Below are 114,302 nucleotides of genomic sequence, written 5' to 3'. Positions count from 1 at the left end.
GATCCCGGATCAAGTCCGGGATGACGAAGAAAGATAGGGGGCTTTTGGTCGATACCCACCTTTATCATCCCGGGCTTGACCCGGGATCCCGCTTTTTGACGCGCTCACTGATGTCGAGATCAAGCGGGACCCCGGATCAAGTTCGGGGTGACGACGGGCAACGATCGGTCGTCAGCCGACATCCGCCGCCTACTGCCCGATTTGCGCCGCCTTGTCGCGCAGGTCTGCCGCCGCCTGCTTGCTGCCGCGGCGCTCCAGCAGGTCGGCGTAAAATTCCATGATCCCCGCGTTGAGCGGTTGCAGTCGATAAGCGCGATCGATCAGCGGCAGCGCGCGGTCGTCGTCGCCCTTCGCCGCCCACGCCCGCGCGAGTTCGCGCAGGACCACGACGTCGCGATCGCCGATACGGCTGCGGACATGGTCGAAATGCGCGATTGCCTCGTCCCAATGTTCGATGTCCATCGCGAGATGGCCGGATAGTCGGTCGGCGGCGATGCTCGACGGCTGGCTGTTTCGCAGGGCGAGGATCGCGGCGCCCGACCCGGCCGCATCGCCGGCGCGAAACAGCGCATTGGCGAGCCGCAGCGTCGTCCGCTCGCCCGCGTCGAGATCGCGCGCGGCGCGATAGGCCTGCACGGCAAGCTCGTACCGCCCGCCGGCGAGGGCCGCGTCGCCGAGCAAGATATGCGCATCGGCGACGCCGCGGTTCGCGTCGCGAAGCTGCGTCGCGCGCGCAATCGCACGCGCGCTGTTCCCGCTCGCGAGGTCGGCCGCGATCGCGGGGATCGCCTTGGCGGGGTTGAGCGGCTCGGCGTTGGCCGCCATCGTCAGCAGGCCATAATCATCGTCGGCGGCAAAGGGCACCGCTTCGCCCGGCGCCAGCGCCGCCGCGCGTCCCTGATAGTCCGCCGATTCGATCCGCCGGCCGAGTTCGGCCGCAGAGCGCGCCGCGAGCAGCAAAGACCAGCTATCGGCGTCGGGGCGCCGGACCAGCGGCAGCAGGGCCTCGAGCGCGGCATCGGCGTCGCCGTCGGCCCATTCGGCCGCCGCAAGAATGCGCCGCGCCGTGAAATTCTCGGGCTGCTCAGCCAGCAGGCGGTCGGCCCATGTCGCCGCGACCGCCTCTCCGCCGAGTTCGAGCTCGACGACCGCACTCAACAGCATGAACGACGGTTGTTCGTCGAGTTCACCGCGCGTGCGCTGAAGCAGGCTGCGCGCGAGCGGATAATTGTCGGCGCGCGCCGCCAGCACGGCTTGCAGATAGAACAGGCGCGGGTCGCGCGGGACAATCGTCGCCGCATGGCGCAGCGCAGTCAGCATATCGCGATACCGACCGAGGTCGCCGAGCGTCGCCGCCTGCTCGATCAACGCATCTTCATTGTCGGGGTCGGCGGTCAGTGCCCTTTCATACCAGTCGAGCGACGCCTTCAGCCCCTCCTCGGTCCGCACGAGATTGGCCTTGAATGCCAGCGCCGCGCTGTTCGCCTTGTCGAGCTCGATCGCATAGTCGACCGCGTCGCGCGCGCCGAGCACATCGGCGTTGGCGTCGCGAAAGCGCGCGACGTCGACCCATAGCGCCGAATTGCGCGGCAATTCATGCACCGCGCGGTCATAAGCTTCGCGCGCCGCAGTCAGATCGCCATTGCTCAAATGCACGTCGCCCGCGACCCACGCCGCTTCGCCGATCATCTCGGGAATGACCGGCCCGTCGTCGAGCGTCTGGAGCGCGCGGCTCCCCTCGCCCTGCATTGCATAGGAACGGGCCAGCAACGGACGCAGCGCGGCCTCCTTGGCGCCAGCCTCCAACGCGCCCTTGACCGCCGCTTCGGCCCCCACGCCGTCGCCCAGCCGGATCGCGACGCGCGCCAGTTCGACGCGCTCGGCGATGACCGCCGGATCGCTCGCGATCGCGCTCTGAAGCGCGGCCCGGCGTTCCTCGAGCGCCTTGCGCGGCGCGGCAGACGAACCGCCCCCGCACGCTCCGAGCAGCAGCGCCGCCAGCAGCAGCGCGCCCGTCCAGACGCGGCGCAAATCCATTCAGGCCTGCATCCGATACTGTTTGAGCAGGTCATAGAGCGTCGGGCGACTGATCCCGAGCAGCTTGGCCGCCGCCGAGATATTGCCCTCGCTCTGCGTCATCGCGCGGCGGATCGCGACGCGGTCGGCCGCCTCGCGCGCGCTGCGCAGGTTAAGCCACGCCTCCTCACCCTCATCACCGCCGCCGGCGAGATCGAGATCCTCGCGCATCACCAGCTTGCCGTCGGCCATGATCACCGCGCGCTTGATGCGGTTTTCCAGTTCGCGGACGTTGCCGGGCCAGCGGCCCTCGTCGATCGCCTGCAGCGCGTCGGGGGCAAAGCCGCGCACCCCAGGGTTCATCTCGGGCGCATATTGATGGAGGAAATGCCGCGCGAGCAGCACCGCATCGCCCGGCCGTTCGGCGAGCGACGGGATTTTCACCACCATCTCGGCGAGGCGGTAGTAAAGATCGTCGCGAAAGCTCTGTTCGGCGATCATCGCGTCAAGATCGCGATGCGTTGCGCACACGATCCTGGTGTCGACCGCGATCGCCTTCCGCCCGCCGATCCGCTCGATCGTCCGTTCCTGCAGGAAGCGGAGCAACTTGACCTGCAGCGGCAGCGGAATATCGCCGACCTCGTCGAGGAAGAGCGTGCCGCCATGCGCCAGTTCGATCTTGCCCTCGGTCGTTTTGACCGCCCCGGTGAACGCGCCCTTCTCATGCCCGAACAATTCACTTTCGAGCAGATTCTCCGGGATCGCCGCGCAATTGATCGCGACGAACGCTCCGTCGCGCCGCGCGCTCGCCTCATGCAGGCCGCGCGCAAGCAGTTCTTTGCCGGTGCCGCTCGCACCGAGCAGCATGACGCTGACATCAAGGTTCGCGACACGTTCGATCGTGCGCGTAACCTTCTGCATCTCGGGCGCGCCGGTAATCATCCCGCCGAGGACGCGATTGTCGCTCGTCCCCTGACTGGCCAACCGCGCATTCTCGACCTCCAACTCGCGCACATGAAAGGCGCGGCGGACGATCAGCCCCAGTTCGTCGATGTCGATCGGCTTCTTGTAGAAATCCCATGCGCCGCTCGCGATCGCGGTCAACGCGCTCGCGCGCTCGCCATGTCCCGATACGACGATCACCTTGGTGTCGGGTTTGATCTCCAGAATGGTTTGCAGCGTGCGAAAGCCCTCGCGCGTCCCGTCGGGATCGGGCGGCAGGCCGAGGTCGAGCGTCACCACATCGGGCTCCTCAGCACGCAGCAACTCGATCGCCGCGTCATGATCGCCCGCGACGAGCACCTGACAATCCTCATACGCCCATTTGAGCTGAGCCTGCAGCCCCGGATCGTCTTCGATCACCAGCAATTTGCGCAGATTGGCCCCGCTGTCGTTCATTTCGATCCCATTTTCATCACGCGGGCATCGCCCCCCATATCCTCGCGCGCATCGGCGAGCGGCAGCCACAATGTGAAGCTGCTCCCCTTGCCCGGCTCGCTTTCGACCTCAATCGCGCCGCCCATCGCCTGCGCGATCTGCAGCGCTTCGAACGCGCCAAGCCCAAATCCCGAATCCTTCGTCGACACAAAGGGCTTGAAAAGTTCGTCGCGGATGAACTCGCGCGTCATGCCACAGCCCTGATCGATGACATCAACACGCACCCGCCCTTGCTCGGCCACCGCGATGACCTGCACCGGCGTGTCCGGGTCCGACGCGTCGATCGCATTGCTGACGAGATGCTGGACGATCTGCCGGATCGCCCCCGCATCGGCCCATGCGGACAATCCCGCCTGACAGCCGACGAACAACCCACGGCGCGGACGCATCTCCGCGGCAATTTCGTTCAGCACCGGCTCGACCAAGGTCCGTCCCGCTTCCGCCGCCGGCCCGCGCTCACGTGGAGACAAACGGACGAGCAGGTCCGACAGTCGTCCGGCGGAAATCTTCAGCGTCTCGATCATGTCGGCGCGAAAATCCGGCTTGTCGGCATGACGCTCGGCGTTGCGCGCGAGCAGGCCGATCTGGCTCGCCAGATTCTTGATGTCGTGCATGATGAAGGCAAAGCGGCGGTTGAATTCGTCGAAACGCCGCGCCTCCGACAAGGCTTGCTGACTCTGCGATTCTGCAAGATAACTCGCCGCCTGTTGCCCGGCGATGCGCAGCACGTCGAGATCCTCCCAATCGAGCGCGCGCGAAACAGCAGGTCGATGCAAGACGACGACCGCGATCATCCGCTGGAAATGCAGCACCGGTACCATGACCCATGCGCGCGTGTCCGCGATCAGCCATTCCGGAATGGCGAGGTCAGCCCCTGCCTGCCCCCGCCGCTCGGCATCGAGGTCGACGATATGCTGTGTTTCCTGCAGCATGAAGGCCGAACGCAGAGAGAGTGTTGCATCCTCACTCCCACGATCCGGCCAGTGCCATTGCTCGGCGATACGAAAACCGCTGGCTGCACCCGGCAGCATCAACAGCGCGCCTGGGCTTCCGGTCAGTTCGGCCAGCGCCTTGGCGACGCGGCGATACAGATTGCGATCATCCTCGCCGCCGCCTTGTGCCAGCGTCGCCGTGAAACGCATCCATTCGGCGCGATAGTCATAACGATGCTCGAAGAAATGTTTGGAAATCATCACCGACAGCCACGCGCGCGAACGCGACGAAGCGAGCATCAGGCCACCGGCACCGATCGCGACGACCAACGAGATCGCCTGCGCCAGTTCGGCATAATCGCCGCCGACAACACGCGCGATGGCGCCCGTCAGTGCGATCACGATCAGATAGGCGGCCGCGCCCAGCAAGATCAGCGTGCGGGTGGCGGCGGTACGCGACAGGCGCATCCGCTCGCGCCCGATATCCAGTGCGGCGACGATATAGACGGGCAGGATCAGCAGCGCGATCGCCGGAAGCAGGGCAATCAGCATTGATGCTATTTCGCCGGTCAGTGCGCCGATCAGTTGGACGTTAAGCTCATAGGCCCACAGCATCGCAAAGCCGCCGGCGACCGCCATGACCGGCATCCGTTGGCCCGCGCTTGCATGGCGCACGCCGCCATCGATGACGAGCAGTCCGCCGATTGCGACGATCAGGGTCGCAAAGATCAGGGTCGGCGCCATCCAGGGCTCAGCGGCCGCACCTGCCCGCAAATGCGCCGCGGCGCCAAGCAGAAAGGTCAGCACGCAGATCGTCGTGAGCATCCGCAAAATAAGGCGCAGGGGCCGCGAGATCGGTGCTCGCGGAGACCAGAAGGTCGCACCGATCCAGCCGAGCATTGCGATGTCGCGCAACGCCTGAACGACCAGCGACTGCGACGAGCCCGCTCCGAAAAGTGCCAGAGCACCGCACCACGATGCCGTCGCCGCAGCCGCCAGCGTCAGCAGGCGTGGCGCCGGCATCAGTGCTGCCATCCGCGAGCGCGATCGCGTCAGGAGCCAAAGCGTGACACCGGAATAACATGCCAGCGCAAGGGCCGACAGGATCTGGGACAGGCCCGCGAGCGTGCTCACCGCTAGCGCGCCCCCTCCGGCCACAGCACGACGCGAACCGTCTGGAGCAGGATCAAAAGGTCGAGGAAGGGCGAGTAGTTCTTCGCGTAATAGAGATCATACTCTAGCTTCACGCGCGCATCCTCGACAGAGGCGCCATAAGGATAGTTGATCTGCGCCCAGCCGGTCAGTCCGGGCTTCACCATGTGGCGTTCGGCATAATAGGGCAGCTTCTTTTCGAGTTCCTCGACGAAGCTCGGCCGTTCGGGGCGCGGGCCGACAAAGCTCATGTCACCCTTCAGCACGCACCAGGTTTGCGGCAGTTCATCGATACGCAACTTGCGGATGATGCGGCCCACGCGCGTGACGCGCGGGTCGTTCTCGCTGGCCCACACCGCCTTGCCCGACGCTTCGGCATCGGTACGCATCGAGCGGATCTTGAAGATGTCATAGGGCTCGCCGAACATCCCGACCCGGGGCTGGCGGTAAAAAACCGGCCCACGACTGTCGAGTATCACGGCGATCCCCGCAACGACGATCAGCGGCAGGCCGACAACCAGAACCAGCAGGCTGGCAACGATGTCGAACAATCGCTTGCCGACTTTCGAAATCCGCTGTCCTGCCGAAAAGCCGTCGGAAAATATCAGCCCGCTCGGGTTGGTCGTCGCCAGATCGACGCGTCCCGTCTCGCGCTCGATGAAGCTCGCGATGTCGTTGACGTGGACGCCCGTCGTCTTGACGCGCAGCAAGTCGTTCAGCGGCAGCGCATTGCGACGCTCTTCCAGCGCAAGAACGACTTCGCCGGCGCGAAGCGCAACGACATGATCGGACAGATTGGCGATATCGTCGCGCGGAACTGCTCCAGCCACCGTCTTTTCCGCGGCGCTCATCGCGATGAAGCCGACCATCTCTAGCCCGCTTCCGGGGGTGTCGGCCAGAGCCGCCAGCCGAGCCGCACGCGGCCCGGCGCCGAGCACCAATATGCGGCGGCGAAATGCTTCCGTGCCCGACGATTGCGTGAGCGCGAGGCGGATGACGAACAGGACGGCGATGGCAAAGATCATCGCGTACAGGCTGTTGGCGCGCCACAGCGTCGCCGTCGGCAGCAGGAAACCGAGCACCGAGAGGAAAATCACCCCAAGCGAAATCGCGGCGAGCAGGCGCGCGGTCGCGAAACGCATCGAGCGCAGCCCTTCGTTGCCGTACATCCCGGTCGCCATCATCGCGAGCGAATTGGCAAGACCAAAGGTCAGCAGCGGCAGCCAGCGGCTGACCAGCGGCCCGGCGTCGAAACCCGCCTGATGCGCGTAAAGGTGCCATGCCCCCTCGGCCGATCCGAGCAGCGCGAAGAATTCGATCAACGCCAGCCATACGACAGCGTGCGGAACATAATGTTTAAACAGCCGAAACATGGGGGACCTTTCGCACTCGATACTATCGCCGAGGCGTCAACTGTCGGTTAATTTTACACTCGCTATATCGCGAATGACAAGGTGACCAGCCGCATTCAACAGGATAGACCGGAGGTATGACGCTGATGATCCAGCCTGTTATCCTGTGCGGCGGCGCCGGCACGCGCCTTTGGCCCGAATCGCGCGGTACCCGCGCGAAACAATTTCTTCTGCTTCACGGCCAGCGCAGCCTGTTCCGACAAACCGTGGAGCGCACTCCGGCGGGCGCCAATTTCATGCCGCCCATAATATTGTGCGGCGACGGGCATGTGGCGATGGTCCGCGAACAGATGAGCGACCGCGAGGAATCGCTGCTCGTCGAGCCAATGCCGCGCAACACGGCCGCGGCAATTGCACTCGCCGTCGCACGGGCAGACGCCGACACCTTGCTGCTCGTTATGCCAAGCGATCACGTCATCGCCGATGTTGACGCTTTTCACGCGGCGATCGGCAAGGGCGTGCGGCTCGCGCAACAGGACTGGCTTGTCACCTTCGGCATCACTCCCGACAGCCCCGAAACCGGCTTCGGCTATATCGCCGCCGGGCGCCCGCTTGGCGAAGATGGTTTTGCGGTCGACAGATTTGTCGAAAAACCCCCGCTCGCCGACGCGGAAGCGATGCTCGCAGCCGGCGGATACAGTTGGAATGCCGGGATATTTCTCTTCCGCGCGGCACGGATGCGCGACGCGATGCTGACGCATTGCCGCCCGATCTTCGAAGCGGCCGACCGGGCCATCGCCGCGGGGATGAACGACGGCGACGCGCTCTACGCCGACGCGATCGAGTTCGCAAAGGCGCCTTCCGATTCGATCGATTATGCGGTGATGGAAAAGGATGATCGCGTCGCGGTCGTCCCCGTTGCAATGGGCTGGTCCGACCTCGGCTGCTGGCACACGATCCACGCGCTCGCCGACAAGGACGATGCCGACAATGCCGTCACCGGCGATGCATTTCTCCACGAAAGCCGCGGCAACCTGGTCCGCGCGGGCGACAAGCGCGTCTCGATCCTCGGCATGGACAATATCGCGGTGATCGTCGACGGTGACGACATATTGGTCATCCCACTCGAACGCTCGCAAGAGGTTCGTGCGGCGGCCAAGGCGCGCGAATAGGCGGTCATGGGAGGATTTTCCTGCTTCGCAGAAGCGCCTTTGGGCCTGCTCGATCACGGTCCGGGCGAACTTCGCGATCGTCATTGCCACGACGATGCCTTTGTCGCGGTCGTGCTTGAGGGCGGCTATCAGGAAGCCGGTGACGAAGGGCGCTGGAACGTCCGTCCGGGCGACGCCCTGATCCATCATGCGTTCGAATCGCACCTCGACCGCTTCGAAGCAAAGGGTGCGCGCGTGCTGGTTCTCGCGCTGCCCGCCGAACTCGCTGCGACGCCGGCCGTGCGCGGCCGCGTCGCGGATCCCGATCGCCTCGTCCGCCTCGCCGAGCGCGACGCCTGTGCCGCATCAGCCCATTTCGCCGAGATGTTCGTCGCCGCCGGGTCTGCGGCGCTCGACTGGCCCGACCTGCTCGCCGACGATCTTCGCCGCCTCGCACCCTTCACGCTCGCGGACTGGGCCGAGCAGAAAGGCGTCCGCCCCGAGACACTCAGCCGCGGCTTCCGCGCGGCCTATGGTTGCACACCGAAATCCTATCGCGCCGACGTCCGCGCCCGCGCCGCGCTCGCCGCGGCTCGACTTGGCAACGAGTCGTTCGCCGACATCGCGCACCGCCTGCATTTCACCGATCAGGCGCATATGACCCATGCGGTCGCGCGGCTGACCGGGGCTAGCCCCGGTTGGTGGCGGCGACGTCAAATGGATACAAGACAACGCTGACCCGGCGCCGTTATACTCCACCAATACACACTATGGAGACCTCCCCATGCTCGACCGCCGTACCCTGATCGCCGCGCTGGCCGCGACGTCCGCCATTGCAGGCGTCCGCTCGCCCGCCCGCGCCATGCTCGCCGATGCGCAGACGGGCGAAGGCGCAAAACTCACTGCGATCTATGAACGCATCTACGACATGCTCGTCGACCAGGACCCCGAATTCGCGACGGCTCTTGGCCTCGACAAGGGTGACAACGCCGCCGCCAAGTCGAAACTCGCCGACCGCTCGCCGGCGGGGATCAAGCGCGGCCACAATCTTTACCGCACCGGCCTCGCCGAACTCAAAAAGATCGATACTTCAAAGCTATCGGGCATGGATCTCGTAAATTACGAAACTTTCCGCGGGCCGTGGGAAGATTATGTCAAAGCTTATGATAGCTTCAGCTATGGCCTTCATAGCTGGCCCGAACCGCATCCGGTGACACAGCTCAGCGGCTCTTACCGCTCGGTCCCCGACTTCCTGATCAACCAGCACAGCATCGCGAATGCCGCCGATGCCGAGGCGTATCTGGCGCGCTGTATCGACTTCGCGGTCCAGCTCGATAACGAGACCGGGCGGATCAAGGCCGATCATGCCGCAGGCATCATCCCGCCCGATTTCGTGATCGACCGCACGCTCGGCCAGTTCGACCGCATCTGGGCCCCCGCCCCCGGCGCCAACGGCCTGACCACTAACCTGGCGGCAAAGACGAAGGATATTCCCGGCGACTGGGCCGCGCGCTGCGCTGCGGTCGTCAAGGACCGCATCTATCCTGCGATGCGCCGACAGGCGGACGAGCTTCGCGCCGTCCGGCCCCGCGCGACGCACGACGCCGGCGTGTGGCGTCTGCCCAAGGGCGACGAATATTACGCCTATGCGCTGCGCTTTGCGACGACGACGAGCATGTCGGCGGAGGAGGTCCATAAACTCGGCCTCGACCGCGTCGCCGAACTCAGCGCGCGCGCCGATGCGATCTTCAAGGCGCAGGGCATGACCAAGGGCACGGTTGCCGAACGCATGCGCGCGCTCGGCAAGGACCCGCGCTTCCTTTATCCGAACACCGATGCGGGCAAGGAAAAGCTTATCGCCGAGCTCAACGCCCAGATGCAGGCGATCCAGGCGCGCCTGCCCGAAGCCTTCGGCCGCCTGCCCAAGGCGAAGGTCGAAATCCGCCGCGTCCCCGCGGATATCGAGGATGGCGCGACCGGCGGCTATTACCAGATCCCCGCGCTCGACGGCTCGCGCCCCGGCGCTTATTACATCAACCTGCGCGATACCGCCGAAAATCCGTCGTGGACGCTGCCGACGCTCACCTATCACGAAGCATCGCCGGGCCATCATCACCAGATCGCGCTGGCGCAGGAGGCGGAGGGCATTCCGCGCCTTCGCCGCCTGCCCGCCTATTCGGTCTATACAGAGGGCTGGGGCCTCTATGCCGAGCAGCTCGCCGACGAAATGGGTGTCTATGAAAACGACCCGTGGGGCCGGCTCGGCTATCTGCAAAGCTACATGTTCCGCGCCGCGCGCCTTGTCGCCGACACCGGGCTTCATCACTATCGCTGGACCCGCGAGAAGGCGATCCAATATTATAACGAGGCGCTCGGTACCCCCGAACCGTCGAATATCACCGAGATCGAACGCTATTGCGTGTGGCCGGGTCAAGCGACCAGCTACATGGTCGGCCAGACAAGCTGGGTCCGCATCCGTGAGAAGGCCAAGGCGACGCTCGGCAGCAAATTCGACCTGCGCGGTTTCCACGACACCGCGCTGTCGGCGGGCGCGATGCCGATTTCGGTACTCGAATCGGTAATCGACCGCTGGGTTGCAACCCAAAAGGCCTGACGCCGGAACCGAAAAGCCCTTCGCCTGCAAGCGCATGCGAAGGGCTTCTCGCGGCCGATTGCGGGAGGGAGTTCAATCGGGCCGGCAGATAAAATAGCTGTTCATCTGATCGTGCGGCAATTGGTGCACCTCGACGCGGAAGAAGTCCGCGTCGGCCAGCATCGCAAGCGCCAGTTCCTCGCCCCAGGCGGCACCGAGCCCGACCCCGCCCTGCCCCAGCGACACCGACATGCAATGCATGCACGACACGGTGTAGATGAAGGGCGCGAGCGGGTTGTCGAGGTTGCCGGCGACATCGGTCGCAGCGTGAATTTCCTGCATCACATAGGTGCCGCCGGGCTTGAGCAGCCGCCGGATGTGCCGCAGCACCACCGCCGGATGCGCCTGGTCGTGAATCGCGTCGAAGGTAAAGATCAGATCGAACCGCGCCTCACCCTCAAGCAAGGTCGCATCGACGCGCTCGAAACGGACATTGTCCAGCCCGCGCTCGGCGGCTTCGATCTCGGCCAGCAGCACTGTATCGGCGCACAAGTCATAGCCGGTAAAGCGGCTGTTCGGGAAGCGTTCGGCGAGGCGGATCATCGCCTTTCCCAGCCCGCAGCCGACGTCGGCGACATCGATCCCCGCCTCGAGCTGGCCAATCGTCCACGGCGCGAGGGGCAAGATCGCATCCTCCAGCGCCGCAACGACATTCTGATAGCTGTCCTCGGCCATGCATTCGTGGAAGCGGTCATATTCGCCGTAAGACAGTCCGCCGCCGTTTCTGAAACAGTCGACGATCCGCGTCTCGACCGCGCCGAGCACCGAAAGATATTGGAAATAGCTGCTCATCGACCCATAGGCAGCGTCGGTTCCAAGGAACGCGCCATGCGCTGCGGGCAGGATATATCTGCCGGTGCCGCGATCTATCGAAACAATCCCGGCGGTCGCCATCGCGCCCAGCCATTCGCGCACATAGCGTTCGTTGAGCCCGGCGCGTGTCGCCAACTCGTCGCTGGACAGCGCCCCCCCGCCCTTCATCGCGCTGAACAACCCCGTGCGGTGGCCGATCGCGATCATCAACCCGGCCATACCGTGGTTGACCATCGCGATCAGTTTCCCTGCGAACGCTTCTTCCTCCGCGCTGAGCGACTCCGATTCAATCACATCGGTCATGAGGTTCACATTGCTGCACATGGCGTTTCTCCGTCGCCTTGGGTCAGATGAAGATCAGATGCGGCATCACCGCAAAGATCAGAAAGGCGAAGCTGAGCGACGCCATTGCGGCGAGGGGTTCGCCATTCAGGGATTTGAAGTTACCGTACATTTTTAGCCTCCTTTGTTGGCGAGGCCGGAAATGCCCGCGCGCCGTGTGCGGCAGCGTTTGAGCGAGCGTTGTAATTTGCCGTGACAGCGTGGAAATTGCGCGGCAGGACGTCTCCATGCGCGGATCGGAGCCCTTTGAGGTCAGGCTGCTCGGCGAGTTCGAGTTGCACCGCGGCGGCACCCCCGTCGCGCTCCCCGCCTCGCGCAAGACGCGCGCGCTGCTCGCTTATCTGCTGCTCACCGGAAAGCCCGTCCGCCGCGAGCGGCTCTGCGAAATCTTTTTCGACATTCCCGACGATCCGCGCGCCGCGCTCCGCTGGTCGCTGTCGAAAATCCGCGCTTTGCTTGGCGACGAGGCCGACCTGCTCGCCGCTGACCGCGAGCGCGTCGCGATCGACGCGTCGGGCTTTTCGTTCGACATCGACCGTCCCGATCCGCTGCGCGCGCTCGAAGTTCCGCTGCCGGGGCTCGAGCTTTCAGGACTGGACGAATACAGCCTGTGGCTCGCATCCGAACGCGCGGCGATCGACCGCCGCCGTCGACGCTGCCTTGACGAAGCCTCGCGCAACGCGGTCTGGCCGTCGGCCGACCGGACGCGCTTCGCCGCCGCCGCCGACGCGCTCGACGACGGCCTGACCTCGGCCGTCGATCGCTCCGATTTTCCGGTGCAGCAAGTGCGCTATTGCTTCGCCCCCGACGGCGTCCGCATCGCCTATGCCGTCACCGGCAACGGGCCCCTGCTCGTCAAAACCGCGAACTGGCTCAACCATCTCGAACTCGACTGGGGCAGCCCTTTGTGGGGCCGCATGGTCGGCGGCCTGTCCGAACATTTCCGGCTCGTGCGTTACGACGAACGCGGCAACGGGCTATCCGACTGGGACGTCGGGCCTATCGAATTCGAATCGCTCGTCACCGATCTGGAGGCGGTGGCCGACGCGCTGGAACTAGACCGCTTCCCGCTCTTCGCACTGTCGCAGGGCTGCGCGGTCGCGATCGAATATACGCGTCGCCACCCTGAACGCGTGTCGCACCTGATCCTGCTCGGCGGCTATGCGACCGGCTGGCGCCACCGCGTCGACGAGGGTGAGGCCGACGAGCGGGAGGCGGTGATCACCCTCGTCCGCCGCGGCTGGGGCAAGGATACGCCCATCTATCGCCAGATCTTCTCACAAAGCTTCACGCCGTCGGCGACGCCCGACGAGCTCACATGGTTCAACGATTTCCAGAAACAGACGGTGTCGCCCGACAATGCCGCCGCCTTCCTCGACCTGTTCGGCAATATCGACGTGCGCGCGCATCTGGAACATATCGAGGTGCCGACCCTCATCCTCCACGCGCGTGCCGACCAGCGGATCGGTATCGAACAGGCGATCGAACTTGCCTCCGCCATCCGCGGCGCTTCGCTCGTCACGCTCGACACCGACAATCACATCCTGCGTTCGAACGAGCCCGCGATGGATGTCGTCATCGAACAGATCGTCAATTTCCTGAGCTGAGTGCGTGAAAGACGCTAATTCTGAAAGATTGCGGGCGTTCCGGGTTTGACCATCTGCGCCAGACGCGCAGCGTCCCAATTGGTCAGCCTGACACAGCCGTGGCTCTCCGCGCGCCCGATCGTATGCGGCTCGCTCGTTCCGTGAATGCCATAATGCGGCTTGTTCAGGTCGAGCCACACGACGCCGACCGGGCTGTTGGGCCCTGGCTGCAACAGCACCGCTTCCTTGTTGTTGCTGACATCCCAGAACAGCTTGGGATTGTAATGGAAGTCGGGGTTGCGGCTGACGCCCTGGATTTTCCATTTGCCGATCGGCAGCGGGTCGCGGCTGCTGCCCATCGTCGCGGGAAATTGCGCCACCAGCTTGTCGGCCTCGTCATAAACTTTCAGCACGCCTTCCGACTTGTCGACGACGACCTTTGCCGCCGCCGTCTGGTCCGGCGCCACACCAAGCCGTTCGAGCGTGCCGTTCCAGCCGCGCTCGTCCTTCCCGATATTTGGCACGTCGACGTCGGGAATATTGGGCACACGAAACGGACGCCCCGCGCCGACCAGCGTCGACGGACTGTTGAGCGTCACCAGCATCTCTGGCGTCGTATGGAAACGTTCGGCGAGCGCCTCGGTCAGGTTTCGATATCCCAGCGCGGGCAATTTGGCCTGCTCGGCCGCGTCTTTCGGAAAGGCCGGCACGAACGGCCCCTTCGCGAAGCCTGCGGGTATGACGACCATGCGGGTCGCCGGGATCGTCCGCCCATCCTGCAACGCCTTTTCGGTTGCCGCGTCGAGCTTGCCGCTAGCATCGAGGCCGCGGGATATCTGAAAACCCCGAAGCGCCGCGACATAGGATTGCCCCTCTTTCCCGTCGATTACGCCCGGGGAGAAGCCGAGATGGTCGAGCAGAACCTGCGCGCGGAGGATCGGCGTTTCGGCGAAAGGGACGGCGTCCGTCTTGGCGTCCTCGAAGCGCAGCGAACCGGTGTTGGCCGCGTCGCGGGTCGCCGTTTCCTGTTCGGGATCAGCCTTTTCGGGCGCGGCATTGCAGCCGGCGATCAGAAGCAGGCACGGCAGAATGAAGATGTGTTTCAAATATTTGTCCTCGCAGGTTCGAGAAGGATCAACGATCCTCCGTGCGAAAGGATGCGGGACAGCGGGTGTCGGTTCAGCCATCACCTTCTTCGGGCCCGGGCGCGATCTTTGCCGCCAATATCCGGTGTCGCAACACATCCCAGTCGGGAAAGCGCCAGAAGGTCGGGCTGTCGCGGCCGATGATCCGGGGATGTTCGGCCGACGGCGCAATCGCCCGGTCGACGGGATCGATCTCCGCCAGCGCATCACAGTCGAAAAACGCCCGAACGATTACATCCTCGTCGGCTTCGCCCGCACTACCCACGACGATACCCAGTTCGCCCGTCGACAGCCGGACGAGCGTGCCGACCGCATAGATGCCGAGGCTGTCGGCAAAGCGGTCGAGCAGAGCGGGATCGAAATGGCCCCGCCACTTCTGCATTTCGGTCAACGCCTCGCACGGCGTCCATGCCTGTTTGTACGGCCGGTTCGAGGTGACCGCATCATAAACGTCGCAGATCGCACCCATGCGCGCCGCGAGCGACAATTGCTCGCCCTTCAATCCGCCTGGATAACCCGTGCCGTCGACCTTCTCATGGTGCCGCAGGCAAAGTTCCAGCGCCAGCTCCGGCGCGCCCTGCGAACTCGCAAGCAGCCTGTGCCCGGCAACCGGATGTCCCCGAACCGCCTGCATTTCGCCTTTCGATAACGCCCCGGGCTTGTTCAATATCTCGTCCGACACCGCGACCTTGCCGACATCGTGGAGCAGCCCGGCCACTCCCAAATCCTGCACCTGCTGCGCATCCAGTTCCAGGTGGCGCGCGAAATTGATCATCAGCGCGCAAACCGCGACCGAATGGAGATAGGTATATTGGTCCTTTTCCTTGAGGCGAACGAGATTGATCAGCGCCTTCGCATCGCGCTCGATCGACGCGCCGATCGAACTTGCGAGGCGCACCATGCGCCTGACCTCGACCGCCCGGCCAAGCCGTGCGCCCTCGAACATGTCGGTCACAGCCCCACGCGTCCGGTCGATCACCTGCTTCGCGCGGCGGCATTCGCCGGCATAGCCCCGGCGAGGACGCGGGGCGGCGCGATCTTCAGGATCGCGGGTCGCAAAAGTCGGTCCGGATCTTGGCTTTAGGGCCTGAACCAGCGGTTTCCCCCACGATCGTGATGGCTTGCGACGCGGGGCGTTTGCGTTCTTGGCCGTTGGCCGATGCCCGGGCGGAGCGATCCCCCGCTCCGCATCGATCATCAGCGCGTCAATGCCCGAATTGCGAATTCGTTGAAGTTGCTCGGTGGTTTCGACCCGGAAATTACTCCGCCAAAAGGGGTGATCGAACCACGACCCTTCAAAGGCGTGGACGAACATGCCGATTTCGACGTCCTGCGGTTCAATTCGTACAAGCATTTCGGGTCCCGTTGCGGCCGCCTGATAGACACGCACCTTTCCCAATACGGCACAGCATGTGTCACTTTAAGGGGCCCGGTAGGGAATGGTTAACCTTAGTCTCCCGCAAAATCGAACGCGCTCACTCCGCGTTCGCCCTCGCGGAAGCGCAAGGGACGGCCGAGCGGCGGCATCGATCGCTGGACGCAGCCGGTACGCGTGCAGCGCCGGCAGCCGAGGCCGATCGGTGTTGCGGGGCTGCGCATCAGGTCGATCCCGCGCGCGGCGATCAGCGGCGCGGCAACCTTGGCATCGACCCCGACACACACGGCAAAACGCGCGGGGGTCCCGCTTCCCGTTGCGCCAGGCGCGGCGACCGAGCGCGACTGGGTAAACCAGCGCGATCCGTCCTCCAGTTCGACCAGATCGGCGACAACTTCGCCCGGGCGCGCGAAGGCCTCATGCACGCCCCACAATGGACAGCGTGCATCGCCGTCGACCAGCGGCGACTGGCTCGCGCCAGCATAGCGCTTGCTGCCCTGCCCCGCGCGGTCGATGCGCAACATAAAAAAGGGCAGCCCGCGCGCACCCACGCGCTGGAGCGTCGTGAGCCGGTGCGCGACCTGCTCATAACCCGCGCCGAAACGCCGCTGGAGCAGCAGCAGATCATATCCCGTCGCGTCACACGCGCGCAGGAAGCGACTGTAAGGCATCATCAGCGCCGCGGCGAAATATTGGATCAGGTGGCGCTCGAACAGCCGCGCCGCCGCTGCCTCGGCGAACTCAGCGCCTGCCACCAGCGCGTCGATCTCGGTCTTCGCCTCGATCTGTGCGAGCGTAGCCGCCGCCTGAAAGGTGCGCGAAGCGGGGCGCAGCAACTCGTTCAGCATAAGTTGCCGCGCATGCCAGTCGAGCCAGCGCAGCCGGTCGGGCATCACGTCCGACGGCAGGATACGAATGCCGAGTTGGTGCCGCGTGCGCAAACGCTCGGAAATCGTCCCATAAAGGTCGGCCCCCGCGAGCCGCAGTTCGTCGGCCAGTTCCTCGGCGCGCGCGTCGAGGTCGGGGAAATGATTGCGCCATTTTTCAATGGCGCGGCGTACAGCGGCAACTTCGGGCGCATCGCCTTCACTTTCCGCGCGTCCCTCGGGCGCCACATCGAACAGGCGCGCAAAGGCCGCGGCGGTTGCCGGCGCGGTCTGAAGCCACTCCTCGACCTCCTGCGTCCCGATCCCCAGGTCGGCGAAACGCGGATCGGCGAGCCGGCGCCGTAGTCCTGCAAGTCCGCCCGGCAGGTCTTCGGCGCCCAGCTTCGCCGCGTCGAAACCAAAGCGTTCAGCCAGTTTGACGATGACCGTCGCACTCAGCGGCCGCTGCCCATGCTCGATCAGATTGAGATAGCTTGGCGAGATCGCGAGCGCCTCCGCCATCGCTGCCTGCGTCATACCCGCCTCACGCCGCACCTTGCGCACCGCCGGCCCCGCAAACACCCGCCGCTCTGCCATTCTGTAACTTTCTTTACTAATTTACAGTCTGATTTACACCTATCGGCCATATTTCACAAATATTATTGACAAAGCTTTTCACCTTCCGCGCCACTTTCGCCAACTTCCACCCATCAGCTTCGAACAAGGACAAGACGATGGGCTATCAGGAAGACATGGCGCAGGCAGGCCGCCTCATCCGCGATTACGACGGCACCTGGGACGGCATCAGCGGCGAGAGCATCGCCCGCATGCGCGCCCAGAACAAGTTCCGCACCGGCCTCGACGTCGCCCGCTACACCGCGCGCATCATGCGCGCCGACATGGCCGCCTATGACGCCGACCCCGCGAACTACACGCAGTCATTGGGCTGCTGGCACGGCTTCATCGCGCAGCAGAAGATGATCTCGATCAAGAAGCATTTCGGCACCGTCAAGGGCCGCTACATCTATCTCTCGGGCTGGATGATCGCCGCGCTGCGCAGCGAATTCGGTCCGCTGCCCGACCAGTCGATGCACGAAAAGACCAGCGTTCCGGCGCTGATCGAGGAAATCTACACCTTCCTCCGCCAGGCTGACGCCCGCGAACTCGGCATGTTGTTCCGTGACCTCGACGCGGCCCGCGCCGAAGGCGACGAGCTCAAGGCGAAGCAGATCCAGTCGACGATCGACAATCATGAAACGCACGTCGTGCCGATCATCGCCGATATCGATGCGGGCTTCGGCAATGCCGAGGCGACCTATCTCCTCGCCAAGAAGATGATCGAAGCGGGCGCTTGCGCGCTCCAGATCGAAAATCAGGTCTCTGACGAAAAGCAGTGCGGCCATCAGGACGGCAAGGTCACCGTGCCGCACGAAGACTTCATCGCGAAGATTCGCGCCTGCCGCTACGCCTTCATGGAACTCGGCGTCGAGGACGGCATCATCGTCACCCGCACCGACAGCCTCGGCGCTGGCCTCACCAAGCAGATCGCCTTCTCGAAAGAAGCCGGCGACCTTGGCGACCAGTATAACAGCTTCCTCGATTGCGAAGAGGTCGAAGGCGCGGGCAATCCCGGCGATGTTCTCATCAACCGCGACGGCAAGCTGGTGCGTCCGAAGCGCCTGCCCTCGAACCTCTATCAGTTCCGTTCGGGAACCGGCGAAGACCGCTGCGTGATGGATTGCATCGCCAGCCTTCAGAACGGCGCCGACCTGCTGTGGATCGAAACCGAAAAGCCGCACATCGAACAGATTGCGGGCATGGTCGACCGCATCCGCGAAGTCGTCCCCAATGCCAAGCTGGCGTATAACAACTCGCCGAGCTTCAACTGGACGCTAAACTTCCGCCAGCAGGTGTTCGACGCCTGGGAAAAGGACGGCAAGGACGTCAGCGCCTATGACCGCGCGAAGCTGATGAGCGTCGATTATGACGGCACCGAACTCGGCGACGAAGCCGACAACCGCATCCGCACTTTCCAGCGCGATTCGGCGAAGCGGGCGGGCATCTTCCACCACCTGATCACGCTGCCGACCTATCACACCGCGGCGCTGTCGACCGACAATCTCGCCAAGGAATATTTCGGCGACGAAGCGATGCTGGGTTACGTCAAGGGCGTCCAGCGCGCCGAGATCCGTCAGGGCATTGCCTGCGTGAAGCACCAGAATATGTCGGGCAGCGACATCGGCGACGATCATAAGGAATATTTCGCCGGCGAAGCGGCCCTGAAGGCCGCGGGCAAGGACAATACGATGAACCAGTTCGCCGCGTAAACAAGTTAGACGCGGGGGCCCGTTGCAACCCCCGCGTCGCCCATCTTGGCACGGGGGTCAGCGACCCGACCCCCGTGCCTCCCGAGCTTTCCTGGGGAGGAAAGCCTGTCCGTCGGAAGCCCTTGCGCTTCCGGCGGACATTTTTATTCCGGGAGCGCCCCTTCATCCTGACGCGTTTTGATCAGCGACCAGATCACGCCGCCCGCGATCAGCGCGACGGTCACGCCAAGGCTGACCAACGGCGGGAACTTCGCGCCGCCAAGCACGAAGTCGGCGACAAAGATCTTCGATCCGATGAAGACAAGCACCAGCGCCAGCGCATATTTCAGATAGTGGAAACGGTGCACCATCGCCGAAAGGGCAAAGTAGAGCGCGCGCAGGCCAAGGATCGCCATGATATTCGACGTGTAGACGATGAAGGTGTCGGTCGTGATCGCGAAGATCGCCGGCACACTATCGACCGCGAAAACAAGGTCGGCGAGATTGATCACAACGAGCGCAAGGAACAGCGGGGTCGCGGCAAGCACGATCTTGCCAGTCTTCGTATCGGGCACACGCACGAAGAATTTCTCGCCGTGCAGCTCATCGGTGATGGGCATCCGACGCGACAGCCATTTGACGACGGGATTACCCGCAACGTCCATCGGCTTTTCACTCGCGAACAGCATCTTCACGCCGGTAAACACCAGGAAGGCTGCGAAGATATAGAGCACCCAGCCATATTCGGTGACGAGCGCCGCGCCGCCCGCGATCATGATACCGCGCAACACGATCACCGCGACAATGCCCCACAGCAATGCGCGATATTGGTAACGCGGCGGGATCGCAAAGGTGGTGAAGATCAACGAGATGACGAAGATATTGTCGATCGACAACGCCTTCTCGATGAAGAAGCCGGTATAATATTGCAGGCCCGCCTCGCCGCCCTTTGCGGCCCAGACCCACGCGCCGAACGCGGTCGCGATACCGATGTAGAGCGCCGACAGCTTCAGGCTCTCGCCGATCCCCATCTCCTTGTTCTCCTTGTTGAGGATGCCAAGGTCGAAGGCGGTGAGCGCAATGACGAGTGCGAGGAACGACAGCCAGAACCAGGCCGGGGTGCCCAGCCAGTCGGCAAACAGAAATTCCATGTTCTTTTCCCTGGATATGCTGGGGGCGCCGCCTCTCGGCAGCGCCCTGGATCGTCATTTTGTGGGACTAGCGGGCGAGCGCCGGGCGCAGCGCAGGCCGCATCGTCAGCGCCGCAAGCCGTTCCTTCACCACAAGCTTCAGCGTTTTCAGGCGCAGCAAGCGGAACGGGTCGGCGCCGCGGCGACGCACCTCGCGACGTTCGGCATCGTCGAGCTGGCGATGCAACACGGTCAGGCGATAAAGATTGGGATTCAAAGTCATACAGGGCCTCCTGATCAATAAAATCAAGCAGGTGACGCCGATGCCGGGACCCCGGGAAACAGGGGGGAGATAGGGCCAGAGCATCGGAGTCACCCGATGCGGTCCGACATCACGTGGCGGGAAATATCCCGCCGACGCCAGAGGGGCCCGGCCCGCATAACGTCTATTTAGGGTGCCGCGACACCGCTTGCAAGTCCCCCCGCCTACCGCCACGCTGCAAGCGACGCAGGAGGAGGGTTCGAATGAGCGTGCTTGTCGAAAAGGATGGTCCGGTCACGATCATCACCATCGACCGCCCGGCGCGTCGCAACGCAGTCGATCCCGATACTGCGGTCGCCCTGCGCAAAGCCTTTACCGCCTTCGCCGCCGACAAGGATGCGCGGGCCGCGATCCTGACCGGGAGCGAGGGGCATTTCTGCGCCGGTTTCGACCTCAATGCCGTCGGGGCGTCTCGCTATGATCCCGATGGTCCGGGCCCGATGGGGCCGACACGGATGCTGCTCGAAAAGCCCGTGATCGCTGCCGTCGAGGGCCATGCCGTCGCCGGCGGGCTAGAGCTGGCGCTCTGGTGCGACCTCCGCGTCGCTGGGGCCAGCGCGGTGTTCGGCGTCTATTGCCGCCGTTGGGGCGTGCCACTGATCGATGGCGGCACCGTGCGCTTGCCGCGCATTGTCGGACAGGGCCGCGCGCTCGACATGATCCTGACCGGACGCCCGGTTGCCGCGGACGAGGCGCAACGCATCGGCCTCGCCGACCGGGTCGTTCCCGATGGCGAAGCGCTTATCGCCGCGATCGAACTGGCGAAACAGGTCGCCGCCTTCCCGCAAATCTGCATGAACAGCGACCGGCTCAGCGCCTATCGACAGTGGGACTTCGATATCGAAAGCGCGCTTGCACACGAAGCGCGCGCCGGCGTCGTCCCGCTACGCGAAGGCGCGGCGGCGGGCGCCAAACGTTTTACCGAAGGCACGGGCCGCGGCGGAAGTTTCGCCGCCTTCAAGGGGGAATGACGATGAAGACTTGGATTGCCGCCGCGCTGCTCGCGCTGCCCCTACCCGCCGTGGCAGGAGCCCCCGATATCCCGGCCGCCATCTATACCGACCCACCCGCCGACAAAGCGCATCCTGCGGCGATGGAGGTCGTCCATATCCCCAGCGGAAAGGTCGCTATCAACGCCGTCGTCTATGTCGCCGCGGGCGCAGGCCCGCACCCGACCGTCGTCCTCTGCCACGGCCTTCCCGGCAATGAAAAGAGCCTCGACCTGGCACAGGCGATGCGCCGCGCGGGCTGGACCGTCATCACCTTCAATTATCGCGGCTCGTGGGGCAGCCCAGGCGACTATCGCTTTGCGCAGAATCTGGAAGATGCCGATGCGGTGCTCGCCTTTGCGCGCGATCCAGCCAATGCTGCCAAGTTGCGCATCGACGCAAAACGGCTCGTCATCATGGGTCACAGCATGGGCGGCTGGGTCACCGCGCTCACGGCCGCGCACGACAAACAGCTACTCGGCGCCGCGATGATTTCGGCAGGCAATATGGGCTGGCTCGGAAAATTGCCGCGCGAGCAGGCGATTAAGGCGTTGCGCACCAACGGCATGGAGGCTCTCGCCGGGACGACGCCCGAACTCATGGCGGACGAACTCATCGCCAATGCCGACCGCTTCGACTTCGTGAAGGCCGCACCCCAGCTTACAGGGAGCAATCTGTTCGTCCTCACCTCCGACGATGGCCTCGCTCCGATGAGCAATGCGCTTTCGGCCGCGATTGCCAAAGCTGGCGGGGCCGGAGTGAAGTCAGTGCATGTCGGGACCGACCATAGCTGGTCTGACGCACGCATCCGCCTGCAAACCGAGATATTGAACTGGCTGATGACGCTGACGCCCGTAAAGTGAACTAACCGCCGCCGGGCGGCATCTTCGTCGGGCGCAGAATGGCGACTTCCGGTCGATTTTAGCCATCGCCTTCGGATTTCCACGGAATGGCGGCCATGGGGTGGGGAGCTGTCGCTGCCCTCTTTGGACATCGCCGGCTGGATCCGGATCGGATCGGCGCAAAGGCCGCGCAATATTCCAAAGTTCAGGAAAGTTCAGCCCTATGAGCGCCCCGATTTGCAAGTCGCGGCGTGCCGAATATGCGCGGTACGTCCGATCCTGGTCGCACGCGCAATCAGGCAGCGATCGCCTGTTTGTTCACCGAATGAAAGAGCCGGATGAAGGCTAACACAGCCGGATAATGTAGGAAAGACCTATTTGAAGGCGATGTCTGTTTTGGGGTTGGGGAGCGGACGTTGCTTCTTTAATCCTTCGTCATCCCGGACTTGATCCGGGATCCCGCTTGAAGCCGAAGTCAGTGAGTGCGTCAAAAAAAGCGGGATCCCGGATCAAGTCCGGGGTGACGAGGATAGAGAAGTCCGCAACCGGTCATTAACGGCCGCCTCACCTCGCGCGCCCTTCCCTCTTGCACTCGCCCCCCAAATGAGTCACATCTTTACGTGAACGTAAAGGTAAAGCACCCGCGAGAGGATTCTTCCCCATGACCCTTCCGACCTTCGACACGATCAAGCTCGAAATCGCCGACAATGTCGCAACGATCACGCTGAACCGCCCCGAGCGGCTCAATTCGATGCCGCCGGCGATGGCCGACGACATTCGCGAAGCGCTCGATCATCTGCCAAGCCTCGGCGCGCGCGCGTTGTTGATCACTGGCGAAGGGCGCGGTTTCTGTTCGGGCGCCGACCTCGCCGGCGACCGGTCGGCGGGCGGGGCCGTCAGCGGCGGCGCACGGAGCCGCAACGCGCTGCGTGGTCATTATAACCCGATGCTGCTCGCGCTCGCGAACCTAGACATTCCCGTTATCGTTGCGGTCAACGGCCCGGCCGCGGGCGTCGGATGCAGCTTTGCACTGTCGGGCGACTTCACGATTGCGGGCAAGAGCGCCTATTTCCTTCAGGCCTTCGTCAACATCGGCCTTGTCCCCGACGGCGGCTCATCCTGGTTGCTGCCGCGCCTGATCGGCGTGCCGCGCGCGCTGCAGATGATGATGCTGGGTGAGAAGATTTCAGCCGATCAGGCGGCCGACTGGGGCATGATCTATAAGAGCGTCGAGGACGCCGATCTTTTGGCAGAGGCCAAGGCGCTGGCCACGCGCCTCGCGAACGGTCCGACGATCGCGCTCGGCACGATGCGCAAGGTGTTGCGCGACGGGCTGACGCAGGATTTTGCGACGACGCTCGATGCCGAAGCCAAGGGCCAGTTCATCGCAGGCGGCACCGCCGATGCAATGGAAGGCATCATGGCGTTCCAGCAGAAGCGCAAGACCGAGTTCAAGGGGAAGTAGCCCCACCCTTTCCCGTTCGTGTCGAGCGAAGTCGAGACACCCCGCAGGCTTACAAAAGGTCGAGGGGCATCTCGACTTCGCTCGATGCGAACGGTTTGGTTATCCTTACCTACTCCGCCGCTTCCTCGACCATCACCTTTTTGTAGATGCTCGTGCGCGGGTAGGAGCAGAGGCGCATCACCATCGGCTCGAAAAATTCCAGCGGTTCGCTGTCATAATCGGGGTCGAACGCCGGCGCGTCATATTTCTCGCAGAATTCGGCGCACGCAGCATAATGCGGGCTATCCTTGAACTGGTCGCGCATGTCGCGGTCGAGCCCGAGGTAATGGAAGAAATAATGGCCCTGGAACACGCCGTGGTGCTGGACGATCCACAGATTTTCCTCTGACAGGAAGGGCTTGAGGATCGCGGCGGCGACGTCGGGATGATTGAACGCGCCGAGCGTATCGCCGATGTCATGGAGCAGCGCCATCACGACATATTCCTCGTCGCGGCCGTCGCGGTGCGCCCTGGTCGCGGTCTGCAGGCAATGTTCGAGCCGGTCGACCGGAAAGCCGCCATAATCGCCGCCGAGCAGTTTCAGATGGTCGAGGATGCGCTTGCCATTGTTCGGCGCGAACTCCTTCTGCTCGCGCGCGATAATGTCCCAATCTTTCTGCGTCCCGTCGATCATCGACCGGAAAGTGGCGTGATCGTGCGTCATCTCGTTCATGGCAGCCTCTCCTATTTTGAGAGGCAGCCTATCCTATTCGTTGTTATTTGCAACGTTATAGGTCTTGACCTCAGCCTGCGTCAGGCAACGGCGCGTCGACTTGTCCTCCGCATTCGCCAGCGCTTTTTGCTGATACATCACCTCGGTCAGCAACTTGCGCGATACACCCATGCGGATCAGAAAATCATTGTCCTCGCTCGCGAGCAGCGCGGCGTCCTGCTCGATATCGCCGATCAGTTCTTTGGTAGCGTCGGTGCCCATAGCCACGCTCATGTCGATCGCGCTACGGTCGCCGGTGCGCGTGAACATATGGACGATGAAAAGCCCGCCCGGATCGATCACGCGCGGCTGACCGCCCATGAAGATGAAATTGCACGCGCTGAAACAGGCCCAGCCCGCCGGGATACGCGTCGTCAGCCCGAAGTTCGAACGGATGATCCGCCCCGCGGCGTTACCCGCACGCGCGTCTCCACCCGGCGAGCGCAGCCACACTTCGCTGACGTCCGAATTGGCGGCGAGCGCCGCCTTGAGCCGATCGGGCAGCCCCGCATCGATCCGCCCCTCGGCGAGCAGGACCTTGCCGTTCTTATTGGCGACGGGGGTCAGTTTCATCGTCGCGTTCGCCGACCAGTCAGGGGTCAGCGGGCAAGTCGGGTTCGCGGGGTCCATCGCGGGCTTGGCAGCACCGGTCAGACAGGCGATCAGGCCGGCCGCCGCAGCGATACGTAAGGTTTTACGCGGCAAGGACATAACGCGCCTGTCCAGGCCCCTTGCACATCCGTTTCGATACGCGTGTTTCTTCGCCTTCGACGATGATGATGTCGGTGACGTTCATGCACTGAGTACCATCGGCCAGTTCGTTCTTCGCCGCAACGGTCGACGATCCGCTGACATTCTCGCGCGTTTCGCTGGTCCAGTTCGCGGTCGCGCCGACTTCTTCGCCGCGTGTCACCTCTTCGGTCGCGGCCGCCGCCTGGACCTGTTCGGCGGGGTCGAGGCGACAGGCGATCGCGTCGGTGAGCGTGCCGCTGACCTCCGAAATCGGCACATAGCTGTAGACGCCGGCCTTGCTCGCCGCGTCGCCCACCGCATCGTTGATTACATTGCCCAGGATATTGCGCCCGATGCTGTTGCCCTTCTTGCCCTTGGGACAGCCGCCACTCTTGTCTTCGCTGGGCTTCGGCGCCGGAGTCGTCACCTTGCGCAGCAGGCTACCGAACTGCGCCTGTGCGGGAGCGACAGCGAGCAGACACGCCGCAAAAACCGCGGGAGTCGCCAATATTTTACGCATCATCCAGTCCACCCTTGTCGCGCCCGATGCCGGGCTACCATGCGACCTTTTATAGGGGCGGTTCATGCCACCCGCTGTGATTTTCATCAACTCTGCAACTTATGTCATCCAGACAGGTTGAATTAAGCCTGAATATGTCACAGTAACGCCGCCATGCTCTCGCAAAAGACCCGCTACACGATCCGCGCGTTCCAGCACCTTGCCGACCATTGGGGCAAGGGGCAGGTGCAGCTTGCTGATATTGCGGATGCGCAGAATATTCCGCCCAAATTCCTGACCGTGATCCTGTCGGAAATGGCACGCGAGGGCCTGCTCATTTCACAGCGTGGGCGCGACGGCGGCTACCAACTCGCCCTCCCCCCGATCGACATCAGCTATGGCGACCTGGTCCGGCTGACGCGCGGATCGCTTGCGCTTGTTCCCTGCGCCGCACGCAACGCGCACGAACATTGCAAGAATTGCCTGCCCGAGGCCGAATGCCGGCTGCGCAGCCTGATGCTGAAGGTTCGCGACGACACGGCGTCGATCCTCGATCGCATCACGCTGGCCGACCCGATCGCGCTGGAACCCGTATTCGAAAAGGATGAGGCGGCGGAATAGCCGCCGGCGCTTGCGCCGCACATGCCGAACCGGCCGGTTCCCGCAAGGTGGGAACCGGCCGGACGGCAGATCTGGTCAGGGCGCGCGGGTGCCGGGATCGGCCCTTCCAGTCCCGCTTGTTCGTCTTGCGATACGGGGCGTCAGTAGCCGCCCTTCTTTTCATTGCCATGTGCGGCCTTGGCGGGATGCGCGCGAACCGCACGCTTCGACGTTGCGGCGGTCGTCGTCTTTGCGGCCACGGCCGGTTTGGCGGGCTTGGCGGTGGCAGTCGAGGCGAAGACCGGGGCGGTGATCATCATCGTCGATGCAAGGCCAAGGCCGACCAGGGTACGAAAGCGTGCCATATTCTTCACTCCATAGATCCGCGGGAAAGCGGATGCGGCGAACCGGGATGTCCAGGCGGGGACCCGGCGAGAGGTTTCAGGGGGAAGGTCCCCGCTTGGACGTCCTCCTTCTAACTCCCGCGATCCAACCGGCGCATGGCCGCGACATGACAATATCGTAATCCACGCGTCAGCTTCCCGACGCGCGCAGAAGCCTATTGTTGTTCCCTGACACGAAGGGACCGAGCGCGATGACGACAGGGCGCAAGACAAATCGCACAGGAAGACGGCTGCTGATCCTGACGCTCGCCTCGTTGGTCGCAGCGTCGGCATATTATCTGTACGCGGGCTATTATAACGGCCCGCTGTTCCGCGACATGCCGTCCGTAAGCGCGGGCCCGGCACGGCCCGCAATCGTCATGCTGTCGGGCGACATGGGTAACCGCACAGGCATGACGCCGAAGATCGCGGCGCGACTGCACGCACGCGGCTATGCGGTCGTCACGGTCAATTCGCTGACCTATTTCTCCCCGCGCAGGACGGCCCAGGACGCCGCGCGGCTGATCCGTACCGCGATGGCGCGGGCGATGAAGATCGGGAACACGGGGCGTGTCATATTGATCGGCCAATCGTTCGGCGCCGACATGCTGCACGCGGGCCTTGCACAATTTCCTGCTGTCGACCGCCGGCCGATCCGGGCGGTCATATTGATCGTGCCGGGCGAGGATATCATCTTCCGCGCCTCGCCGATCGAGCTCGCCGGCCTCGAGATTCCCGACCAGCGCGCCTTGCCGACCGCATCGCGTTTGGACTGGGTGCCCGTGACATGCGTCCATGGTGCCGAGGAAGCGGGAAGCCTGTGCCCCGAATTACAGATGCCGAACGTACGCCGGGTCACCCTGCCCGGCGGACACACGTTGAAATCCGACGACCGCGCGCTCGAAGCCGCGATCCTGCCCGGTATCGGCGGCGCGCAATCAGCAAGGAGCGAATGAGATGAGGGCCTTGGCCATGGCATTGCTATTGATCGCAAGCAGCGGCGCCGATGCGGCGACGCCAGCGACGCCGATCGGACTCTGGCAAAACCCCAAGGGCACGCTGATCGTGCAAACGCGGCGTTGCGGACAGCTTTTGTGCGGCAACATCGTGTGGGCCGGCCCCAAGGCGCTCGCCGATGCACGCGAAGCGGGGGTGAACGCCCTCGTCGGCACCGAATTGCTCAGCGACTATCACGCGAGCGGCGCGGGTCGCTGGACGGGCCGGGTCTATGTGCCCGACCAGGGGCGTCATTTCTATTCGACGATCGAGCTCCGCACGCCCGACAGCCTGCGCATATCGGGTTGCATCCTCGGCGGGCTGATCTGCAAGCGACAGGATTGGATCCGCAAATGACATTGCCCGAAAACGCCATGGAATGGGCACGTCGCAACAAGCGCTCCCTGTCGATCGGCACGGCGCTGATCGTCGCGGCGCTCGGCTTCACCGGTTTGTTCAGGCTGCTGCATTCGGTTCGACCGCACGAAATCCGGCGCGCCTTCGATGCACTGTCCGCAGGCCAGATTGTCGCCGCGCTGCTGCTGACCGCCGCGAGCTATGCGATGCTGACGCTCTATGACCGCTTTGCCCTGCAGACCATCAACCGACCCCTACCCTGGCGCACCTGGGCGCTCGCATCTTTTACCAGCTATACGCTCAGCCATAATCTTGGGCTCGCGCTGCTCACCGGCGGGTCCGCGCGTTACCGCATCTATCGCGCCGCGGGCCTCAGCGGGGGCGAAGTCGGCAGCGTCATTGCCCTGGCAAGCTTCAGTTTCTGGAACGGCGTCATCCTTCTTGCCGGTCTCGCCGCCGCGACGAGCGCGCAGATCATGCCCTTCTTCGACTGGGGCCTCTCTCTTCACTGGCTCCACCTCGTCGGGCTGGCCGTGCTGACCCTGTGCCTCATGCCACTGCTGCTGCGGCATTTCGGTCTGAAAGCGATCGAGATCGGCGGATGGCGGACGCCGCTGCCCGGCGCGAGGCGCAGCGCCGCGATGACCGCCGTCGCCGCGATCGATCTTGCCGCGGCGAGCGCGGCGCTGTTCGTCCTCCTGCCGACCCCGGATCCCGCCACCTATCCGCTATTCTTCCTCGGCTATGCGCTCGCCATTATCGCGGCGTTGATCAGCCATGTCCCCGGCGGGCTCGGCGTGTTCGAAGCGGTCGTGATCGCGGCGGTCCCCGGCGACAAGGCGGAACTGCTGGCCGCCCTGCTCGCCTATCGCATCATCTATTACCTGCTCCCGCTGCTGCTCGCCGCCCTGTTCCTGGCCTGGCACGAGGGCAAGCGCTGGCACCGTCCTGCTCGCGAGATGGCCCAAGCCGGCCAGTCCCTGCTCCGCGAGCTCGCACCATCGCTCCTCGCCGCGCTGGTATTCGCCAGCGGACTTATCCTGCTGCTGTCGGGAGCAACCCCCGCCGAAGCCGCCCGCATGCACGAACTGCGGCATTTCCTGCCGCTGCCCTTTGTCGAGGCGTCGCATATCGCCGCCAGCCTGTCGGGAACTTTGCTCCTGTTCCTAGCGCCCGGATTGCTGCGCCGCCTCGACGGCGCCTTCGTTGCGACACGTGCCCTGCTCATCGCCGCGATCCTCTTCTCGCTCACCAAGGGCGGCGATTATGAAGAAGCGCTGATCCTGTCGGCGATATGCGCGGCGCTCCAGTGGAGTCGGCCGGCCTTTTATCGCACGACCTCACTGCTCGACGCGCCGCTGTCGACCGGGTGGATCGTTGCCGCGCTCACCGCGGTCATGGCGTCGACCTTCGCTGGATTTTTCGCCTATAAGCATGTGGCCTATACGAGCAGCCTGTGGTGGCAATTCACACTCAACGGCGATGCACCGCGCTTCCTGCGCACGCTGTTCGGCATTGCAGTGCTCGTCACCGGACTTGCCCTATGGCGCCTGTTCGCGCCATCCCCTCGCCCGGACCGAGAGCAAGATGTTGCATATGATGCACTCGTCCCGGCGCTGGCGGTGACCGATCGCACCGACGCCTTTCTTGCCTATACCGGCGACAAGCATTTTCTGCTGGCCGAAGAAGGCGACGCTTTCCTGATGTACCGGATACAGGGCGCGAACTGGATCGTGATGGGCGATCCAGTCGGCCCCGAGCAACGCTGGCCCGACCTGCTCTGGCGATTGCGCGAACGCGCCGACGCGGCCCAAGGCCGGGTTCTGCTGTATCAGATCAGCGCCGACTGCCTGCCGCTGGCGATCGACCTCGGTCTATCGATCGTCAAATATGGCGAGGAAGCCCGGGTCGACCTCGCCGCTTTCTCGCTCGTCGGTCCGCATGCAAAGGCCCTGCGTCATGCAGAGCGCCGGGCGGTTCAGGCGGGCGCCACCTTCGACATCATCGCCGCAGCCGACATTCCGCACCATCTTCCCGAGCTGGAGGCTGTATCGAGCGACTGGCTCGACGCGAAAAAGCAGCGCGAAAAGGCGTTCAGCCTCGGCAGTTTCGATGCGGATTACATGCGGAATTTCCCATGTGCCATCGTGCGCATCGAAGGACGCATCATCGCCTTCGCCAACATCCTGGCGACGCCCAACCGCGAAGAGATTTCGGTCGACTTGATGCGGCATGCCCGCGACATTCCCTATGGCGTGATGGATTTCCTGTTCCTTCGCCTGATCGGATATGCGCAGACCGAAGCCTATCGGTGGTTCACCCTCGGGATCGCGCCCTTGTCGGGAATCGAGGGCCGCAGGCTCGCGCCCATTTGGGCACGCGGCGCCTCATTCCTGTTCCGTCATGGCGAGAGCCTCTACGGGTTCGAGGGGCTGCGAAGCTACAAGGCCAAATTCGCGACGCACTGGGAACCGCGCTATATCGCGGCGCCGCGCGGCATGGCCTTTGCCCTTGGCATCGCCGCGGTGCATAATATCGTCTCGCGCCCGGCCGCGAAAAAGCGGCAGCCAGCGGTCGGCATCAAGGACATCAGCCTTCATCTTCGCCAAGCGGCCGAGAATGGGTATAAGGCCGCACCGGCGATGCGCCGCTAGCGTGGGAATCGCCGCAATGTCCCGAAAGATATTGGTGATCGAGGACGACCGCACGACGGCGGACTTCATCTGCAAGAGCCTGACAGGCGAAGGATTCGTCGTCGATCATGCCGCGGACGGGCGCGACGGCCTGTTTCACGCGACGGGCGGCGGCTATGACGCGATCGTTCTCGACCGTATGCTCCCCGGCATGGATGGCATGGCGGTGCTCGCCGCGATGCGCGCGGCGCAAATCGCGACCCCGGTGATCATACTCTCATCGCTCGGCGCGGTCGACGCGCGGGTCGAAGGATTGACCTCGGGCGCAAATGATTATCTCAACAAACCATTCGCCTTTTCCGAACTGCTCGCGCGCTTGCAACTGCTGATGGCGCGTCCGTCGGGCGGGACGGCAGTTGAAACGGTTCTGGCGTGCGAGGACCTGGAGATGAATCTCCTCAACCGCCGCGTGACGCGCGCCGGAAAGCGCATCGACCTGCAGCCGCGCGAGTTCCGGCTGCTCGAATATCTGCTGCGCCACAAGGATCAGGTCGTGACGCGGACGATGATGCTGGAAGGTGTCTGGGAATATCACTTCGATCCCGGCACCAACGTCGTCGACGTCCATGTGAGCCGTCTTCGCCGCAAGGTCGACGACGGTTTCGACAAGCCGCTGGTCCACACCATCCGCGGCGCAGGCTATATGCTCGGCAATTCGGATTAGGCCGCGTGGCGCGAGGGAAATTCAACAGCACGATCGTCCGCCTGACCCTGATGCTCGTCCTCGCGCAGGTCGCGGCGCTCGCGCTCGGCCTGACGGTCATTCACCGCTTCACATCGGCGACGATCCTTGCCGATGCGCGCACTGCGGCCGAAGTGGCGCGCGATGACCTGGTCGGCGAATATCGTCAGCAGGGTTTGAAAGGCCTTGTCGAGGCAATCGACTATCGCCTGAAAGTCCGCGACGACCGCAACTTCATCATATTGCTGAAGGGCCCCGACGGACGGCGGATTGCGGGCAATATCCGCGAATGGCCGGCCACGATCGCCGATACGGCCGCGTGGCGGCAAATCAGCCTGTACGACGAAGGCACAGCCGCCGCGAAACCGATGGGCGTGGTGGCGACGAGGCTTTCGGGCGGCGAGGCCCTGCTGACCGGCGAGACCCTGGAAGCGCAGCACCAGCTTGCCGACGCCAGCGAGGCGGCCTTTCTCTATGCACTGGCGGTCGGCGTCGTGATTGCCGGACTGATGGCGGCTTTCGTCGCGTGGATATTGGCGCGCCGGATCGACGTCTTTTCCAATGCCGCCGCGGAGTTTGTCGGCGGCCGGCTCGACACGCGTGTCAGGCATGACGAAACCGGCGATGCGTTCGACCGGTTGGCGGTTTCGATCAACGCGATGTTCGGTCGTATCGCGGGGCTGGTGCGCGAACTTCGCATGGTCACTGATTCGATGGCGCACGACCTGCGCTCACCCGTTGCGCGTATGAAGGCGCGGCTCGAACAGGGGCTTGGACGAACAGACGATGCGGAAGCTCGCCTGGCAATCGGAGCGGCAATCGACGAAGCCGATGCGCTGCACAGCCTGCTCGACACAGCGCTTGAAATCAGCCGCGCCGAGGCCGGGATCGGCCGCGACCAGTTCACCGATTTCCTCCTGCTCCCGCTCCTCGACAATATGGCCGAAGTATACGGACCGCTCGCCGAGGATGGCGGATTCACGATCATCGTCGATGCCCCGCCGGAGTTGCGGGTTCGTGCGCATCGCGACCTGCTCGTGCGCGCGCTTTCGAACCTCGTCGACAATGCGCTCAAATATGCCGCCGGTGGGTCGGCAATCCGGATCGAGGCACGTGATGCCGGAAACGGCGCGATCAGCCTCGCGGTCGCCGACGACGGCCCCGGCCTCACCGAAAACCAGATCGCCGAAGCGGTGCAGCGTTTCGTCCGCCTCGACCCCGCGCGCGGCGGGACCGGTGCAGGGCTGGGCCTGTCGCTCGTCGAAACCATCGCACATCTGCACGGGGGCACGATGCAACTCGATGCCCGGGACCCCCACGGGCTGCTTGTCCGCCTGAACTTGCCGGTCGCTGCGGGGGGCCGGACGCCCTAGATATGGACGGCATAGGTGATGACGAAACAGGCGATCGTCATCAGCAACATCGCCGCGATAAAGGCGGCGTCCGCGAGTTGCTCAAGCCGGTGGAGCCGCCGCGACGAATTCAGCCGCAAAGCGAAATAGGAAGACAACATCGCGGTCAGGAAAAGCAGCGCATCGATCGACAACAGGTCGTCGGCAAATGTCGTCTGTCGCGCAACGCTGATCGTGACCTGCAAGATGCCGATCCCCGTAAGGCAGACCCCGACCATCGCGGCGGCGATCGGACAGATCAGCCGGCAGGTGCGCTCGTCGAGTTCGGATCTGGAGATCGGCAGCGACACATCTTTTTTCCCATCGCACGACTGGCTGCATATCGGACACCGGATTGCCGAAGCATGGCCCACCGATTACGCGCGCGTAATTCAGTCCCCTTCGCCCAGCATATAGTCCGCGACGCTGTGGGAATGGCTGGCCTGATAGGCGTTGCGGCCCCGGTTCATGTGCGTGAGGTTGAATTTCCGCACGGCACGCAAGGCGCGGGGGTTCGAAAGGAAGCGGCGGATCGAGGGGCCGCCGCGGACCCTGACGCCGAAAATATCAGCCCCACGCGGAAAAAAATGCCCGATATCTTCGGGCGCCTCGACGCATTGCTCGAGAAAGTCGTCGTCCAGATGCTCCTGCAAAACCGATCCGTCGCGCGTGAAGTCAGAGAGGTGGACGATGAACCTTGAACGAATATCCGCGCCGTCGGCATAGAGGGTGAAAAGTTCCATCCAGCTTGCGTTGACGCGGACCAGCGGCTTGTCGGAGGTCGACGGCAAGCACGAAACCGACCAGTAATTGCGCTCGGTCAGGCGCGGCAACGGAATGCAGCTCTGGCCGTAGAGTGCGAGGATTTCCAGAACCTCCTGAGCCTGCGGGCGCGTAAGCAGCTTTTGAAAGCGCGCAGCATATCTGAGCCGTTGTTCGAAGGACTCGGTGCGCTCGGCGGCATCGGGCGGATCGCCCCGACCGTCCAGCCAGTCGCGCTGTTGCTCGGAATCCAGAAACTGGCGCAGCCCTTTGGGGCTCCGGCGGGATGTCATGCTCATCGCGTGACATTGAGCGACGCGCCGCCGGTCATCAAAAGGTGAATGGCGGCTCGCCACCTAGGCTGTAAGCAAACCGCCCGCGGCAGCGGCTTTGGACATTTGCCCGATTCCCCGCCTTAGAGTCCGCGGCTCGAACGGCGAAGCGCGTGGCATTTATTGACATTGGTTCTCAATAGCGATTAGGGCGCCCCCACTATCCACATTTCGGGGGCCTCCATGACAATTCGCACTACGATCCTGACCGCCGGCACGGCCATGCTCGCGCTGGCCAGCCACACCGCACAAGCACAGGAGAGCGAAGCCCCCGGCGATATCGTCGTCGTCGGCGCACTGACCGACGTTGAGATCGACCGCGAGGAAATCGAGGTCCTCCAAGCGAACGACCTCGCCGACCTGTTCCGCGGCGTTCCGTCGGTGTCAGTCGGCGGCGGCGTCGGGCTCGCGCAGAAAATCTATGTCCGCGGGCTTGAGGATTCGCTGCTCAACGTCACCATCGACGGCGCGCCGCAGCGCGGCACGTTGTTCCATCATATCGGCCGTGTGACGGTCGAGCCCGAAATCCTGGAAACCGTGGACGTCCAGGCCGGCCCGGGCGAAGCGACCGCGGGCTTCGGCGCGGTCGGCGGTGCGATCCGGTTCCGCACCCGCAACGCCGTCGACATGCTGCAGGACGGCCGCGACATCGGCGGCATCGCCAAGGCAGGCTGGTTCAGCAACGACGGATACAAGCTCAGCGGTACCGTCTATGGCCGCATCGCGGGCGACATCGGAATCCTCGCCTCCTATGTCCATGTGAACCGCGATCCGTATAAAGATGGCGACGGCGTGCGCCAACTCGCAACGGGCGCCGAGCAGAATCTCGGCTTCGTCAAAGTGGGTGGTGAACTGGGCGGCGGCCACCGCGTCACCGCAAGCTATGAACAGCGTCGCGAGAAAGGCCGTTTCGGTCAGCGCCCTAACTGGCCGGTGCTCGCCGGCGACCGCTTGTTCGAAGCCAAAGGCAAGCGTCAGACCGCCATCCTGAACTATGGTTTCGAGGGCGACAGCGGCGTCGGCATCGAGGCGACCGGCTATTGGACACGAACAAATTTCTCGCAGGACCGCTTCGACCGCTGGGGTCTCTATGGTGCCGAGATCGAAACCTATGGTTTCGACGTACGCGCGAAACTTGCCGTCGCGAACCACGACATCACCGTTGGTGCCGAGCATCGCCGCGACCGCGTGACGAGCGAATATCTCGCCGACCCCGCGATGTGGCAGCCATGGGCGTGGGATCCCAATATCGGCAGCTTCACCGAAAAGGGCTCGCTGATGGGCGTCTATGTCCAGGACCATTGGCGCGTCGCCGACCCACTGCTGATCAGCTTTGGCGCGCGTTACGATGCGTATGACCTCGACCAGAAGACCTATCGCACCGGCACCAAGAGCGACGGGCTCAGCTTCAATGTCGGCGCCGAGTTCGAAATCGTCCCTGGCCTCAGCCTGAATGCCGGTTTCGCCGAGGCGTTCCGCGGCAAGGAAATCGGCGACGCCTTCACGCTCGAAAAGCGTCCCGGCCGCCTGTCGCTGTCGCCGACGCTGCGGCCCGAACGCGTCGACAACCTGGAGGGCGGCGTGAAATATGACCTCGGCGGCTTCACTGCATCGGCAGTCTATTACGAGATGACGATCAAGAACGTCATCCTCGACCAGCTCGGCCGCGATGCATCGAAGCCGATCCAGGACGCGGTCTATTACGAAAATGTCGGCGAGTTCAAATCGAAGGGCGTCGAACTTCGCGCCGGCTATCGCACCGGGCCGTTCAGCATCGACGCCTATTACAACCATTATGATTCGCGTCTGAACGGCAACCGGATCGAGGGGTATGAACATATCGCGCTGGGCAATTCGATGGGCGACAATTGGGCGGTGACCGCCGGTTTCCAGCCGAGCGATTATTTCAATTTCCGCGCCAGCCTGACGCGCTATGAGGATCTCAACAATATCGAGGTGCTGTTCCGCGAAGTGCAGCTCTATCCAGGCGATATTTCGGAGACGCAGTTCATCGACAAGCCCGGTTATACGACGGTCGACCTGTTCGGCAGCTGGCGCCCGTTCGGGACCGACCGGTTCGAATTGCAGGCGGCGGTCTATAACCTGTTCGACAAGCGCTATATCGCGCACGCCAGCGTCGCCGATTACGGCCAGCTCGGCCTCCCCGACTATGCGATCGTGTCGGGCCTGCCCGAACCCGGCCGCAACGTCCGCCTCACCGCATCCGTCCGCTTCTGATGGCGCGCGCGGCTGTCCGTCGGCGGCCGCGCCACGCCCTCAAGCTGTGGCACCGCTGGTTCGGCCTGATCGCCGCGCTTTGGCTGGCGCTGCTGGCTGCGACCGGTATCGCGGTCACTTTCTATGACGAGCTCGACAGCGCGCTGAATGCCGACTGGCGGACGGTGCCCGCGTCGGACAAGGCTGCGCCCATCGACCTTGCCGTAAAGGCGGCCGAGCGCGCGCTGCCCGGCTTTGCGCCGAACATGATCGAACTGCCGGGCCATGCCGGCGACAGCCTGTGGATGATGGGCCGCGCGCCCGTCGACGGGGCGCCGCGCCCGATACAGGTCTTCGCCGACCCCCGCGACGGATCAATCCTCGGCTGGCGCGAAAGCGGCGCGATCAAATTCGACCGGCGGCATGCGATGGACATCGTTTATGGCCTTCACATCGACCTGCTCGCGGGACCGTGGATGATGTGGTTTTTCGGGCTCGTCTCGCTGCTGTGGGTGATCGATCACGTCGTCGCGGTCGCCCTCTCCTTTCCGAAGGGCATGCACTGGCTGCGCGCCTTTCGCACCGGGGGGAGGCGCGGCAGCCTGAAGCGCCTGTTCGACTCGCACCGCGCATGGGGGCTCTGGTTCCTGCCAGTGACGCTGGTGCTCGCCGTTACGGGCGTCACGCTGGCATGGCCCGACGACAGCCGCGAGGCCGTCGCCCTTGTCTCGCCGATCACCGGACGGCTGCATGAAAGCATGGCCGATGTCCCAGAGATCCCGCCAGCGATCGACGTCGATATCGCGATCGGACGTGTCGTCGGCAAAAGCGGCGAGCCGGTACATAGCGTCCGCCTCTTCCCCGATCATGGCGTGTATGCCGTCCGCACATTCGACGCGCGCGACCGCGACGATCAGGGGCGGCTCTGGACCTATGTGGCGATGGATGACGGGCGGATCGTCGGCACGCGCCACGACAATGGCGTAACCGCGGGCGACCAATTCTTCGCCTGGCAATATCCGCTCCATTCGGGAAAGGCTTTTGGCCTTGCTGGCCGCCTTTTGATCCTCGCCGGCGGCGTCGTGACGCTGTGGCTCTGTCTCAGCGGCCTAAAACTCTGGTGGCGCCGGCAGCGGCAATTGCTCTGAATGCCGTTTCGTCCGCAGTTGGCCATAGCGGTCGGCAGCTTCAGAGGGCGAAACCGAAGAAGCGGACATTCGCGTTGCGATTTGGAGCTGTGGCCGAATGCGACCAATCCAAATCATTCTACATTCGGCGGGTGCAGATCCGCCACCGACAGACGCGGACGTCGAAGCGCCGCAGGTCTGATAATGCGGTGCCATATGAACGTTCGACCGACATCAGGCGGCCGCGCGGTTCGCGGCAATGCCAATCGCATCCGGCTCCTCGATGATCGCACCTTCCCATGTGGCCCGGAGGCCTGTGCCCCCTTCTCTGGTGACGTTCGCTGACGCGCCCTTGAGGCCTTGCGCAGAATGCTTTGAAGGTTTCCGCCCGACGCTATACGGGGACCGGATTGGTTGCTTCCATTGCATCGCGCTCGGCTTCCGCGCCCGGCCGTTCGTATAAAGGCAGATCGCCAGGATTTTGAATTACAATGAATTATCGCCATTCCTTCCATGCTGGCAACAGCGCCGACGTCGTAAAGCACAGCCTGCTGATTGCCCTAGTGCGGGCCTTGCAGCAAAAACCGGGCGCGCTGACCCTGATCGACACCCATGCCGGTTGCGGGCTGTATGACCTTGGCGGCGACGAGGCCCGACGCACCGGCGAGGCCACACAGGGCGTGGTGCGGGCCTTTGCCGACGCGAACCCCTTGCTGGACGACTACCGCGCCGCCGTACGGACGGTGAATGCGGTGGCCGAGCCTCGCTTCTACCCCGGATCGCCGCGATTTCTGGCGCAGCTTCTGCGTCCGCAGGATTTTCTGATCCTGAACGAGAAACATCCCGACGACGCTTATGCCCTGCGCGGCGCGATGCGCGACACATCCGCCGCCGTGCATCAGCGCGACGCCTACGAGCTTTGGCTGGCGATGTTGCCGCCCCGCACCGCGCGCGGCGTGGTGGTCGTCGACCCGCCGTATGAGCAGACCGATGAACGCGCACGTATCACCGCCACCCTCGCAGCGGCCCACCGCAAATGGGCGCATGGCGTGACGGTGGTCTGGTATCCGTTGAAAGACCGCTCCACGCATACGCGTTGGAAGCAGCAGTTACGCAAGCTCGGCATCCCGAAATTTCTGGTGGTGGAGCATTGGTTGTACGACAGTGATCAGCCAGACATCTATAACGGCGCGGGCCTCTTTATCATCAACCCGCCCTACGCCTTCACCCAGGCGCTGCCGCCTCTGCTGGAAGCCCTGCGCGCGGCGCTGGCGCCGGAGGGGCATAGGGGAGCGATCACCACCGATTGGTTGGGCGATTAAAATAGGCCCTCAACTTCTTCTTCTCGCAGAGGAGACATTGCCGGGCTTCAGCTTGCAAAGAAATTTGGTCACGCTGAAATTGGAACACGGCTTTCACGCTGGATGCCAATGCTCCAGACGATTGGCTTAGTCGCCGTTGGCATCAACCATGAAGACCGTCGGCTTGCCGCGAGAAGCCGGGTCCCATCCCGCCGACAATGCCGCTCGCACCCCTCGCGAGGCTATCGCATCGTTGATGTGCGAACGCCCTTTCGGCAATCCTTTCAACAGGCGCCTTGGCGTCGGAAATTCCAGCACGGCTTCGCGTGGCATATCTCTCTGGCGCAAGGCGACCGTCATGCCCTTCCAGCCTTCGGAAGAGGACAGTTGGGGCTCACTCAGGAGTTCCCAGTCATATTTGACACCATCGAGTTCGACGGTGCCACCGCGGCCGTGCATGTGAAGCATAGGATGCCCTTAGCATGTTAGGCGCGGCGCTCCAGTCGGTTCATATCATCGGCTACCGGAATGTTTAGCGGCCGAGACTGCGCCGCTCTCCTGGAGATGGCCCACAGGCTGGCCTCGGCGCGCATGTCCTCCAGCGTGCTTGTCCTTCAGATTCCAGCCTTTAAGGATGAGGGAGCCGCACATCCGGGGGGAAGTTTATGCGACGTCGCATCTATGCTTTGATCACTCTGTCGATCCTCGGCGCGGCGCCCGCGCGCGCCGAACGATGGCATTATGCTTAAAACGAAGGGCTGTGGCAGGTCTTCTATGACAAGGACAGCCCTCGCGATACCGGCAATGGCGTCAATTGGGTCGATGTCTTCGCCCGCTCGAAAACGGGCGCATCATTCTTGCCCGGCACACCGGGCCCTATGGAGACATTCAGAGTGCCTGGAAGCAATTCAGGATCGCGGGTTTTGCGAACCGCGACGTCAATTTGATGATCCCTGCGGACACCGGCTATTTCCATGATCAGCTTTCGAAAGCCTATGAACTCTATGACCAGCTCTGCGTCTGACCGAACATTTCCATGATGAGCGCAGCCACCTTCGCCATCGTTCCGGCTTTTCTCCGCTTCGATGTCGGCGCAGTCGGCCTGGAAATGGGCGGTGCGCACGGCGACTATGCACGTCTGGAACGATGCATCGTAGCTCCCCTGCTCGCGATTAGCGGCCAGCCCATCACAAGCTCGGCGGGCAACCTCGGTGCGCTGAAAGGCAGACTGCTTGTTGTCGACGCAGAAGACGGAAACGTCGAGTGGAATGGCAGCATCCGGCGCAGCGCGATTTCGAACTTTGCCTCCGATGCGGCAGATTATGTCGTGCACATCGACCTGACCACGTTGGCCTTCGACCGGCTCGCCCAGCTGATGACGATCGGCAGGACTCTGTCCGGCCTGTCCCTCGATTTCCAGAATATCGACGGACCGCTGAACGACGATCCGCTCGACCGACCGATCCCTTGGGACGACGTCCAATACCCTCACGTCGCCCTGACCAACTTCACGTTGCGCTGGACTTAGCCTCTGGAATGGCCGGTTGCGGAGCGGCGGCTTTTGGGCCTTGGCAAGGTAAGGAGCGGCCCTCCGGGTCGATCAAGTCATCCGAGCCCCCACCTCAATGCCGGCGTGAAAGCCGCGTCAGTGTCACCAACCAATCCCCCCCTGAACCTGGCCAAGCAACTCATATTCATCAAGGGAATGGCTAGTTTGGCGTCAGGATCATCTTGAGAGCGCCGCCATCGCGCGCATCGAACAGCGCATAGGCTTCGGCTCCTTGGCTCAACGGCATGCGATGGCTGACATATTTCTCGGGCTTCAATCGTCCTGATTGTACCAGCGGGAACAGGGTCGGCAGTTCTTCGGGAACCGAGCAGGTGCCCGCGCGGAAGGTCAGGCCGGCGGCAAAGAAGCGTTCGAGCGGGAAGGCATAGCGGCGCGACTGCTGCACCCCGATCACCGACACCGTTCCGCGCGCGCGGACAAGGCGCAGCGCAAGATCGACCGTCTCGTCGCGCCCGACGACCTCGATCGCACAGTCGAGCTTACGGCCTTTGGTGGCCTCGCGGATCGTCTCGACCGCTTCCCTCGGATGCAGCGCGATAGCGCCCGCTTCTTCGGCAAGCGCGCGACGTTCAGCTATGGGGTCGATCGCATAGACGACATGCGCGCCCATGACGAACGCGCTTTCAACCGCCATCAGGCCGATCGGACCAAGACCGATCACCGCCACGCTGCTGCCCGGGACGATGTCGGCATTTCGCGCGCCAAACCAGGCGGTGGCGAGCGCGTCGGTCATCAATAGCGCCTGTTCCTCCGACACGCCGTCGGGGATCAGCACCGCATTGGCGTCGGCAGCGGGTACGCGCACCGCCTCCGCCTGCGACCCCTGCAGCTTTGCCGAAAGACCGTAGCAGGAGCCCATGCCATATTCGCAGAGATTGACGATCCCGGCGAGGCACCACCGGCACGATCCGCAACCGACCGCCGCCGGGATCATGACCTTGTCGCCAACCTTCAGCCGCGACACGCCGCGCCCGGTCTCGACAACCTCGCCCACCGCCTCGTGCCCGACACAGAAGCCGACGTCCTCTGAAAAGCCGTGGCCGTGATAGATGTGCAGGTCGCTGCCGCATATCGCGCAGGCGGTGACCTTGACGATCGCGTCGCGATCCGACTGCGGCGTTGGGTCATCCATGCTTTCGTACCGGATGTCGTGTGAGCCGTAATAGCGAAGGGCTTTCATGATCTTGGCTTCCCTTCCCGCTCAGCGCCGGTTCGCGGCAACATATTCGGCGATCTTTTGTTTGCCGAGCTGCGACATGTGCACTTCTTCGGGGCCGTCGGTGAGGCGGACGTAGCGATTGAGCGTGAAGAAGTAAGCGACCGGCGTATCCTCGCTGACCCCCATGCCGCCATGCGCCTGAATCGCGCGGTCGGACACGGTCTGCGCCATCGTCGGCGCGACGACCTTGATCGCGGCGATCAGATCCTTCGCCTGCTTGTTTCCAAATCGGTCCATCGCGTCGGCGGCCTTGAGCGTCAGCAACCGCGCCATTTCGACCTCGCAAAAGCTTTTCGCGACGTCCTGACGGATGCTGCTCTGGTCGGCCAGCTTCTTGCCGAAGGCGACGCGGCTGTCGACGCGCCGCGCCATATATTCAAGCGCGCGCTGTGCCTGCCCGATCGAGCGCATACAGTGGTGGATGCGCCCCGGCCCGAGGCGCCCCTGCGCGATCTCGAACCCGCGGCCCTCGCCAAGGATCAGATTTTCCTTCGGTACGCGGACATTATCGAAGCGCAGTTCGGACTCGCCGCCGGGCGAGTTATGCGATCCGAATACCGTCTGGTGGCGGACCACCGTCACCCCCGGCGTGTCGCGCGGAACGAGAATCTGCGAATGCTGCGCATGGCGCGGCGCATCGAAATCGGTCTTGCCCATCACGATGAAGATGTCGCAGCGCGGGTGCATCGCGTTCGATATCCACCATTTGCGGCCGTTGATGACATAATCGTCGCCGTCGGGGATGATCGACAGTTCGAGGTTGGTCGCGTCGGACGATGCGACCTGCGGCTCGGTCATCACATAGGCCGAACGGATTTCGCCATTCAGCAGCGGCTTCAACCATTTCTCCTGCTGCTCGGGTGATCCGAATTTCGCGAGCACCTCCATATTGCCCGTGTCGGGCGCCGAGCAATTAAACACCTGGCTCGACCAGGGCACACGTCCGAAAATCTCGGCCAGCGGCGCATATTCGAGGTTGGTGAGCCCCGGCGACAACTCGCCATATTCGTGCGGCAGGAACAGGTTCCACAGCCCCTGTTCGCGCGCCTTTGCCTTCAGCGCCTCCATCCCCGGCCATTCCTGCCAGCGATTATCCTGGTCATGAACGAAGTCGTAATAAGCCTGCTCGTTCGGATAGATATGCTCGTCCATGAAGGCTTCGATCTGCGCGATAAGCCCGGCGACCTTGTCGCTATATTCGAAATTCATCTGTTTGCCTTTCGTTAGAGGGAGAGCCCGCCATCGACGATGAGTGTGTGGCCGGTGACATAGGAAGCGAGCGGCGAGGCAAGGAAGATCGCGGCGCCCGCCATGTCCTCGGGCGTACCCATTCGCCGCTGCGGGATGTGGGCGAGCGTGCCTTGCAGCCGCTCGGGGTTCTGCGTCGTGACCTTGGTCAATTTCGTATCGACCAACCCCGGCGCCAGCCCGTTGACGCGGATGCCGTCGGCGGCGAACGCCTGCCCCAGCGTCTTGGTCAGGCTGATCGCGCCAGCCTTCGACGCGGCATAGGCGGGGTTGCCAATATTCGCCTTCAGCCCGGAGATCGAGCTGACGATGACGATTGAGCCGCCCGCGTCGGCGAGCTGCGCACGGAACTTGCGCGAGATATGCATCAGACTGTCGAGATTGACCGCCATGACGCGATCCCAACCCTCGCGCTCGAACTCGCCGCGGCGATAGACGACCGTGCCCTGACAAAGGATCAGCACGTCGAGCCCGTCGAAGGGCAATGCTGCCACCTGGATCGCATCGGGATCTCCGACATCGACGCAGGTGTAACCGAGCCCACCGAGGTCCGATCCGTCCGCCGGGTCGTAATCGGTCGCCGCGGCACGGGTGCCCCAGACATGCACCTCGGCGCCCCGATCGCGAAAGCCGTGCGCGACACCATTGCCGATGCCGCTCGATCCGCCGACGACCAGCACCCGCCGGCCAGTGAAATCGGTATCGTCTTTCATCATCATTCCTTCAGCTGATGCGGCGCAGCGCGCGGTCGAACAGGTCGAGCGTGTGGGCGTGGAGGCGGTCGCCGGTTTCTTTCGGAGCCTTGCCGGCAGAGGCCCGTGCGTGCGTGCCCTCCAGGATGATCCCGAGCTTGTAGCAGGCGAGCACGACGTACCAGTCGAGTGCGGCAAGGTCGCGGCCGCTGACTGCGGCATAGTGCGCGACGAGCGCATCGGGGGTCGCAAATCCCTCCCAAGGCGTGATCGCGACGTCGGTCGCGCGAGGCGTGTCTCCTTCGGGCCAGGTTGCAAGCAGCCAGCCGAGGTCGAGCAAGGGGTCGCCGATCGTGCTTAGTTCCCAATCGACCACCGCCGCCAGATCACCGCTGTCGGGGCGGACCATGACATTGGCGAGATGGAAATCGCCATGGATGATGCCGGGACGGAAGTCCGCCGGGCGATGCGCATCGAGCCAATCGGCGACGCGCTCGACGCCCGGGATGGCGGCGGGACCGGGCCAGCCGGGAAGGTCGGCATAGCTGGCAAGCTGCGCCTTCCAACGCCCGACCTGCCGTTCGAGATAATTGTCGGGCTTGCCAAAGCCGTCGAGCCCGACCGCGCGATAGTCGATGGCGCCGAGCGCGGCGATCGCCTCGACCATCGACAGGCCGATGCGGTGGCGGACCGCCGCATCGGTCGCATGCAGCGCAGGCAATCCCTGCGTCGGGTTGAAACCTTCCACAGGCTCCATCAGGTAAAAGGCGACGCCCAGCACATCCTCTTCGTCGCACGCCGCAACGAGGCGGGGGTGCGGGACCGCGGCGCCGCGGAGCGCCGCGAGCACGCGCGCCTCGCGCCGCATCGTCTCGTTCGAATTGGGGCGCGGCACCGGCGGCGGGCGGCGGAGCACATAGTCCGCATCGCCGCGGCGAAAGCGCATCAGGATATTCTGGGTACCGCCCGACAGCAGTCGCGCGTCCAGGATCGACCCGACACCGATCCCCTCTCCATCCATCCAGCGTTCAAGCGCCGCAAGATCGACATTTTCCACCAATCATTGCCCTATCGATGATTGATCCATCCAGATGGATGGTATTGACGGGCCTGGATGTCAATGGCATTTGCCCGATGATGAAGGCGAAAAATGATCCGTTACCTTTGGCTTCGGTTACGCTGATGAAATCAGTCGCGTTGCGGCTTTTTGCCGAACGCGGAATCGACGGCGTTACCTTGCGACAAATTGCTGAAGCGCTGGGGAGCCGGAATCATTCCGCGCTGACCTATCATTTCGGCTCCAAGGAAGCGCTGATTCGCGAATTGATCGTCGATGGCGCGATGGAGATCGACATCCGTCGGAACGCCGCGCTCGACCGCGCGAATGCGGCGGGCGGGCCCCATAGCGTCCTCGAGGTCATGGAGATACTCGTCGAAACGTCGATCGATCCCGATCCGCCGGCGTGGGGAGAATGCTACAACCGCTTTGTCGTGGGGCTGCAAGTATCGAACCGTGCATTGTTCATGAACGCGCTCGCGGGACGCTGGAACTCGGGTTATCAACGCTGCCTCGATGCCGTGCGAACGCTGAAGCCCGATGTCGCCCCGGACATATTGAACCAGCGGCTTGTATTCATGGGCGGCGCGATCAGCGGAATATTGGCGGGACGCGAAACCGAACTCGCCGACAAGTCCCGAGATCATCCGATGTGGTCGCATCCACAGACACTGCATCGCGTGGCGGAGGCTCTTGCGGCAATTATTGACGGCTGATCGCCCTTTCAGGCGCGCAGCCCGGCCTTCAATATCTTGCCTGCCGCCGACAGCGGCAAAGCGCTGCGGAACTCGACCGTCCGCGGACATTTATAAGCCGCAAGCGTGGCGCGCGCATGTGCGATGATATCACCGGCGTCCAATGCCAGCCCGGGTTTCGGGACAATCACCGCATGAACACGCTCGCCCCAGCGCGCATCGGGTAGTCCGACCACGGCGCATTGCGACACGGCCGGATGATCGGCGAGCACAGCTTCGACCTCGACCGAATAGACATTCTCGCCGCCGGTAATGATCATGTCCTTCAGCCGATCGACGATATGGATATAGCCATCCTTGTCCATCCGACCGACATCGCCGGTGTGCATCCAGCCGCCGCGCAGCGCCTCGATGGTTTCGTCGGGCCGGTTCCAATAGCCGGTCATCACCGCTTCGCCGCGCGCGACGATCTCGCCGATTTCGCCGACCGGCACTTCCTTGTCGTTGGCATCGACGATGCGTGCCTCGATCGCCATCACCGCGCGTCCGGCGGAGCGAAGCCGCGCTGGATCGCGGTGGTCGGCAGGCTTCAGCAGCGAAATCGAGCCCGAGGTTTCGGTCATGCCATAGCCCTGCACGAAACCGACGCGCGGCATCGCGGCGATGGCGCGATCCATCAGCGCGGGCGGCATTGGGGCGGCGCCATAATAGATGCGCTCGACACTCGTCAGGTCATGCTCGCCGAAGCGCGGGTGATCGAGCACCGCCTGGAGCATCGTTGGAACGAGGAAGATATCGGTGACGCCCTGCCCCGCAATCGCCGCCATCACCGCCTCGGCCTCAAAGGCGGGCAGGAAGACGTGCCGCCCACCACCGAGCAGGCACGCGAGAAAGCCAGAGATCGCGCCAACATGAAATAGCGGCGCGGTATGCAGCATGCAGGCGCCCGGCGCGGCGTCGCCGGCGCCGGCAAGGCACAGCGCATAGGCCATCAACCCCCGGTGCGAAAGCATCACGCCCTTCGACCGTCCGGTCGTCCCGCCGGTGTAGAGGATCATCGCGAGGTCGTCGCCGTGGCGTAAATGCTCGTCGGCTTCGTCTGCCGCTGCGATCAATTGCTCGAATACCGGGCCGGCCAAAACGACTTCGCGTAGCCCGAGTGCTTCGCGGCGGATGTCGGTCAGCATCGAACGGAAACCCGGATCGACGATCAGCACGGTCGCCCCGCAATCCGAAAGTGCATAGGCGATCTCGCTTGCCGTCCAGCGCGTGTTGAGCGGACAGGCGACTGCCCCTGCCCACAGGCTGCCGAACAGGAAGTCGACGAACAGGTCGCCGTTGGGTGCGAGGAGCGCGACGCGGTCGCCCGGCTTGACGCCCAGCGCGGCAAGCGCGCCGGCGACGCGGCCGGTACGTGACGCGACTTCGGACCATGTGCGTTGCCGCCCGCCATCGACCGTCGCGATCCGGCCTGACGTCTCTCGGGCCGCGCGGTGCAGCGCTTGGGTGATCGCGAGGCCGGTCATGCGAGCGCCGCCGACCGCCGCGCCATCACGATGCGTCCGGCGGTCACGATGCCGCCGAAGTAAAGCGTCGCTGCGACGATCGCCGCCATGACATGCGCGAAGCTCTCGCCCGACTGCAGCAGCGGCGCGGCCATTACGGTCAGATAAAGCATATAGGGCCGGTTGATCAGCAACGGCAGCCAGCCTCGAAGCTGGAAATAGATCGCCGCGACGATCAGCCCGAGCACCGGCAGGGCGCCGGCCAGGCCGCCATGGACCGCGCCATATTGCAGCAGCCACGCCGTCGCCGTCCCGCCGCACGCTCCGACGAGCAAGGGCAGCAGCGCCTTGCCCTCGACCAAATCGACGCTGCCCCAATACCAGAGCAACAGGAAACCGCCGTAGAGCGGCGTAAGCCCGAGCAGGAAGCCGAGAGCGATGAAACCCGCGATGAGCACCACCACTCCGCCGGTGACGACTGCTGCCATCCCGCCGGCCATCGCCGGGGCAGGTTCATCGCTCATCGCCACGGCTCCACGACGATCTTCACCTGATCGCCCGGCGAGGCGAGGCGTTCGAAAGCCGCAGGCGCATCGGCCAGCCCGACCTGATCCGTCAGGAACGCCGATCCATCGATCGCTCCTTCACCAAGCGCGTGCAGCGTGTCGGCGAATTCATCGGGTGAATAAGCCCAGACGAAGCTGAAACGCATCTGCTTGTTGATTCCAAGCACCGGCAGGATGCGATCATCCTCCATGCACGCGCCGACCACGACAATATGCGCGAGCGGCGGTGCCTGTTCGAGCAGATTTTGCAGCATCCCCGGCACGCCAACGCATTCGAAGACGATCGCATCGCGCATCGACCTGCCCGATAGCTGCGCCATCCCGAAGGAAGCCAGAGTTGAGGGGACGTCGAGCGCCTCCCATTGGTCGTGCGGCGATGTCGCGGCGGGATCGACGACGATGTCAGCGCCCAGCTTTTCAGCGCGCGCACGGCGCGCGGGCGAGAAATCGGCGGCGATGATGGGGCCGATGCCACGGCGTTTCAGGGCAACGATCACCGCAAGCCCGATCGGGCCGCAGCCGATCACCATCGCAACGCTGCCCTGCCCCGGATTGGCGACCGCGACGGCATGGGTGCCCACGGACAGCGGCTCGGTGAGCGCGGCAATTTCGGACGGAAGGCCGTTCGGCACGGGTAGCAGGAGCGCCTCGGTGAGCACGACACGCTCGGCGAGCGCGCCGCGGTAGCGAGTCGAAAAGCCGATCAGTTCGGCGCCGAGCGGCCCGAAGGCAAAGGGCGTCGAGACGACGCGCGTTCCTGATGCAAAACGCTTTTCGGTCCCTGGCCCATGATCCAGGATCTCGGCGCAGAATTCATGACCCAGCACCAGATCCTGCGACGGGTCGATCGTATCAGGCGCGCCGCAGCGGCGGCCGATCTCGACGCCATGTTCCAGATGATGGACGGCGTGCAGGTCCGATCCGCATATGCCGCAGGCGAGCGTTTTCGCAACCACCTGCCCCGCCTCCGGCACGACATCGGGAACGTCGGTTACGGTCAGCGCAGCGCCGCGGCGGACCGCCGCGCGCATCGTGGCACCGCTCATTTGGTACCTGCGAGTTCGGTCGGCTTGCGCTGGCCTTCCCAGCCCGGTTTTTCCTTGCGCAGGCCGTCGACAATCTTGTCCCAAAAGGCAGCCGTATTGCCCCGGAAGCGGATATCGAACGCGTCGGCGGTACGAAATTCGAGAACCTCGACGCCCTCAGGCCCGGGCTTGTAGGTATAGGGGACGTCGGTGCCGACATAGAAACCGTCGCCAGGGCCAAGCACTTCGGTGCCAAGCTTTAGCGAGCCCGCGATGATATAATAGAGGCAGTCGGCGTTGTGGCTATGCAGCGGCAGCGGGAAGCCGCTCTTGAACCACGCATAGGTCAGGCTCATCCCCGGCATCGAAAAGAGCAGCCGCACCTCGTTGCCGTCGTCGGCCCCCTCGGCGGTCGCGCGGACGATACCGTCCTCGATCACCGGCGTTATCCCCGAATATTCCATGCACGAGGTTTCGCTGTACGGCGGTGCATCGGCGGCGCGATAGACCTCAAAACTCGGTTTCCTGGCAGTCATCGTCTTATCCTTTCACGCTTCTTGGGCGGCAGCAGCCATGACGTCGCGCAGGTCCGGCTGCCCCGTATGTGCGGTAAGGCCGCCGTCGACGGGGATCGACGCACCGGTGACGCCGCTGGCATCGTCTGAGGCGAGGAACAGCGCGACCGATGCAATCTCCTCCGGACGCGCGAAGCGGCCCGACGGCACGATCCTTTCCCATTCGGCGCGCAGCCCTTCGATCGCGTCGACGCCGCTTGTCAGCAGCGGGGTATCGACCGGGCCGGGGCAGATCGCGTTGGCGCGGATATTGTCGCGCGCATGGTCGATCGCGAGGCAGCGGGTGTAGTTGATCACCCCGGCCTTCGCTGCGTTGTAAGCCGTGAAGCCATAGTCGGCTGCCATGCCCGATGCCGAGGCGGTGTTGACGATCGCCCCGCCCCCGCGCGCCTTCAGATGCGGGATGATGGCACGGCAGGCGTAGAAGACTGCGTCGAGATTTACGGCGATGCAGCGCCGCCACTGCTCGATGTCCATATCGGGAGTCAGCCCGAAATTGCCGACCCCGGCATTATTGAAGAGGATGTCGATCCCGCCGAAGCGCTCGACCGTCTTCTCGGCGAGCGGATCGAAGGCCTCGGCATCGGCAACGTCGACCAGTTCGCAAGCCGCCTGCGGGCCGAGTTCGGCCGCGAACACCGCTGCCCGTTCGACGTCGAGTTCGGCGATCATCACAGATCCGCCTTCCGCGACGAAGCGACGCACAAATGCCGCCCCGATACCGGATGCGCCGCCAGTGACGATCGCGGCCTTGCCTGCAAATCTCATTGCGTCTGTCCTTCTTTCTCTTGATGCAGCCAGGCCAAAAGCGCTGCCGTTACCGCCTCGGGCCGCTCTTGCTGTGTCCAATGCCCGCAACCCTCGAGAAGGATCGCATCGGACAGGTTAGGTACTTGGGCCCGCATCGCTGCGATCATGTCGAGGCCGGGCAGCATTGACAGCACAAGGTCGCGCGTGCCGCCGATATAGAGCGCCGGCTGATCGATCACCCTTCCGCGCCATGGCTCCAGATAGGCGACATCGCGGTGCTGGTTGCGATAACGGTTGAGCGGCCCGCGCAGACCGCTCGCGCGAAACTCGGTGGTCAGATACGCGATGTCCGCATCGGGCAGCCACGCGGGAAAGGGATCGGGATCGGGTAATCCGTCGAGCAGGCGGGAATCGGCGGACCGCTCGTCGCCCAAACCGTCGGGAGCTTCCCCCGCCAGCCAGAAATAGAAACGGCGGATAAAGCCGTCGAGGTCAGCCTCCGCTTCCGCTTCCGCGATACCGGGCGTCTGGAAATAGTCCTGATAGAAAAAGCGTCCCCGATCCGAATAGACGGGCTTTAGGGCATCTATCAAAGCGACCTCGGCGACGCCGATGAACGGCACCGACAGCGCAGCGACCGCGCTGACCCGGTCGGGGTGCAGCAGCGCAGTATGCCAGACCAGATACGCACCCCAGTCATGACCGATCAAAATGCCGGGCCGGCCTTCGCCCATTGCATCCACGACGCCCGCGATATCGGCCGTCATGCTTTCCAGATCATAGGATTCGACGGCATCCGGCTTGTCGCTGCCCCCGTATCCGCGGCAATCGATGGCGCATACACGGTAGCCCGCCGCCGCGATCGGTCCGATCTGGTGCCGCCAGGCCGCCCAGCTTTCGGGAAAGCCATGCACAAGCACCACCAACGGCCCTTCGCCGGCTATCGCCGCGCGCAGGTTGATGCCGTTGGTGGCTATCATGTGGAAGGCGGGTTGGATCACAGACGCCAACCGACCGAGATGCCATAGGTCGCGGGGCGGCCCGCCATGCGCCATGCGGTGTCGGCCTGGAAGGTAGAGTTCCAGTAATATTCGTTGAAGATGTTGCGCCCCCAAAGCTGGACGCGCAACTTGCCGTCCTCGGTCTCGACACCCGCGCGCACGTCGACAAGCGTCCGGGCGTTTATCCGCAGGATCGCGGGATCGCCGAAGGTCGAGTTGGTCGCGCTGTTGTAGTTGACGTTGGTGCCGATCACAGCGTTCCAGCGATCGCTGACGGGCCATTTATACTGGACGTCGGCGGTCGCCTGCCACTTCGGGGTGAACGGGAATGCCGAACCTTCGTAATCGGCGAAGACTCCGGTGCCGTTATAGCCCGTGAATTCGTCGATGCGGCTCTTCACATAGGTGCCTGACAGGTTCGCCGTCAGCCCCTGCACCGGCCGCCAGTCGATCGCCGCCTCGACACCATAGATGTGCGAGGTGGGGATGTTGACGAGCCGTTCGAGCAGCCCGAAGATCGGGTCGAGAATGCGGCCGCGGACCTGCTTGTCCGAATAATCGTAGTAGAAGCCCGCGGCATTGAACTGCAGCGTGCGATCAGCGAGCGGCAGTTTGAACCCGGCTTCATAGGCGAGCAACGATTCCTGCGTCGCAGGCAGGAATCCGGTGAAGGACGATGCCGGCACCGTCGGGAACCCGCCCGCTTTCCACCCGCGGGAGATGTTCGCATAGACGATCGCGCGGTTGTCGAACGTATAGGTCAGCCCGCCACGCCATGAGATATTATCCTGCTTTAGTTCATCGACGACCAGCGAAGGCTGGAATGCGGGACTGAAGGTCAGGCAGCCGCCGGCCGGGATCGGCGTGATCGGCGGCGCGCCGGTGAACAATTCGGTCAGCACGTTGAAGCTCAAATAGGTCGTGCCGTCGCCATCATAGCCGCAGCCGTTGAAACTGCGCTCGTTGCGCGTGTAGCGGATGCCGCCCTGCGCGGTGAGGTTCGGCGTCAGATCATATTCGAGATTCGCATAGCCCGCATAAGTGGTCACCTTCTGATTGGTAAACACCGCCGATACGGTCAGGATCGGCAGGCCGGGGATGATGACGTTGCTGCTGAGATCGTTCGTGAAGAGGATCTGCTGCTCGCCTGCCTTATCGTGCGAATAATTGGCGCCGAGAATCCAGCGCGCGTCGCCGCTGGTGCCGGTCAGCCGCAGTTCCTGGAAGAAGCTCTTCACATTGCCCGGCGTATAGCTGTCGAGCTGGCGCCACTGCGTCGCGTCGAGATCCTGCGTCGCGTCCGTGTTGAATTCGATCCATGAGGTGATCGACGTCAGGCGAACATCGTCCGACACGTCGAGATCGGCGCGCAGCGAGGCCTGGTAGAAATCATCGTCGCGGCGCATCGGGGTCTGCGCCGACCAGTTGGCGGCACGCGCATTCTCCGGCGCCAGCGGCGTCGCGAGCACATAGGGATAGGCGCCGGCCGGGTTATAGGGCGTGTGCGCGGTCAGCTGCGGCGCCTGCACGTCCGACTTGTCGCGCCACCCGTTGAGGTTAAGCGTGAATTCGAGCGTGTCGGTCGGGTTCCAGACAACGAGCGCGCGCCCCGCGATGCGGCGGGCGCTGCCCAGCTTGTCGTTCCGCGTGTAATTCTGCTGCCAGGCTCCGCCTTCGTCGACCCGCGCGCTCAGGCGCACACCGAGTGTGTCAGTCAGCGGCGCACTGACAAAGCCCGACAGTTCGAACGCGTTGAAACGGCCGAAACTCGCATCAGCCCCGGCCTCGAATTCGCTGCCTGGTTTGGCGGATATATAGTTGATCGCGCCGCCGGTCGCGTTCTGGCCGTAGAGCGTGCCCTGCGGCCCTTTCAGCACCTCGACGCGCGACAGGTCGAGCGCGGCGCCCTGCGTCAGGATCGCGAAAGGCAGCGGCACTTCGTCGACATAGACGCTGACTGCGGGCGACGCCGCGAGCGTCGATTCGTAGAAGCCGACGCCGCGTATCGTATAGACCGGGGTTGCGATCTGACTCTGGGTAAAGGTCAGACCGGGAACGATCTTGGCGAGGTCGGCAACGGTGCTGATGCCCTGCGCGGTGAGTTGGTCGCCGCCGATGGCGGTGATCGACATCGGGACCGAGTTCAGCGACTGTTCGCGGCGCTGCGCGGTGACGATGATTTCGCTTGCATTTTCGGCCGTCGTTTCGGCGCTGTCCGCCTCCGCCGTCTGTGCCACTACCGGGGTAGCAATTACAGATCCGGCAAAAGCCACGCCTGCCAACAGGCGCGCCGCAAGTCCCTTGGGCATCTCTCTCTCCTTTTTGGAGTCGGCTTATCTGGTTGCCGACTTTCCTTCAGGAAATCAGATTGCCCAAAACTAGTCAAGTACGACTAATCAAGTTTGCCTATTTTTATTTTTCGCGGCCCCTTGCCGCAAGATTGGCGCAAAACCGACGGTGTCGTTCCTTCATCCGTTCGATCGCGGCGATGATCATCGGACGCGACTGGTTCACGCTATTCTCGATGATCAGCCCGCGCACGCTCGCGATCAGCAGCCAGCCGTGCGGAACCAGCGCCTCGGCATCGGCGAAGCCCGCCTCCCGTGCGAGCTTGATGAACTCGTCGTGGATCTCCTGTTCGACCCTGCTTGTGACCGGCTGCAATCCGTCGAGCAGTTCGCGATCCCAACGCGCCGCCAGCAGGATATCAGTCAACGCAAGCCCCTCAGGCTGCGAATGCGTTTCCCAAGAGATGCGCGCATAGTCGGACAATCGCTCGAACGGATCTTCGATTGCCTCGGCCATGCTGCGGGCCGCTTCCATGACGCCGCGCATCGCTCGCTCGGCGGTCGCCACCATTAACGCCACGCGGTTGGGGAACTGGTGAAGTACCGAGCCGCGGCTCAGCGCGGCCTCGGCCATAACATGCTCGATCGTGGTCGCAGTAAAACCCGCGCGCACGATGCATTTGATCGTCGCGTCGAGGATTTTTTCCCGCGTGTCGATGCCGCGTCGCGTCATTCGGCGCGACCGACCGGCAACAGGAATAGAAGTCACATCGCTCATAGGACCATTTGGCTGCGCAGCGTCAAAACGTCAAACTCGGTCGATGTCTGTCAGACGAACATTCCGGACTGGCCTTTAGCTGGCCGTCCGCTTTCCCATAGGATCAGCGAAAGCGAAGATCGCTGACCGCTCAGCCGTCGCCGCCGCATCGAACGCATATCGGCCGCACCCAGCTATCGGGAGTGTGCCAATAGCTTGCCCGGCTTCGGCGTGCTCGATAAGGAGGTCCGATGAAATCGGCCCCCTGTACCATCTAACCGCCTCCCGCACGAAGATGTGTGGAGTAACGAAGGCGCGCCGATCCGGCCGCGCCTGCGGATGTTGCACGGCTTGAACAGCCGCCGGCGCACAGAGCCGGTTTCATCGGACGATTTCATGACCAATTATTTCGATAGCCCCTTCAAGGGGATCACGCTCGACAAACAAGTCACGCATCCCAATATCCGCGTGGGTCGATACAGCTATTATTCGGGCTATTATCACGGCCATAGCTTCGACGATTGCGCCCGCTTTCTTCTCCCCGACGACGATGCAGACAAGCTTGTCATCGGCAGTTTCTGTTCAATCGGGTCGGGCGCCGCCTTTATCATGGCGGGCAATCAGGGACACCGGAACGACTGGATCAGCACATTTCCCTTTTTCTGGATGCCGGAGGTGCCTGCATTCGAAGATGCGCTCAACGGCTTCACTGCTGCGGGCGACACAGTGATTGGCAACGACGTCTGGATCGGCTCCGAAGCCATCGTCATGCCGGGGGTCACCATCGGGGACGGCGCCGTCATCGGCACTCGAGCCGTCGTGACGCGCGACGTCGCGCCTTATACGATTGTCGGAGGAAATCCTGCGCGTCCGATCCGAAAGCGTTTCAGTGACGAAGACATCCTCCGGCTCGCCGAGATGCAATGGTGGAACTGGTCCGATGAGGATCTCAAGAGCGCTATGACATTGCTGACCGCTGGCAACGTCGAAAGCCTCTATAAGCACTTTTCTGCGAAGTAACTGCCGATGAACGACAAGGGTGGAAATGGGTCGACCCGTTTCCACCCACCCCCCGGCCGTGACTGGCCGAAACTTGCCTGGACGCAGAACAAACAGCTTCAAGCCAGCGCGATCAATGGCGAACTGTCGGCAAGGTCCCAAGCTCCGGCATCCACAATAGAGCTTGAACGAACGTCGGCTTTCACGAAAGCAATAGAAGCAGATGTCGCCTCAAACTGCACATCGGCGCGATTTTCGAGAATCAAGGCGGACTTCAGATAGAAGGCAGGCCGATCTCAAAAGACACTTAAATCAAAGCGTTGGGATAAAGGTGGGATTTTCCACAGAAAATCTAGCTACATCATTGATATAGCGAGGAAATGGTGGAGCCTAGCGGGATCGAACCGCTGACCTCCTGCATGCCATGCAGGCGCTCTCCCAGCTGAGCTAAGGCCCCGTACCATTTCATCGTGCCGCCCTGGCCAATCATGTTGGCTGCGACCGGGACGCCGCCTTTAGCAGCGCCGTCGGGTGATGCAAGGGGCCAAATGCATCTTGCGATGCCTTTTTGACCCCCCGCTCAGAAAATCAGGTTTCGACGTCGTCGTCGTCCGCGGTCGCGACGCCCAGATCGTCGTCGCCGCCGAGGTCGACGTCATTGTCGGGAGAATCGCTATCCTCGTCGACATCGACGTCCAGATCCAGATCCTCGTCGACGCCTTCTTCCTTGACGACCTTACCGGGCTTTTCGATCTGCTCGAACGGCATCGGCTGCTTCGATTTCAGAACCGATTCCGGAATCCAGTTGTAACCGCAATTGATGCAGTTGATCGGATCATCCTTGGTCAAATCATAGAATCGGGTTGCGCATTTCGGGCAGCTACGCTTCGTGCCCCATTCAGCCTTGATCATATATGCCTCGTAACCCTTTGGAACAGGATAAAAATATCGGAAGAGCGACGGAATTTGAATAGCTATCCGTCAAATCGGCGTGCGCCTTGCCAGATTGCAAGGCCGCTGTCAAAAGCCGCACGCCATGACCGATCAAACCGCCACGCCGCGCAGCTTTTCTGCTTCCGTTCCGCTTAAAGGTAGGATCGCGATTCCGGGTGACAAGAGCATCTCGCACCGCTCGTTGATGCTGTCGGCGCTCGCAGTCGGCGAAAGCCGCGTCACCGGCTTGCTCGAAGGGCATGACGTGCTCGCCACCGCCGCCGCGATGCGCGCGATGGGGGCGACGATCGAACGCCGGGACGACGGCGAATGGCGCATTCATGGCGTCGGCGTCGGCGGGCTCCTTCAACCTCGGGAAGCTCTCGACATGGGGAACAGCGGCACCTCGACCCGCCTGCTCATGGGCCTTGTCGCGAGCCATCCGATCACCACGACCTTTATTGGCGACGCCAGTCTGTCCGGCCGCCCGATGGGCCGCGTCATCGACCCGCTTTCGCAGATGGGCGCCGACATCAGCGCTTCGCCGGGCGCCAAAGGGACCAAGACTCTGCCGCTGATGGTACGCGGCCTCGCGCCCGCCATCCCCCTTTCCTATCGCCTCCCCGTCGCCTCGGCGCAGGTGAAGAGCGCGATCCTGCTCGCGGGTCTCAACACGCCGGGGATCACCGAAGTGATCGAACCCGTGCCCACGCGCGACCATAGTGAACGCATGCTGCGCGGCTTCGGGGCCGAGCTGACGGTCGAGTTGGGCGGCAACGGTACGCGCCATATCCGCATTCGCGGCGAGGCCGAACTTAAACCGCAGACGATCGTCGTCCCCGGCGACCCCTCGTCCGCGGCATTTTTCATCGTCGCCGCGCTCGTCGTCCCCGGTTCGGATGTCCTCATTGCCAATGTCGGTCTTAATCCCACACGCGCAGGTCTGGTCGAAGTCCTGCGGCAGATGGGCGGCGACATCGAACTTGTCGATGCGCGCGAAGTCGGCGGCGAACCCGTCGCCGACCTTCGCGTTCGATACAGCAGCCTCAAGGGCATCGAGGTCGATCCCGCGGTCGCGCCAAGCATGATCGACGAATTTCCGATCCTCTTCGTCGCCGCAGCGCTCGCCCAAGGCCGCACGGTTACCACGGGGCTCGACGAACTGCGCGTCAAGGAAAGCGACCGCATTGCCGTAATGGCCACGGGCCTCAAGGCGATCGGAGCGCGCGTCGAAGAGACCGAGGACGGACTGATCATCGACGGCACGGGCGGCGACCCGCTGCCCGGCGGCGCGACCATCGCGGGCCATCTCGACCACCGTATCTGCATGAGCTTCGCGATCGCGGGCCTCGTCAGCAAGGCAGCCGTGACGATCGACGACATCGCCCCGGTAGCGACCAGCTTCCCCAATTTCGAGGAACTGCTGGCCGGACTCCAGCAATGATCATCGCAGTCGATGGCCCCACCGCGTCGGGCAAGGGCACACTCGCGCGCCAGCTTGCCGAACATTTCGGCTTGCCCGTACTCGACACCGGGCTCCTTTATCGCGCGGTCGGTTACCAGACGCAGCTGAACCATGGTGATGCAGACAGTGCCGCCGATGCTTTGGCTGCCTGCGACTTCCCCGACAGCCTGCTGGACGATCCCGCGCTGCGCTTCGAAACCACCGGCGGGCTCGCCAGCCGCGTGTCGGTCCACCCACAGGTCCGCGCCGCGCTGTTCGAACGGCAGGTCGAATTCGCGAACCAGCCCGGCGGCGCAGTGCTCGACGGCCGCGACATCGGCACGGTGATTGCGCCGCACGCCGACGCCAAGCTGTTCGTCACCGCCAGCCCCGAAGAACGCGCGCGGCGCCGCCATGCCGAGATGGTGGGGCGCGGCGTTACCGTAAGCTTCGAAGCCGTACTCGCCGACGTTCACGCCCGTGACGCGCGCGATACCGGCCGCGCCGACGCGCCGCTGATGCGCGCGCCGGACGCCATGCTGCTCGACAACACGGACATGGACCGGGACGCAGCACTCGCCGCCGCCATCGCTTTCATCGAGGAGCGCCGCAAGGCGCGCGGCTGAGACCGGCTTTCCACCTTGCTTTTAAGGGGGGTGCGCACTATACGCGCGCCGTCCGACGGGCATTTTGCCGGTCGAGGCACGGACAAACCGCCGCTCTTACCCGAGCGTCGGGCGCGATGGAGCTGATCCGTCGCGCCCCTTTTGCTTTGCCCCTGCCTTGTCCTGCCAAAGGTTCGAAGGATGTCTTGCCTCGCATCCGGCGGGCAGGACGGATCGGCCACAAGACCAGCGGAACCAACCGCTTGGCCGGAACAAATGAAGTAAGGAAAACACTCTATGGCCTCTACGGCTTTTCCGTCGCGCGACGATTTCGCCGCGATGCTCGACGAATCGCTGGGTGGTGCTGATGGCGGCTTTGAAGGCCGCGTCGTCAAGGGCACCGTGACCGCGATCGAAAACGACCTGGCAGTGATCGACATTGGTTTGAAGAGCGAAGGCCGCGTGCCGCTTCGCGAATTCGCCATGCCGGGCCAGAAGGCCGACATCAACGTCGGTGACGAAGTCGAAGTCTATGTCGACCGCGTCGAAAACGCCAATGGCGAAACCATGCTGTCCCGCGATCGCGCCCGCCGCGAAGCCGCCTGGGACCGCCTGGAAGAAGAATTCAACAAGGAAGCACGCGTCGAAGGCGTCATCTTTGGCCGCGTCAAGGGCGGCTTCACCGTCGACCTCGGCGGCGCCGTTGCGTTCCTTCCGGGTTCGCAGGTCGACATCCGCCCCGTGCGCGACGTTGGCCCGCTCATGGACCTGCCGCAGCCCTTCCAGATCCTCAAGATGGATCGCCGCCGCGGCAATATCGTCGTCTCGCGTCGCGCCATCCTCGAGGAAACGCGCGCCGAACAGCGTTCGGGCCTGATCCAGAACCTCGAAGAAGGCCAGATCATCGAAGGCGCAGTCAAGAACATCACCGATTACGGTGCGTTCGTCGACCTCGGCGGCATCGACGGCCTGCTCCATGTCACCGACATGAGCTACAAGCGCGTCAACCACCCGAGCGAAGTCATCAACATCGGTGACACCGTCCGCGTCCAGATCATCCGCATCAACCGCGACACGCAGCGCATCAGCCTTGGCATGAAGCAGCTCGAAAGCGATCCGTGGGAAGGCGTCGCCGCCAAGTACCCCGTCGGTGCGAAGCTCTCGGGCACTGTCACGAACATCACCGACTACGGCGCGTTCGTCGAACTCGAAGCGGGCATCGAAGGCCTGGTCCACGTCAGCGAAATGTCGTGGGTCAAGAAGAACGTCCACCCGGGCAAGATCGTTTCGACCAGCCAGGAAGTCGACGTCATCGTCCTCGAAGTCGACAGCGACAAGCGCCGCATTTCGCTCGGCCTCAAGCAGGCCCAGTCGAACCCCTGGGGTGCTTTCGCTGAAGCTCACCCGGTCGGCTCGGTCGTCGAAGGCGAAGTCAAGAACGCGACCGAATTCGGTCTGTTCGTCGGCCTGCCGGGCGACGTCGACGGCATGGTTCACATGTCGGACATCGCTTGGGGCATCTCGGGCGAAGAAGCGCTGCACCTCCACCGCAAGGGCGAGGCCGTGCAGGTCGTCGTTCTCGACGTCGACGTCGAGAAGGAACGCATCAGCCTCGGCATCAAGCAGCTTGAAAAGGGTGCTCCGGCCGTTGGTGGCGGTACCGCTGCCGTCGGTTCGCTGAAGAAGAACGACGTCGTCACCGTCTCGGTCCTCGAAGTTCGCGACAACGGCCTCGAAGTTCAGGCTGGCGAAGATGGCGCCACCGGCTTCATCAAGCGCGCCGATCTTGGCCGCGATCGCGACGAACAGCGCGCCGAACGTTACCAGGTCGGTCAGAAGTTCGATGCGATGGTCATCGGCTTCGACCGTTCGAAAAAGCCGAACTTCTCGGTCAAGGCGATGCAGATCGCCGAAGAGAAGGAAGCGGTTGCTCAGTACGGTTCGTCGGACTCGGGTGCGTCGCTCGGCGACATCCTCGGCGAAGCGCTGAAGGCCGGCAAGAAGGATTAATTTCCTCTTCCCTCGCTCACGCGAAACAAAAGGCCCGCAGAGTGTCCCTCTGCGGGCCTTTTTCTTTCGGTGATATATTTTGACCGGACAGTGATTCGTGATACCTTCTGCGCGCGTTGGGAGGGGTCTCGCGCACAATGGACCGGCAACGACCGGAACTGCTTCGGCAGGAAATGCGTGGCTATACATAATAGGGGAAGCAGATGATCCGGTCAGAACTGGTTCAGAAGATCGCGAGCGAAAACAGCGATTTGCGGCTAGAGGAAGTCGAGCGCATCGTTGACACATTCTTCGATTCCATCGTCGATCAGCTCGCCTCGGGCGGGCGTGTCGAACTGCGTGGCTTCGGCGCCTTCTCCACCCGATCGCGCGAGTCGCGCGTCGGACGCAATCCCCGAACAGGGGCCTCCGTCGATGTGAAGGCGAAGAGCGTGCCCTATTTCAAACCGGGCAAGGAAATGCGCGAACGCCTGAACGGCTGAATTTTCCGCATTTGCTAGCTGTCATTCCGGCGCAGGCCGGATTCTCGTCGGCGCGTCAATAGAATGCCATGAGATCGTGTTTCGGAGCCACGTGCCTTCCGAACACCCTGCGCCGTGATGACGAAGTCGGTAAAGTCTATGGACTGCCGGCTCAGTTCTTAAGCCGGTATCCCGTCCGGAACATCCAGAAAATCACACCGAGGCACAGCGCCAGGAACAGCGCGACCGCGCTCATGCTGACTTCGATCCCGACGTCGCCCTTGCCGAAGAAGGTCCAGCGGAACCCGCTGATCAGATAGACGACGGGATTGAACAGCGTGATCGTCCGCCAGGCGGCAGGCAGCATGTCGAGCGAGTAAAAAGCGCCGCCCAGAAAGGTGAGCGGATAGATGACCAGCATCGGGATCACCTGAAGCTGCTCGAAGCTTTGCGCCCAGATGCCGATGATGAAGCCGAACAGGCAGAATGTCACCGCCATCAGGATCATGAAGGCGACCATCAGCAGCGGGTGCGCGACCTGCACGTCGACGAAAAGGTGCGCGGTCGCAAAGATGATCGAGCCGATGACCACCGACTTGGTCGCCGCGGCGCCGACATAGGCGATGACCGTCTCCAGCGGCGACAGCGGCGCCGACAGCATTTCGTAGATCGTCCCCGTCCATTTGGGCATATAGATGCCGAACGAGGCGTTGCTGATGCTCTCGGTGAACATCGTGAGCATCATCAGCCCAGGCACGATGAACGCGCCATAGGGGACATTGCTGACCTCGGTCATCCGGCTGCCGATCGCCGATCCGAAGACGACGAAATAGAGCGCGGTGGTGATCACCGGCAACATCAGGCTGGTCCAGAAGGTGCGGCCGAAGCGCGCCATTTCAAAGGCATAGATTGCGCGCACACCGCGCCAGTTCGCGGTCATGCGGCTTCTCCCTTCGCACCGTTCGAATCATGCACCAGCCCGACGAAAATATCCTCGAGCGAGCTTTGGCGCGTGTGCAGATCCTTGAACTGAACGCCGATGTCGGTCATCCGCCTGAGCAACGAAGGCACCCCCGTCGCCTCGGCGCGGCTGTCGAATTCATACACCAGCTCATTGCCGTCGCCCGTCAGTTCGAGCTTCCACTGCGCCAGCTCTTCGGGGATCGCCGCGAGCGGTTCGACAAGGTTGAGCGTCAGCGTCTTACGCCCCAGCTTCTTGATCAGTTCGTCCTTCTGTTCGACGAGGATCAGCCGCCCGCCGGTGATCACACCGACGCGGTCAGCCATTTCCTCGGCCTCCTCGATATAGTGCGTCGTGAGGATGATCGTGACGCCGCGTTCGCGAAGCCCGCGCACCATGTTCCACATATCGCGGCGAAGCTCGACGTCGACGCCCGCGGTCGGTTCGTCGAGGAACAGGATTTCGGGCTCGTGTGACAGCGCCTTCGCGATCATCACGCGGCGCTTCATCCCGCCCGACAATTCCATGATCTTCGCCGAGCGCTTGTCCCACAGCGACAGATCGCGCAGCAATTGCTCGATGAACGCCGGATCCTTGGGCTTGCCGAACAGCCCGCGCGAGAAGCTGACGGTCGCCATCACACTCTCGAACGCGTCGGTGTGCAATTCCTGCGGCACCAGCCCGATCATCGTCCGCGCCGCGCGATAGCCCTGGGCATGGTCGTGCCCGCCGACGATCACCGTCCCGCTGCTCGCCGTCACGATCCCGCAAACGATGCTGATCAGCGTCGTCTTCCCCGCACCGTTCGGCCCGAGCAGCGCGAAAATCTCGCCCTTGTTGATCGTCAGGTCGACATCGCTCAGCGCCTTGTGACCGCTTTTATATGTTTTTCCGAGACCGGAAATTTCGAGGACTGGAGTCATGGCACGGCATCTAGCCGAGCCACAGCATGGCGTGAAGCGTCAAACATCGCTTGACCTCCATCGGTCCATCGGCTTGACCGGCGTCGGTCACGCGGACGTGGCGAAATCGGTAGACGCAGCAGACTTAAAATCTGCCATCCTCTGGGTATGCGGGTTCAAGTCCCGCCGTCCGCACCAGACAGAAATCGGAAGTGACCCCCGCCACCTTATTTGGTCGGCGGATAATCGGCCGATATAGGGCATGGCCTTGCGCCGCGCCCCGTCCTAGGGTGCTGCGCAATGCCTTTCGTCCGTCCCGCCGCCGCCCTGCTGCTCGCCGCATCCGCCCCGTTCGCGCTGACCGGCTGCGGCTTGTTCGGCGAACGCGGCCCGGTCAAGATCGCCGCAATCGGCACGCTCAATCCCTCCGCGACCCCGCTCAATGGCGAGCTGTCTTCCGCCAATGCCGCGCTGCTCGATGCGACATCGCAGGGCCTCGTCAGCTATGACGGCGAAGGCCAGATCGACACCGGCCTCGCAGATCGCTGGACCGTAACGACCGACGGGCGCAGCTATATCTTCCGCCTGCGCGAGGCCAAATGGACGAATGGTCGCAAGGTGACGGCCGAGGATGTCGCCGCGATCCTGCGGTCCTATCTGGCTCCCGCGAGCCGGCATGTGCTGAAGAACGACTTTCCCGAGGTCGATACGATCAAGGCGATGACCGATACCGTCATCGAAATCCGCCTTGCAGTGCCGCAGCCCGCGATCCTCGAACTGCTCGCGCAGCCCTCGATGGCGATCGTCAACAAGGGCATGGGTTGGGGCCCGATGCGCGCGCGCAAGATCGGCCGCGCAGTGCTGCTTTCGCCCGTTCCCGATCCACTTGCCGAAGACCCCGAGGCGGCCGAAGCAGCCGCAAACGACCCCGCCGCCTCGATCGAACTCACCGGCACCTCGCCCGCCGGGGCGCTTGCGCGGTTCAAGAATGGCTATGCCGACGGTGTCGTCGGCGGCCGCTTTTCGACCCTGCCCTATTTCGCCGCGTCGAACATCGGCCGATCGCGCCTGGTCGTCGACCCGGTCCCCGGCCTGTTCGGTCTGTCGTTCGTTCGCGCCGAAGGCTTCCTTGCGACCGACGCCAACCGCGACGCGCTGGTCCGCGCAATTCGTCGCGAGCGATTGATCGAAGCTTTCGGGCTCGCCGAATGGCAACCGCAGGTCACGCTCCGCCCGGCACTTTATGCACGCGATGGCGGCCCCGCACCACTCGTGCCCGCCTGGGCAGAATATGACGAGGCCTCGCGGATCGCGCAGGCAAAGCGCGCCGTCGACGCCTGGCGCGCCGCCGGGCGTGCGATCGAGCCGCTGCGCATCGCGGTTCCCGACACCCCCGGCGGTCGCATCCTTTTTGCTTATGTGTCGGCCGACTTTAAGGCGGTCGGTGTGCCAAGTCAGCGCGTCGCGATGGCGGCAACCGCCGACCTCCGGCTCATCGACGAAGTTGCGCCGAACGACGATGCGCTGTGGGCGCTGCGCCGCCTGTCGTGCCGCCGCGATACGCTCTGCAACCGGGAGGCGCAGGAGCTGATCGACCAGGCGACGGTCAATATCGACGCCGGCCAGCGTCGGGTTCAGGTTAGCGAGGCCGAAGCGGTGCTCGGACGCTATGCCCCTTTCATTCCGCTCGCGACTCCGCTGCGTTGGTCTGTCGCGTCCCAGCGCCTGACGGGCCTCCGCGCAAATGGCCGCGCGCAGCACCCATTGAATCATGTGATTGCCTTACCTAACTAATACAGCGGCGCTGCAAGTTCGAGCGCTTTTGAAAGGACCCCGATGGCCCCTTCGACCCCGAATCCCGATGCGCTTTTCGACGCGCTGATTTCCAATCGCAACGATCCGGCTGCGCTGCGCAAGCGCGTCGAGACACTGGAAATCCTGCTGGAACGCAGCTTCGTCATTCCCGGCATCAACCGCCCCGTCGGCCTCGATGCAATCGTTGGGCTCGTCCCTGTCGTCGGCGATGTGATCGCGGCGACAATGGGCGCCTATCTGATCTGGGAAGCGCGCAACCTCGGCATGCCGAAATGGAAGGTCTGGCGCATGGTCGGCAATCTGGGCGTCGATACCGCACTCGGCGCGGTCCCGGTCGTTGGCGACGCGTTCGACTTCTTCTTCCGCTCGAACACGCGCAATCTCAAGATCATCAAGAAACATCTCGACAAGCATCACCCCGGTACGATCATCATCGACCAATAGGCGATGCGCCTTCTTCCCTTGGGGTGTTCAATGCTGCTAACACAGCGCCGCCACACCCCAGGGGAGACTATTGAATGATCCGCGCCAGCCTTGCCGCGCTTGCCCTAAGCTGTTCGATAACCGCCGTTGCGACCGCCGCGCCGCAAGACAAGGACCCGTACCTCTGGCTTGAAGATATCGAGGGCGCGAAGGCGCTGGACTGGGTCAAAAAGGAAAATGCGGCAACCGACAAGCTGATCACCGGTCGCCCGGGTTTCGAGGCCGACCGCAAGCGTGCGCGCGAAATCCTCGACGACGACCGCCAGATCGCCGAGCCGGGCGAAGTGATGGGCGACATGATCACCAATTTCTGGCGCGACGCAAACAATCCACGCGGCATCTGGCGCCAGAGTCCGCTCGATGCCTATCTCGCGGGCAAGCCCGTCTGGACGACGCTCATCGACGTCGACGCGCTCGGCAAAGCGGAGAAACAGAGCTGGGTCTGGCATGGCGCCGACTGCCTTGCGCCGGATTACAAGCGCTGCCTCGTCTCGGTCAGTCCCGGCGGCACCGACGCCGACGTGGTTCGCGAATGGGACCGCACGACAAAAAGCTTCGTCGGCGGCGGCTTCACGCTGCCGCAGGCAAAGAGCAGCGTGACATGGGAGGACGCCGACACCCTGCTCGTCGCGACCGATTATGGTCCGGGCAGCATGACCGCTTCGGGCTATCCGCGCATCGTCAAACGCTGGAAGCGCGGCACCCCGCTCGCGTCGGCGGCGACGGTAGCCGAGGGCGAGCAGGAAGATGTCGGAATGAACGTCTTCGCACTTGTCGACGGCGGCAAGCGCTGGCCGATGATCAGCCGCGGCAAGACCTTCTACACCACCGATTACCTGATCCGCGGCCTTGGCGGTGACAGCTATCATTCGACGATCATTCCCGACACCGCCAGCCTTCGCGATGTGCTCGGCGGACAGGCAATCGTCTTTCTAAACAAGGATTTCGGGACCGGCTTTCCCGCGGGCTCGCTGATTTCGCTGTCGCTCGAGGACATGGCGGCGGACCGGCAGGTGCCGATCATTCCGGTGATGGCGCCGACGAAGGCTCAGGCGATCGAGGATGTCTCGGCGACCGACAATATCCTTTGGGTCAAGGCGCTCGACCATGTGGAGGGCAAGCTCTTCGCGCTGCGCCGCGACCCGAAGACCGGCAGTTGGAGTCAGAAGGAGGTTCCGCTCGCCGCCAACGCGACCGTCAACATCGCGGGCGCGATCGGCAAGCGCGATACGATCTTCGCGAGCGCCGAGACGATGCTGATGCCGCCGACGCTTTACGCCGTGTCCGAAACCGCCGCGCCGCAGGCGGTGCAGAGCCTGCCCGCAACCTTCGACGCCAAGGACATGACCGTCGAAAAACGTTTCGCTACGTCGAAGGACGGCACCAAAATTCCTTATTTCATCGCCCGAAAAAAGGGCTCGACCGGCCCCGTCCCGGCGCTCGTCCACGCCTATGGCGGCTTCCGCGCGGCGCAGACGCCGGGATATCTCACCGGCCAGCCCTATCGCGCCGGCCCGCTCGGCCTGTTCTGGGTCGAGGACGGCAACGCCTATGTCCTCGCCAACATCCGCGGCGGCGGAGAATATGGCCCCGCTTGGCACCAGGCTGCGCTGCGCGAAAAGCGCCAGAACAGCTTCGACGACCTTCATGCGGTCGCGGAGGATCTGGTAAAAACCGGGGTCAGCGCGAAGGGCAAGATCGCAATCTCCGGCCGATCGAACGGCGGCGTGCTTGTCGGCGCGGCGATGACGCAGCGCCCCGATCTCTATGGCGCCGTCATCTCGGGATCGCCGATCAAGGATATGTGGCGTTACGACAAGATGCTCGCGGGCGCCTCGTGGGTCGCCGAATATGGCGATCCCGACGTGCCCGAGGATTGGGCCTTCCTGTCGAAATATTCGCCCTATCACAACATCCGCAAGGGCGTGAAATACCCACCGATCTTCCTCTATCTTTCGACCAAGGACGACCGCGTCCACCCCGGCCACGCCCGCAAATTTGCCGCGCGGCTGATGGAGAACGGCAACCGCGTCTATTATCACGAATATCTGGAGGGCGGCCATTCGGTCGGCGCCGACCATGCCGAAGATGCGGTGCGCGCCGCCATGCTCCACGGCTTCCTGCTGCGCGAACTGGTCGAGAAGAAATAGCGGCGCAGCCGTATCCAAAACCGTTCGTGCCGAGCTTGTCGAAGTACCGTTCTTCTTCTTGCAATGTCAAAAGACAGAGCGGCCCTTCGACAGGCTCAGGGCGAACGGTCTTGGTCGGCGCATGTAGCGCTAACGAATCTGCCTTTTTTCCAGCTTCCGCGCGAGCGTGCGACGGTGCATCCCCAGCCGCCGCGCGGTCTCCGATATGTTAAAATCGGTCTCGACCAACGTCTGATGGATATGTTCCCATTCGACGGTTTTGATCGACGACTGGCGGTCGCCCACCGGCGTTTCCACATTGCCCTCGGCGCGGTCGAACGCCGCCTCGATATCGTCGGTATTCGACGGTTTAGCGAGATAATAGGAAGCGCCGAGCTTGATCGCCTCGACCGCCGTCGCGATGCTCGCAAAGCCGGTGAGCACGACGATCCGCATCATCGCGTCCGACGCGCGCAGCGTCTGCACGCACGCAAGCCCCGACGCGCTGCCGAGCTTCAGGTCGACGACGGCATAGCCTGGACGGAACCTCTGCAATATCTCGTCCATCTCCTCGGGGCTGTGCGCGACCTTTGCCACATAGCCGCGCCGCTCGAACGAACGCTTCAGCGTCCGCGCGAACGCCTCGTCGTCCTCGACGATCAGCAATTTCCGCCCGTCGTTCGTGGCCTCGCTCATGTCGTTTCTCCACCGGGCCGCGCGACCGCCGAGATCGGCAGCGTGATCCGCACCAAGGCGCCGCCCGCGTCGCGGTTCGCCACCGTCGCCCCGCCGCCAAGCTTGCGCAGCACGTTCACGAGCAGGAACAGCCCAAGCCCGCCGCCCGGCCGCCCCTTGGTCGAACGATAGGGCTGACCGAAATTCGCGAGCATCTCGTCGCTGAACCCGGGCCCGCGATCCGCGATCTCTATCACCGCCATATCGCCGTCGCGCGTCGCGCTGACACCGACCCAGTCGGGCGACACTTCGGATGCATTGTCCATCACATTGTCGATCACCTGCCGCAGCGCGGGGTCCGATACGATCGCGACGTCAACGCCGAAGCGGTCGTTGAACTCGACCGTGCCGGGGCGGCGGAGCGCGCGCGATCCGGTGACGATGTCGATCAGGAAAGCGCGCATCGTCGTGAGCTGCGGCGCCTCGCCGCGCGCCTCGCCCGCCGACATCAGGATGCCGCTGACGATCGCCTTGCAGCGCTGTACCGCCGCATCCATGTCGGCGAGGTCCTCTTGCATCTCGCGGTCCTTCGCGAGCCGCGGTGCGGCCTTCCAGTCGCCAATCAGGACCGAAAGCGTCGAGAGCGGCGTCCCTAGCTCGTGCGCGGCGCCTGATGCAAGCAGGCCCATGCGCACGATATGATCTTCCTCGGCGGCACGCTGACGGCTCGCCGCGAGCGCCGCATCGCTGTCGCGCAAATTGCGGTTGATCCGCGTAACGAAGGCCACGAACAGCACCGCGATCAGCAGGAAACAGACGAAGCTGCCCTTCAGATACAGCCCCATCGGATCGGCCGCATAGGGCGGCGGTAACAAGAGCGGCGTCGGGTCGATACGCAAAGCCGCGAGTGCTGCCAGCGCCGCCGCGACGATCGCCCACGACGAACGCGGCGTCAGCAGGATCGCACCAATCACGACCTGTAATAGAAACAGCGAGGCGAAAGGATTGGCCAGCCCTCCACTGTGGTGAAGTTGCCAGCAGAGCGCGGCAACGTCGAACAGCAGCACCGCAGTCAATTCCGCATTGGTCACCGCGCGGCCGCGGCGGAGCAAGGCAATGCTCGCAAAGTTGATCGCGATCAGCACCATGATCGCGGCAAGCAGGGGGGCGTGTGGAAGCGATATACCCATCGGCCCGCTGACGATCCCGATCGTCGCAAGTTGCCCGCCGACCGCAATCCAACGAAGCTGGATCAGCAGCGTCATGTTGCGGCGCCCGGCGGGGACTCGAGCTGGCGCGGCCGGCAAGATCGTCGAACTGGTCATCAATCGCGAATACGCCACAGCCGCCAGGCAAAAAAGAGGCTGAGCGCACAAAGCGCAAACCACGTCAGTGCATAGACCAGATGATTGTCGGGGAAACGCACCACGGTCAGCCCACCGACGGGATAGCTGCCGGGATTCGGCGAAGCGTCGGCGTCGATGAAATAGGGCGCGACATTGCTGAGCCCCCTAGCTTTCGCGATTGCTTCCACATCGCGTGAAAACCAACGGCCCGCCGCCGGATCGTTCGAACGCAGGAATGCGCCCGCGGGTTCGGTGACGCGCAACAGCCCGGTTATCGTCACAGGTCCCGTGACGTTCCCCACCGCGCGCGTCGTCACGTCGCGCCGGTCCTTGGGCACAAAACCGCGATTGACCAGCAAGGCGAACCTCGGCGTTTCCAGCGGCGTCAGCACCCAGAAGCCGGGCCCGCGATCGGTGACCGCCTGGACGAGCGTTTCGCGATCATGGCGGAAAACGCCCGTTGCGGTGACGCGGCGATAGGCGTCATCCTTTGCGTCGACCGCATCCCACGCGCCAGGCCCGGGCGCGGCCACCGGCGCCGCATGAATGCGCGCTTCGACCGCCGCGACCAGTTCATGTTTCCACACGCGCCGTTCGAGCTGCCAAACGCCGAGCGCCGCGAGGCCGATCGCCGCGATCAGCGCCGCTGCGGCAAAGGCCGCGCGGCGGGTGCGTTTCACGGCACCTGACCCGTAGCCTGGCTGGTCGGCTCGTGCGGCATCGGCATCATGTTGGTGTTGAGGTGGTGCATCACCCACAGCGACCCCGCCAGCATGATCACGACGACGATGATCGTGAAGACGAGCGAGGTCAGTGACCAGCCGCCCTCGGCCTTTGGCGTCATGTGCAGGAAAAAGACCATGTGAACGACGATCTGGACCACCGCAAAGCCCATGATGATCGCACCCGTCGCACCGGCGCTCAGCGGCATCGTCATCACCAGCCAAAAGGGTATGGCGGTGAGTATCACCGACAGGACGAAACCGATGACATAGTCGCGCATCGACGCGTGCGGCATCTCGATCTCATCATGACCGTGCGCGCCAGAAACGTTGTGGGCGGGATCGGCGCTCATCGCAGCACTCCCATCAGATAGACAAAGGTGAAGACGCCGATCCACACGACGTCGAGGAAGTGCCAGAACATGCTGAGGCACATCACGCGGCGCTTGTTTGCGGCGATCAGCCCGTGCTTCGACAGTTGGAACATCAAAGTGACCAGCCAGATGATACCAAAGGTGACGTGCAGCCCGTGGGTGCCGACCAACGTGAAAAAGCTCGACAGGAAGGCGCTGCGCTGCGGGCCCGCACCAATCTCGATCAGATGATGGAATTCATAGAGTTCGATCCCGAGGAAGGCCAAGCCGAAGAACCCGGTGATCGCGAGCCAAAGTTGAACTCCCCTCACCTTGCCCTGCTGCATCTGGAGCACCGCAAAACCGTAAGTGATCGACGAGAAGAGCAGCATCGCGGTGTTGAGCGCGATTAGTTTCAGGTCGAACAGATCCTTCGGCGCCGGTCCGGCGGCATAGCTGCCGCCGAGCACGGCATAGCAGGCAAAGAGGATCGCGAAGATGAGGCAATCGCTCATCAAGTAGATCCAGAAGCCCAGCATCGTGCTGTGCCCCTCGGGATGTGCGTGCTCGTCGAGGTCGTAGAACTGGACGGGCTCGTCTGCGGTCATGGTCTTGGCACTCATCGCATCAGGCTCCGGCAGCCAACTGGCGGGTACGCGCTTCCTCGACCGCCGTGACCGTCGCCGCCGGAATGTCGAAATCGCGCTTGTAGTTGAAGGTGTGATAGATCGCGCCCGCGACCGTCGCTGCAAAGCTCAGCGCCACCAGCCACCAGATATGCCAGACAAGGGCGAAGCCCATGACGAGGCAGAAGCCCGACAGGATCATCCCCGTGCCGGTGTTGCTCGGCATATGGATGTCGCGATAGCCATCGACTGGACGTTGATGCCCGCGCGTCTTCATGTCGTACCAGGCATCAAGGTCGTGGATGACGGGCGTGAAGGCGAAATTATAGTCGGGCGGCGGCGAACTGGTCGCCCATTCGAGCGTGCGGCCTTCCCACGGATCGCCGCCCGTCGTGTCGCGCAGTTCCTTGCGACGCCAGATGCTGACACCGAACTGGACCAGCATCGCGCCGATGCCCGCGGCAACGATCAGCGCGCCGATGCCCGCGATCACGAACCATATTTGCAGGCTGGGATCGTCGAACACGCGCATGCGCCGCGTCACGCCCATCAGGCCGAGGATATAGAGCGGCGTGAACGCGACCCAGAAGCCCACGACCCAGCACCAGAAGCTGACCTTGCCCCAGAACACGTCGAGCTTGTAACCGAACGCCTTGGGCCACCAGTAATTGATCGCCGCGAACAGGCCGAACAGCACGCCCCCGATGATCACATTGTGGAAGTGCGCGATCAGGAACAGCGAGTTGTGGAGCACGAAGTCGGCTGGCGGCACGGCGAGCAGCACGCCGGTCATGCCACCGATGACGAAAGTGAGCATGAAGGCGATCGTCCACATCATCGGAAGTTCGAAGCGGATGCGGCCGCGGTACATCGTGAAGAGCCAGTTGAAGAGCTTGGCGCCCGTCGGGATCGAGATCACCATCGTCGTGATGCCGAAGAAGCTGTTGACGCTGGCCCCCGATCCCATGGTGAAGAAATGGTGCAGCCAGACAAGGTACGAGAGGATCGTGATGCAGATCGTCGCATAGACCATCGACGTATAGCCGAAGAGCCGCTTGCCAGAGAAGGTCGAGGTGACTTCAGAGAAGACGCCGAACAGCGGCAGCACCAGGATATAGACCTCGGGATGGCCCCAGATCCAGATCAGGTTCACATACATCATCGGCGATCCGCCGAGGTCGTTGGTGAAGAAGTTGGTCCCGACATAACGGTCGAGGCTGAGCAGCACGAGCGTCGCGGTCAGGATCGGGAAACTCGCGACGATCAGGATGTTCGAGCAGAGCGAGGTCCAGGTGAAGACGGGCATCTTCATCAGGCCCATGCCCGGCGCGCGCAGCTTCAGGATCGTGACGATCAGGTTGATGCCCGACAGCGTCGTGCCGACGCCGGCTATCTGTAAGCCCCAGATATAATAGTCGACGCCGACATTAGGGCTGTAGGCAATCCCCGACAGCGGAGGATAGGCGAGCCAGCCGGTCTGCGCATATTCGCCGATGAACAAGGAGATCATCGTCAGCACCGCGCCCGCGGTCGTCATCCAGAAGCTGAAATTGTTGAGGAAGGGAAAGCTGACGTCGCGCGCACCGATCTGGAGCGGCACGATATAGTTCATCAGCCCGGTGATGAACGGCATCGCGACGAAAAAGATCATGATCACGCCGTGCGCGGTGAACACCTGGTCGTAGTGATGCGGGGTCAGATACCCTTCGGACCCATTGAACGCCATCGCCTGCTGCAGGCGCATCATGATCGCATCGGCAAAGCCGCGCAGGAACATGATGAGCCCCAGGATCATGTACATGATCCCGATGCGCTTGTGGTCAACGGTCGTGAACCATTCTTTCCATAAATAGCCCCAGAGGCGGAATTTGGTGATCAGGCCGAGCACGGCGATGCCGCCGAGGACGACGCCGATAAAGGTGACGACGAGGATCGGCTCGTGCAGCGGCAGCGCCTCGAGCGACAGCTTGCCAAGGATCGGACCGGTTTCGGGTGCGGGATGCGGGATGGTCATGGGGGTCTCGGCTCGTTCAGGACATCGGGCGTTCGGCGGCGGGTGCGCGCAGCGCCGTGCGTTCGGGCTTGGAAGGATGGGGAAGCCCCTCGCCCTTCAGCTTCTCCGGCGCGACCGGCTTGGCGTCGGGGCGGTCGTTCGACATGACCGGCGAGCTGCAATAGGCCGCGACGTAACGCATGCTCCAGCGCGCCGCATCAACCGTCCCGCGCGCGGCAAACTTGTCATAGGTGACCTGCCGGACATTGCCGATGCCGGCGATGCCCGCGCCGCCGGCGGCGTCGAGCGACATCATGTCGTGCATGCACATCTTGCCGGGCTCGACGCACATGTTGACGACCGCATCAAAGAGCTGCGGATCGCTCGCGGCGAAGCGGCGAACGGGTTCCTTGTGGGTGGGCTTTTCGAGCTTCAGATAAGTATCGCGGCTGAGGTCTCCCTCGGCCGATGCCTTCGTCGCTGCGACCCATTTGTCGAACTCGCCCGCGGGCAGGCTCTTCACCGCAAAGCGCATGTTCGAAAAGCCCCAGCCCGAATAATTGGCCGAAAAGCCTTCGTAGTTGCCGGTCTTATCGAACACGCCGTGCAGCTTGGTTTCCATTCCCGGCATCGCGTAAATCTGCCCCGCCAGCGCGGGCACGTAAAAGCTGTTCATCACCGAAGAGGAGGAGATGCGGAAACGCACCGGCCGATTCACCGGCAATGCCAGTTCGTTCACGGTAGCAACGCCCTGTTCGGGATAGATGAACAGCCATTTCCAATCGAGTGCAACCACCTGCACGTCGAGCGGCTTTGCCTCCGCCGCCACCGGCTGACCCGGCCCCGTGCGCGCGAGCGGGCGATAGGGATCGAGCAAATGCGTCGCGACCCACGTCACCGCGCCCAGACAGATGATGATCAAGAGCGGCGCCGACCAGATGACCAGTTCAAGCTGCGTCGAATGGTCCCAGTCGGGCTTGTAAGTCGCCTCCTTGTTCGACGCGCGATACTTCCACGCGAAGAAGATCGTCAGCCCCATCACCGGCACGATGATCAGCAGCATCAGCACGGTCGACAGGACGATCAGGTCGCCCTGCTGACGCGCGACGTCGCCGGCGGGATCGAGCACGATCAGCCCGCAACCCGACAACAGGGGCAGCGCGGCGAGCAGCGGCAAGAGCCGCAATCGGGCGGAAAAACGGGGGAGATTGCTTGGCATGATGCGCGCCTAGGCCTCCTTTGTTGCACTGCACATAGGACATTTTGTCCAATCCCGCGACCGCTCTTCATCGCGCAGGGGCATTTTCATTCCGGGCGATTTTGCCCTATGACCGACTCGTGCCGCCGCATCTTGTCTTGCGGAGGGCGCCAGCTCAAGGATTGTTACCATGGCTGCCGATACTGTGCCCACTACCGAGGTCGAACGCGACGCCCGCGCCCTCCACGACGACGGCAGCCACCGCATCGACCCTGCCGAGATCGCAATCGGCGTCGTCATCGGCCGCACCTCCGAATTCTTCGACTTCTTCGTTTATGCCATCGCGTCGGTGCTGGTGTTCCCAAAGCTGGTCTTCCCGCATCTCGATCCGCTGACGGGCACGCTCTGGTCGTTCGCGATCTTCGCCCTCGCCTTTGTGGCGCGCCCCGTCGGCACGATCATCTTCACCGCGATCGACCGCGCTTATGGCCGCGGCGCCAAGCTCACAATCGCGCTGTTCCTGCTCGGCGGCTCGACCGCTGCCATCGCTTTCGTCCCCAGCTATGAATCGGCCGGCATCGGCGCCGCGCTGCTTCTCGCGCTGTTCCGCATGGGACAGGGCGTAGCGCTCGGCGGGTCGTGGGACGGCCTCGCTTCGCTGCTCGCGATCAATGCGCCCGAAAACCGCCGCGGCTGGTACGCGATGATCCCGCAGCTCGGCGCGCCCCTCGGCCTGATCGTCGCCAGCCTGCTCTTCATGTTCCTGATCGCAGCGCTGCCGGCGGAGGATTTCCTCGCCTGGGGCTGGCGCTATCCCTTCTTCGTCGCCTTCGCTATCAACGTCGTCGCGCTCTTCGCGCGGCTGCGCATCGTCGTCACTCCCGAATATGCCGAGCTGTTCGAGAATCGTGCGCTTGAGCCCGCGCCGTTGCTCGAAACGGTGCGGTCGGAATGGAAGACGATCGTCGTCGGCACCTTCGCCCCGCTCGCCAGCTTCGCGATGTTCCACATGGTCACCGTATATCCGCTGTCGTGGGTGTTCCTGTTCACCGACGAAACCCCTGTGCGCTTTCTGATGATCGAGGCGATCGCTGCGGTGGTCGGTATCGGAGCGATCGTCGCGTCGGGCATTCTCGCCGATCGCATAGGTCGCCGCACCCTGCTCGGCGCTACCGCTGCCGCCATCGCGGCGTTCAGCGGTTTCGCGCCGCAGCTTCTCGACGCGGGTGAATTCGGCGAGGCGGCGTTCATGATCCTTGGGTTCGCGCTTCTCGGCCTGTCCTTCGGCCAGTCTTCGGGTGCGCTCTCGTCAAACTTCCAGCCACGCCACCGCTATACGGGTTCGGCCTTCACCTCCGACCTCGCATGGCTGTTCGGCGCTGGCTTCGCCCCGATGATCGCGCTGTGGCTGTCCAGCCAGTACGGGCTGATCGCAGCGGGCGGCTATCTCCTGTCAGGCGCGATCGTCACCCTTGTCGCGCTGTGGCTCAACCGCGAGCTCGCGAGCACGATCGACTGATCCGTCCCCCGGAAATGAAATTCAGCGCGAAGATCGAACTCCGGGGAATTAATCCTTATGTGTTCGTCAACGCCGCGCAGGCGCAGCGGATCAAGCCGGACTGGAAAAAGCCCCTCCCCGTTCTCGTCCAGGTGAACGGCCAGCCCGATCCCGCCTGGCGTGTGAATATGATGCCCACTGGTGACGGGAGCTTTTACCTCTATCTCGACGGGGTCGTCCGCAAGGCCTCGGGCACCAATGTCGGCGACACCGTCGAAGTGGCAGTCGCATTCGATTCCGATTATCAGAGCGGCCCGCAGGACGCCATGCTCCCGGAATTCGCGGCGCGGCTCGATGCAGATGCGGTGGCCAAGGCCCGCTGGGACAGCCTCACGCCCAGTCTCCGCAAGGAAGTCCTGCGCTATCTCGCCAATTTGAAATCGGACGAAGCACGGCATCGCAACATCGACCGCGCAATCGGTGTCCTCGGCGGTGCGAAAGCCCGCTTTCTGGCGCGCGACTGGAACTGAGGCCAGATCCTACGCAAAATCCTGCTCAAGATCTTTCAGGTGCGGGAATGAAGCCGGTCAGCGCGTCGATCACCTGCTGAGGCTGTTCTTCAGCGACCCAGTGACCCGAATCCGTGATGATCACCGTCTTCACATCGCGCGCCACGTTGCGCAGCAGAACGCCCATCGTCTCGCCCAACCCGCCCGTCGCACCAAGGCCAAGCACCGGAATACTCAGCGGCTGCTTGGCAAAGGCGCGATTGTCGATCTCGTCCTGTGCAAACGCGCGATAATATTCGAAGCCACCACGCAGCGCGCCGGGGCGTGCATAGGCGGCCGCGTAGAAGTCCTCCGATTCCGGGGTCAGCGCGCTGGTGTTCACTGCTTCGACACCGCGGAACCAGCGGATGAACTCGCTCTCCTGCCCCGTAATCAACATCTCGGGCAGGTCGCGGACGCCGAAGAAACGGAAATGCCAGGTCCGCGGCGTCGATGAAATCTCCTTCCACGGATCAATCCCAGGCAGCGGCACATCCATGACGACAAGCCTCGACACCTGATCGCGATATTGCGCGGCATAGGCATAAGCGACCATTCCGCCCATGTCGTGCCCCGCTACCGCGACGCGCGGCCCCAGCCCTAACGCGCCGATGAGTGCGCGGATGTCACGGGCGATATTCGCCTTTTCATATCCCGCCGCGGGCCGCGCGGTATCGCCCAGACCGCGAAGATCGGGCGCGATTACCGTATGTCCGCGCGCGACCAAGGCCGGCATCACATGCCGCCACATATAGGACGTCTCGCCCCAGCCGTGCAGCAGCACGACGGGCTCGCCGCGCCCCTCGGCGATCAGATAATGATATTGGACGCCATTCACCTCGATCTTACCGTCGCGGATCGCGCCTTGCGTGTGTGCGCTGGCGTCGGGTGATGCGATGGCGAGCGCACCGGGCTGGCAGGCAAAAAGGACGGCGGCGGCGAACAGGGCTTTGCGCATGGGAGGAACTTTCTGCAGCGATCGGAAGGCCTTGCGATATTCCAACCACAGGGATGGGTAATATTGTCCGAAAGCTCAGGTCCGACGCAGGGCCCCAAACGGCCGCATCGCCGATGGTACAATAGGTCGGCAATCTCTTGGGTCTGAACCTTTCCGTCCAAACGCCTAGTTTAAGCTTGGACGACTCATACTCAGATAAAAGGAAAACCTGTGCCCTCCCCCATTCGCATCCTGCTTCAGACTACCATCCCGCCGATCGAGGATGACTGGCATATCGGTCGCTTCTCGCTGCTCCGCGACTATCTGTCGGGCCTCACCGATGACGATGGGCAGCCCCTATGTGCCGTGACCGCGCGCGACCGCACCGCCCCCGGCGCGCCCGATCCCATCCTGTCGACGATCGACCAATCCGACTTTGACCAGCTCTGGCTTTTTGCGGTCGATGTCGGCGACGGCCTGACCAGCGAGGATTGCGAGGCGATCAGCCGGTTCAGGGAAAGTGGCCGCGGCCTGCTGGTAACGCGCGACCATATGGACCTCGGCAGTTCGGTCTGCACCTTGGGTGGCGTCGGAAACGCGCATTTTTTCCATAGCACGCGCCCCGAGCCCGACCCGAGCCGCCACGTCGCCGACGATCGCGAGACCGATTATATTCTCTGGCCCAACTATCATTCGGGCGCGAATGGCGATTTTCAGACGATCACGATCTCCGAGCCGCCACATTCCCTGCTCAGCGATCCCGACGCGGCCGATGGCCTGATCCGCTACCTACCGGCCCATCCGCACGAAGGCGCCGTTGGCGTTCCCGATGACGAGACGTCGGCGCGCGTCATTGCCACCGGGGTGAGCCAGGCCAGCGGCAATCGCTTCAACCTGGCCGTCGCGTTCGAGCCATCCGCCAGCGGCGGTCCGGCCCTCGCCCAGTCAACCTTCCACCATTTCGCGGACTATAATTGGAACCCCGCGATGGGCTGCCCCACCTTTGTCAGCGAAAAGCCCGGCCATTCGCTCGCCTCTTCGCCCGAGGCACAACGGTCTATCCGCCGATATGTCCGAAACCTCGCCATCTGGCTTGCCGGACGGCCCTTGTAACAGCCCGTTCGGGCGGCACCGGCTGCCCATCTTAAAAAGCCCATAACGAAACAGCCGTGGTTCGAACCCGAACCACGGCCGCCTTTTCAATCAGGGAAGCGATCGGCGATCAATAGTCCCAGACCGCCGGCACGGCACGAAACGCATCGCCCGCAACCGCCACATGATAGATGGACGGGAACGGCAGGTGCGTCGCGACGAATGCCTCGCGCGTCTCCGCGAACTCGCGCAATAGATTGACGCGGACGCGCTCGGATTCTTCCGGATCATGCTCGAAACCATTGTACCAGCCGGGCTGATCGAACCCGACCTGGAAGATGGCGTCGCCGACGAATGTCAGCCGCTCGCCGTCCGATGCGACGCGGACCATGCAATGGCCGGGCGTGTGGCCGCCGGTCAGTTCGGCAGTGACGCCCGGCGCCACCTCGACTTCCGTCTCAAAGGTCCGGATCTGGCTTGCATATTGTTCCATGAACCGCTTGGCCGTGCCGCGCAGCGCGTCGGGGAACCCTTCGGGCATCACGGTCTTCGAGAAATCGGGATTGTTCCAGAATTCGACTTCGGCCGCAGCGACATGCACGCGCAAGTCGGGGCGCATGCGCTCGTGCGTGCCGTCGATTGTCAGCCCGCCGATATGATCCATATGCATATGGGTGATGACGACGTCGGTGATAGAATCGAGGGGGATCCCGGCCGCTTCCAGCCGCTGCACCAGACGTCCGGCCTTTTCCAGTTTCAGGTTCGGATCCATGCCAAGCCCCGCGTCGACGAGGATCGTCTGCTCACCGCTGCGCACGACAAGGACGTTCAGAGGCCACTCGGCCACCCCTTGCGGCAGGAACTGTTCGTCGAGCCATGTGTCGAGGACGTCCGGAGCGACATTATGCGCGAGTACATGGGCCGGGATCGGCAGCACGCCGTCGCTGATCACCAGCACGTCGATGTCGCCGACCTGCAGCGCGTAGCGCGACGGCACCGGCTCGTCGAGGCGGGGGCGATCGGATTGCAATATTGTGTCGAGAGTCATGTCGGTCTCCTCTTGCTTTGCATATTGTGAGACCTGGATCGCGCTTTTGGGCGGCTGCCGATATCGTGCGCTCCGACAGGGCGGCGCCGTTTCAAGGGCAGGCAGACCTGCACCTTGAGATAGGTTCGATGCCGAAGCGACCGAACGCGCGACGCTAGATATTGAGGAGCGGCGCCCGGCGCCTACGCAATTTGCGCGACCGCCCATATCTGGCCCAAGGCTAAGTGCCCACCCAGATCGGCGGCAGTTGACGTGGCCAATCCAGCACGGCTTCAAGCTGGTATGCGAGCGCCAGGAGCAATCCTTCTCCGCCGATACGCGTCGCAAATTGAACACCGACGGGAAGCCCGTTGTCGCTGAACCCGACCGGCAGGCTGATTGCCGGCGTGCCTGCGAAATTGTCGATCCAGCAATAGCCGGCATAGTCGATCAGCGGATTTCGCTGATCGCCCCACGCAACATCGGGTCCAAAGACGCCAATCCGAGGAATCTCGGTGCCCAGCGTCGGGGTCATCCATATGTCGACCTCCTCGAGCCGCGCGAGATAGGCGGCGACCACGCCCTCCATCGCGGACCACGCAGCGGTGTAATGCGCGTCGCTCATCGCCTCCCCCGCGGCGATAAGCGTCGCCGAACGATGCTCGAGATCGTCTGCGCGCAATCCGATACCTATCTGTTGCGACAGCATGCCCAGGCGCCGCGCGAACATGCCCTCGGTAATGTCGCCGAGCAGCTCCATCGCGACAGGGCCGTCGAACGGCGGCGCGGCGTCGGACACTTTGTGGCCCAGCCGGTCCAGCAAGGCGATCGCTTCACCGAAAACGCGCGCGACGCTCGCATCGGACGCTGCGCCGGTGCGCATGATGCGGCTATAGGCGTGAACATGCAGCCGATGCTCGATCGGCCCGTTCACCGGCGCGATCGGCGGCAGGCATGCGGGGTCGTGCGTCTGCGTCGCCGCGAGCCACGCCGCGCTGTCGCGCACCGTGCGGCTGACGCAGCCGTTGACGGTCAGGTCGGTGATCGCGCGGAACGCCTCTTCGCCCGCATTGCGCCCGCGCGAGGGTTTGAGCCCGACGAGCCCGCAAGGCGCCGCGCCGTGGCGAATCGATCCGAGCCCGTCGCTGGCGTGCGCGACGGGCACGACTCCCGCCGCGACAGCCGCCGCGCCGCCGCCTGATGAGCCGCCGGGGGTATGGTCGACGTTCCACGGATTGCGCGTCGGGCCGACCAGTGGCGATTCGGTTACTGCGTTGAGCCCCAGCTCCGGCATCGACGAGCGCGCGATCGAGATCAGGCCGGCTTTTTCGATCGCCTGCGCATAGGGAGCATCGACCGGCGCGATGAAATCGCGAAGCGCCGCCGAACCGAAGGCGGCGGGCAGCCCCTTTTCAGGGAGCATGTCCTTGATCAGCGTCGGTATGCCCGCGAGCGGACCCGACCGCGGCGCGGCGGCTTGCTCTCGCGCGCGCTCGAAATTACGCCAGGCGATGAAGTTCAATTGCTGATTAGCCGCCTCGGCGCGTTCGATCGCCTGTTCGACCAAGGCGGGGGGCGTCGTGCGGCCGTCGGCGAGCGACGCCTGCATCGCGGTCATATCGGCGGGCGCCGCGTCGGCCGAGCCGGTCATCATCACATCGTCTCCTGCGAAGGGTGCGGGCGGATTGCACGCAACGTAGCGGCATAGGGCCGGGGCGCGAGCATCATCAGCACGGCCGAAAGAATGAGCGACGGCAGACTGACCACCGCGATTGCCTGCAACATGCCGCGCGGTCCGTCGATAAGCCCTGACAGCGCGCCGATCGCGAGCGGCGAAACGGCGAGCGCCAGAGCGTTGACGATGCCGAGCAGCGCGAGCACGCGGGAGCGCAGCGGTGGCGGCGCGAGATTCTGCAACACCCCGGGCATCAGCGAGGAGGCGGCGATGCCGAGCGCGCCCTGCACCCCGGCAACAAGATAGGCCTGAAAAGCCGAGGCCGTGAAGGGAAGCAGCACTGCAGGCAGCGGGGTCAGCGCAACGAAGATCGCCGCGACGCGTAGCGAGTCGAGCTCGGCGTCGCCGCGCCGCAGCCGGAGCAGCGCAGGTGCGAGCAACACGCCGACAAGCGTCGCGACGGTGATCGCAGTGCCGAGCCCCACCCCCACGGTTGCCGGGTCGATCCCGAACGCCCGCGGCAAGGCAAGCGGGAACCACATCACCCCCGAAGTCATCGCGACGGCCATCGCGAAGATCGACCCGAAGACGCACGCGAGCGTACGCCAATGCGCGCGGGCATAGGGCAGAAAGTCACGCGACGCGCCCCAGTCCGCTTCGGCCCCGGGGTTCGCAGCCGTCATTTTTGCAACCGGCATCGTCAACACAAGCAGGAAGAAGAGCGGCCCGGGCAGCGCGATGATCATCATCGCAATCCGCCAATTGTCGACCCCGGCGAGCCAGGTCGGCAGCACATCCGGCGCCCCCGCGAGCCATTGCAGCAAGGCGCCACCAAACGCCATGCCGAGCCCCGCGCCGAGCAGCGAGCCGCCGTAAAAGATGAAGTTCGCGGTATTGCGCTGCCGCTCGGGGAACAAGTCGGGGATCAGCGCGAAAACGATCGGCGCGAGCCCCGCCTCGCCGATCGCGATACCGATCGTCGCCACGAACAGGCCACCGAAACTGTCCTGGAACGCGCTGAGCCCAGTCGCGAGCGACCAGCAGGCGACGCCGAGCGCAAGGATCAGGCGGCGGCCGAAGCGATCGGCGAGCCAGCCCATCGGATAACTCGCAGCGCTGGCGAATACAGCCATCCCCAGCCCCTGCAGCATACCGAGTTGCCAGTCGCTGAAACCCAGCGTGGTCTGTAGCGACGGCGCAATCAGGCTGAGCATCTGACGCACGACGAATGCGAAAAGCGTCGTCATCAGCAGCACGACAAGCCCGTACCAGGCCCACACTGCCGCGCGGGCAGATTCCCCATCGGAGACCTTTGCTATCGCGCCGCTCATGTCGCTCTCCCGATCCGTTTGCTCGACTCATTATAAACAAGTTGACTTTATTGTAAATGGAGTTGATGTAGAGCCAGACGACGGGACGGGACTCGACGCAAACGCCGCCCCAGCTTGGAGAAAATCGATGGCCTTCTCGGTTCGCGCGTCCCTGGAACAATTCACCCTGCCCCATCCGTCGGGGGAGGGTCAGTTCATGATCAGCGTCGCGGCGCCGGCGGTCCCCGCTATCGAAGCTGATGTGCCCATCCTCTATGTCGTCGACGGCGACATGCTATTCGGCCTCGCCGCAGAAACCGCGCGCGCGGTGTCCAGCGTAGCGGGTTTTCCCGCGCATTATGTCGTCGGCATCGGTTACGACGCCGATTACGCCGAATTCCTGAAGCGGCGCACCGCCGACCTGACCCCACCCATCGGCGCCGACGCGCTCGCCAGCCTTGGCGGAATCGGCGCGGCCATCGGCGGCGCGGCAGGTGGTGGCGCCGACGCCTTCCTCGCCTTTCTGGTCGATACGCTGCGACCGGCGATCGCGCAGCGCTACCCGCAAACGGCGGGGGGTTCGCATATTCTGTTCGGCCATTCGCTCGGCGGGCTGTTCGCTGCGCATGCGCTGCTCACCCGCCCCGATAGCTTCACTGCCTTCATCATCAGTAGCCCATCGCTGTGGTGGAACGATTTCGCGATCCTTGCCGCACTGCCGGCGTTCAAGGACAGCCTCGCCGCCCTGCCTGACCAACCGCGCATCTTCGTCGACGTAGGCGCGCGCGAGCAAGAGTTGCCAGCCAGCATTCCCCAGGGCCTCGGCGTGACGCTCGCGGAAGCACAGGCGCAGATCCGAAGCGCGCGTATGGTCGATGCCGCCCGCGAGTTTGCCGACGCGCTACGCGACGCGGGCGCCACCGCCCTGCACCACATTGCCTTCGCGCACGACGACCATGTGTCGGCGGCACCCGCCGCGATGTTGCACGGCATGCGCTTTGCACTTGGGCGCGACGACTGAACTTCGAACCATAAGATATTGATGAGGGGAATGATTATGCGACACCTGACCCAGGCCCTCTGCGGCACCGCCATGATGTTGGCGCTGGCCGTGCCGGCGATCGCGCAGGCCCGGGACGGCGAAGCGGGCACGGGCGAAGAGATCGTCGTCACCGCGCAAAAGCGCACCCAGTCGCTGATCGACGTCCCGCAATCGGTCTCGGTTGTGTTGGAAGCCACACTCGAAGCCCAAGGTGCAACCGGCTTCGCCGACTATCTGAAGAATGTGCCTAGCCTCCAGTTGGTCCAGGGCACACCAGGCCAGGGCCGGCTGGTGCTGCGCGGGATCAACACCGGCGGCGTCGCGTCGACCGTCGCAGTCTATCTCGATGAAACGCCCTTCGGGTCGAGCACCGGCCTTGCCAACGGCTCCGAACTCGCGGGTGATTTCGACAGCTTCGATATCGCGCGGATCGAAGTGCTCCGTGGCCCGCAAGGCACGCTATATGGAGCGAGTTCGCTAGGCGGCCTACTCAAATTCGTGACCAATGAACCGTCGACCGCGGGCTTCGAAACGAAGCTGCTGGGTGGCGCTGAGTTCACCGACGGCGGCGACGCCTCGTATCGCGGCGCGGCGATGATCAACATCCCCCTCGGCGACACGCTCGCTTTGCGCGCGTCGGGCTCGTATCGCAAACAGGGTGGCTATATCGACAGCATCGGCACTTCAGGGTCGAACGTTCGCAGCAACATCAATGATTTCGAAAATTACGGCGGCCGCGCCTCGCTGCTCTGGGAACCCGGCAACGGGACCAAAGTGCGGCTGAGTGCGCTGTTCCAGAACCTCTACGTCGACGCGCCGAGCATCGTCGAAGCCGATGCCGCGACCCTGAAGCCGCTCTATGGCGGGCTCACTCAGTCCGAGTATATCCCGACCTTCAGCGACGTGAAGTACCGGCTCTACAATGCGACAATCGACCATGATTTCGGCGGCGTGACGCTGACCTCGGCGACCAGCTATGGCCAACAACTCCAGTCGTTCCGAGCCGATTATACAGCCAATCTGTCGGCAGCGCTCGGCGGTTCCTACGTCTATTTCGACCAGCAGACCGAAAACCGCAAATGGACGCAGGAACTGCGCCTCTCCTCGAACGGCGGCGATCTTATCGAATGGCTGGTCGGCGGCTATTATACCCATGAAAAGGGCCGCATCTTCCAGAATCTCAAGACCGCAGTTCCGGGAACGCCAGGCGTGCTCAACCCGATCGACCTGCCCTTCGAGTTCGCGGTGTTCAACCTGGACTCTCGGTACGAGGAGGTCGCGGGCTTCGCAAATGCGACGCTGCACCTTTCGCCTTGGTTCGATATCGACCTCGGCGGACGCTACAGCCACAATAGCCAGCGCGCGACGCAGGCAACCGACGGAGTGTTGCTCGGGGCCGCGGTGATCGACGGGCTGCGCTCGTCGGACAATGTCTTCACCTGGTCGGTGGCTCCCAAGGTCAAGTTCGGACGGCAGGCGTCGCTCTATGCGCGCGTTGCCAAGGGGTATCGCCCCGGCGGCCCGAACGTCATCCCGATCGGCTCGCCGCCGGGCACGCCCACGACCTTTGAACCCGACACGGTCACCAGCTACGAGATCGGCTTCAAGGGCGACACCGCCGACCGCAGCGCGTCGATCGAGGCCGCAATCTATCATATCGACTGGAGCGACATCCAACTGGCGGCGGTAGTCAACGGCTTCGGGGTCAACGTCAACGGCGCAAGCGCCAAGGTCGACGGTGCGGAAATCGCCGCGACGCTGCGCCCCATCGCGGGCCTCACCGCATCGATCGGCGTCGCCTATAACGACGCGCGCCTCAGCGACGACACCGATCCGGTCGCCGTGGGCGCAGTCAAGGGCGACCCGCTACCCTTCACTCCCAGATATGCGATTAACGCCAACGCCGACTATCAATGGAATATGGGCGCGGACGTCAGTGCGTCTTTTGGCGCATCCATCCGCTCGGTTTCACGCCAGAGCGGCGGGTTCGACCCCGCCTATCTCGCAACCTTCGGCCATTTTCCGCGCGTCCGCGCCTATGAGGTGATCGACCTCCGCGCCGGGCTCGATTTCGGTCGCTATGCGCTAAATGCCTATGTCAGCAACCTGACCAATTCGGGCGGGATCACGTCGACGCAGGCGCTGCTCGGCGTCGCGGGGCTGCCGCGCAACCCGAATGGTGCGCTTGGCATCGGGGTGGTGCGGCCGCGTACCGTCGGCGTCAACGCGACCGTCAGTTTCTAAAGGCCGCTCGCCTATGCCCGTTCACGACGCTATCGACGACAACCGTATGACCTCGACGATCGCCAAACCCCGCCGCAGCCAAGCCGACCGCAGCGCCGCCACGCGAACCAAGGTGCTGGCGGCGGCGCGCGACGTGCTCTGCGCGCAGGGCTATTCGGGCGCGACGATGCACGCAATCCGCGATGCTGCAGGGATGAGCCTTGGCGCGATCCAGCACCAGTTTCCGACCAAAGCGAAGATCATGGCCGCGGTCGCCGCGGAATTCGCCGCCTATCGCACGCGCGTCTATACCGAAGCGATACGTGTGGGCGCGACGCCGCGGCAGTCGATGGAGAATCTGATCGACGCCAATTTCCGGATGGTCAGCCGCCCCGAGATGGCGGCAGTGCTTGAAATCCACCTCGCGCGGCGTAACGACCCCGACCTCGATCAGGAAGTCGGCCCCAGCACGCGCCGCTTCGACCGACGCGTCCGCCTGTGGGGCCACTTCATCCTCCACGCCGCCGGTATCGACAACGACAAGGCCTATCAGAGCCTGCAACTTCTCAACAACGCCGTTACGCGTGGCTTGACCGTCGAATATATACGCAACCCCGACATGGCTCTGATCGAGCGATCGGTAGAGGTCTGGAAGAGGCAGATGCTCGAACTGGTGTTCGGTCCTGAGTGATCGGCCGTCTGCGGCCCTTCTGACTTACAACGCAAGGGGCGAAAGCGGACATCCGTTCCAGGATTGGTCTTCCCTGTCTTTCAGGCGGTCGAATACGGCTTAAATTAGTCAACCGAGCCTTGGTCGTTGTTCGCGGCATATGTATCTTTCTGACCCGCCTATTTTATCTAGCTGCTGATCGATGAAGTTGTATAGACGGCTCATGAAGCCGCCGTTTGATCGAAAGCCGCCCGTTCCTAAACCGCAAGATCAGTTGGGGACGCAGGCCCACGAACCGCGCGGCATCGAATCTGTGCCTCGCTACCTTGTGATCAAACAGAGTATCTGCGACGCCGTCCGGGACGGTCGCCTGCGCCCCGGCGATCGCGTACCTTCGGAAGCAGAACTTGTTCAGCAGTTCGAAGTCTCGCGGATGACGGCGAACCGAGCTGTTCGCGAATTGCAGGCCGCAGGCGTCGTCGTACGACGCGCGGGAAGCGGTTCGTTCATTGCCGAACCGAGACCGATCGGGCAGATGATCGAGATCCGCAACATCGCTGAAGAAATCCGTCAGCGCGGTCATGCCTATCGCGCGCGCGTGATCCAGAACCGCGAAGAGCGCGCCAATGTTGAGACTGCGCCGCTGCTCGAGGTTTCGGTGGGGACCAAATTATTTCATTCGATCATCGTCCATCACGAGGCCGAATTCCCGATCCAGATCGAGGAGCGTTTCGTCCTCGCTTCGATCGCGCCGGAATATGGCTCGCTCGACTTCACCCGGATGACACCCAATGAATATCTGACGCGCATTGCGCCGCTCGAACGGGTGGAGCATCGCGTTTGCGCGACGATGCCCGACGAGCGGATACGCGGCATGCTGGGGCTGTCAGAGAGCGAACCGGTGCTCCAGATGACGCGCCGGACATGGAGCCGGTCCCGCCTCGTGTCCCATGCCTGGCTGACGCATCCCGGCACCCGCTTCGAGCTGTCGGCGGCTTTCTCGATCGACGATTGAAAACCATCAGCGGATTCGGGCGACCACAACCGGTTTGCGGCGGCGGCGCACCCAGCGAAAATCGCTGCGGCTGAAGCTTTTGAACAGCAGATAGAAGCCAGTTCCAGAGAGCCAGAGCGCGCCAAAGGCAACAAAGATGATCAACGGGTGATTGAAGCTCTTCCGGTTCAGATAGTCCATATTGTGGAGCATCCAGAAAAAGTCCCATGTCCGCCACGTATCGCCGCGCATGACGAGGAAACGCGCCGTGTCGAGCGAGATATAGGCGCTGCTATTTTCTGCATCGTCGAAATCGACGCGCCACATCGCGCCCTGGTGATCCCGCGACTCAAGGTTCGCCTTGGCAAGTACGCCGACCTCGCGGATCGGCGCGTCGTTCATCATTGCCGCGACCTCGCGGGCCATCGCCACGTCGACGCGAATATCCGCGCCGGTGGTCGCGTCGACAAGGCGGACGCCCTTGGCCGATCGGACCTCATAGACGGGACGGGAGCCAAGGTCGCGCAGCAGGACCCCCGTGACCGCCTCGCCGCGTGGCAGTGCCGCGACGTCGAAATAATCTCCCGCGGGCAACGGGTGCGCATGGCTCATTGCGCCGCCATGACCGCCAACCTCGTCCTTATCGAGGAGCGCCATCACCGAGCCGCTTAGGGCCCAGAGCAGGAACTGGAGTCCGAGGATCAGGCCGACCCATTTGTGGATGCGCCGAAAGAAAAGCGGCGTGAAACGTATCCTTTTCATGCCTTTTTCCTTTTGCGGCGTGGGAACGACCAGATCAGCAGCCAAGCTCCGGTCAGCGCCATGGCAAAGGCGCTCCATGTCGCGACCCGAAGTAGTGGATTGTTGACGTCGGTGCGCTCGTCATAGTCCATGATGTGAAGCATCCAGGCGACATCAAAGACACGCCACAACGCGTGGCGCCGCGAGATCAGTTCACCCGTCTGCGGCGACAGATAAAGCGTCGGACGGTTCCAGCCCTCGAACTCGACCTGCCAATAGGGCGGTTTGCGCGATTGCATTTCCTGCGGCGCCTTGGTCAGCAGGCGCACCGACACAATTTTGCCGTCGCCGGCGTAGATACGCCGCGCCTGTTCGCGAACCTGGGACTCGGTCAGCGCGGGCAGCGGCGCACCTGAGCGCGCATCGAACAACCGCGCCCCTTCCGGAGTTTCTGCTCGCCAGACGGGACGACCGAAGAAATGCTGCAAGCGAACTTCCGACGCACCGGGGGCGGACGCGACGATCCGCGACGGAGGCGCCAGACCCGCGAGATCGAATGGCTGGGTCACCGGCGCGCGCACAAGATGGTCGCCATGGATGGTGTCGATATGCACGACCACCATATAGAAGCCGGTTAGCGTCCACAGCAGAGCCTGGACGCCGACCACCAAAGCCAGCCATTTATGCGTTCGCCGGACGAACAGGGGCCAACGGATCGCCATACCGATACCCTCAGAAAGCCGTCCGGAAGCCGACGTAGAAACGCCGTCCGAGCAGGTCATAGGTCATCGTGTCGGTATTCGCATCGGTGAAGCTCTGGATATAGGGCGCCTTGCGGTCGAATAGATTGTCGACACCGAGCTGGAAACGCGTCTTCTCGTCAACCTCAAAGGCGACTTGGAGATTGTGGTAGAAGATGTTCGGCGTGCGATAGCCGATCTCTCCGGCCGAAGCGTTGAAGTCGGTCGCCTTGCCAATCCACTGCGTCGACCAGGTCGCGCTGATCCCGTCCTTTTCGGCGGTCAGCACGCCATAGCCGCGCCACTTCGGATAACCGCCGTTGCCGCCGCCGATGAAGCCGTCGAAGTCGATCGGCGCGCCACCCGGGAATGGCAGGACGACATATTTGTTGAGATAGGTGAGGTTGACGTCGAGCGAGATATTCACGCTGCCGATTCCTCCCGCATAGACCAATCCGAGATCGAGGCCGTTCATCTCCTCACGACCGGTGTTGATCGGCTGCGCGGATAGGAACGTGACCTCGCCGGTCAACGGGCTGCGCGTAAAATCATCGCAGAAGGGATGCGACAGGTTCGCACTGGCATAACAAATGGCAAGCTTCGTAGAGCCCGGAATCGCGCGGATCGCGTCCTTGATCTTTATGTCGAACCAGTCGGCGGTGAGCGACAGGCCCGGGATCAACGCTTTGGGCGTGATGACCGTGCCGACCGTCCAGGTAGTCGAACTCTCGGGCTTCAAATTCTCGTTGCCGCCAACGGTGGTGAGGATCGTGGTACCAAGCTGGACATAGTTCGCCGGCACGCCAGATGCCTGACAATTGGCGATCAGCCCTGCATTGCCGCTCGTCGAATAGCGCGAGCAGGGGTCGGTAGTCGTCAGATTACCTTCAGACACGCCGCCGAACAATTCCGGGACGTTCGGGATGCGAAAACCCGTGCCATAGGTGCCGCGCAGGCGGAAACTATTACTGATCATCCAGTCGAGGCTGGCCTTATAGTTCCAATCGCTGCCGAACAGGTCATAATCGGAATAGCGGACGGCGCCATCGAGCGTCAGCGCTTCGAAGAAGGGCTTGTCCGCCAGAATGGGTACCGACAGCTCAAGATAGGCTTCCTTGGCGACGCTCGCCCCCGCAATCGGGCTCTGCTGATTGGTGTTGGCGATACCCAGCACGGTGAGCGGATCGGGATCGCGCCAGCCCTTTTCCTTGCGATAGACGACACCCGCCGCGAATGACACGGGGCCCGCGGGCAGCTTGAACAGATCGCCGTTGAGATCGGCGGTGACCGTTGCCAGCTCATTTCCACCGCGGTCGCGCGACGTGAACAGGATATAGTCGAGAACTTCGGGGGTCAGGTCGCCGAACCCGAGATAGTCGGCGCAAGGTATCGTCGCACCGGCGGCAAGACTGCATTTGGTCGTGTCGAGCGTATTGGCCACTCGCTCTAGATTGGCGATGTTGGTCGAACCATCCACCGCAGTATTGCGCCCGAAAGCGCCCGCCACTTCCCAACCCCAGTTATTGGAGAGCTTGCCACGGAGGCCGAAGGTACCCTGCCAGGTATCGGTCTCCTGAAAGAACTGACGCGCGCCGGGTTCCGCGAGGCGACGCTGGACAAGGACGATATTCTGTCCCGTCGGGTTGGTCGGATTGCTCGCGGCGATCGAGAGATTGCGCAGCGTACCTGGTGTCGCGATCTGGTTCGACTTGCGGAACGTATAAAGAAACTCGGCGAACGCTTCGATATTGTCGGTGATATCATAGTCGGCGAAAAAGGCTGTGCTGACGCGCTCGACGGGACTGACCGCATTCAGGAACGGAGCCGAATTGAAGTTGTGCTTGGCGGCGCTGTAGGGTTCGAAGAAGTTGCCGTTACCGCCCAGCACTTGATTGAAGTTGATCTGCTGACCGTTCGGCAGCACCGCGCGCCCGCCGACCGTCGAGGCGCTGTTGACGCAACTCAACGCGCCGGGCGTCGTTTCCGCCAGCGAGCAAGGTGCGCGCGTCGCCATGTTGACCGCCTTGGTCTTCTGATAGGTGACCGCCGCCATGAAGCCGCCACGGTCGTTGCGAATGCCCCAGAGCAGGTCGGCGGTGAAGTCTGAGCCGTCGCCCTTTTCCGTGATCCCCTGCCGCACGCTGAGGCCGAGACCTTCATAGTCGGTGCGGGTCACGAGGTTGACGACACCCGACATCGCGTCCGCACCATATATCGCCGAGGCACCATCCTTGAGCACATCGGTCCTCGCAAGCGCCGCGACGGGTATCATGTTGAGGTCGGGCGACGAGTTCGCCCCGGTACCGCCTGCGACGAGGCGGCGGCCGTTGAGGAGAACAAGCGTGCGCTTGATGCCGAGGCCACGGAGGTTCACCTGCGCGGTGCCATAACCGTTGTTCGCCCAATAAGCGGAGCTTTGGTTACCCGCGAAGCCGGCGTTGGCGGGCAACCGCTGTAGCACGGTCTCAATGTTGACCAGTCCAGTATTCTCGATTTGCTGGGCGGACACCACCGTCGCCGGACCGACGCCGGCAAGATCCTGGCGCCGAATACGCGAGCCGGTCACGACGATGTCGCTTCCCAATTCGCTCGCCTCCGCCGCGGACGAGGGTGCCGCGGCATCCTGAGCGAAAGCCGGCGTTGCGATAGTTGCGACCACCGCGGCGCTCGCGAGCAATGATTTTCTGATCGACATGCGAAACCCCCTTTTTGGTTACGTGATGAACCTTAGAGAGCATCAATTGTATATACAGGTCAACAGAAATAATCCTGTAACTTCAATATGTTATATGATCAAGAAGAGGTTGCACCTGATATGGCTAATACGCATCCCGAAGGATTACCCCTCACATAAGGAGACATTTTTTTCCTTTAGGGGATGAATTGCGAACGGCACGGGTCGCCGCGGTCTAAATCCGAGTAATTTTATTACAAAAGCGTCGGTGAGCGTTCGCTGGGCGCCATGCCGGAACGAATCGGGCGAGAGCCCATCGCCTCCCCTGACGAAGCGGGCGTGCGATGTAGAAATCCAATGGATGTTCAATCAGGACGGACACACGTGATATCGGTCAGGCCGCCGACAATCGACCACCGCGAAGACTATGGCAGCCGGTTACGCAGTGTCTGCTCGACCTTGCGCGATCCCGCGAATCTCTAGAACCAGGCGCGGATACCCATCACGAAGCTGACGCCGCTGGCATCTTCGCCTGCTGCCCGCGCAAAGCGGGCCGTATCGCCAACCTTGCGCGCCCATTCGACGCCGACATAGGGCGCGAATTCCTTCACGACCTCATAGCGAAGACGAAGCCCTAGCTCGAGGTCGGAGAGGCCCGAACCGGTGCCGGTCTCGGGTACGTCCTGAAACGCGAAGTTGAGTTCGGCCATTGGCTGGAGGATAAGTTTCTGCGTGACGCGCTGATCATAATAGCCTTCGAGCCGGCCGAGGAGATCGCCCTTGATTGAGAGAAACAAGGCGCCCTCGACCTCGAACCAATAGGGTGCGAGCCCCTCGAAACCGATCGTCGCATAGGTGCGATCCGGGCCTGGCCCCAAATCTTGCCTGACACCCGCCTGTGCATTGAAATAGGGGCCAATTGCACGGCTGTAGAGCGCCTGCACCTCGGCGCCCTCGATGCCTTCGCCAAAGACACCTTCGCCTTCGCTTTTGATCGTGAGCCGATCAATGTCGCTGCCGTACCATGCCTCGCCGTCCCAGCGAAAACCATCGCGGCCCTTGCGCGCCTGATATTCGGCGAGGTTAAAGCTGATGAAGGCGATGGTCTGCGCGCCATTTTCCTTCATCATCTCGTGACGCGAATGCTCCATCTCGGCCGCTGGATAGATACGATCGGCATACCAGTCGTCCGGCGCCGCCGGGGCGGGAGCTTCGCCCGGCGGAAGATCGGTGCCGGAAGCGCCGGAGGCCGGCTCGGCCGCTGCGCCGACCCTTGGCGTGCAATGCCCCATCTTCGCATGCTCGGGCGGACAATCGGGGTCCACCGGCGCGGCCGCTGGTTCTTCCATTGTCGGCGCGGGTTTCGGGCTGTCCGCTTCGGCCGTGCAATGGCCCATCGCCGCATGCTCCGGGGGACAGGCAGATGTGCGTGCTTCTGCCTGATCCATCGCCATGCCGGACATCGACGAATGATCCATCGACTGCGCAGCCGCAGGAGACGCGAAGGCAAGCAATGCGGTGCCCGCGAAGAAAACTGGCGTCCGCATCATGCAGCCTCTCCCCGAGGGCGCACGCTTACGACGCGCATCATTCCTGCATGCATGTGATAAAGCATGTGGCAATGAAACGCCCAGTCGCCGATTGCGTCGGCAGTGAAATCGAAGCTAGCCGTGCCCCCCGGCTGGACAAGCACAGTGTGCTTGCGCGGCGAGTGATCGCCCTTGCCCGTGACAAGTTCGAAGAAATGCCCGTGCAGATGGATAGGGTGGCTCATCATCGAATCGTTGATGAGATTGATCCGGACCCGCTCGCCCTCGATGAAGGGGATCGGCTCATGGTGATCGGACATCTTCACCCCGTCGAAAGACCACATGAAGCGTTCCATATTGCCGGTAAGATGGATGTCGAGCGATCGCTCGGCAGCTCGCACGTCGGGATTGCGATCGAGAGCGACCAGGTCATGATAGGTCATAACCTTGTGACCCACATCCTCCAGCCCCTGCCCCGGCTCGCCCATACGGTCGACGGGCATCGGTGAGATCGTCTGGACGCTGGGATCGCGCTTCACCTGCGCAGCAACGCTGAAATCGCGCATGCTGTGCTGCATCCCACCCGCGCCATGTCCCATCGCGGCATGGTCCTGCGCCGCGCCGTCCGCGGGCGGCAGCTTGCAATGCCCCATCGCTGCGTGCTCGGCGGTGCATGCCGCATCGCCGGCCGTCATCGCACCCATTCCCATGTCCTTCATCGTCGCGAGCGGGCGCTCGCGAAGGGGCGGGACTTCGGCGGCCATGCCCGCACGCGGCGCCAGCGTAGCGCGTCCCATGCCCGAGCGGTCGTTGGCTTCGGCGACAAGCGTATAAGCCCGGTCCTCGACCGGGGTCACGATGACATCATAGGTTTCGGCGACCGCAATCTGGAACTCGTCGATCTCGGTCGGCACAACATTCAGGCCGTCAGCCTGCACGACGGTCATCCTGAGACCCGGGATGCGTATATTGAAGATCGTCATTGCCGAAGCGTTGACGATGCGCAGCCGCACGCGCTCGCCAGGATTGAAAAGCGCGGTCCAATTGTCGCGCGGGCCATAGCCATTGACGAGGAAGGTGTACGTCGATCCGTTAACATCGGCTACGTCAGTCGGATCCATCCGCATCGCGCCCCACTCGATGCGCTCTTTCAGCGATTGGTCTTTGCCCGAAAGCAGTCCCGACAGTGTTTGGCGCTGCATGTTGAAATGGCCGGGATTGACCTTCAGCTTGCGGAAGATCGCCTCTGGCGACAGCTGGCTATGATCGGACAGCACAACAACATGTTCGCGGTCATAACCAATGGGATCAGCTCCCGCTGGATCGATGACGATCGGTCCGTAGTGGCCGAGCTGCTCCTGCAGGCCCGAATGGCTGTGATACCAGTAGGTCCCCGACTGCACGACCGGAAATTCATAAACGAATTTCGAGCGCGGCTTGATGCCGGGGAAGCTGACGCCTGGAACGCCGTCCATATGAAACGGAAGAATCAGGCCGTGCCAGTGAATCGAGCTGTCCTCGTCGAGGTCGTTGACCACGGTGAGCTTCGCAGTCTGCCCTTCCTTGAGCCGCACCAGTGGCGCAGGCACCGTGCCGTTGATGCCAATCGCGCGGCTGAGCTTGCCGTCGATCCGCATCGTCTGCCGGGCGATGCGCAGGGTGATGTCATTGCCCGAAACGGTGGGCAGCGGCGCCGTGATGCCCTGCGACACCGGCTGAGCCCACGCCGGAAACCAGGATGCCGCGGCGGCGGCTGCTCCCCCGCCCAGAGCTGCGCTCACGAACCGACGCCTATCTACCTGCATATTCTTCCCGACCGTTTCCGAATGTTCATAATGCCATACGCAGGCACTAGGTCTGCCCCTCATCGACAGAATAAAAAAGTGCGGTCGAGCGTTTGAACGCTCAACCCTGATCGCGTTCGCCCGTTCCAGCAAGCAACGCCTTGAGACGGGTCCGTGCGCGATAGAGACGGGTTTCGATGGTCTTTTCGCTGACGTCCAGCATTGCCGCCGCTTCGGACTGGCTGACCTCGTCCATCCCGCGAAGGAGAAGCACTTCGCGCAATTTTTCCGGAAGTTGACCAACTGCGGCGCGAACCCTCGCCAGCTCCAGCCGATCGTTCACTTCCATGTCCGGCGCGGGAATATCGCTCGCTACATGATGCGCACTCTCAAGCGGCAGTGCGCGCGAGAAAAAGGACCGCACCTTTCGCCGGCGGCCCCAGTCACGACATTTGTTGAGAGCGACGCGCGATATCCAGATGCGGAACGAACGCTCGCCATCATAGCGGGCGAGCGCGGAGAATCCGGCAACGAAGGTTTCCTGCGTCAGGTCCATCGCCTCATCGGCGTCGCCGATATGTTTGACGATGAGCCGGTAGACCACAGCCTTGTAGCGACCCAGCAACTCACGATAGGCATCCTCGTGGCCCGCGCGCGCGCGCGCCACGAGCTGCTGGTCGCTATACGGCGATAGATCGGAGTTCACCGCGCATCGGCGGTCAGCGCCTTGACCACGCTCTTGTCGAACATGCGCGCCTGGTTATCATCAAGGATCGCCCGCATCGCGAAGAGATGCTGAAGCGTTTCCTTCTGCAACGTCCCCATGACGTCATGAGTATGATCGATGGCCTCAGTGACCCGCGGTCCATAGCCATGTTCGGCCTCGATCGCTTGCGCAAGCCGGATGTTGGCTGCGCGCATTTCGGTCTCGAGCGTCCGGCGCCGTTCGGCAAATTTGGTTTCGATCTGTTCGAGCTTCGCTTCCTGCACCGGCGTAAGATCCAGCTCGCTATGGAGAAGCGCGTGCAGTTCAGTTTCGCTGGCTTTCGGCGGATCCGACACGATGCGGCCAACGAACACGCCTGCAATGGCGGCGGCGAAAGCGATCAACCCGACGATGAACAAGCGGCGCGCGGACATCCTTACTGCGAGTCCAGCAAGGTCGAGGGCGCAAGCGCGCTGGCAGGCCCGAACGGACTGATGGGGCTAGCCGCGACTGCGGGTCCTGGGAAGGCGCTGCCAGCGACAACGCCGCCGCCCAGCGACACAAAGGCGGCCAAAGCCATCAGCCGGCCAATCGCGGCAGATTCGCGTCGGCGCGCCGCAAGGGCGCCGATAATGCGATCGTCCAGCGCGTCGAGCGACGCCGGCAACTCGAACCTGTCCAAAATGCGAAGCTCTTCGTCCATCGACCTGTCTCGCCAATTCTTGTCATTGTTTATACGCATGAGCGGCAATCACCCCTCACCGCTACATTCTTTTCCTTGCAGATGAGGGCTATGCGCCCGCCCTGCGTATTAACAGGACGGACACGCAATTGGAGTTTTTTATGTTCAAATCGCTTCTCCCCTCCGCGACAGCCGCTCTCGCGCTGCTCTTGATGCCGGGCGCCGCAAGTGCGCACACCCAGCTCATCGGTTCGACCCCCGCGGCCAATTCGACCGTTTCGAAAGTGACGTCCGTCAACCTGAAGTTCAACGAAAAGATAATCGCTTCGACTGTCAAAACTGAATTCGTCATGACCGGAATGCCCGGCATGGCCAATCACGCGCCAATGAAAATTCCCTATACGCCGGCGATGAGCAAAGACGGTAAGTCGATGACACTCGCGCTGAAGCGGGCGCTGGTGCCGGGAACCTACAAGGTCAAATGGTCGGCCGCGGGCGCCGACACCCACCGAATGGGTGGCGAATTCAGCTTCACCGTAAAGTAGGGCGGTGGGCGATCCCGCGCTGATCGGCATCAGGTTCGCCCTCGTTCCCTTGCCGAGGCCTGGTCTCATTGGCATGCTGTTCAAGAGACGACGAAATCACGTTGCAGTTTGAAAGTGGAGAGAGAATGCCGACGAACATTCCGCCGAGAGGCGACATCGCAGCCCGTGAGCGTCACCACACGCTCGATCTCATCGGGCTTCGCGCACACGCGACGACTGTTGGGCTCATTCAGCTGTGCGAGGAGTTGCTGAATGCGGGAGTTTTGAGCGTCGAAGGGCTCGACCGTATCAAGGAAGCCATCTTCACAGAGCTTACCGTCGGGAAGCGGGAACGCGTTGCGAGGCAATCCAATTTCGACGAAACATTACGTGACCGGATCGACGCGGTTTTCCCTTCTTTCGCCGGCGAACCCGCTCGCGAGCAGGTCGGTTCGATCGAAGATTTCGAGGACGCATTGAAAGAGTATCATGGAGCGTAATAGCTGCGAGCCATGGTCGGCGCTCGCCCGCCACCGCTAGTTTGCACACGGCTTCCCGATCAGGACAGGGGTTGCCAAAAATATATGCTATCAGTTGGCGAGCGCGTCTTCGGCCATCGCATCATGGATTGCGCGCGCCATCTCGGCCGCGCGAAAGGGCTTCGGCAAGCGAAGGACATCGCTTGCCGTGTCCTCGGCAAGGTCGGCAAACCCCGTGATCATCAGCACCGGGATATCGGCCCGGACCTTGCGCGCCTCGCGCGCCAGCTCAAGGCCGCTCATCGATGGCATTAGATAGTCGGTGACAACGATGTCGAAGGGCTGCGACCGGACCAAGCTGAGCGCCTGCGGTCCGGAGCCGGCCTGCTTCACAAAATGTCCCATCTCTTCAAGCATCGCCGCGGTCCCTTCCCGAACGACATCCTCGTCATCGACAAGCAATATACGAAGCGGTGTCGTTTCCAGCAGCGGCGCTTCTGCCGGCGAAATGTGTGACAGGGCTTCCGAGGATGCGGCTGGCAAAAGAATTTCAGCGACGGTGCCTGTGCCCTGCTCGCTACTGAGCGTCAGGCGCCCGCCCGACTGAGCCGCAAGACCATGCACCATCGACAGGCCCAGGCCCGTGCCCTTGCCAACGCCTTTTGTGGAATAGAAAGGCTCGACAGCACGCGCGAGCGTCTCGGCATCCATGCCTGCTCCGCTATCCGCCACAGCGATGCGAATATAAATTCCATCGGGAAGGCTTCCATCTTCAACTTCGGGTTCCCAGCGAGCGACCGAGATCGCAAGGCGTCCGCCTTCCGGCATCGCGTCGCGCGCGTTGACGGCGAGGTTGAGAATGGCGAGTTCTAGCTGGTGCGGATCGACCATTGCGGCTGGGACGTCGGCCACGAGATCAACCGACAAGTCGATCGTCGGACCAATTGAGCGCTGAACAAGTTCCTCCATCCCCTCGATCAGTTCCTTCACGTCGACGGGCAGCGTCTCGAGATTCTGGCGGCGGGCAAATGCAAGAAGGCGCGCTACCAGGGTTCGTGCGCGTTCGGACGACTGGAGCGCACCATCGAGAAGCTTCTGCAGCCGCGCATCCGAAATCTTTGTGCGCAAGATGTCCAGGCTGCCCACGATGGGCGTGAGGAGATTGTTGAAATCGTGCGCGACCCCGCCGGTCAACTGGCCGAGCGTCTCGAGTTTCTGGGCTTCATGGAGTTGCGCCATCACCTCTGCATGTTCGCGCGTGCGCGCCTCGACCCGTTGTTCCAGCTCTACGGCAAAGTTGCGCAGCGTCTCTTCGGCTTCCTTTCGCTCGGTGATTTTCTGACTGACGCCAATCATCCCCAGCGCACGCCCCCTCGCGTCGAGTTCGGGTTTGCCGCGAACCTGCACCCAATGAACCGATCCGTCTGGCCAGATGCAGCGATATTCGATGTCATAGTCGGCGCCCGTCTTGAGTGAACGCTCCACCTCTGCCTGCATTGTCGCCCTGTCGTCGGCGTGCACGCTTGCGACAAGCTCATCATAGGGGAACGGGTCATCGGCGGATCTGCCATAATGGCTCTTGCAATCGGGCGATGCGTCGAGCCGCATCGTGGCGACGTCAAAACTCCATTCGCCAAGCCGTCCGGCAGAAAGGGCAATGCGCAGCTGTTGTTCGCCTTCGCGGATCGCCTGCAGCCGCGCCCGCGCTTCATATTGCCTGCGGCGCCCACGCAGAGCAGCCTTAACGATGCTGATAAGAGTCGTGGGATGAAACGGACGCTCGATAAAGGTCACATTGCCTAAAAGTTCGAGATAGCGACCGGCAGCAGGATTGCGCTCGATGCTTCCGCCGCGCTCGGTGAGGAGGATGAACGGAAAATCCGACCATTCGCCCTGCGCCCGGATGAAGGCGTCCAGCGCGCGAAGATCCGCACCGCGAAGCGCCTCATCGGTGACCAGCCCGAAACCCGCTCCGCGAAGCAAGATGTCGACAAAATCCTGGAGCCCCGTCGCGATCGCACTTTCGATGCCTGCCTCGCGCAGCATCGAGGCGGCGATATCGGCGTCTCTTCCTCGCGGCGCGAGAATGATCGCCCGCTCTGAAAAGGTCCGGTTCATCCCGTCGGAAGTGCCTGCGGCGTTTCCATGAGATCTCCGTTCCCGATGATCTCCGGAACGCCCCGAAGCACGCCCTGAAAACCGGTAAGCGGCTCGCCAAGAGTGATACCACCCGCGCCAATGCGATATTCGCGGATTGTATGCTCGTGGGCGCCGGTGCGCTTTTTCATGATCGATATGGCGCGGCGCACGCGGCCCGCCGCCTCGAAATAGCGGAGCAAGACGACGGTGTCGGCAAGATATGTCACATCAACCGGCGCTTTCATGTCGCCCACTAGGCCGTGCTGTGCGACGGTCAGGAACGTCATCGCGCCCCGTCGGTTCAAATATTGCAGCAGCTCATGCATGTGAAGTATGAGCGCCGTCTCTTCGGGCATCGCAGCCTGAAAACCGTTAAGGCTGTCGATAACGACAGTTTTCGCCTGATATTGCTCAACACAATTGCGCACGCGATGCGAGAATTCGCCCGGCGACAGTTCGGCGGCGTCGACCTGCTCGATGATGAGATTGCCGCTATCAACCATCTGCTGGATGTCGATCCCCATTCCCCTGGCGCGCGAAATCAGGAGACCGAGCTCCTCGTCGAAGACGAACATCGCGGCCTTGTCGCCGCGGCGGATCGCGCTCTCGACGAAGGTTAGCGCAAAGAGGGATTTTCCCGTCCCGGAGGGTCCGAGAATAAGCGCGCTCGACCCCGTATCGAAGCCGCCGCCGAGTAGAGCGTTGAGTTCGGCATTCTCGGTTTTGACGACGTCGCGAACGAAATCGGTCTTGTGCTCGAGCGATACAAGGCGCGGAAAGGCGCGCACCCCGCCCCTCTCGATCACAAAATCATGATAACCGCCGCGAAAGCGCTGACCGCGATATTTAAGGACGCGCAGCCGGCGCCTTTCCGCGCCATATTCGGGCGACATCTCCTGCAGCCGAATGACCCCGTGCGCAACGCTGTGCACCGTCTTGTCGGCGCTCTCGGACGTCAGGTCGTCAAGCATGAGCACCGTGGCGTCATGCCGCGCGAAATAATGTTTGAGCGACAGGATCTGGCGGCGATACCGAAGCGAACTTTGCGCAAGCAAGCGGATTTCGGAGAGGCTGTCGAGTACGACCCGATCGGGTTTCACCTCCTCATATTTTTCGAGAATGCGCTTGGTCGTCTCGCCGAGCTCCAGGTCGGATGAATAGAGAAGGCTTTGCTGCTGCTCGTCATTGAGCAGGGCTTCGGGAGGTACGAGCTCGAAGATATGGAAATTGTCGGGAAGATCCCACCCATGCGATCGGGCGGTCTCTCGCAGTTCCTCCTCGGTCTCCGACAAGGTGATGTAAAGGCAGCATTCTCCCTTGGCGGCGCCGGCGAGGAGAAACTGGTTTGCGATTGTGGTCTTGCCCGTGCCTGGGTCGCCCTCCATGAGGAAGATGCGACCTCGCGCCAGGCCCCCCGCAATGATTTCGTCGAGGCCCGAGACCCCGGTTTCCGCCTTGATCGTCCGATCCACATTGGTTTCCTCTGTCACTCGGTTGCGCTCCATCGCTCATCGGCCTGTCGGTGGAAAATGTTCGACAAGCGGAAGCGGTTCCCGCAACGGCGCATGGCGAAGAGTTCAGTCAAGCTCAGCGAGCGCGCGCTTCAAGCTGTCGAGCGTGAAGGGCTTTGCGAGATAGGGCCGATCTTGCCAAGCTGCCCCGAGCGCCTCGGTGAAACCGCCCGTCGCCACCAGGAACGGAATGTCCGCGTCCGACAATGCCGCCGCGATCGGATCGCCGCTGTCGCCATGGGCCAGGTGGACATCGACGATCGCGGCATCGATTCCGCCTTCAGATATTCTCGCCAGCGCGGGCGACACGCCATCGACGACCGCAATCGGCTCGCGCCCCATCATGAGGAAATATTCCTCAAGAAGCATGCCGATGATGGCGTCATCCTCGACGATCAATATGCGCTGCAATGTCGGCATGCTTGCTCCGGTACGGCACGGCGCCAGGGGCGCCAAGGATCAAGCTAGAACAAGGCGGTAGGCCGGTTTGTTCCGCGCGCCAACACAGCCTGCCGTTCGAACGCCGTCCCCGGTCATTGCCCCCGGCGCGCGACGTCGCAGTCTCTTCGCGTTATTCAAATCAATGTTCGGTGCGGCTGGCGCGCTGCGCCAAAGCCCGCGAGCCCGGGAACGCTTTTCGCAAACAAATGTTTGTCATTCGGATGGAACCCGATGGACAGGAGGATATGTGCACAGGGATGTCGACGCCCCTTTTCGCTGGATGGGTGACGCCGCGCAGGCGCCGCGGGACGATCGGCTCGGCATCTTTATCCGCAAGCTGATCAGCCACAGCCGTCTCGCCGCCGATGACCAGGCCGCGATCGCCTCACTGCCGTTCAGCATCAAGACGCTGGAGCCCAACGACCATATTCTGCGAGAAGGCGAGCGGGCGGAAATCTGCCCGGTGCTGCTGTCGGGCTTCGCCTACCGTCAAAAGATCTCCGCCGATGGCGGTCGACAGATCGTCGCGCTCAAGATCCCGGGCGACCCGCTCGATTTCCAATCGCTCTATCTCGACCGCGCCGACCATAACCTTCAGGCGCTTACCAAGGTCGAGCTTGCGATCTTCGCGCTGAAGGATCTGGAAAAGCTGGTGGCGCCGCGCCCTGGCCTCGCCCGCGCCGTCTTCGTCGACATATTGATCGAAGCTTCGATCGGACGCGAGTGGCTACTCAACATCGGCCGCCGGAATGCGCTTGCCCGCCTCGCGCATCTGCTTTGCGAACTGCTTTACCGGGTGGAGCAGATCGCGGGCGAGACGATCGACAATTTCGAGCTGCCGCTGACGCAGGAACAACTCGCCGACTTGCTCGGCCTGACGCCGGTGCACATCAACCGAACGCTCCGGCAGCTCGAAAAAGAGGGTGCGATCCGGCGCGTGTCGCGGCGCGTGTCGATCGCCGACATTGCCACGCTACATAGGATTGCCCAATTTTCCGATATTTACCTGCATCGAAACCAAGGTTCGGCGGTTGTCTGAATAAGGGCGGGCTATGATTGGAGATGCCTGCCCATGCCCCGCTATTTCTTCCATCTCTGCGACGGCACGCAGGAGATCGACGCATATGGCAATGACTTCGACGACGACGCGGCCGCACTGCGCGAGGCTATCAGGTTCGGCGGCGAACTCCTCAGCGACGATCCGGGGATACTCGTTCGCGATGACAGCCTGCGGATCAACGTCACCAATGAAAGCGGCGAGTTGAGCTGCGCGCTGATCGTGCAGATTGTCGACGCCAACTGGCGCCCGGCCCCAGCCTCCCGGGACGATCTTCGCGCGCCCGTCAGCCCAACACGACCTTGAGCTTGTCGAGAAGCGCATCGCGTTCGAACGGCTTCCTCGCCACCGGCACCGCCGCCAGGTCGTCGGGGATGGTGCCATCGTCGCCATAGCCCGTCGCGAAGAGAAAAGGTGTGCCGCGCTCGGCGAGGAGGCGCGCGATCGGCTCGGATGTCTCGTGCCCCAGATTGATGTCGAGGATCGCAAAATCGGGTGCGCTGCCGGCCAGAAATTCGAGCGCATCGCGCGATGACGTCAGCGTGTTGAGCACGATGACGCCGACATCCTCCAATATTTGCTCGAGATCGATCGCGATAAGTAGCTGGTCCTCGACGATCAGCGCCGTCATGCCGGCCAGATCAAGATTGTCGTGACGGTCGACCATCGGCGGCTCCTCCTTCGTCGTAACGGCTTCGGCCTGCCGCAGCGTGACGAAGCGCGATGGCAGGGTGAAATCGGCCTTGAGCCCTTCGGGAAGATAGACGACCGATGCATCGCCCCCCAGGTCGAACGGGATGCTGCGCTCAATGAGGACCGAGCCGAACCCGCGGTGCGCCGGCGCCGCGACAAGCGGGCCCTCCATTTCACGCCAGGCAATATTGCAGCCGCCAACGGACGTCAGCGACCAATTCACTGAAAGGCGGCCGGTGGGAAGCGACAAGGCGCCATATTTGGCGGCATTGGTCGAAAGCTCGTGCAGGACGAGTGCCATGATCGAATAGGCGCGTGCGTCCATCCAGATCGCCGGGCCATCCAGCGTAACGCGCTCGCCATCGCCCCAATAGGGCATGAGTTCGGCGTGCAATAGATCGCGCAGCGCGCCGCCGCCATCGTTGCGCACGACCTGGTCGTGCGCAAGCGACAAGGCCTGTATGCGGCCGCGCAACGATGCAGCGTAATTTTCGAGCGTCTCGCCGTCGGCGGTCGGATGCACGACGAGCGAGCGGATCACGGCGAGGATGTTCTTCACCCGGTGATTAAGCTCCTCGTTGAGCATGCGCTGGCGAAGCTCGGCCTTGGTACGTTCGTCGGCGAGCCGCTCGCTGTGCTGGAGGATGACCTCGACGAGCGCGATGCGCGTTGCCTCGCCAAAGCGTCGCTCCTGCTCGGTCCAGTGCGCGCTCTCGCTGCGCACGGTTTCCTTCCATATCGCGAAGCTCTTACGCGGCGTCAGCCGATCGCCAAGCGGCCCCGTCTCATAGGTCTTGTCGGGATTTCCCGCCCAGTCGAGCGTGTGGACGAGCTCCTTGCGGAAAAAGAAGAGGAAGTCCCGAGGCCGCTGCGAAAGCGGCACGACGAGCATGCCGGCCGCCATCGGCGCATAATCTTCGGCTCCCGGCACGACATTGGCGAGTTTGTGGGTTGCCCATATCTGGCCATCGGCGACGGTTTCCGCAAAACGCGCGAGCGCGAGAATGGCCGCCTCGGGCGGCACCGACCCCACGACCGACATCTGTCCGTCGAGCCACATCGCCGCGCCATCGCAAGGAATGAGTCCGGCGAACTGCGAAAGCTTGTCGCGGAGCAACCCGTTGATGTCGTGCGAGCCGACCGTATCGCGCAGGAAGCTGTCGAGTGCCTCGCGTGCCCGGTGCGCCGCGTCCAGCGTTTGCTTATGTCGCAGCGCATTAAGATGGAGCGAGAAGAATTCGCCGAACATTTCGGCCGCAACGCGCTCGGCCATCGACAAGGTGCGGGGGCTGTAGTGATGGCATGCGATCAAGCCCCAAAGCCCGCCGTCGACGATGATCGAGATCGACATCGATGCGCCGACGCCCATGTTGCGCAGATATTCGCAGTGGATCGGCGAGACGCTGCGCAGGTGCGCGAACGAGAGGTCGAGCGGTTCGCCCGATGCGTCGAGCACCGGCTCGACCGATATGCGTTCGAAATCGGCGTCCGAGATGATCCGGATCGTGTTCTTGAGATAGAGCGCCCGTGCCTGCTGCGGGATGTCGGTCGCCGGAAAATATTGGCCAAGGAAGCTTTCGAGATCGGCGCGCTTCGCTTCGCTCACCACCTTGCCGGCACCGTCGGGCCCAAATTGGTAGATCATCACCCGGTCGTAACCAAGGGCGGCGCGTACCAGCCGCGCACTGTCCTTCGCCAGCCGTTCGACGCTGTCGATTGCCGCGATGCGCCCGATCATCGCGCGCGCCATTTCGAGCGGCGCGGCGAGATTGGCCTCTGCGGGTTCGAACTCGATGATCGCGCTGCCCTTGAAGCGGTGTACTGCGACATCGAAGCGACGGCCGTTTTCCAGCACGCAATCGAACATCAGCGCCGAGCGTCCGCTGAGCTGGGCGCGTCCGAGCGCGTTACGAATATCGTGCGCGGTCTTTGCACCGAGGACGGACGCAAGGTCGCGCCCGTTGAGATTGCCCGCCGCACCGAGCATGTCACCGCAGTTGAGCGAATGCCGCAAGATCGTCACCGCCCCGGCGTCGCAGGCGACAAGACAGCCGTGCGGCTGGATGCTCCCCGGGATGTGGATTGGTTCGCGGTCGCAGTTGGTAAGATCGACGGAGGGGGTCATACGCTCTCCGCCGCATAGATGCCGAGCGCGAAATCGAAAGTTGCCGCCGCCGCTTCGAGAACAGCGTCCGCCTCGCTGTCCGGGACCGTCTCGAGCAGCGCCAAAAAGCGACTCCAGCGCATCGGGTCGCGCGTTTGGGCCGTGAGATGGCGCGCGCCGCGATGCGGCCCGAATCCGAGCGCGGCCGCGCGGCGGACGAGAAGTCGCGCGCCAAGCGCGGACCCCTCGACGACATAGGCGACCCCAAGTGCGGCGGGGCCGTGGCTCGCGACCGTAAAGCGCCGCTCGGGACGCGGTACCAGCTTGAAGTCCGCAAGATCGGCGCGCATCAGGTCCGCTAAGGGCAAAAGAGGCCATTGCGCGTAGCCGGCGAACCGCGCCTCGATCGGATCACGGAACGCAAGACTGCTTGCGACGAAGCGGCCATAGGCTTCCGCCGTGACGAACGATCCGACCGCGTCGTCGAGCAATTGGTGTGTGGGCGCCGTATGAGCCTGGAGAGCGCGGCGAAGCTTTTTGTTGGGCAAGTGTCCGTCCGGTTGCGGGCGAGCACAGCGCCCGGAAGCATTCTGCCATCGCAGCGGTGAAACGACTTATCTTATGTTAGAACACCCAAATTCTCACTTCACTTTATCGTGCGCCGCCGACCGCTTGCCGTTATCGAGCTTGGCTTCCCCGACGATCGGCGAACGACCGCCCTTCTGATCGCCACCGCCATGCTGCACATTCCAAAGCAGCGTGAGCAACCGGTAGCGACCTACCGCGTTAGATCGTCATGCAAGAGATACCCCGATGACACCGCGCTGGCCTTCGACGCTATGGGTTGTCCGGCACGGCCAGAGCGCGGGCAATGTCGCACGCGATGCCGCAGACGCCGCGGGTGCCGAACGTATCGAACTCGATCACCGAGATGTCGATGTCCCGCTGTCGAAGCTGGGACGGGAGCAATCTAAAGCGCTCGGTGAATGGTTCGCGTCCGGCGAGGAAGGCGGCCGCCCGGAGATCATGCTCGCTTCGCCATATATCCGAGCGGTTCAAACGGCAGAAATCTTCCGTGAAGCCGGCGGGTGCGAGTTCGACGAAAATATTTGCATCGACGAGCGGCTCCGCGAAAAGGAGTTCGGTATTCTGGATGGCCTCACGCGGTTCGGCATCGAAGCCTCGCATCCCGAGCAGGCAGAGTTCCGTAGTCTGCTCGGTAAATTCTATCATCGCCCGCCGGGCGGCGAGAGTTGGTGCGACGTCATCCTTCGTCTCCGGTCGCTTCTCGACACCGTGTCGCTCCATTATGGCGGACGTCGCGTGATGATCGTCGCGCATCAGGTCGTCGTACTTTGCCTCCGCACCATCATCGAAAATCTGGGAGAGGCGGAAATCCTGGCGATCGACAAGGAGGGTGACGTAGCCAATTGCGCGATCACCGAATATCGCTTCGATCCCTCTATCGGCCGGGACGGTAATCTGGTGCTGGTGCGCTACAATGTGACAGCGCCGATGAAGGACGACGTTCCGGTTACCCGCGAGCCCGATGCGATGGTCGCCGCTCGTGGTTGACCCGATCGCGCTCGACACCGCTTGGCTCAAGGCGAACCCGCTTCCCGATCATCATGACAATGTCGACAAGAACGGTCGCGGGCGCGTGCTGGTCATCGGCGGCTGCCGCAGGGTTCCCGGCGGGATGCTGCTGACCGCCGAGGCGGCTTTTCGTGCCGGCGCGGGCAAGGTAACGATCGCCACCATCGCATCGGCCGCGATCCCCGTCGGCATCGCTTTTCCGGCCTGCGCCGTCGTCGCCCTGCCCGAAACCGAAAGCGGAGAGATCGCGCCCAGCAGCGCCGATCTGTTGCTCGCCGAAATGGCCAATCACGATGCGATTGTCTTCGGGCCGGCGATGATCGACGAAGAGATCGTCCGCACGCTGCTAGCCGCCCTCTTGCCCGCCCTACCCGCCGACATATTCTTGCTCCTCGACGCCTTTGCCCTGCGCGCCGCCGCGGCCCACGCAGATGCGATCGCTGCGCACGGCAGCCACACCGTCCTCACCCCACATGAAGGCGAACTTGCCGCCATGTTGGGCGCCGACAAGGATGAGGTGTCGCGCGACCCGCTTGTTGCACTGACGCTCGCCGCCGACCGCTTCGGCGCCGCAATCATGGTCAAGGGGGCGACGAGCCATTTGATGGCTGAGGGCACCTGCTTATCCTACGCCGGCGGCGGCCTTGGTCTGGCCGTCAGCGGGTCGGGCGACGTGCTTGCCGGCTTGATCGCAGGCCTCGGTGCGCAAGGCCTTGCGCCGCTTCAAGCGGCCGCCTGGGGCATCTGGCTCCATGGTGAGGCCGGGCGCCGCCTGTCGGAGGCGATGGGGCCGATCGGATATCTCGCCCGCGAACTGGCGCCGCTCGCACCTGGGCTTATGCGCGGGGTGTAGATTGCGCCCGCCGTGGCGCCCCGGTCGCGCTCTGTCATAGCGTCCGGCCAACCAATAGCGGCCTTCCCGACCAGAAAAGAGCGACCTGTGTCCGCCGCGTTGCGGTTACGGACGATCCTTCTTGCTCAACGGCAATGCAATGGACGCCCGCGTGCCTTTACCCGACCTCGCCAACGCGTAGCGCACTTCGGCTCGCATGGTACGCGCCATGGCGGCGATGAGCTTGGTCCCCAGTCCCGTGCCGCGGACAGCGCCGTCTTGGGGCAGGCCCATTCCCTCATCTTCGACGGCAAGTTCGACCATATTCTCTCCGTCCATGGAAAGACTGACCAAAATTTCGCCGTGAGCGGCCTCGGCATAGGCATATTTGCAGGCATTGCTCACCCATTCATTCGCGATCATGCCGAGCGCAACTGCCTTGTCGGTGCACAGTTTGATAGGCGGCGCGGAAACGACAACCTCACGGCGAGCCGCAGCCGTGGACCAACTCTCGCTAAGATCGGTGGCAAGGCCGGCGAGATATTCGTCCATCGCGACAAACTCGACATCGTCGGTCGTGTAGAGGCGCCGGTTGACCTGTGCGATCGTCGCGATGCGTTGCTGCGTCTTCTGAAGCGCCTCGCGTGCGCCAGGGTCGGCCAGCGTTTTCGCCTGCAGCGCGATGAACGACATCACCATCTGCAGGTTATTCGCGACGCGGTGATTTACTTCCTTGAGCAACGCTTCGAGCCGCGCGTTACTGGCCCGCAATTCGGCCTCCGCTTGCTCACGCGCCCGGCGCAGCAGGGCTCGTTCGAGGACCTGCGTAAAGCTGCTGCCGAGCAGGTCGAAGAATTCCTCGCCGACCGACTTGACCACATAGTCGTCGGCGCCCGATTTAAGGGCTGCGACGGCAATCCTGCTTTCTTCCGATCCCGTCACATAAACAATTGGCGGACAATCGGTCAGTGCGCGGAGAGCCTCGATCGTCGCCAGCCCATCCATTCCCGGCATATAATGATCGACCGCTACAAGGTCGAAGGCACCATCCCGCGTCATTTCGACGCCGTCCGCACCGGTCGCTGCAAGGCTGATATCGAAGCCCTTCCGCGCCAAGGCGCGGGAGACGAGGCGTCTTATTCCCTCGTCGTCGTCGATATAAAGGATGTGGGGCAGCGTCTTTCTCAGGCGGGATCGGGTTCGGGGACCTGGATCACCGACAGAAAGAGGCCAAGTTGTCGGATCGCATCCGCGAAATTCTCGTAATTCACCGGCTTGGTGATGTAGACGTTGCAACCGAGGTCATAGCAACGCTGAATTTCCACCTTGTCGTCGGTCGTCGTCAGCACCACAACCGGGGTTCGACGAAGCGGACTGCCATCCCCCTTGATCTTCGCCAATATGTCCGTGCCGCTCATGTCGGGCAGATTTAGGTCGAGCAGGATCAGTGCCGGGCCGTTGCGCACCGGGCCATGTTCGCTGTCGTAAAGGAACGACAGCGCCGAATTGCCGTCGAGGAAATGATGGATGGTGTTCGAAATACCCGCGCGGCGGATATTCTTCTCGATAAGGCGCGCATGGCCCTCATCGTCCTCGATCATCACGATATTCACCGGTTGCTGGTCAGGCATTTTCGTCTCCGCCAAGCCATTCCGTCGGCAAGCTTAAACGGAAGGTCGATCCCTCATCGAGGGCTGATGAAACTTCGATAGTCGCGCCCAGCCGATATGCAAGAGCTCGTGCGTGGGCAAGCCCGATCCCCTCGCCTGGCTGGTCCTGTGTGCCAGACCGCCGGAACAGATCAAAAATGCGGCCGTGATCGCGCGGGTCGATCCCGCGGCCATTGTCGATCACCTCGACGACCGCGCGGCCATGAGCCGTGCGCCCGCGCACGTCGATCACGCCCGGTCGGCCGGGCTTCAGATATTTGAGGGCATTCTCGACAAGGTTCGACAATATCTGCTCGACGGCGACGCGATCATTGACGATCGTCGGCAACTCGCCAACCGAAACGGCCGTGCCATCTTCCTGGATGCGATGCTGAAGGCTTTCGACGATGCCGTGCACCATCGAAGTGAGATCGAGCGGTTCGGGCGCGAGCGTACGGCGGCCCTGCCGCGACAGGTTGAGGATGGCGTTGATCAGCCGGTCCATCTTCTGCGTCGAGGTTCGGATGAAGCCGATCGCCTCGGGAAGATCCTCCTCGATCGCAAGGCGAGTGTTCGGATCGGGCGCGGCCCAGCCTTCCGCATCACTTTTTTCAAGATAGCCGGCGATGGACCGGCGCGCTGTTTCAAGTTCTGCGGTAAAGCCCATGACATTGACGAGCGGGGACCGAAGATCGTGCGATACGATGTAGGCAAAGCGCTGTATTTCCGCGTTGGCGCGTTTGAGTTCGCCGGTGCGCGCATCGACAAGCTGTTCCAGACCGTCGTTCAGATACCGAAGCTCTTCTCGCGAGGTTCGCAAGTCGGTGAGGTTCCGTCGAACGAGCCATAGCGTCACGGCCGCGATCACTATGATGAGCAGGCCCGTCGAAACAAGTGCTGCGGTAAAAAGGCGCTGCGTCATACGCAGTTCTGCCTCGCGGGCGCGCAGCAGCCCGAGTTCGTCATTGACCATCGTCTGCACAATCGCGCGCATCTCGCGAACGAAGGCTACGCCATCATCGTTCGAGAAGTCGGCCAGCATGCGGGCGCGCGCCGCCCCGCTTAGGGAGATCGTCATCCGATAGTGGCGGAAATAGGAATCCAGCAGCGCGCGCAGCCGCTCCACACGGCGCTGCTGGGCCGGATTATCCGCGATCAACGCCGCCAATTCATTCGCGCGTGCCGATGCGACCTTCTGCGTATCTTCGACAATGCCCGCGAAGGCGAAATTCTGAGTCAGCAGGAGCCCGCGCCGCGCAGTCTCCATTCGTTCGTTTGCGCTCGCGAAACCGCCGAGACTGGCCTCCACTGCCAATGTGTGCGCCACAAGCTGCGCGTTGGCCTCATTCTGCCGCTGAATCCAGAAAGTCGCGATCGCGGCCGCCAGCAGCGCCGCAAATCCGAATGAAAGCATGATGATGATCAATCGGCTTGCGCGGGCATCGCGGCCAAGCGCGCCAATTTTCGTTGAATCCATCTAGTTCGCACTTCCCTACCGGCAGCCTGGCCACCGATTTCGGCAGCATTCATGACTGTCGCAGCGTCGCTAAACAAGCCCGTATGCTCGCCGCTTGCATCTTTTCCGGCACGACGACGTTGGACCTATCCGAACATAGGGGACATTATTTGAAGAACGCCGCCCGCCCGACCGCTCCATTCACGCTTCCTATCGCGGAACACCGTGCCTGCGTGTTGGCCGCTTCCGTTCCGGTTCGATTTTGACCGATGGACCTTTTCAATCCTGACCTGATCTGGCCAATATGCGGAGCGGTTGCCGCAGGCACGCTAATCGGGGGCGAACGCGAGTATCGCGCGAGCCCGGCGGGCCTTCGCACCCATATTCTCGTCAGCCTGTCGTGTTGCCTTCTGATGCTATCGGCAGTCCACCAGATGGCATGGCTCAACGACACCCCGATCGAGGTTATCCGGATCGACCCCGTGCGTATGGCGCACGGCGTCCTGACCGGCATCGGCTTTCTGTGCGGGGGCGTGATCTTTCGCGAGGGCCTCAATGTTCGCGGCCTCACCACGGCCGCATCGCTGTGGATGACCTCTACCCTTGGCATGCTTTTCGGGATCGGCTTCTACGAACTCGCAATTTTCGGAACCGTCGTGACGTTACTGGTCCTGGCAGCGGTGACGATCACCGAGCGCCATGCCCCGCAGCGGCGCGTCGTCCATCTGAGCGCCAGTTTCGACAGAACAAGCAACATGTCATCGGACCAGTTCGTCAACGCGCTCGAAATGCACGGGCTCAAGACGATCACCGTGGACGAGCGCCTCGCGTCGGATATGCTGACCTTCTCGGCGATCGCGGATGGATATACCGAGGAGCGCATTCTCGCGATCGTTTCGGCCTGGAAGGCCGGCATGGATGTGAAGGAATATGAAGTGCGCCCGGCGCAGGCTTGATCGCTTCGTGGCGGCCTGGCCTTCCAATCTTCCAATATGAAAGCGCCGGCAGCCCATCGGCCACCGGCGCTTTAATATTGGAACTCAGGCTCTGCCTATGATCAGGGCAAGGTTCGGCGACCGCCTCGTCCGAACACGAAACCGACGACGACCAGAATTACTGCTAGCACCAGCAGGATTTTCGCGAAATCCGCCGACAGTCCGGCGATGCCGCCGAAGCCGAGAAGCGCCGCGACGAGCGCCACAACCGCAAAGATGATAGCCCATCTGAACATGTTCATTCTCCTTCGTGGACGCGCGCCTTCTTTCGCTCGCGCATGGAAATGCCGAGCGGCGATTGGAGCCGTCAACTTATCCTGAATGGATAATTTGGTAACGATTTCCCGCGTGGAAGGTTCCTGCCCCGCTCGGGGCCAAACAGGAATAGCTGTGCGTGCCGAAAGAGCCGTACACCGGCATGAGTGCGCATTGGCTCCGCCAAATTCCGCCATGCAATCCGGGGGTCATGGTCACCTGTCCGGTTGAACGAACCCTGGCCATCGCCGCATATAGTATATGAAATCATCGCTGAGCCCTTCGTCACGCAAGTGCCGGGCCGTAACCGGAAGCTCCGGCGACCGATACGTCGGATCGCGGCGGACGCGTTCGGGAAAATCGTGGCGCAATATGGCTGCGCGGCCAATCACGACAAAGTCGCAGCCGGCGTCGAGTACCCAGGCTGCGTCTTCTGCATCCATGACCTTGCCAGCCGCGCCGAGCAGGACATTGCCGCGTGGCAGGTCGGTGAAGAAGCTCATCAGCGAACGAGATTTGAACCGTTCTTCCTCCGGTTCCTTGCGGACATCCCACAGCGACATGTCAAGATAGTCGATCTTTTCCTGCCGCAGCACTTCGGCCGCCACATCGCGGATTTCTTGCAGTTCCAGCCCGAAACGCTCGGGCGAAAGCCTCAGGCCGAGCTGGAAGTCGGGGCCCGTGGCGGCGCGAACGCCGTCGATGATCTCGAAGATGATGCGCGCACGGTTTTCGAGACTGCCGCCATACCGGTCGGTTCGCCGGTTGCTTGCCGCCGACAGGAATTCGGCAAGGATGTATCCGTGCGCTCCGTGGATCTCGACGCCGTCGAAGCCCGCCTGCTCGGCCCGACGCGCGCCTGCGATGAAGTCGTCGCGCAGCTCCTCGACCTCGGCTTCGGACAGAGCCCGGACATTGCGTTCGGGCACTTCCGACGGCGCGACGGGCGCGCCGATCAGTTCGGGTTCGGCGCGGCTTCCGGCGTGATGCAGTTGCAGCGAAGAGAGCGAGCCCCGCGCCTTGATTCCGGCGGCGAGCCCCGCGAGGCCTTCGACATGCTGGTCGGCGAAGACGCCGAGCTGCCCCGTAAAACCCTGCCCCACCGGCTGGACGTGCGACGCGGCGGTCATCGTCAACGCAAAGCCCCCTTCCGCGCGCATCTCCAGCCACTTGCGCTCCGCTTCCGAAAGTGTGCCGTCGGCATGGCTCTGCCGATTGGTCAGCGGTGCGAGCATCAGCCGGTTCTTCATCGGCTTGCCCCGTGCGAGGGACAAAGGTTCGAACAGTCTTTCGGACGACATATCGCTCACTTCCATATGGGGACGCGGGTGCCGGACCTATCGGAGGGTGAAGCCACGATAACCTTCCGCCGCAGCGTCGGAACAGATTTCGCGATAGCGGCCAAGCCCGCCGATGTAGACAGGAAAGGTGCGCGGCTTGCCCGGCACGTTCGCGCCGGTGTACCAAGTGTTGGCGGTCGGATAGAGCGACAGCGAGCCCAGTGTCGTCACCTTGCCCATCCACCAATCCTCAGCCTCTGCGTCGGCCTCGATCGAACGCAGGCCGTCGGCGCGCATATGGGTAATGCAATCGCAGACCCAGTCGACATTCTGTTCGTTCAAAAGGATGAAATTGGCGAGCGCCGACGGCCCGTTCGGTCCGGCAATGACAAACAGGTTTGGAAAGCCCTCGATCATCAGGCCAAGATGGGAACGCCCGCCGTCGGCCCATTTATCCTTCAGCTTGCGGCCGTCCCTTCCCTCGATGTCGATCGACAGCATCGCGCCGGTTAGCGCGTCATAGCCCATCGCCGCGATGATGACGTCGACCTCGACTTCGCCCTCGGCGGTGCGGATGCCCTTTTCGGTGATTTCGACGATAGGATGCTCGAGACAGTCCTTCAGCGTCACATTGTCGCGGTTATAGGCTTCGTAATATCCGGTATCGAGGCATGGGCGCCGCGCAAAGATCGGATAGCCGCGCGGGGTCAACCGGCGTGCGGTGTCGGGATCCTTCACCACGTCGGCGATCTTGCCGCGCACGAATTCGGCGACGACCTCGTTCGCCTCGCGATTGGTGAGCAGGTCAGAGAAAAGTCCGAGGAAAGCGAGGCCGCTGTGCGCCCAGGCATCTTCCATCAGCTTCTCGCGCTCGGCGGGCGTGACGCTAAACACCGGGCGGTGCGTGATCGGCCGCACGCCGCCGGTCAGCGAGTGACGCGCCGCCGCACGCAGTCCCGGATAATGCGCCTTGATATGCGCAACATAGTCTTCATCGAGCTTGCGGTTGCGCATTGGCAGCGTGAAGCTGGGCGTGCGCTGATAGACATAGAGATGCCCGGCCTTTTCGGCGACCACCGGCACGATCTGGATGCCCGAAGACCCGGTGCCGATCAACGCGACGCGCTTGCCCGTGAGGTCAACGTCATGATGTGGCCATTTGCCCGACAGATACAGTTCGCCCTTGAACTTGTCGGCGCCCGGAATGTCGACCTGTTTCGGCACCGACAACGGCCCGGTCGCCATCAGGCAATAGCTTGCCTCATAAATGTCGCCGCGATCGGTCTCGATCCGCCAAAGCGCCGCATCCTCGTCATAATGAACCGCCGTTGCGCGCGTTTCGAAGCTGATGTCGCGCTTCAGGTCGAGCTTGTCGGCGACAAAGCGCGCGTAGGACAGGATTTCGGGCTGCGCCGCGAACTGCTGGCTCCAGGTCCATTCCTGCTGAATCTCGTCGGAGAAGGAATAGCTGTAGTCGATGCTCATCACGTCGCAGCGCGCGCCGGGATAGCGGTTCCAGTACCAGGTACCCCCGACGTCGTCACCGGCTTCGATCAGATGAACATCAAGCCCCATGCCGCGCGTGCGGTGCAGCGCATACATGCCGCCGAATCCGGCGCCGATAATCAGCGCGTCGAGGCGGCGGGGAGTCTTGTCGGGGGAGGAATTGGCCTGTTGCATCGAAAATCCTTGGGAAAGTCTTGTGTCGGTCGTCGGGCAGCGAATTCTCCGGCCCGCGCGCCCGCCCCCGGGCGCTGCGGGCCGGAGACGATCAGCCAGTGGACGTCCGGGCTGAAATTTCGGCGCGCGCAAGGTCCATCCCGCTGCGATAGTCGCTCTTCCCGCTCGCATGGCGCGGCAGGACGGCGACGCGGATGATCGTGCGCGGTTGTTTGTAGGCGGCAAGGTCGTGAGACAGAGCGGCGCGCAGCGCCTCATCGTCCGGGCTGTCGCCCGCCTCGATCAGCGCGGTGACCGCGCTGCCCCATTTCGGATCGGGCAAGCCGAACACCATCGCGTCGGCGATGCCGTCGACGCGCTTCAGCGCCTCCTCGACCTCTTCGACGAAGACCTTTTCGCCGCCGGTGTTGATGCACATGCTGCCACGGCCGAGCAGGCG

Annotated in this window: 107 protein-coding genes and 2 tRNA genes (1 of these 109 only partly in view); 43 read left to right on the top strand and 66 right to left on the bottom strand. The window is 63.1% G+C overall.

Going from position 1 to position 114,302, the window contains the following annotated elements:
- Positions 1 to 189: 189 nt before the first annotated feature.
- The 4 genes from SC1_RS08210 to SC1_RS08195 are packed head-to-tail and all read right to left on the bottom strand — an operon-like array spanning position 190 to position 6,910.
- Positions 190 to 2,037, bottom strand: coding sequence for a tetratricopeptide repeat protein (locus tag SC1_RS08210; protein WP_062179933.1), 1,848 nt, complete (start codon positions 2,035 to 2,037; stop codon positions 190 to 192).
- Complete coding sequence (gene prsR / locus SC1_RS08205; protein WP_062179930.1) at positions 2,038 to 3,414, bottom strand: PEP-CTERM-box response regulator transcription factor; 1,377 nt, start codon at positions 3,412 to 3,414, stop codon at positions 2,038 to 2,040.
- Positions 3,411 to 5,519 carry an XrtA/PEP-CTERM system histidine kinase PrsK gene (gene prsK / locus SC1_RS08200; protein WP_062179927.1) on the bottom strand — a complete coding sequence of 703 codons (2,109 nt, stop codon included), beginning with the start codon at positions 5,517 to 5,519 and terminating at the stop codon, positions 3,411 to 3,413. The genes prsR and prsK overlap by 4 nt, the downstream gene beginning before the upstream one ends.
- 2 nt (positions 5,520 to 5,521) lie before the next feature.
- Positions 5,522 to 6,910 carry a TIGR03013 family XrtA/PEP-CTERM system glycosyltransferase gene (locus tag SC1_RS08195; protein ID WP_062179924.1) on the bottom strand — a complete coding sequence of 463 codons (1,389 nt, stop codon included), beginning with the start codon at positions 6,908 to 6,910 and terminating at the stop codon, positions 5,522 to 5,524.
- 125 nt (positions 6,911 to 7,035) lie between these two features.
- Here SC1_RS08195 and SC1_RS08190 point away from each other — a divergent pair, with 125 nt between their 5' ends.
- From SC1_RS08190 to SC1_RS08180, 3 genes are read left to right on the top strand one after another with little or no spacing between them, the layout of a single operon-like run.
- Positions 7,036 to 8,061, top strand: a complete 1,026-nt coding sequence (locus SC1_RS08190; protein ID WP_083435909.1) for a mannose-1-phosphate guanylyltransferase — start codon at positions 7,036 to 7,038, stop codon at positions 8,059 to 8,061.
- Between the two features lie 39 nt (positions 8,062 to 8,100).
- Positions 8,101 to 8,778: a helix-turn-helix domain-containing protein gene (locus SC1_RS08185; RefSeq protein WP_062179918.1), complete on the top strand. Its 678-nt coding sequence runs from the start codon at positions 8,101 to 8,103 to the stop codon at positions 8,776 to 8,778.
- A gap of 46 nt (positions 8,779 to 8,824) precedes the next feature.
- A complete protein-coding gene (locus tag SC1_RS08180) occupies positions 8,825 to 10,654 on the top strand; it encodes a DUF885 family protein (RefSeq protein ID WP_062179915.1) in 1,830 nt (609 codons plus the stop codon).
- A 72-nt stretch (positions 10,655 to 10,726) separates the two neighbouring features.
- Here SC1_RS08180 and SC1_RS08175 read toward each other — a convergent pair whose 3' ends face one another.
- Positions 10,727 to 11,809: a class I SAM-dependent methyltransferase gene (locus tag SC1_RS08175; protein WP_062183812.1), complete on the bottom strand. Its 1,083-nt coding sequence runs from the start codon at positions 11,807 to 11,809 to the stop codon at positions 10,727 to 10,729.
- 266 nt (positions 11,810 to 12,075) lie between these two features.
- Between SC1_RS08175 and SC1_RS08170 the strand changes: the two genes are divergently transcribed.
- The gene (locus tag SC1_RS08170; RefSeq protein ID WP_083435752.1) at positions 12,076 to 13,455 is read left to right on the top strand and encodes an alpha/beta hydrolase; all 1,380 of its coding nucleotides are present in this window, start codon (positions 12,076 to 12,078) and stop codon (positions 13,453 to 13,455) included.
- Between the two features lie 14 nt (positions 13,456 to 13,469).
- On the opposite strand, the gene SC1_RS08165 is transcribed toward SC1_RS08170, so the two are convergent.
- The 3 genes from SC1_RS08165 to SC1_RS08155 form a co-directional block, all read right to left on the bottom strand.
- On the bottom strand, positions 13,470 to 14,540 hold the full coding sequence (locus SC1_RS08165; RefSeq protein WP_062179912.1) for a L,D-transpeptidase family protein: 1,071 nt from the start codon (positions 14,538 to 14,540) through the stop codon (positions 13,470 to 13,472).
- A 73-nt stretch (positions 14,541 to 14,613) separates the two neighbouring features.
- On the bottom strand, positions 14,614 to 15,933 hold the full coding sequence (locus SC1_RS08160; protein WP_152682337.1) for an HD-GYP domain-containing protein: 1,320 nt from the start codon (positions 15,931 to 15,933) through the stop codon (positions 14,614 to 14,616).
- A gap of 95 nt (positions 15,934 to 16,028) precedes the next feature.
- The gene (locus SC1_RS08155) at positions 16,029 to 17,417 is read right to left on the bottom strand and encodes a short-chain fatty acyl-CoA regulator family protein (RefSeq protein WP_062179905.1); all 1,389 of its coding nucleotides are present in this window, start codon (positions 17,415 to 17,417) and stop codon (positions 16,029 to 16,031) included.
- Between the two features lie 137 nt (positions 17,418 to 17,554).
- Between SC1_RS08155 and SC1_RS08150 the strand changes: the two genes are divergently transcribed.
- Positions 17,555 to 19,147: an isocitrate lyase gene (locus SC1_RS08150; protein WP_062183806.1), complete on the top strand. Its 1,593-nt coding sequence runs from the start codon at positions 17,555 to 17,557 to the stop codon at positions 19,145 to 19,147.
- A gap of 143 nt (positions 19,148 to 19,290) precedes the next feature.
- On the opposite strand, the gene SC1_RS08145 is transcribed toward SC1_RS08150, so the two are convergent.
- Entirely contained in the window at positions 19,291 to 20,277 is a 987-nt protein-coding gene (locus SC1_RS08145) for a TerC family protein (RefSeq protein WP_062179903.1), read from the bottom strand.
- 67 nt (positions 20,278 to 20,344) lie between these two features.
- On the bottom strand, positions 20,345 to 20,539 hold the full coding sequence (locus tag SC1_RS08140; protein ID WP_062179901.1) for a hypothetical protein: 195 nt from the start codon (positions 20,537 to 20,539) through the stop codon (positions 20,345 to 20,347).
- A 242-nt stretch (positions 20,540 to 20,781) separates the two neighbouring features.
- Here SC1_RS08140 and SC1_RS08135 point away from each other — a divergent pair, with 242 nt between their 5' ends.
- From SC1_RS08135 to SC1_RS08125, 3 genes are all read left to right on the top strand, one after another.
- The gene (locus SC1_RS08135) at positions 20,782 to 21,549 is read left to right on the top strand and encodes a crotonase/enoyl-CoA hydratase family protein (RefSeq protein ID WP_062179899.1); all 768 of its coding nucleotides are present in this window, start codon (positions 20,782 to 20,784) and stop codon (positions 21,547 to 21,549) included.
- 2 nt (positions 21,550 to 21,551) lie between these two features.
- Positions 21,552 to 22,430, top strand: a complete 879-nt coding sequence (locus SC1_RS08130; protein WP_083435750.1) for a S9 family peptidase — start codon at positions 21,552 to 21,554, stop codon at positions 22,428 to 22,430.
- A 640-nt stretch (positions 22,431 to 23,070) separates the two neighbouring features.
- Complete coding sequence (locus SC1_RS08125; RefSeq protein ID WP_062179897.1) at positions 23,071 to 23,874, top strand: enoyl-CoA hydratase-related protein; 804 nt, start codon at positions 23,071 to 23,073, stop codon at positions 23,872 to 23,874.
- 109 nt (positions 23,875 to 23,983) lie between these two features.
- On the opposite strand, the gene SC1_RS08120 is transcribed toward SC1_RS08125, so the two are convergent.
- The 3 genes from SC1_RS08120 to SC1_RS08110 are packed head-to-tail and all read right to left on the bottom strand — an operon-like array spanning position 23,984 to position 25,964.
- Positions 23,984 to 24,586, bottom strand: coding sequence for an HD domain-containing protein (locus SC1_RS08120; RefSeq protein ID WP_062179895.1), 603 nt, complete (start codon positions 24,584 to 24,586; stop codon positions 23,984 to 23,986).
- 33 nt (positions 24,587 to 24,619) lie between these two features.
- Positions 24,620 to 25,330, bottom strand: a complete 711-nt coding sequence (locus SC1_RS08115) for a hypothetical protein (protein ID WP_370568725.1) — start codon at positions 25,328 to 25,330, stop codon at positions 24,620 to 24,622.
- On the bottom strand, positions 25,320 to 25,964 hold the full coding sequence (locus tag SC1_RS08110; RefSeq protein WP_238586625.1) for a hypothetical protein: 645 nt from the start codon (positions 25,962 to 25,964) through the stop codon (positions 25,320 to 25,322). Before SC1_RS08110 ends, SC1_RS08115 begins: the two co-directional genes overlap by 11 nt.
- Before the next feature lie 66 nt (positions 25,965 to 26,030).
- Here SC1_RS08110 and SC1_RS08105 point away from each other — a divergent pair, with 66 nt between their 5' ends.
- Positions 26,031 to 26,477 (top strand): Rrf2 family transcriptional regulator, encoded by a 447-nt coding sequence (locus SC1_RS08105; RefSeq protein WP_062179890.1) that lies wholly within the window; start codon positions 26,031 to 26,033, stop codon positions 26,475 to 26,477.
- Positions 26,478 to 26,617: 140 nt separating this feature from the next.
- Here SC1_RS08105 and SC1_RS08100 read toward each other — a convergent pair whose 3' ends face one another.
- On the bottom strand, positions 26,618 to 26,821 hold the full coding sequence (locus tag SC1_RS08100) for a hypothetical protein (RefSeq protein WP_062179887.1): 204 nt from the start codon (positions 26,819 to 26,821) through the stop codon (positions 26,618 to 26,620).
- Between the two features lie 230 nt (positions 26,822 to 27,051).
- On the opposite strand from SC1_RS08100, the gene SC1_RS08095 reads away from it, so the two are divergent.
- From SC1_RS08095 to SC1_RS08075, 5 genes are read left to right on the top strand one after another with little or no spacing between them, the layout of a single operon-like run.
- Positions 27,052 to 27,795, top strand: coding sequence for an AcvB/VirJ family lysyl-phosphatidylglycerol hydrolase (locus SC1_RS08095; RefSeq protein ID WP_062179884.1), 744 nt, complete (start codon positions 27,052 to 27,054; stop codon positions 27,793 to 27,795).
- A 1-nt stretch (position 27,796) separates the two neighbouring features.
- Complete coding sequence (locus SC1_RS08090; protein WP_062179881.1) at positions 27,797 to 28,192, top strand: DUF2147 domain-containing protein; 396 nt, start codon at positions 27,797 to 27,799, stop codon at positions 28,190 to 28,192.
- Positions 28,189 to 30,846 (top strand): bifunctional lysylphosphatidylglycerol flippase/synthetase MprF, encoded by a 2,658-nt coding sequence (mprF, locus tag SC1_RS08085; RefSeq protein WP_083435749.1) that lies wholly within the window; start codon positions 28,189 to 28,191, stop codon positions 30,844 to 30,846. The genes SC1_RS08090 and mprF overlap by 4 nt, the downstream gene beginning before the upstream one ends.
- 16 nt (positions 30,847 to 30,862) lie before the next feature.
- Positions 30,863 to 31,549: a response regulator transcription factor gene (locus SC1_RS08080; protein WP_062183797.1), complete on the top strand. Its 687-nt coding sequence runs from the start codon at positions 30,863 to 30,865 to the stop codon at positions 31,547 to 31,549.
- A 5-nt stretch (positions 31,550 to 31,554) separates the two neighbouring features.
- Positions 31,555 to 32,940, top strand: coding sequence for an ATP-binding protein (locus SC1_RS08075; RefSeq protein WP_062179878.1), 1,386 nt, complete (start codon positions 31,555 to 31,557; stop codon positions 32,938 to 32,940).
- Here the strand turns inward: SC1_RS08075 and SC1_RS08070 are convergent.
- Both SC1_RS08070 and SC1_RS08065 read right to left on the bottom strand, forming a co-directional pair.
- Positions 32,937 to 33,269: a hypothetical protein gene (locus tag SC1_RS08070; RefSeq protein WP_238586624.1), complete on the bottom strand. Its 333-nt coding sequence runs from the start codon at positions 33,267 to 33,269 to the stop codon at positions 32,937 to 32,939. The genes SC1_RS08075 and SC1_RS08070 overlap by 4 nt on opposite strands.
- Before the next feature lie 81 nt (positions 33,270 to 33,350).
- A complete protein-coding gene (locus tag SC1_RS08065; protein WP_202966790.1) occupies positions 33,351 to 34,076 on the bottom strand; it encodes a hypothetical protein in 726 nt (241 codons plus the stop codon).
- Positions 34,077 to 34,235: 159 nt separating this feature from the next.
- Here SC1_RS08065 and SC1_RS08060 point away from each other — a divergent pair, with 159 nt between their 5' ends.
- From SC1_RS08060 to SC1_RS08050, 3 genes are all read left to right on the top strand, one after another.
- On the top strand, positions 34,236 to 36,290 hold the full coding sequence (locus SC1_RS08060; protein ID WP_062179871.1) for a TonB-dependent receptor domain-containing protein: 2,055 nt from the start codon (positions 34,236 to 34,238) through the stop codon (positions 36,288 to 36,290).
- Positions 36,290 to 37,417: a PepSY domain-containing protein gene (locus SC1_RS08055; protein ID WP_062179868.1), complete on the top strand. Its 1,128-nt coding sequence runs from the start codon at positions 36,290 to 36,292 to the stop codon at positions 37,415 to 37,417. Before SC1_RS08060 ends, SC1_RS08055 begins: the two co-directional genes overlap by 1 nt.
- A gap of 470 nt (positions 37,418 to 37,887) precedes the next feature.
- On the top strand, positions 37,888 to 38,718 hold the full coding sequence (locus SC1_RS08050; RefSeq protein WP_062179865.1) for a 23S rRNA (adenine(2030)-N(6))-methyltransferase RlmJ: 831 nt from the start codon (positions 37,888 to 37,890) through the stop codon (positions 38,716 to 38,718).
- Between the two features lie 126 nt (positions 38,719 to 38,844).
- Here the strand turns inward: SC1_RS08050 and SC1_RS08045 are convergent, their stop codons facing one another.
- Entirely contained in the window at positions 38,845 to 39,165 is a 321-nt protein-coding gene (locus SC1_RS08045; RefSeq protein WP_062179862.1) for a hypothetical protein, read from the bottom strand.
- 346 nt (positions 39,166 to 39,511) lie between these two features.
- On the opposite strand from SC1_RS08045, the gene SC1_RS08040 reads away from it, so the two are divergent.
- Both SC1_RS08040 and SC1_RS08035 read left to right on the top strand, forming a co-directional pair.
- Complete coding sequence (locus SC1_RS08040; RefSeq protein ID WP_062179859.1) at positions 39,512 to 39,721, top strand: hypothetical protein; 210 nt, start codon at positions 39,512 to 39,514, stop codon at positions 39,719 to 39,721.
- Positions 39,722 to 39,736: 15 nt separating this feature from the next.
- Positions 39,737 to 40,225, top strand: a complete 489-nt coding sequence (locus tag SC1_RS08035) for a hypothetical protein (RefSeq protein WP_193749133.1) — start codon at positions 39,737 to 39,739, stop codon at positions 40,223 to 40,225.
- A gap of 181 nt (positions 40,226 to 40,406) precedes the next feature.
- Here SC1_RS08035 and SC1_RS08030 read toward each other — a convergent pair whose 3' ends face one another.
- The 4 genes from SC1_RS08030 to SC1_RS08015 are packed head-to-tail and all read right to left on the bottom strand — an operon-like array spanning position 40,407 to position 44,483.
- A complete protein-coding gene (locus tag SC1_RS08030; protein ID WP_062179853.1) occupies positions 40,407 to 41,447 on the bottom strand; it encodes an alcohol dehydrogenase family protein in 1,041 nt (346 codons plus the stop codon).
- Positions 41,448 to 41,468: 21 nt separating this feature from the next.
- On the bottom strand, positions 41,469 to 42,695 hold the full coding sequence (locus tag SC1_RS08025) for an acyl-CoA dehydrogenase family protein (RefSeq protein ID WP_062179849.1): 1,227 nt from the start codon (positions 42,693 to 42,695) through the stop codon (positions 41,469 to 41,471).
- A gap of 14 nt (positions 42,696 to 42,709) precedes the next feature.
- On the bottom strand, positions 42,710 to 43,447 hold the full coding sequence (locus tag SC1_RS08020; RefSeq protein WP_062179846.1) for an SDR family NAD(P)-dependent oxidoreductase: 738 nt from the start codon (positions 43,445 to 43,447) through the stop codon (positions 42,710 to 42,712).
- A 10-nt stretch (positions 43,448 to 43,457) separates the two neighbouring features.
- Positions 43,458 to 44,483: a phosphotransferase family protein gene (locus SC1_RS08015; protein ID WP_238586623.1), complete on the bottom strand. Its 1,026-nt coding sequence runs from the start codon at positions 44,481 to 44,483 to the stop codon at positions 43,458 to 43,460.
- A 125-nt stretch (positions 44,484 to 44,608) separates the two neighbouring features.
- Here SC1_RS08015 and SC1_RS08010 point away from each other — a divergent pair, with 125 nt between their 5' ends.
- Positions 44,609 to 45,199 (top strand): helix-turn-helix domain-containing protein, encoded by a 591-nt coding sequence (locus SC1_RS08010; protein ID WP_238586622.1) that lies wholly within the window; start codon positions 44,609 to 44,611, stop codon positions 45,197 to 45,199.
- A gap of 8 nt (positions 45,200 to 45,207) precedes the next feature.
- Here the strand turns inward: SC1_RS08010 and SC1_RS08005 are convergent, their stop codons facing one another.
- The 8 genes from SC1_RS08005 to SC1_RS07970 form a co-directional block, all read right to left on the bottom strand.
- Complete coding sequence (locus SC1_RS08005) at positions 45,208 to 46,704, bottom strand: long-chain fatty acid--CoA ligase (RefSeq protein ID WP_062179839.1); 1,497 nt, start codon at positions 46,702 to 46,704, stop codon at positions 45,208 to 45,210.
- Positions 46,701 to 47,207 (bottom strand): hypothetical protein, encoded by a 507-nt coding sequence (locus SC1_RS08000; RefSeq protein WP_062179835.1) that lies wholly within the window; start codon positions 47,205 to 47,207, stop codon positions 46,701 to 46,703. The genes SC1_RS08005 and SC1_RS08000 overlap by 4 nt, the downstream gene beginning before the upstream one ends.
- Entirely contained in the window at positions 47,204 to 48,295 is a 1,092-nt protein-coding gene (locus SC1_RS07995) for a zinc-binding dehydrogenase (RefSeq protein ID WP_238586621.1), read from the bottom strand. The genes SC1_RS08000 and SC1_RS07995 overlap by 4 nt, the downstream gene beginning before the upstream one ends.
- Entirely contained in the window at positions 48,292 to 48,810 is a 519-nt protein-coding gene (locus SC1_RS07990; protein WP_062179832.1) for a cupin domain-containing protein, read from the bottom strand. The genes SC1_RS07995 and SC1_RS07990 overlap by 4 nt, the downstream gene beginning before the upstream one ends.
- 12 nt (positions 48,811 to 48,822) lie before the next feature.
- Entirely contained in the window at positions 48,823 to 49,617 is a 795-nt protein-coding gene (locus SC1_RS07985; RefSeq protein WP_062179830.1) for an SDR family NAD(P)-dependent oxidoreductase, read from the bottom strand.
- Positions 49,614 to 50,579 carry an alpha/beta fold hydrolase gene (locus SC1_RS07980; RefSeq protein WP_062183784.1) on the bottom strand — a complete coding sequence of 322 codons (966 nt, stop codon included), beginning with the start codon at positions 50,577 to 50,579 and terminating at the stop codon, positions 49,614 to 49,616. The genes SC1_RS07985 and SC1_RS07980 overlap by 4 nt, the downstream gene beginning before the upstream one ends.
- 17 nt (positions 50,580 to 50,596) lie before the next feature.
- Entirely contained in the window at positions 50,597 to 52,909 is a 2,313-nt protein-coding gene (locus SC1_RS07975) for a TonB-dependent receptor (protein WP_083435746.1), read from the bottom strand.
- A gap of 103 nt (positions 52,910 to 53,012) precedes the next feature.
- Positions 53,013 to 53,621: a TetR/AcrR family transcriptional regulator gene (locus tag SC1_RS07970; RefSeq protein WP_062179825.1), complete on the bottom strand. Its 609-nt coding sequence runs from the start codon at positions 53,619 to 53,621 to the stop codon at positions 53,013 to 53,015.
- Between the two features lie 420 nt (positions 53,622 to 54,041).
- Here SC1_RS07970 and catB point away from each other — a divergent pair, with 420 nt between their 5' ends.
- Positions 54,042 to 54,665, top strand: coding sequence for a type B chloramphenicol O-acetyltransferase (gene catB / locus SC1_RS07965; protein ID WP_062183781.1), 624 nt, complete (start codon positions 54,042 to 54,044; stop codon positions 54,663 to 54,665).
- Between the two features lie 98 nt (positions 54,666 to 54,763).
- Here the strand turns inward: catB and SC1_RS22140 are convergent, their stop codons facing one another.
- The 3 genes from SC1_RS22140 to SC1_RS07955 all read right to left on the bottom strand — a co-directional run bounded on the left by SC1_RS22140 (position 54,764) and on the right by SC1_RS07955 (position 55,556).
- The gene (locus SC1_RS22140) at positions 54,764 to 54,910 is read right to left on the bottom strand and encodes a hypothetical protein (RefSeq protein WP_193749132.1); all 147 of its coding nucleotides are present in this window, start codon (positions 54,908 to 54,910) and stop codon (positions 54,764 to 54,766) included.
- Positions 54,911 to 55,025: 115 nt separating this feature from the next.
- A tRNA-Ala gene (locus tag SC1_RS07960) sits at positions 55,026 to 55,101 on the bottom strand.
- A gap of 131 nt (positions 55,102 to 55,232) precedes the next feature.
- Positions 55,233 to 55,556, bottom strand: a complete 324-nt coding sequence (locus SC1_RS07955) for a TIGR02300 family protein (protein ID WP_056370418.1) — start codon at positions 55,554 to 55,556, stop codon at positions 55,233 to 55,235.
- 124 nt (positions 55,557 to 55,680) lie between these two features.
- Here SC1_RS07955 and aroA point away from each other — a divergent pair, with 124 nt between their 5' ends.
- From aroA to SC1_RS07935, 4 genes are all read left to right on the top strand, one after another.
- On the top strand, positions 55,681 to 57,021 hold the full coding sequence (gene aroA / locus SC1_RS07950; RefSeq protein WP_062179822.1) for a 3-phosphoshikimate 1-carboxyvinyltransferase: 1,341 nt from the start codon (positions 55,681 to 55,683) through the stop codon (positions 57,019 to 57,021).
- Positions 57,018 to 57,647, top strand: coding sequence for a d(CMP) kinase (locus SC1_RS07945; RefSeq protein WP_062179819.1), 630 nt, complete (start codon positions 57,018 to 57,020; stop codon positions 57,645 to 57,647). The genes aroA and SC1_RS07945 overlap by 4 nt, the downstream gene beginning before the upstream one ends.
- 276 nt (positions 57,648 to 57,923) lie before the next feature.
- Positions 57,924 to 59,636 carry a 30S ribosomal protein S1 gene (gene rpsA / locus SC1_RS07940; RefSeq protein ID WP_062179815.1) on the top strand — a complete coding sequence of 571 codons (1,713 nt, stop codon included), beginning with the start codon at positions 57,924 to 57,926 and terminating at the stop codon, positions 59,634 to 59,636.
- 203 nt (positions 59,637 to 59,839) lie between these two features.
- Positions 59,840 to 60,118 (top strand): integration host factor subunit beta, encoded by a 279-nt coding sequence (locus SC1_RS07935; RefSeq protein ID WP_062179812.1) that lies wholly within the window; start codon positions 59,840 to 59,842, stop codon positions 60,116 to 60,118.
- Between the two features lie 151 nt (positions 60,119 to 60,269).
- Here SC1_RS07935 and SC1_RS07930 read toward each other — a convergent pair whose 3' ends face one another.
- Together SC1_RS07930 and SC1_RS07925 are read right to left on the bottom strand one after the other, a co-directional pair.
- On the bottom strand, positions 60,270 to 61,037 hold the full coding sequence (locus SC1_RS07930) for an ABC transporter permease (protein ID WP_062179808.1): 768 nt from the start codon (positions 61,035 to 61,037) through the stop codon (positions 60,270 to 60,272).
- Positions 61,034 to 61,981, bottom strand: coding sequence for an ABC transporter ATP-binding protein (locus SC1_RS07925; RefSeq protein ID WP_062179805.1), 948 nt, complete (start codon positions 61,979 to 61,981; stop codon positions 61,034 to 61,036). The genes SC1_RS07930 and SC1_RS07925 overlap by 4 nt, the downstream gene beginning before the upstream one ends.
- Positions 61,982 to 62,072: 91 nt before the next feature.
- On the opposite strand from SC1_RS07925, the gene SC1_RS07920 reads away from it, so the two are divergent.
- The 4 genes from SC1_RS07920 (at position 62,073) to SC1_RS07905 (ending at position 66,408) form a co-directional block, all read left to right on the top strand.
- Positions 62,073 to 62,158: transfer RNA gene (locus SC1_RS07920), tRNA-Leu, on the top strand.
- A 102-nt stretch (positions 62,159 to 62,260) separates the two neighbouring features.
- Positions 62,261 to 63,754: an ABC transporter substrate-binding protein gene (locus SC1_RS07915; RefSeq protein ID WP_062179803.1), complete on the top strand. Its 1,494-nt coding sequence runs from the start codon at positions 62,261 to 62,263 to the stop codon at positions 63,752 to 63,754.
- A 42-nt stretch (positions 63,755 to 63,796) separates the two neighbouring features.
- Positions 63,797 to 64,219 carry a DUF4112 domain-containing protein gene (locus tag SC1_RS07910; protein ID WP_062179798.1) on the top strand — a complete coding sequence of 141 codons (423 nt, stop codon included), beginning with the start codon at positions 63,797 to 63,799 and terminating at the stop codon, positions 64,217 to 64,219.
- 74 nt (positions 64,220 to 64,293) lie between these two features.
- Positions 64,294 to 66,408, top strand: coding sequence for a prolyl oligopeptidase family protein (locus SC1_RS07905; RefSeq protein ID WP_062179795.1), 2,115 nt, complete (start codon positions 64,294 to 64,296; stop codon positions 66,406 to 66,408).
- Between the two features lie 129 nt (positions 66,409 to 66,537).
- On the opposite strand, the gene SC1_RS07900 is transcribed toward SC1_RS07905, so the two are convergent.
- The 7 genes from SC1_RS07900 to cyoA are packed head-to-tail and all read right to left on the bottom strand — an operon-like array spanning position 66,538 to position 73,321.
- Positions 66,538 to 67,083, bottom strand: a complete 546-nt coding sequence (locus SC1_RS07900; protein ID WP_062179793.1) for a response regulator transcription factor — start codon at positions 67,081 to 67,083, stop codon at positions 66,538 to 66,540.
- Positions 67,080 to 68,387, bottom strand: a complete 1,308-nt coding sequence (locus SC1_RS07895; protein WP_062179792.1) for an ATP-binding protein — start codon at positions 68,385 to 68,387, stop codon at positions 67,080 to 67,082. The genes SC1_RS07900 and SC1_RS07895 overlap by 4 nt, the downstream gene beginning before the upstream one ends.
- Positions 68,387 to 69,088, bottom strand: a complete 702-nt coding sequence (locus tag SC1_RS07890; protein WP_062179790.1) for an SURF1 family protein — start codon at positions 69,086 to 69,088, stop codon at positions 68,387 to 68,389. The genes SC1_RS07895 and SC1_RS07890 overlap by 1 nt, the downstream gene beginning before the upstream one ends.
- Positions 69,085 to 69,483, bottom strand: coding sequence for a cytochrome o ubiquinol oxidase subunit IV (cyoD, locus tag SC1_RS07885; RefSeq protein WP_062179789.1), 399 nt, complete (start codon positions 69,481 to 69,483; stop codon positions 69,085 to 69,087). Before cyoD ends, SC1_RS07890 begins: the two co-directional genes overlap by 4 nt.
- Positions 69,480 to 70,106 (bottom strand): cytochrome o ubiquinol oxidase subunit III, encoded by a 627-nt coding sequence (gene cyoC / locus SC1_RS07880; RefSeq protein ID WP_062179787.1) that lies wholly within the window; start codon positions 70,104 to 70,106, stop codon positions 69,480 to 69,482. Before cyoC ends, cyoD begins: the two co-directional genes overlap by 4 nt.
- A 4-nt stretch (positions 70,107 to 70,110) precedes the next feature.
- Positions 70,111 to 72,123, bottom strand: a complete 2,013-nt coding sequence (cyoB, locus tag SC1_RS07875) for a cytochrome o ubiquinol oxidase subunit I (RefSeq protein WP_062179782.1) — start codon at positions 72,121 to 72,123, stop codon at positions 70,111 to 70,113.
- A 16-nt stretch (positions 72,124 to 72,139) separates the two neighbouring features.
- A complete protein-coding gene (gene cyoA, locus SC1_RS07870; protein ID WP_062179779.1) occupies positions 72,140 to 73,321 on the bottom strand; it encodes a ubiquinol oxidase subunit II in 1,182 nt (393 codons plus the stop codon).
- A gap of 169 nt (positions 73,322 to 73,490) precedes the next feature.
- Here cyoA and SC1_RS07865 point away from each other — a divergent pair, with 169 nt between their 5' ends.
- Positions 73,491 to 74,819 (top strand): MFS transporter, encoded by a 1,329-nt coding sequence (locus SC1_RS07865; protein ID WP_062179776.1) that lies wholly within the window; start codon positions 73,491 to 73,493, stop codon positions 74,817 to 74,819.
- Positions 74,820 to 74,833: 14 nt separating this feature from the next.
- Positions 74,834 to 75,328 carry a YdeI/OmpD-associated family protein gene (locus tag SC1_RS07860; RefSeq protein ID WP_062179773.1) on the top strand — a complete coding sequence of 165 codons (495 nt, stop codon included), beginning with the start codon at positions 74,834 to 74,836 and terminating at the stop codon, positions 75,326 to 75,328.
- Positions 75,329 to 75,353: 25 nt separating this feature from the next.
- Here SC1_RS07860 and SC1_RS07855 read toward each other — a convergent pair whose 3' ends face one another.
- Entirely contained in the window at positions 75,354 to 76,304 is a 951-nt protein-coding gene (locus SC1_RS07855) for an alpha/beta fold hydrolase (RefSeq protein WP_083435906.1), read from the bottom strand.
- Between the two features lie 210 nt (positions 76,305 to 76,514).
- On the opposite strand from SC1_RS07855, the gene SC1_RS07850 reads away from it, so the two are divergent.
- Positions 76,515 to 77,396 carry a hypothetical protein gene (locus SC1_RS07850; RefSeq protein ID WP_062179767.1) on the top strand — a complete coding sequence of 294 codons (882 nt, stop codon included), beginning with the start codon at positions 76,515 to 76,517 and terminating at the stop codon, positions 77,394 to 77,396.
- 109 nt (positions 77,397 to 77,505) lie between these two features.
- On the opposite strand, the gene SC1_RS07845 is transcribed toward SC1_RS07850, so the two are convergent.
- The 3 genes from SC1_RS07845 to SC1_RS07835 all read right to left on the bottom strand — a co-directional run bounded on the left by SC1_RS07845 (position 77,506) and on the right by SC1_RS07835 (position 81,408).
- Complete coding sequence (locus tag SC1_RS07845) at positions 77,506 to 78,423, bottom strand: MBL fold metallo-hydrolase (RefSeq protein ID WP_062179764.1); 918 nt, start codon at positions 78,421 to 78,423, stop codon at positions 77,506 to 77,508.
- 220 nt (positions 78,424 to 78,643) lie between these two features.
- Positions 78,644 to 80,056 (bottom strand): amidase, encoded by a 1,413-nt coding sequence (locus SC1_RS07840; RefSeq protein WP_062179761.1) that lies wholly within the window; start codon positions 80,054 to 80,056, stop codon positions 78,644 to 78,646.
- The gene (locus SC1_RS07835; RefSeq protein WP_062179758.1) at positions 80,056 to 81,408 is read right to left on the bottom strand and encodes an MFS transporter; all 1,353 of its coding nucleotides are present in this window, start codon (positions 81,406 to 81,408) and stop codon (positions 80,056 to 80,058) included. Before SC1_RS07835 ends, SC1_RS07840 begins: the two co-directional genes overlap by 1 nt.
- 196 nt (positions 81,409 to 81,604) lie before the next feature.
- Here SC1_RS07835 and SC1_RS07830 point away from each other — a divergent pair, with 196 nt between their 5' ends.
- From SC1_RS07830 to hutC, 4 genes are all read left to right on the top strand, one after another.
- Positions 81,605 to 82,408 (top strand): alpha/beta hydrolase, encoded by an 804-nt coding sequence (locus SC1_RS07830; RefSeq protein ID WP_193749131.1) that lies wholly within the window; start codon positions 81,605 to 81,607, stop codon positions 82,406 to 82,408.
- A 36-nt stretch (positions 82,409 to 82,444) separates the two neighbouring features.
- Positions 82,445 to 84,673, top strand: a complete 2,229-nt coding sequence (locus SC1_RS07825; protein ID WP_202966788.1) for a TonB-dependent receptor — start codon at positions 82,445 to 82,447, stop codon at positions 84,671 to 84,673.
- Between the two features lie 13 nt (positions 84,674 to 84,686).
- Positions 84,687 to 85,343 (top strand): TetR/AcrR family transcriptional regulator, encoded by a 657-nt coding sequence (locus tag SC1_RS07820; protein ID WP_062179750.1) that lies wholly within the window; start codon positions 84,687 to 84,689, stop codon positions 85,341 to 85,343.
- A gap of 307 nt (positions 85,344 to 85,650) precedes the next feature.
- Positions 85,651 to 86,337 carry a histidine utilization repressor gene (gene hutC / locus SC1_RS07815; protein ID WP_238586619.1) on the top strand — a complete coding sequence of 229 codons (687 nt, stop codon included), beginning with the start codon at positions 85,651 to 85,653 and terminating at the stop codon, positions 86,335 to 86,337.
- Positions 86,338 to 86,343: 6 nt separating this feature from the next.
- Here the strand turns inward: hutC and SC1_RS07810 are convergent, their stop codons facing one another.
- The 8 genes from SC1_RS07810 to SC1_RS07775 form a co-directional block, all read right to left on the bottom strand.
- Positions 86,344 to 87,078, bottom strand: a complete 735-nt coding sequence (locus SC1_RS07810) for a PepSY domain-containing protein (RefSeq protein WP_062179743.1) — start codon at positions 87,076 to 87,078, stop codon at positions 86,344 to 86,346.
- A complete protein-coding gene (locus SC1_RS07805; RefSeq protein WP_062179739.1) occupies positions 87,075 to 87,779 on the bottom strand; it encodes a PepSY domain-containing protein in 705 nt (234 codons plus the stop codon). The genes SC1_RS07810 and SC1_RS07805 overlap by 4 nt, the downstream gene beginning before the upstream one ends.
- A 10-nt stretch (positions 87,780 to 87,789) precedes the next feature.
- Entirely contained in the window at positions 87,790 to 90,492 is a 2,703-nt protein-coding gene (locus SC1_RS07800; RefSeq protein ID WP_062179736.1) for a TonB-dependent receptor domain-containing protein, read from the bottom strand.
- A gap of 458 nt (positions 90,493 to 90,950) precedes the next feature.
- On the bottom strand, positions 90,951 to 92,021 hold the full coding sequence (locus SC1_RS07795; RefSeq protein ID WP_062179732.1) for a copper resistance protein B: 1,071 nt from the start codon (positions 92,019 to 92,021) through the stop codon (positions 90,951 to 90,953).
- A complete protein-coding gene (locus SC1_RS07790) occupies positions 92,018 to 93,805 on the bottom strand; it encodes a copper resistance system multicopper oxidase (RefSeq protein WP_062179729.1) in 1,788 nt (595 codons plus the stop codon). The genes SC1_RS07795 and SC1_RS07790 overlap by 4 nt, the downstream gene beginning before the upstream one ends.
- Positions 93,806 to 93,905: 100 nt before the next feature.
- Entirely contained in the window at positions 93,906 to 94,490 is a 585-nt protein-coding gene (locus SC1_RS07785; protein WP_062179727.1) for an RNA polymerase sigma factor, read from the bottom strand.
- Complete coding sequence (locus SC1_RS07780; RefSeq protein WP_062179724.1) at positions 94,487 to 94,924, bottom strand: periplasmic heavy metal sensor; 438 nt, start codon at positions 94,922 to 94,924, stop codon at positions 94,487 to 94,489. The genes SC1_RS07785 and SC1_RS07780 overlap by 4 nt, the downstream gene beginning before the upstream one ends.
- Positions 94,925 to 94,926: 2 nt before the next feature.
- On the bottom strand, positions 94,927 to 95,193 hold the full coding sequence (locus tag SC1_RS07775; RefSeq protein ID WP_062179721.1) for a hypothetical protein: 267 nt from the start codon (positions 95,191 to 95,193) through the stop codon (positions 94,927 to 94,929).
- Positions 95,194 to 95,333: 140 nt separating this feature from the next.
- Between SC1_RS07775 and copC the strand changes: the two genes are divergently transcribed.
- Together copC and SC1_RS07765 are read left to right on the top strand one after the other, a co-directional pair.
- Positions 95,334 to 95,717 (top strand): copper homeostasis periplasmic binding protein CopC, encoded by a 384-nt coding sequence (gene copC / locus SC1_RS07770; RefSeq protein ID WP_062179718.1) that lies wholly within the window; start codon positions 95,334 to 95,336, stop codon positions 95,715 to 95,717.
- Between the two features lie 125 nt (positions 95,718 to 95,842).
- Positions 95,843 to 96,196, top strand: coding sequence for a hypothetical protein (locus SC1_RS07765; RefSeq protein ID WP_062179716.1), 354 nt, complete (start codon positions 95,843 to 95,845; stop codon positions 96,194 to 96,196).
- 90 nt (positions 96,197 to 96,286) lie between these two features.
- Here the strand turns inward: SC1_RS07765 and SC1_RS07760 are convergent, their stop codons facing one another.
- The 3 genes from SC1_RS07760 to SC1_RS07750 form a co-directional block, all read right to left on the bottom strand.
- Positions 96,287 to 98,293 (bottom strand): PAS domain-containing sensor histidine kinase, encoded by a 2,007-nt coding sequence (locus SC1_RS07760; RefSeq protein ID WP_062179713.1) that lies wholly within the window; start codon positions 98,291 to 98,293, stop codon positions 96,287 to 96,289.
- A complete protein-coding gene (locus SC1_RS07755; protein WP_238586618.1) occupies positions 98,290 to 99,804 on the bottom strand; it encodes an ATPase domain-containing protein in 1,515 nt (504 codons plus the stop codon). The genes SC1_RS07760 and SC1_RS07755 overlap by 4 nt, the downstream gene beginning before the upstream one ends.
- Positions 99,805 to 99,891: 87 nt before the next feature.
- Entirely contained in the window at positions 99,892 to 100,245 is a 354-nt protein-coding gene (locus SC1_RS07750) for a response regulator (RefSeq protein WP_083435742.1), read from the bottom strand.
- A gap of 268 nt (positions 100,246 to 100,513) precedes the next feature.
- Here SC1_RS07750 and SC1_RS07745 point away from each other — a divergent pair, with 268 nt between their 5' ends.
- On the top strand, positions 100,514 to 101,305 hold the full coding sequence (locus tag SC1_RS07745; protein WP_193749130.1) for a Crp/Fnr family transcriptional regulator: 792 nt from the start codon (positions 100,514 to 100,516) through the stop codon (positions 101,303 to 101,305).
- Between the two features lie 33 nt (positions 101,306 to 101,338).
- Complete coding sequence (locus tag SC1_RS07740) at positions 101,339 to 101,629, top strand: hypothetical protein (RefSeq protein ID WP_062179700.1); 291 nt, start codon at positions 101,339 to 101,341, stop codon at positions 101,627 to 101,629.
- Here SC1_RS07740 and SC1_RS07735 read toward each other — a convergent pair.
- The 3 genes from SC1_RS07735 to SC1_RS22540 all read right to left on the bottom strand — a co-directional run bounded on the left by SC1_RS07735 (position 101,610) and on the right by SC1_RS22540 (position 104,887).
- Entirely contained in the window at positions 101,610 to 104,141 is a 2,532-nt protein-coding gene (locus SC1_RS07735; RefSeq protein WP_062179697.1) for an HWE histidine kinase domain-containing protein, read from the bottom strand. The genes SC1_RS07740 and SC1_RS07735 overlap by 20 nt on opposite strands.
- Entirely contained in the window at positions 104,138 to 104,611 is a 474-nt protein-coding gene (locus tag SC1_RS07730) for a biliverdin-producing heme oxygenase (RefSeq protein ID WP_062179695.1), read from the bottom strand. Before SC1_RS07730 ends, SC1_RS07735 begins: the two co-directional genes overlap by 4 nt.
- Before the next feature lie 150 nt (positions 104,612 to 104,761).
- Entirely contained in the window at positions 104,762 to 104,887 is a 126-nt protein-coding gene (locus SC1_RS22540; RefSeq protein ID WP_274520232.1) for a hypothetical protein, read from the bottom strand.
- 46 nt (positions 104,888 to 104,933) lie between these two features.
- On the opposite strand from SC1_RS22540, the gene SC1_RS07725 reads away from it, so the two are divergent.
- Both SC1_RS07725 and SC1_RS07720 read left to right on the top strand, forming a co-directional pair.
- Complete coding sequence (locus SC1_RS07725; protein ID WP_062179693.1) at positions 104,934 to 105,695, top strand: histidine phosphatase family protein; 762 nt, start codon at positions 104,934 to 104,936, stop codon at positions 105,693 to 105,695.
- Positions 105,688 to 106,569 (top strand): NAD(P)H-hydrate dehydratase, encoded by an 882-nt coding sequence (locus tag SC1_RS07720; protein WP_238586617.1) that lies wholly within the window; start codon positions 105,688 to 105,690, stop codon positions 106,567 to 106,569. The genes SC1_RS07725 and SC1_RS07720 overlap by 8 nt, the downstream gene beginning before the upstream one ends.
- A 105-nt stretch (positions 106,570 to 106,674) precedes the next feature.
- Here SC1_RS07720 and SC1_RS07715 read toward each other — a convergent pair whose 3' ends face one another.
- From SC1_RS07715 to SC1_RS07705, 3 genes are read right to left on the bottom strand one after another with little or no spacing between them, the layout of a single operon-like run.
- Positions 106,675 to 107,706 (bottom strand): sensor histidine kinase, encoded by a 1,032-nt coding sequence (locus tag SC1_RS07715; protein WP_274520263.1) that lies wholly within the window; start codon positions 107,704 to 107,706, stop codon positions 106,675 to 106,677.
- A 26-nt stretch (positions 107,707 to 107,732) separates the two neighbouring features.
- The gene (locus tag SC1_RS07710) at positions 107,733 to 108,179 is read right to left on the bottom strand and encodes a response regulator (RefSeq protein ID WP_062179689.1); all 447 of its coding nucleotides are present in this window, start codon (positions 108,177 to 108,179) and stop codon (positions 107,733 to 107,735) included.
- A complete protein-coding gene (locus tag SC1_RS07705; protein WP_062179687.1) occupies positions 108,172 to 109,674 on the bottom strand; it encodes an ATP-binding protein in 1,503 nt (500 codons plus the stop codon). Before SC1_RS07705 ends, SC1_RS07710 begins: the two co-directional genes overlap by 8 nt.
- A gap of 248 nt (positions 109,675 to 109,922) precedes the next feature.
- Here SC1_RS07705 and SC1_RS07700 point away from each other — a divergent pair, with 248 nt between their 5' ends.
- Positions 109,923 to 110,609, top strand: coding sequence for an MgtC/SapB family protein (locus SC1_RS07700; protein WP_062179684.1), 687 nt, complete (start codon positions 109,923 to 109,925; stop codon positions 110,607 to 110,609).
- A gap of 101 nt (positions 110,610 to 110,710) precedes the next feature.
- Here the strand turns inward: SC1_RS07700 and SC1_RS07695 are convergent, their stop codons facing one another.
- The 4 genes from SC1_RS07695 to SC1_RS07680 all read right to left on the bottom strand — a co-directional run.
- Positions 110,711 to 110,884 (bottom strand): DUF1328 family protein, encoded by a 174-nt coding sequence (locus SC1_RS07695; RefSeq protein WP_083435905.1) that lies wholly within the window; start codon positions 110,882 to 110,884, stop codon positions 110,711 to 110,713.
- A gap of 234 nt (positions 110,885 to 111,118) precedes the next feature.
- Positions 111,119 to 112,204 carry an NADH:flavin oxidoreductase gene (locus SC1_RS07690; protein WP_062183775.1) on the bottom strand — a complete coding sequence of 362 codons (1,086 nt, stop codon included), beginning with the start codon at positions 112,202 to 112,204 and terminating at the stop codon, positions 111,119 to 111,121.
- A gap of 36 nt (positions 112,205 to 112,240) precedes the next feature.
- Entirely contained in the window at positions 112,241 to 113,863 is a 1,623-nt protein-coding gene (locus SC1_RS07685; RefSeq protein ID WP_062179678.1) for an NAD(P)/FAD-dependent oxidoreductase, read from the bottom strand.
- A 91-nt stretch (positions 113,864 to 113,954) separates the two neighbouring features.
- Positions 113,955 to 114,302 carry the final stretch of an AMP-binding protein gene (locus SC1_RS07680; protein ID WP_062179675.1) on the bottom strand. 1,248 nt of this gene lie beyond the right edge of the window, so the window shows 348 of its 1,596 coding nt (coding positions 1,249–1,596); the start codon falls outside the window, past its right edge; the stop codon is at positions 113,955 to 113,957.

This window comes from Sphingopyxis sp. C-1 (genome assembly GCF_001047015.1).
In the GTDB taxonomy this organism is placed as follows: Bacteria; Pseudomonadota; Alphaproteobacteria; order Sphingomonadales; family Sphingomonadaceae; genus Sphingopyxis.
The sequence above is the reverse complement of the archived record's forward strand: the minus strand, read 5'-3'. Positions and strand labels throughout refer to the sequence as shown.

Bases quoted from the DNA above. Each gene is read 5' to 3' on its own strand.
- SC1_RS07750 (WP_083435742.1), bottom strand. From the start codon at position 100,245: ATGCCGACATTGCAGCGCATATTGATCGTCGAGGATGACGCCATCATC.
- SC1_RS08060 (WP_062179871.1), top strand. From the start codon at position 34,236: ATGACAATTCGCACTACGATCCTGACCGCCGGCACGGCCATGCTCGCG.
- SC1_RS07735 (WP_062179697.1), bottom strand. From the start codon at position 104,141: ATGACCCCCTCCGTCGATCTTACCAACTGCGACCGCGAACCAATCCAC.
- SC1_RS07835 (WP_062179758.1), bottom strand. From the start codon at position 81,408: ATGAGCGGCGCGATAGCAAAGGTCTCCGATGGGGAATCTGCCCGCGCG.
- SC1_RS08135 (WP_062179899.1), top strand. From the start codon at position 20,782: ATGAGCGTGCTTGTCGAAAAGGATGGTCCGGTCACGATCATCACCATC.
- SC1_RS08160 (WP_152682337.1), bottom strand. From the start codon at position 15,933: ATGCTTGTACGAATTGAACCGCAGGACGTCGAAATCGGCATGTTCGTC.
- SC1_RS08150 (WP_062183806.1), top strand. From the start codon at position 17,555: ATGGGCTATCAGGAAGACATGGCGCAGGCAGGCCGCCTCATCCGCGAT.
- SC1_RS07895 (WP_062179792.1), bottom strand. From the start codon at position 68,387: ATGACCAGTTCGACGATCTTGCCGGCCGCGCCAGCTCGAGTCCCCGCC.
- SC1_RS08195 (WP_062179924.1), bottom strand. From the start codon at position 6,910: ATGTTTCGGCTGTTTAAACATTATGTTCCGCACGCTGTCGTATGGCTG.
- SC1_RS07865 (WP_062179776.1), top strand. From the start codon at position 73,491: ATGGCTGCCGATACTGTGCCCACTACCGAGGTCGAACGCGACGCCCGC.
- SC1_RS07990 (WP_062179832.1), bottom strand. From the start codon at position 48,810: ATGACTGCCAGGAAACCGAGTTTTGAGGTCTATCGCGCCGCCGATGCA.
- SC1_RS08035 (WP_193749133.1), top strand. From the start codon at position 39,737: ATGAGCGCAGCCACCTTCGCCATCGTTCCGGCTTTTCTCCGCTTCGAT.
- SC1_RS08155 (WP_062179905.1), bottom strand. From the start codon at position 17,417: ATGGCAGAGCGGCGGGTGTTTGCGGGGCCGGCGGTGCGCAAGGTGCGG.
- SC1_RS07710 (WP_062179689.1), bottom strand. From the start codon at position 108,179: ATGCCTGACCAGCAACCGGTGAATATCGTGATGATCGAGGACGATGAG.
- SC1_RS07725 (WP_062179693.1), top strand. From the start codon at position 104,934: ATGACACCGCGCTGGCCTTCGACGCTATGGGTTGTCCGGCACGGCCAG.
- SC1_RS08005 (WP_062179839.1), bottom strand. From the start codon at position 46,704: ATGACCGGCCTCGCGATCACCCAAGCGCTGCACCGCGCGGCCCGAGAG.
- SC1_RS07970 (WP_062179825.1), bottom strand. From the start codon at position 53,621: ATGACGCGACGCGGCATCGACACGCGGGAAAAAATCCTCGACGCGACG.
- SC1_RS07820 (WP_062179750.1), top strand. From the start codon at position 84,687: ATGCCCGTTCACGACGCTATCGACGACAACCGTATGACCTCGACGATC.
- SC1_RS08000 (WP_062179835.1), bottom strand. From the start codon at position 47,207: ATGAGCGATGAACCTGCCCCGGCGATGGCCGGCGGGATGGCAGCAGTC.
- copC (WP_062179718.1), top strand. From the start codon at position 95,334: ATGTTCAAATCGCTTCTCCCCTCCGCGACAGCCGCTCTCGCGCTGCTC.
- SC1_RS07905 (WP_062179795.1), top strand. From the start codon at position 64,294: ATGATCCGCGCCAGCCTTGCCGCGCTTGCCCTAAGCTGTTCGATAACC.
- SC1_RS08100 (WP_062179887.1), bottom strand. From the start codon at position 26,821: ATGGCACGCTTTCGTACCCTGGTCGGCCTTGGCCTTGCATCGACGATG.
- SC1_RS07980 (WP_062183784.1), bottom strand. From the start codon at position 50,579: ATGATAGCCACCAACGGCATCAACCTGCGCGCGGCGATAGCCGGCGAA.
- SC1_RS08020 (WP_062179846.1), bottom strand. From the start codon at position 43,447: ATGAAAGACGATACCGATTTCACTGGCCGGCGGGTGCTGGTCGTCGGC.
- aroA (WP_062179822.1), top strand. From the start codon at position 55,681: ATGACCGATCAAACCGCCACGCCGCGCAGCTTTTCTGCTTCCGTTCCG.
- SC1_RS08210 (WP_062179933.1), bottom strand. From the start codon at position 2,037: ATGGATTTGCGCCGCGTCTGGACGGGCGCGCTGCTGCTGGCGGCGCTG.
- SC1_RS08045 (WP_062179862.1), bottom strand. From the start codon at position 39,165: ATGCTTCACATGCACGGCCGCGGTGGCACCGTCGAACTCGATGGTGTC.
- SC1_RS08130 (WP_083435750.1), top strand. From the start codon at position 21,552: ATGAAGACTTGGATTGCCGCCGCGCTGCTCGCGCTGCCCCTACCCGCC.
- SC1_RS08180 (WP_062179915.1), top strand. From the start codon at position 8,825: ATGCTCGACCGCCGTACCCTGATCGCCGCGCTGGCCGCGACGTCCGCC.
- SC1_RS08125 (WP_062179897.1), top strand. From the start codon at position 23,071: ATGACCCTTCCGACCTTCGACACGATCAAGCTCGAAATCGCCGACAAT.
- SC1_RS08105 (WP_062179890.1), top strand. From the start codon at position 26,031: ATGCTCTCGCAAAAGACCCGCTACACGATCCGCGCGTTCCAGCACCTT.
- cyoA (WP_062179779.1), bottom strand. From the start codon at position 73,321: ATGCCAAGCAATCTCCCCCGTTTTTCCGCCCGATTGCGGCTCTTGCCG.
- catB (WP_062183781.1), top strand. From the start codon at position 54,042: ATGACCAATTATTTCGATAGCCCCTTCAAGGGGATCACGCTCGACAAA.
- SC1_RS07985 (WP_062179830.1), bottom strand. From the start codon at position 49,617: ATGAGATTTGCAGGCAAGGCCGCGATCGTCACTGGCGGCGCATCCGGT.
- SC1_RS07900 (WP_062179793.1), bottom strand. From the start codon at position 67,083: ATGAGCGAGGCCACGAACGACGGGCGGAAATTGCTGATCGTCGAGGAC.
- cyoC (WP_062179787.1), bottom strand. From the start codon at position 70,106: ATGAGTGCCAAGACCATGACCGCAGACGAGCCCGTCCAGTTCTACGAC.
- SC1_RS07690 (WP_062183775.1), bottom strand. From the start codon at position 112,204: ATGTCGTCCGAAAGACTGTTCGAACCTTTGTCCCTCGCACGGGGCAAG.
- SC1_RS07740 (WP_062179700.1), top strand. From the start codon at position 101,339: ATGCCCCGCTATTTCTTCCATCTCTGCGACGGCACGCAGGAGATCGAC.
- mprF (WP_083435749.1), top strand. From the start codon at position 28,189: ATGACATTGCCCGAAAACGCCATGGAATGGGCACGTCGCAACAAGCGC.
- SC1_RS08170 (WP_083435752.1), top strand. From the start codon at position 12,076: ATGCGCGGATCGGAGCCCTTTGAGGTCAGGCTGCTCGGCGAGTTCGAG.
- SC1_RS08140 (WP_062179901.1), bottom strand. From the start codon at position 20,539: ATGACTTTGAATCCCAATCTTTATCGCCTGACCGTGTTGCATCGCCAG.
- SC1_RS07700 (WP_062179684.1), top strand. From the start codon at position 109,923: ATGGACCTTTTCAATCCTGACCTGATCTGGCCAATATGCGGAGCGGTT.
- SC1_RS08110 (WP_238586625.1), bottom strand. From the start codon at position 25,964: ATGAAAATCACAGCGGGTGGCATGAACCGCCCCTATAAAAGGTCGCAT.
- SC1_RS07825 (WP_202966788.1), top strand. From the start codon at position 82,445: ATGCGACACCTGACCCAGGCCCTCTGCGGCACCGCCATGATGTTGGCG.
- prsR (WP_062179930.1), bottom strand. From the start codon at position 3,414: ATGAACGACAGCGGGGCCAATCTGCGCAAATTGCTGGTGATCGAAGAC.
- SC1_RS07925 (WP_062179805.1), bottom strand. From the start codon at position 61,981: ATGACTCCAGTCCTCGAAATTTCCGGTCTCGGAAAAACATATAAAAGC.
- SC1_RS07910 (WP_062179798.1), top strand. From the start codon at position 63,797: ATGGCCCCTTCGACCCCGAATCCCGATGCGCTTTTCGACGCGCTGATT.
- SC1_RS07790 (WP_062179729.1), bottom strand. From the start codon at position 93,805: ATGCAGGTAGATAGGCGTCGGTTCGTGAGCGCAGCTCTGGGCGGGGGA.
- SC1_RS08030 (WP_062179853.1), bottom strand. From the start codon at position 41,447: ATGAAAGCCCTTCGCTATTACGGCTCACACGACATCCGGTACGAAAGC.
- SC1_RS07760 (WP_062179713.1), bottom strand. From the start codon at position 98,293: ATGAACCGGACCTTTTCAGAGCGGGCGATCATTCTCGCGCCGCGAGGA.
- SC1_RS07845 (WP_062179764.1), bottom strand. From the start codon at position 78,423: ATGACTCTCGACACAATATTGCAATCCGATCGCCCCCGCCTCGACGAG.
- SC1_RS08090 (WP_062179881.1), top strand. From the start codon at position 27,797: ATGAGGGCCTTGGCCATGGCATTGCTATTGATCGCAAGCAGCGGCGCC.
- SC1_RS07695 (WP_083435905.1), bottom strand. From the start codon at position 110,884: ATGTTCAGATGGGCTATCATCTTTGCGGTTGTGGCGCTCGTCGCGGCG.
- SC1_RS07930 (WP_062179808.1), bottom strand. From the start codon at position 61,037: ATGACCGCGAACTGGCGCGGTGTGCGCGCAATCTATGCCTTTGAAATG.
- SC1_RS08055 (WP_062179868.1), top strand. From the start codon at position 36,290: ATGGCGCGCGCGGCTGTCCGTCGGCGGCCGCGCCACGCCCTCAAGCTG.
- SC1_RS07805 (WP_062179739.1), bottom strand. From the start codon at position 87,779: ATGGCGATCCGTTGGCCCCTGTTCGTCCGGCGAACGCATAAATGGCTG.
- SC1_RS08145 (WP_062179903.1), bottom strand. From the start codon at position 20,277: ATGGAATTTCTGTTTGCCGACTGGCTGGGCACCCCGGCCTGGTTCTGG.
- SC1_RS08010 (WP_238586622.1), top strand. From the start codon at position 44,609: ATGAAATCAGTCGCGTTGCGGCTTTTTGCCGAACGCGGAATCGACGGC.
- SC1_RS07935 (WP_062179812.1), top strand. From the start codon at position 59,840: ATGATCCGGTCAGAACTGGTTCAGAAGATCGCGAGCGAAAACAGCGAT.
- SC1_RS08120 (WP_062179895.1), bottom strand. From the start codon at position 24,586: ATGAACGAGATGACGCACGATCACGCCACTTTCCGGTCGATGATCGAC.
- SC1_RS07685 (WP_062179678.1), bottom strand. From the start codon at position 113,863: ATGCAACAGGCCAATTCCTCCCCCGACAAGACTCCCCGCCGCCTCGAC.
- SC1_RS07800 (WP_062179736.1), bottom strand. From the start codon at position 90,492: ATGTCGATCAGAAAATCATTGCTCGCGAGCGCCGCGGTGGTCGCAACT.
- SC1_RS08095 (WP_062179884.1), top strand. From the start codon at position 27,052: ATGACGACAGGGCGCAAGACAAATCGCACAGGAAGACGGCTGCTGATC.
- SC1_RS07765 (WP_062179716.1), top strand. From the start codon at position 95,843: ATGCCGACGAACATTCCGCCGAGAGGCGACATCGCAGCCCGTGAGCGT.
- SC1_RS07775 (WP_062179721.1), bottom strand. From the start codon at position 95,193: ATGGACGAAGAGCTTCGCATTTTGGACAGGTTCGAGTTGCCGGCGTCG.
- SC1_RS07995 (WP_238586621.1), bottom strand. From the start codon at position 48,295: ATGAGCGGTGCCACGATGCGCGCGGCGGTCCGCCGCGGCGCTGCGCTG.
- SC1_RS07975 (WP_083435746.1), bottom strand. From the start codon at position 52,909: ATGCCCAAGGGACTTGCGGCGCGCCTGTTGGCAGGCGTGGCTTTTGCC.
- SC1_RS07830 (WP_193749131.1), top strand. From the start codon at position 81,605: ATGATCAGCGTCGCGGCGCCGGCGGTCCCCGCTATCGAAGCTGATGTG.
- SC1_RS07780 (WP_062179724.1), bottom strand. From the start codon at position 94,924: ATGTCCGCGCGCCGCTTGTTCATCGTCGGGTTGATCGCTTTCGCCGCC.
- SC1_RS08050 (WP_062179865.1), top strand. From the start codon at position 37,888: ATGAATTATCGCCATTCCTTCCATGCTGGCAACAGCGCCGACGTCGTA.
- cyoB (WP_062179782.1), bottom strand. From the start codon at position 72,123: ATGACCATCCCGCATCCCGCACCCGAAACCGGTCCGATCCTTGGCAAG.
- SC1_RS07860 (WP_062179773.1), top strand. From the start codon at position 74,834: ATGAAATTCAGCGCGAAGATCGAACTCCGGGGAATTAATCCTTATGTG.
- SC1_RS07945 (WP_062179819.1), top strand. From the start codon at position 57,018: ATGATCATCGCAGTCGATGGCCCCACCGCGTCGGGCAAGGGCACACTC.
- SC1_RS07795 (WP_062179732.1), bottom strand. From the start codon at position 92,021: ATGATGCGGACGCCAGTTTTCTTCGCGGGCACCGCATTGCTTGCCTTC.
- SC1_RS08190 (WP_083435909.1), top strand. From the start codon at position 7,036: ATGATCCAGCCTGTTATCCTGTGCGGCGGCGCCGGCACGCGCCTTTGG.
- SC1_RS07955 (WP_056370418.1), bottom strand. From the start codon at position 55,556: ATGATCAAGGCTGAATGGGGCACGAAGCGTAGCTGCCCGAAATGCGCA.
- SC1_RS08080 (WP_062183797.1), top strand. From the start codon at position 30,863: ATGTCCCGAAAGATATTGGTGATCGAGGACGACCGCACGACGGCGGAC.
- rpsA (WP_062179815.1), top strand. From the start codon at position 57,924: ATGGCCTCTACGGCTTTTCCGTCGCGCGACGATTTCGCCGCGATGCTC.
- SC1_RS07810 (WP_062179743.1), bottom strand. From the start codon at position 87,078: ATGAAAAGGATACGTTTCACGCCGCTTTTCTTTCGGCGCATCCACAAA.
- SC1_RS08025 (WP_062179849.1), bottom strand. From the start codon at position 42,695: ATGAATTTCGAATATAGCGACAAGGTCGCCGGGCTTATCGCGCAGATC.
- cyoD (WP_062179789.1), bottom strand. From the start codon at position 69,483: ATGAGCGCCGATCCCGCCCACAACGTTTCTGGCGCGCACGGTCATGAT.
- SC1_RS07855 (WP_083435906.1), bottom strand. From the start codon at position 76,304: ATGCGCAAAGCCCTGTTCGCCGCCGCCGTCCTTTTTGCCTGCCAGCCC.
- SC1_RS08175 (WP_062183812.1), bottom strand. From the start codon at position 11,809: ATGACCGATGTGATTGAATCGGAGTCGCTCAGCGCGGAGGAAGAAGCG.
- SC1_RS07705 (WP_062179687.1), bottom strand. From the start codon at position 109,674: ATGGATTCAACGAAAATTGGCGCGCTTGGCCGCGATGCCCGCGCAAGC.
- SC1_RS07915 (WP_062179803.1), top strand. From the start codon at position 62,261: ATGCCTTTCGTCCGTCCCGCCGCCGCCCTGCTGCTCGCCGCATCCGCC.
- SC1_RS07840 (WP_062179761.1), bottom strand. From the start codon at position 80,056: ATGATGACCGGCTCGGCCGACGCGGCGCCCGCCGATATGACCGCGATG.